Source organism: Brenneria sp. g21c3, from assembly GCF_040240345.1.
In the GTDB taxonomy this organism is placed as follows: Bacteria; Pseudomonadota; Gammaproteobacteria; order Enterobacterales; family Enterobacteriaceae; genus Brenneria.
The window spans coordinates 461,370-576,712 of record NZ_JBEIAB010000001.1 but is presented as its reverse complement, the minus strand read 5'-3'; the positions used below and the strand labels follow the sequence as shown (position 1 = coordinate 576,712).

The 115,343-nt window shown below is 55.7% G+C and carries 99 protein-coding genes and 2 tRNA genes (2 of these 101 cut by a window edge); 69 read left to right on the top strand and 32 right to left on the bottom strand.

Going from position 1 to position 115,343, the window contains the following annotated elements; genetic code table 11:
- From ABRZ28_RS02555 to mutY, 4 genes are all read right to left on the bottom strand, one after another.
- Positions 1-781, bottom strand: the 5' portion of a protein-coding gene (locus ABRZ28_RS02555) for a helix-turn-helix domain-containing protein (protein WP_330519411.1). 251 nt of this gene lie to the left of the window's left edge; the window shows 781 of its 1,032 coding nt (coding positions 1-781); it begins with the start codon at positions 779-781; its stop codon lies off the left edge, out of view.
- A 98-nt stretch (positions 782-879) separates the two neighbouring features.
- Entirely contained in the window at positions 880-1,953 is a 1,074-nt protein-coding gene (mltC, locus tag ABRZ28_RS02550) for a membrane-bound lytic murein transglycosylase MltC (RefSeq protein WP_319603677.1), read from the bottom strand.
- Positions 1,954-2,006: 53 nt separating this feature from the next.
- Positions 2,007-2,279, bottom strand: coding sequence for an oxidative damage protection protein (locus ABRZ28_RS02545; RefSeq protein WP_330519410.1), 273 nt, complete (start codon positions 2,277-2,279; stop codon positions 2,007-2,009).
- Positions 2,276-3,382: an A/G-specific adenine glycosylase gene (mutY, locus tag ABRZ28_RS02540; protein ID WP_319603675.1), complete on the bottom strand. Its 1,107-nt coding sequence runs from the start codon at positions 3,380-3,382 to the stop codon at positions 2,276-2,278. Before mutY ends, ABRZ28_RS02545 begins: the two co-directional genes overlap by 4 nt.
- 164 nt (positions 3,383-3,546) lie before the next feature.
- Between mutY and trmB the strand changes: the two genes are divergently transcribed.
- The 3 genes from trmB (at position 3,547) to ABRZ28_RS02525 (ending at position 5,425) form a co-directional block, all read left to right on the top strand.
- Positions 3,547-4,266, top strand: coding sequence for a tRNA (guanosine(46)-N7)-methyltransferase TrmB (gene trmB, locus ABRZ28_RS02535; protein ID WP_319603674.1), 720 nt, complete (start codon positions 3,547-3,549; stop codon positions 4,264-4,266).
- The gene (locus ABRZ28_RS02530; RefSeq protein ID WP_319603673.1) at positions 4,266-4,610 is read left to right on the top strand and encodes a YggL family protein; all 345 of its coding nucleotides are present in this window, start codon (positions 4,266-4,268) and stop codon (positions 4,608-4,610) included. The genes trmB and ABRZ28_RS02530 overlap by 1 nt, the downstream gene beginning before the upstream one ends.
- A 101-nt stretch (positions 4,611-4,711) precedes the next feature.
- Positions 4,712-5,425 (top strand): YggN family protein, encoded by a 714-nt coding sequence (locus tag ABRZ28_RS02525; RefSeq protein ID WP_319603672.1) that lies wholly within the window; start codon positions 4,712-4,714, stop codon positions 5,423-5,425.
- 186 nt (positions 5,426-5,611) lie between these two features.
- Here the strand turns inward: ABRZ28_RS02525 and ABRZ28_RS02520 are convergent, their stop codons facing one another.
- The 4 genes from ABRZ28_RS02520 to mutH form a co-directional block, all read right to left on the bottom strand.
- Positions 5,612-6,652 carry an NADP(H)-dependent aldo-keto reductase gene (locus ABRZ28_RS02520; RefSeq protein ID WP_330519409.1) on the bottom strand — a complete coding sequence of 347 codons (1,041 nt, stop codon included), beginning with the start codon at positions 6,650-6,652 and terminating at the stop codon, positions 5,612-5,614.
- Between the two features lie 206 nt (positions 6,653-6,858).
- Complete coding sequence (locus ABRZ28_RS02515) at positions 6,859-7,077, bottom strand: YgdI/YgdR family lipoprotein (RefSeq protein WP_319603708.1); 219 nt, start codon at positions 7,075-7,077, stop codon at positions 6,859-6,861.
- A gap of 178 nt (positions 7,078-7,255) precedes the next feature.
- Positions 7,256-7,963 (bottom strand): TerC family protein, encoded by a 708-nt coding sequence (locus ABRZ28_RS02510; protein WP_319603670.1) that lies wholly within the window; start codon positions 7,961-7,963, stop codon positions 7,256-7,258.
- Positions 7,964-8,044: 81 nt separating this feature from the next.
- Entirely contained in the window at positions 8,045-8,731 is a 687-nt protein-coding gene (mutH, locus tag ABRZ28_RS02505; protein WP_319603669.1) for a DNA mismatch repair endonuclease MutH, read from the bottom strand.
- A gap of 697 nt (positions 8,732-9,428) precedes the next feature.
- Here mutH and rppH point away from each other — a divergent pair.
- The 12 genes from rppH to recD all read left to right on the top strand — a co-directional run bounded on the left by rppH (position 9,429) and on the right by recD (position 28,118).
- On the top strand, positions 9,429-9,959 hold the full coding sequence (gene rppH / locus ABRZ28_RS02500) for an RNA pyrophosphohydrolase (RefSeq protein ID WP_319603668.1): 531 nt from the start codon (positions 9,429-9,431) through the stop codon (positions 9,957-9,959).
- A gap of 12 nt (positions 9,960-9,971) precedes the next feature.
- Positions 9,972-12,218: a phosphoenolpyruvate--protein phosphotransferase gene (gene ptsP, locus ABRZ28_RS02495; protein WP_330519408.1), complete on the top strand. Its 2,247-nt coding sequence runs from the start codon at positions 9,972-9,974 to the stop codon at positions 12,216-12,218.
- A 162-nt stretch (positions 12,219-12,380) separates the two neighbouring features.
- Positions 12,381-13,247, top strand: a complete 867-nt coding sequence (gene lgt, locus ABRZ28_RS02490; protein WP_330519407.1) for a prolipoprotein diacylglyceryl transferase — start codon at positions 12,381-12,383, stop codon at positions 13,245-13,247.
- Positions 13,248-13,283: 36 nt separating this feature from the next.
- Positions 13,284-14,078 carry a thymidylate synthase gene (thyA, locus tag ABRZ28_RS02485; RefSeq protein ID WP_330519406.1) on the top strand — a complete coding sequence of 265 codons (795 nt, stop codon included), beginning with the start codon at positions 13,284-13,286 and terminating at the stop codon, positions 14,076-14,078.
- Between the two features lie 189 nt (positions 14,079-14,267).
- Positions 14,268-14,789, top strand: a complete 522-nt coding sequence (locus tag ABRZ28_RS02480) for a prepilin peptidase-dependent protein (protein WP_330519405.1) — start codon at positions 14,268-14,270, stop codon at positions 14,787-14,789.
- Positions 14,783-15,361 carry a prepilin peptidase-dependent protein gene (locus ABRZ28_RS02475; RefSeq protein WP_330519404.1) on the top strand — a complete coding sequence of 193 codons (579 nt, stop codon included), beginning with the start codon at positions 14,783-14,785 and terminating at the stop codon, positions 15,359-15,361. The genes ABRZ28_RS02480 and ABRZ28_RS02475 overlap by 7 nt, the downstream gene beginning before the upstream one ends.
- Entirely contained in the window at positions 15,358-15,813 is a 456-nt protein-coding gene (locus ABRZ28_RS02470; protein ID WP_330519403.1) for a YgdB family protein, read from the top strand. Before ABRZ28_RS02475 ends, ABRZ28_RS02470 begins: the two co-directional genes overlap by 4 nt.
- Complete coding sequence (locus ABRZ28_RS02465) at positions 15,797-16,195, top strand: prepilin-type N-terminal cleavage/methylation domain-containing protein (protein ID WP_330519402.1); 399 nt, start codon at positions 15,797-15,799, stop codon at positions 16,193-16,195. Before ABRZ28_RS02470 ends, ABRZ28_RS02465 begins: the two co-directional genes overlap by 17 nt.
- A gap of 83 nt (positions 16,196-16,278) precedes the next feature.
- The gene (gene recC, locus ABRZ28_RS02460; RefSeq protein WP_330519401.1) at positions 16,279-19,668 is read left to right on the top strand and encodes an exodeoxyribonuclease V subunit gamma; all 3,390 of its coding nucleotides are present in this window, start codon (positions 16,279-16,281) and stop codon (positions 19,666-19,668) included.
- Between the two features lie 98 nt (positions 19,669-19,766).
- Complete coding sequence (gene ptrA / locus ABRZ28_RS02455) at positions 19,767-22,724, top strand: pitrilysin (protein ID WP_330519440.1); 2,958 nt, start codon at positions 19,767-19,769, stop codon at positions 22,722-22,724.
- Complete coding sequence (gene recB, locus ABRZ28_RS02450) at positions 22,721-26,269, top strand: exodeoxyribonuclease V subunit beta (protein ID WP_330519400.1); 3,549 nt, start codon at positions 22,721-22,723, stop codon at positions 26,267-26,269. Before ptrA ends, recB begins: the two co-directional genes overlap by 4 nt.
- Positions 26,262-28,118, top strand: coding sequence for an exodeoxyribonuclease V subunit alpha (gene recD / locus ABRZ28_RS02445; RefSeq protein WP_330519399.1), 1,857 nt, complete (start codon positions 26,262-26,264; stop codon positions 28,116-28,118). The genes recB and recD overlap by 8 nt, the downstream gene beginning before the upstream one ends.
- Before the next feature lie 102 nt (positions 28,119-28,220).
- On the opposite strand, the gene argA is transcribed toward recD, so the two are convergent.
- Positions 28,221-29,546: an amino-acid N-acetyltransferase gene (gene argA / locus ABRZ28_RS02440; RefSeq protein WP_319603657.1), complete on the bottom strand. Its 1,326-nt coding sequence runs from the start codon at positions 29,544-29,546 to the stop codon at positions 28,221-28,223.
- A 237-nt stretch (positions 29,547-29,783) separates the two neighbouring features.
- On the opposite strand from argA, the gene amiC reads away from it, so the two are divergent.
- On the top strand, positions 29,784-31,025 hold the full coding sequence (gene amiC / locus ABRZ28_RS02435) for an N-acetylmuramoyl-L-alanine amidase AmiC (RefSeq protein WP_319603656.1): 1,242 nt from the start codon (positions 29,784-29,786) through the stop codon (positions 31,023-31,025).
- A gap of 249 nt (positions 31,026-31,274) precedes the next feature.
- Here the strand turns inward: amiC and ABRZ28_RS02430 are convergent.
- Positions 31,275-31,351, bottom strand: a tRNA-Met gene (locus ABRZ28_RS02430).
- 53 nt (positions 31,352-31,404) lie between these two features.
- Positions 31,405-31,481 (bottom strand) — tRNA-Met (locus ABRZ28_RS02425).
- A gap of 352 nt (positions 31,482-31,833) precedes the next feature.
- Here ABRZ28_RS02425 and mltA point away from each other — a divergent pair.
- The 3 genes from mltA (at position 31,834) to tcdA (ending at position 36,892) form a co-directional block, all read left to right on the top strand.
- Positions 31,834-33,006: a murein transglycosylase A gene (gene mltA, locus ABRZ28_RS02420; protein ID WP_319603706.1), complete on the top strand. Its 1,173-nt coding sequence runs from the start codon at positions 31,834-31,836 to the stop codon at positions 33,004-33,006.
- A 476-nt stretch (positions 33,007-33,482) separates the two neighbouring features.
- Positions 33,483-35,741, top strand: coding sequence for a molybdopterin guanine dinucleotide-containing S/N-oxide reductase (locus ABRZ28_RS02415; protein WP_330519398.1), 2,259 nt, complete (start codon positions 33,483-33,485; stop codon positions 35,739-35,741).
- 320 nt (positions 35,742-36,061) lie between these two features.
- The gene (tcdA, locus tag ABRZ28_RS02410) at positions 36,062-36,892 is read left to right on the top strand and encodes a tRNA cyclic N6-threonylcarbamoyladenosine(37) synthase TcdA (RefSeq protein ID WP_319603654.1); all 831 of its coding nucleotides are present in this window, start codon (positions 36,062-36,064) and stop codon (positions 36,890-36,892) included.
- Between the two features lie 37 nt (positions 36,893-36,929).
- Here the strand turns inward: tcdA and csdE are convergent, their stop codons facing one another.
- Complete coding sequence (gene csdE, locus ABRZ28_RS02405; protein ID WP_319603653.1) at positions 36,930-37,376, bottom strand: cysteine desulfurase sulfur acceptor subunit CsdE; 447 nt, start codon at positions 37,374-37,376, stop codon at positions 36,930-36,932.
- A gap of 11 nt (positions 37,377-37,387) precedes the next feature.
- The gene (gene csdA, locus ABRZ28_RS02400) at positions 37,388-38,593 is read right to left on the bottom strand and encodes a cysteine desulfurase CsdA (protein WP_330519397.1); all 1,206 of its coding nucleotides are present in this window, start codon (positions 38,591-38,593) and stop codon (positions 37,388-37,390) included.
- A 183-nt stretch (positions 38,594-38,776) separates the two neighbouring features.
- On the opposite strand from csdA, the gene ABRZ28_RS02395 reads away from it, so the two are divergent.
- The 4 genes from ABRZ28_RS02395 (at position 38,777) to rlmM (ending at position 41,854) form a co-directional block, all read left to right on the top strand.
- A complete protein-coding gene (locus ABRZ28_RS02395; protein ID WP_319603651.1) occupies positions 38,777-38,998 on the top strand; it encodes a YgdI/YgdR family lipoprotein in 222 nt (73 codons plus the stop codon).
- Positions 38,999-39,337: 339 nt separating this feature from the next.
- Positions 39,338-40,261 carry a transcriptional regulator GcvA gene (locus ABRZ28_RS02390; RefSeq protein WP_330519396.1) on the top strand — a complete coding sequence of 308 codons (924 nt, stop codon included), beginning with the start codon at positions 39,338-39,340 and terminating at the stop codon, positions 40,259-40,261.
- A gap of 104 nt (positions 40,262-40,365) precedes the next feature.
- The gene (locus ABRZ28_RS02385; RefSeq protein WP_330519395.1) at positions 40,366-40,761 is read left to right on the top strand and encodes a DUF423 domain-containing protein; all 396 of its coding nucleotides are present in this window, start codon (positions 40,366-40,368) and stop codon (positions 40,759-40,761) included.
- Positions 40,754-41,854 carry a 23S rRNA (cytidine(2498)-2'-O)-methyltransferase RlmM gene (gene rlmM / locus ABRZ28_RS02380; protein ID WP_319603648.1) on the top strand — a complete coding sequence of 367 codons (1,101 nt, stop codon included), beginning with the start codon at positions 40,754-40,756 and terminating at the stop codon, positions 41,852-41,854. The genes ABRZ28_RS02385 and rlmM overlap by 8 nt, the downstream gene beginning before the upstream one ends.
- A 118-nt stretch (positions 41,855-41,972) precedes the next feature.
- Here rlmM and xni read toward each other — a convergent pair whose 3' ends face one another.
- The 3 genes from xni to queF form a co-directional block, all read right to left on the bottom strand.
- Complete coding sequence (gene xni, locus ABRZ28_RS02375) at positions 41,973-42,737, bottom strand: flap endonuclease Xni (protein WP_330519394.1); 765 nt, start codon at positions 42,735-42,737, stop codon at positions 41,973-41,975.
- 100 nt (positions 42,738-42,837) lie between these two features.
- On the bottom strand, positions 42,838-44,202 hold the full coding sequence (gene ppnN / locus ABRZ28_RS02370) for a nucleotide 5'-monophosphate nucleosidase PpnN (protein ID WP_319603646.1): 1,365 nt from the start codon (positions 44,200-44,202) through the stop codon (positions 42,838-42,840).
- Between the two features lie 280 nt (positions 44,203-44,482).
- On the bottom strand, positions 44,483-45,331 hold the full coding sequence (gene queF, locus ABRZ28_RS02365) for an NADPH-dependent 7-cyano-7-deazaguanine reductase QueF (RefSeq protein WP_319603645.1): 849 nt from the start codon (positions 45,329-45,331) through the stop codon (positions 44,483-44,485).
- A 72-nt stretch (positions 45,332-45,403) separates the two neighbouring features.
- Between queF and syd the strand changes: the two genes are divergently transcribed.
- The 4 genes from syd (at position 45,404) to ABRZ28_RS02345 (ending at position 48,210) form a co-directional block, all read left to right on the top strand.
- The gene (gene syd, locus ABRZ28_RS02360; protein WP_319603644.1) at positions 45,404-45,952 is read left to right on the top strand and encodes a SecY-interacting protein; all 549 of its coding nucleotides are present in this window, start codon (positions 45,404-45,406) and stop codon (positions 45,950-45,952) included.
- Positions 45,953-46,587: 635 nt separating this feature from the next.
- Positions 46,588-46,941 (top strand): YqcC family protein, encoded by a 354-nt coding sequence (locus ABRZ28_RS02355; RefSeq protein ID WP_319603643.1) that lies wholly within the window; start codon positions 46,588-46,590, stop codon positions 46,939-46,941.
- Positions 46,934-47,707, top strand: a complete 774-nt coding sequence (gene truC, locus ABRZ28_RS02350) for a tRNA pseudouridine(65) synthase TruC (protein WP_330519393.1) — start codon at positions 46,934-46,936, stop codon at positions 47,705-47,707. The genes ABRZ28_RS02355 and truC overlap by 8 nt, the downstream gene beginning before the upstream one ends.
- A gap of 41 nt (positions 47,708-47,748) precedes the next feature.
- Positions 47,749-48,210: a flavodoxin gene (locus ABRZ28_RS02345; RefSeq protein WP_319603642.1), complete on the top strand. Its 462-nt coding sequence runs from the start codon at positions 47,749-47,751 to the stop codon at positions 48,208-48,210.
- 52 nt (positions 48,211-48,262) lie between these two features.
- On the opposite strand, the gene ABRZ28_RS02340 is transcribed toward ABRZ28_RS02345, so the two are convergent.
- From ABRZ28_RS02340 to map, 4 genes are all read right to left on the bottom strand, one after another.
- On the bottom strand, positions 48,263-48,652 hold the full coding sequence (locus ABRZ28_RS02340) for a DUF3461 family protein (RefSeq protein WP_319603641.1): 390 nt from the start codon (positions 48,650-48,652) through the stop codon (positions 48,263-48,265).
- 145 nt (positions 48,653-48,797) lie between these two features.
- Entirely contained in the window at positions 48,798-49,625 is an 828-nt protein-coding gene (gene dapD / locus ABRZ28_RS02335; RefSeq protein ID WP_319603640.1) for a 2,3,4,5-tetrahydropyridine-2,6-dicarboxylate N-succinyltransferase, read from the bottom strand.
- A gap of 28 nt (positions 49,626-49,653) precedes the next feature.
- Positions 49,654-52,338, bottom strand: coding sequence for a bifunctional uridylyltransferase/uridylyl-removing protein GlnD (gene glnD, locus ABRZ28_RS02330; RefSeq protein WP_319603639.1), 2,685 nt, complete (start codon positions 52,336-52,338; stop codon positions 49,654-49,656).
- A gap of 206 nt (positions 52,339-52,544) precedes the next feature.
- A complete protein-coding gene (gene map / locus ABRZ28_RS02325) occupies positions 52,545-53,339 on the bottom strand; it encodes a type I methionyl aminopeptidase (protein WP_319603638.1) in 795 nt (264 codons plus the stop codon).
- A gap of 357 nt (positions 53,340-53,696) precedes the next feature.
- Between map and rpsB the strand changes: the two genes are divergently transcribed.
- From rpsB to rnhB, 15 genes are all read left to right on the top strand, one after another.
- On the top strand, positions 53,697-54,422 hold the full coding sequence (gene rpsB, locus ABRZ28_RS02320; protein WP_319603637.1) for a 30S ribosomal protein S2: 726 nt from the start codon (positions 53,697-53,699) through the stop codon (positions 54,420-54,422).
- Between the two features lie 114 nt (positions 54,423-54,536).
- Positions 54,537-55,394, top strand: coding sequence for a translation elongation factor Ts (gene tsf, locus ABRZ28_RS02315; protein WP_319603636.1), 858 nt, complete (start codon positions 54,537-54,539; stop codon positions 55,392-55,394).
- Positions 55,395-55,544: 150 nt separating this feature from the next.
- Complete coding sequence (gene pyrH, locus ABRZ28_RS02310; protein ID WP_208228081.1) at positions 55,545-56,276, top strand: UMP kinase; 732 nt, start codon at positions 55,545-55,547, stop codon at positions 56,274-56,276.
- Between the two features lie 140 nt (positions 56,277-56,416).
- Positions 56,417-56,974, top strand: coding sequence for a ribosome recycling factor (gene frr, locus ABRZ28_RS02305; RefSeq protein WP_319603635.1), 558 nt, complete (start codon positions 56,417-56,419; stop codon positions 56,972-56,974).
- Positions 56,975-57,187: 213 nt separating this feature from the next.
- Positions 57,188-58,384 (top strand): 1-deoxy-D-xylulose-5-phosphate reductoisomerase, encoded by a 1,197-nt coding sequence (gene ispC, locus ABRZ28_RS02300; protein ID WP_319603634.1) that lies wholly within the window; start codon positions 57,188-57,190, stop codon positions 58,382-58,384.
- A gap of 198 nt (positions 58,385-58,582) precedes the next feature.
- Positions 58,583-59,344 carry a (2E,6E)-farnesyl-diphosphate-specific ditrans,polycis-undecaprenyl-diphosphate synthase gene (gene ispU, locus ABRZ28_RS02295; RefSeq protein ID WP_319603633.1) on the top strand — a complete coding sequence of 254 codons (762 nt, stop codon included), beginning with the start codon at positions 58,583-58,585 and terminating at the stop codon, positions 59,342-59,344.
- 9 nt (positions 59,345-59,353) lie between these two features.
- Positions 59,354-60,211: a phosphatidate cytidylyltransferase gene (gene cdsA / locus ABRZ28_RS02290; RefSeq protein WP_319603632.1), complete on the top strand. Its 858-nt coding sequence runs from the start codon at positions 59,354-59,356 to the stop codon at positions 60,209-60,211.
- Positions 60,212-60,233: 22 nt separating this feature from the next.
- On the top strand, positions 60,234-61,589 hold the full coding sequence (gene rseP, locus ABRZ28_RS02285; protein WP_319603631.1) for a sigma E protease regulator RseP: 1,356 nt from the start codon (positions 60,234-60,236) through the stop codon (positions 61,587-61,589).
- 35 nt (positions 61,590-61,624) lie between these two features.
- Positions 61,625-64,051, top strand: coding sequence for an outer membrane protein assembly factor BamA (bamA, locus tag ABRZ28_RS02280; protein ID WP_330519392.1), 2,427 nt, complete (start codon positions 61,625-61,627; stop codon positions 64,049-64,051).
- Between the two features lie 137 nt (positions 64,052-64,188).
- Positions 64,189-64,686 carry a molecular chaperone Skp gene (gene skp / locus ABRZ28_RS02275; protein WP_319603629.1) on the top strand — a complete coding sequence of 166 codons (498 nt, stop codon included), beginning with the start codon at positions 64,189-64,191 and terminating at the stop codon, positions 64,684-64,686.
- A 3-nt stretch (positions 64,687-64,689) separates the two neighbouring features.
- Positions 64,690-65,712, top strand: a complete 1,023-nt coding sequence (lpxD, locus tag ABRZ28_RS02270) for a UDP-3-O-(3-hydroxymyristoyl)glucosamine N-acyltransferase (RefSeq protein WP_319603628.1) — start codon at positions 64,690-64,692, stop codon at positions 65,710-65,712.
- A 188-nt stretch (positions 65,713-65,900) separates the two neighbouring features.
- On the top strand, positions 65,901-66,374 hold the full coding sequence (gene fabZ, locus ABRZ28_RS02265; protein ID WP_183092042.1) for a 3-hydroxyacyl-ACP dehydratase FabZ: 474 nt from the start codon (positions 65,901-65,903) through the stop codon (positions 66,372-66,374).
- A gap of 4 nt (positions 66,375-66,378) precedes the next feature.
- Positions 66,379-67,167, top strand: a complete 789-nt coding sequence (lpxA, locus tag ABRZ28_RS02260; protein ID WP_330519391.1) for an acyl-ACP--UDP-N-acetylglucosamine O-acyltransferase — start codon at positions 66,379-66,381, stop codon at positions 67,165-67,167.
- A gap of 3 nt (positions 67,168-67,170) precedes the next feature.
- A complete protein-coding gene (gene lpxB, locus ABRZ28_RS02255; RefSeq protein WP_330519390.1) occupies positions 67,171-68,316 on the top strand; it encodes a lipid-A-disaccharide synthase in 1,146 nt (381 codons plus the stop codon).
- On the top strand, positions 68,313-68,912 hold the full coding sequence (gene rnhB, locus ABRZ28_RS02250; RefSeq protein WP_330519389.1) for a ribonuclease HII: 600 nt from the start codon (positions 68,313-68,315) through the stop codon (positions 68,910-68,912). Before lpxB ends, rnhB begins: the two co-directional genes overlap by 4 nt.
- Here the strand turns inward: rnhB and ABRZ28_RS02245 are convergent.
- Positions 68,904-69,041 carry a hypothetical protein gene (locus ABRZ28_RS02245; protein ID WP_319603624.1) on the bottom strand — a complete coding sequence of 46 codons (138 nt, stop codon included), beginning with the start codon at positions 69,039-69,041 and terminating at the stop codon, positions 68,904-68,906. The genes rnhB and ABRZ28_RS02245 overlap by 9 nt on opposite strands.
- A 78-nt stretch (positions 69,042-69,119) precedes the next feature.
- On the opposite strand from ABRZ28_RS02245, the gene dnaE reads away from it, so the two are divergent.
- The 4 genes from dnaE (at position 69,120) to tilS (ending at position 75,448) form a co-directional block, all read left to right on the top strand.
- Positions 69,120-72,602, top strand: coding sequence for a DNA polymerase III subunit alpha (gene dnaE / locus ABRZ28_RS02240; protein ID WP_319603623.1), 3,483 nt, complete (start codon positions 69,120-69,122; stop codon positions 72,600-72,602).
- 12 nt (positions 72,603-72,614) lie between these two features.
- On the top strand, positions 72,615-73,574 hold the full coding sequence (gene accA, locus ABRZ28_RS02235; protein WP_319603622.1) for an acetyl-CoA carboxylase carboxyl transferase subunit alpha: 960 nt from the start codon (positions 72,615-72,617) through the stop codon (positions 73,572-73,574).
- A gap of 160 nt (positions 73,575-73,734) precedes the next feature.
- Entirely contained in the window at positions 73,735-74,124 is a 390-nt protein-coding gene (locus ABRZ28_RS02230; protein WP_330519388.1) for a VOC family protein, read from the top strand.
- Between the two features lie 4 nt (positions 74,125-74,128).
- Complete coding sequence (tilS, locus tag ABRZ28_RS02225) at positions 74,129-75,448, top strand: tRNA lysidine(34) synthetase TilS (RefSeq protein ID WP_330519387.1); 1,320 nt, start codon at positions 74,129-74,131, stop codon at positions 75,446-75,448.
- A gap of 46 nt (positions 75,449-75,494) precedes the next feature.
- On the opposite strand, the gene rof is transcribed toward tilS, so the two are convergent.
- Positions 75,495-75,755 carry a Rho-binding antiterminator gene (gene rof / locus ABRZ28_RS02220; protein ID WP_239781973.1) on the bottom strand — a complete coding sequence of 87 codons (261 nt, stop codon included), beginning with the start codon at positions 75,753-75,755 and terminating at the stop codon, positions 75,495-75,497.
- Positions 75,742-75,942 (bottom strand): YaeP family protein, encoded by a 201-nt coding sequence (locus ABRZ28_RS02215; protein ID WP_319603619.1) that lies wholly within the window; start codon positions 75,940-75,942, stop codon positions 75,742-75,744. The genes rof and ABRZ28_RS02215 overlap by 14 nt, the downstream gene beginning before the upstream one ends.
- Before the next feature lie 228 nt (positions 75,943-76,170).
- Here ABRZ28_RS02215 and ABRZ28_RS02210 point away from each other — a divergent pair, with 228 nt between their 5' ends.
- Together ABRZ28_RS02210 and nlpE are read left to right on the top strand one after the other, a co-directional pair.
- On the top strand, positions 76,171-76,725 hold the full coding sequence (locus ABRZ28_RS02210) for a YaeQ family protein (RefSeq protein WP_319603618.1): 555 nt from the start codon (positions 76,171-76,173) through the stop codon (positions 76,723-76,725).
- Positions 76,726-76,811: 86 nt separating this feature from the next.
- Entirely contained in the window at positions 76,812-77,504 is a 693-nt protein-coding gene (nlpE, locus tag ABRZ28_RS02205) for an envelope stress response activation lipoprotein NlpE (RefSeq protein ID WP_319603617.1), read from the top strand.
- A 62-nt stretch (positions 77,505-77,566) separates the two neighbouring features.
- On the opposite strand, the gene mutS is transcribed toward nlpE, so the two are convergent.
- Positions 77,567-80,131, bottom strand: a complete 2,565-nt coding sequence (gene mutS, locus ABRZ28_RS02200; protein WP_330519386.1) for a DNA mismatch repair protein MutS — start codon at positions 80,129-80,131, stop codon at positions 77,567-77,569.
- Positions 80,132-80,691: 560 nt separating this feature from the next.
- On the opposite strand from mutS, the gene ABRZ28_RS02195 reads away from it, so the two are divergent.
- The 11 genes from ABRZ28_RS02195 to mltB all read left to right on the top strand — a co-directional run bounded on the left by ABRZ28_RS02195 (position 80,692) and on the right by mltB (position 92,702).
- Positions 80,692-81,612 (top strand): LysR family transcriptional regulator, encoded by a 921-nt coding sequence (locus tag ABRZ28_RS02195; protein ID WP_319603614.1) that lies wholly within the window; start codon positions 80,692-80,694, stop codon positions 81,610-81,612.
- 426 nt (positions 81,613-82,038) lie between these two features.
- Positions 82,039-83,466 (top strand): M20 family metallopeptidase, encoded by a 1,428-nt coding sequence (locus tag ABRZ28_RS02190; RefSeq protein ID WP_330519385.1) that lies wholly within the window; start codon positions 82,039-82,041, stop codon positions 83,464-83,466.
- Positions 83,467-83,499: 33 nt separating this feature from the next.
- Positions 83,500-85,095, top strand: coding sequence for an ABC transporter substrate-binding protein (locus ABRZ28_RS02185; RefSeq protein ID WP_330519384.1), 1,596 nt, complete (start codon positions 83,500-83,502; stop codon positions 85,093-85,095).
- Positions 85,096-85,109: 14 nt separating this feature from the next.
- Positions 85,110-86,183 carry an ABC transporter permease gene (locus tag ABRZ28_RS02180; protein ID WP_413556150.1) on the top strand — a complete coding sequence of 358 codons (1,074 nt, stop codon included), beginning with the start codon at positions 85,110-85,112 and terminating at the stop codon, positions 86,181-86,183.
- The gene (locus tag ABRZ28_RS02175) at positions 86,180-87,115 is read left to right on the top strand and encodes an ABC transporter permease (RefSeq protein WP_319603611.1); all 936 of its coding nucleotides are present in this window, start codon (positions 86,180-86,182) and stop codon (positions 87,113-87,115) included. Before ABRZ28_RS02180 ends, ABRZ28_RS02175 begins: the two co-directional genes overlap by 4 nt.
- Positions 87,108-87,974, top strand: a complete 867-nt coding sequence (locus ABRZ28_RS02170) for an ABC transporter ATP-binding protein (protein ID WP_319603610.1) — start codon at positions 87,108-87,110, stop codon at positions 87,972-87,974. The genes ABRZ28_RS02175 and ABRZ28_RS02170 overlap by 8 nt, the downstream gene beginning before the upstream one ends.
- Entirely contained in the window at positions 87,971-88,732 is a 762-nt protein-coding gene (locus ABRZ28_RS02165) for an ABC transporter ATP-binding protein (protein ID WP_330519383.1), read from the top strand. The genes ABRZ28_RS02170 and ABRZ28_RS02165 overlap by 4 nt, the downstream gene beginning before the upstream one ends.
- 47 nt (positions 88,733-88,779) lie before the next feature.
- Positions 88,780-90,087: an MmgE/PrpD family protein gene (locus ABRZ28_RS02160; protein WP_330519382.1), complete on the top strand. Its 1,308-nt coding sequence runs from the start codon at positions 88,780-88,782 to the stop codon at positions 90,085-90,087.
- Positions 90,088-90,375: 288 nt separating this feature from the next.
- The gene (locus ABRZ28_RS02155) at positions 90,376-91,029 is read left to right on the top strand and encodes a DUF421 domain-containing protein (RefSeq protein WP_319603607.1); all 654 of its coding nucleotides are present in this window, start codon (positions 90,376-90,378) and stop codon (positions 91,027-91,029) included.
- 127 nt (positions 91,030-91,156) lie between these two features.
- Positions 91,157-91,498 carry a zinc ribbon domain-containing protein YjdM gene (locus ABRZ28_RS02150; RefSeq protein ID WP_319603606.1) on the top strand — a complete coding sequence of 114 codons (342 nt, stop codon included), beginning with the start codon at positions 91,157-91,159 and terminating at the stop codon, positions 91,496-91,498.
- Positions 91,499-91,613: 115 nt separating this feature from the next.
- Positions 91,614-92,702, top strand: coding sequence for a lytic murein transglycosylase B (mltB, locus tag ABRZ28_RS02145; protein WP_319603605.1), 1,089 nt, complete (start codon positions 91,614-91,616; stop codon positions 92,700-92,702).
- Here mltB and ABRZ28_RS02140 read toward each other — a convergent pair.
- The 4 genes from ABRZ28_RS02140 to ABRZ28_RS02125 are packed head-to-tail and all read right to left on the bottom strand — an operon-like array spanning position 92,696 to position 95,656.
- Positions 92,696-93,403, bottom strand: coding sequence for a GGDEF domain-containing protein (locus ABRZ28_RS02140; protein ID WP_330519381.1), 708 nt, complete (start codon positions 93,401-93,403; stop codon positions 92,696-92,698). The two genes, mltB and ABRZ28_RS02140, sit on opposite strands and share 7 nt — an antisense overlap.
- Before the next feature lie 6 nt (positions 93,404-93,409).
- Entirely contained in the window at positions 93,410-93,841 is a 432-nt protein-coding gene (locus ABRZ28_RS02135; RefSeq protein WP_319603603.1) for a DUF1987 domain-containing protein, read from the bottom strand.
- 1 nt (position 93,842) lies between these two features.
- Positions 93,843-94,397 carry a SiaB family protein kinase gene (locus tag ABRZ28_RS02130; RefSeq protein ID WP_319603703.1) on the bottom strand — a complete coding sequence of 185 codons (555 nt, stop codon included), beginning with the start codon at positions 94,395-94,397 and terminating at the stop codon, positions 93,843-93,845.
- 14 nt (positions 94,398-94,411) lie between these two features.
- Positions 94,412-95,656: a SpoIIE family protein phosphatase gene (locus ABRZ28_RS02125; RefSeq protein ID WP_330519380.1), complete on the bottom strand. Its 1,245-nt coding sequence runs from the start codon at positions 95,654-95,656 to the stop codon at positions 94,412-94,414.
- A 185-nt stretch (positions 95,657-95,841) separates the two neighbouring features.
- Between ABRZ28_RS02125 and ABRZ28_RS02120 the strand changes: the two genes are divergently transcribed.
- Complete coding sequence (locus ABRZ28_RS02120) at positions 95,842-96,576, top strand: FCD domain-containing protein (protein WP_319603601.1); 735 nt, start codon at positions 95,842-95,844, stop codon at positions 96,574-96,576.
- A gap of 73 nt (positions 96,577-96,649) precedes the next feature.
- On the opposite strand, the gene ABRZ28_RS02115 is transcribed toward ABRZ28_RS02120, so the two are convergent.
- Entirely contained in the window at positions 96,650-98,167 is a 1,518-nt protein-coding gene (locus tag ABRZ28_RS02115) for a mannitol dehydrogenase family protein (protein WP_319603600.1), read from the bottom strand.
- Positions 98,168-98,504: 337 nt separating this feature from the next.
- On the opposite strand from ABRZ28_RS02115, the gene uxuA reads away from it, so the two are divergent.
- From uxuA to ABRZ28_RS02090, 5 genes are all read left to right on the top strand, one after another.
- Entirely contained in the window at positions 98,505-99,701 is a 1,197-nt protein-coding gene (gene uxuA / locus ABRZ28_RS02110) for a mannonate dehydratase (protein ID WP_330519379.1), read from the top strand.
- 308 nt (positions 99,702-100,009) lie between these two features.
- Complete coding sequence (locus ABRZ28_RS02105) at positions 100,010-101,059, top strand: type II asparaginase (RefSeq protein ID WP_330519378.1); 1,050 nt, start codon at positions 100,010-100,012, stop codon at positions 101,057-101,059.
- A 214-nt stretch (positions 101,060-101,273) separates the two neighbouring features.
- On the top strand, positions 101,274-101,795 hold the full coding sequence (aroL, locus tag ABRZ28_RS02100; protein WP_319603597.1) for a shikimate kinase AroL: 522 nt from the start codon (positions 101,274-101,276) through the stop codon (positions 101,793-101,795).
- Positions 101,796-101,931: 136 nt separating this feature from the next.
- On the top strand, positions 101,932-102,216 hold the full coding sequence (gene ppnP, locus ABRZ28_RS02095; protein WP_319603596.1) for a pyrimidine/purine nucleoside phosphorylase: 285 nt from the start codon (positions 101,932-101,934) through the stop codon (positions 102,214-102,216).
- Positions 102,217-102,739: 523 nt separating this feature from the next.
- Entirely contained in the window at positions 102,740-104,530 is a 1,791-nt protein-coding gene (locus tag ABRZ28_RS02090; protein ID WP_319603595.1) for a methyl-accepting chemotaxis protein, read from the top strand.
- Between the two features lie 47 nt (positions 104,531-104,577).
- On the opposite strand, the gene rdgC is transcribed toward ABRZ28_RS02090, so the two are convergent.
- The 3 genes from rdgC to sbcD all read right to left on the bottom strand — a co-directional run bounded on the left by rdgC (position 104,578) and on the right by sbcD (position 110,517).
- Positions 104,578-105,489: a recombination-associated protein RdgC gene (gene rdgC, locus ABRZ28_RS02085; protein ID WP_319603594.1), complete on the bottom strand. Its 912-nt coding sequence runs from the start codon at positions 105,487-105,489 to the stop codon at positions 104,578-104,580.
- A gap of 121 nt (positions 105,490-105,610) precedes the next feature.
- Positions 105,611-109,294, bottom strand: coding sequence for an AAA family ATPase (locus ABRZ28_RS02080; protein ID WP_330519376.1), 3,684 nt, complete (start codon positions 109,292-109,294; stop codon positions 105,611-105,613).
- Positions 109,291-110,517 (bottom strand): exonuclease subunit SbcD, encoded by a 1,227-nt coding sequence (gene sbcD / locus ABRZ28_RS02075; RefSeq protein ID WP_319603592.1) that lies wholly within the window; start codon positions 110,515-110,517, stop codon positions 109,291-109,293. The genes ABRZ28_RS02080 and sbcD overlap by 4 nt, the downstream gene beginning before the upstream one ends.
- 362 nt (positions 110,518-110,879) lie before the next feature.
- On the opposite strand from sbcD, the gene phoB reads away from it, so the two are divergent.
- From phoB to brnQ, 4 genes are all read left to right on the top strand, one after another.
- Positions 110,880-111,569, top strand: coding sequence for a phosphate response regulator transcription factor PhoB (gene phoB, locus ABRZ28_RS02070; protein WP_319603591.1), 690 nt, complete (start codon positions 110,880-110,882; stop codon positions 111,567-111,569).
- Positions 111,570-111,596: 27 nt separating this feature from the next.
- A complete protein-coding gene (gene phoR, locus ABRZ28_RS02065) occupies positions 111,597-112,919 on the top strand; it encodes a phosphate regulon sensor histidine kinase PhoR (protein WP_319603589.1) in 1,323 nt (440 codons plus the stop codon).
- A 281-nt stretch (positions 112,920-113,200) separates the two neighbouring features.
- Positions 113,201-114,307 carry a cobalamin-independent methionine synthase II family protein gene (locus ABRZ28_RS02060; protein WP_319603588.1) on the top strand — a complete coding sequence of 369 codons (1,107 nt, stop codon included), beginning with the start codon at positions 113,201-113,203 and terminating at the stop codon, positions 114,305-114,307.
- Between the two features lie 485 nt (positions 114,308-114,792).
- Positions 114,793-115,343, top strand: partial view of a branched-chain amino acid transport system II carrier protein gene (brnQ, locus tag ABRZ28_RS02055; RefSeq protein WP_330519375.1) — the 5' end (the start) only. Its footprint extends 769 nt past the window's final position; 551 of the gene's 1,320 nt are visible here — the first part of the coding sequence; its start codon is at positions 114,793-114,795; its stop codon lies beyond the right edge, outside the window.

The window sequence follows — 115,343 nt, the reverse complement described above, 5'->3', positions numbered from 1 at the left end:
TGGCTTCCGAAAGTTGTCGGGTAGGGATGCCCAGCCGACGGGCAAGGCGTTGGATCGTCATATTGGGGTCGGTATAGAGATTATGGGTGCGGATCAATTGGTCCAGTTTTTCCGCCAGCGCCCGATCTTCAGCGCTGGCGGGCTGTATGTCGTCGCTGTCTTTTTGCTCTGCCGCTCCCGCCAGGGAGGGATTTTTCGTCACAATCAGAACGGTCAGAACGACGAGTGTGGCCATGTGGGCGGCGGCAATGATTCCCGGCGCCTGCCTGCCGTCAAAAATAGCCAGATCCAGCGCGATGGCGATATCCGCCAGGCCTGAGAAGATAAAATAAACGCCGGCCAGAAAGGACGTTCTTTTCCATCGCGGCTGTTCCGATGGCTGAGCACATGATGCATGAACCAGCGCGACGCCATAACCGGCGTAAATCATCAGCAGCGATAAATCGAGCAGGTAGGTTTTCATGGCCGTCAGGAGGGCCACGCCGACCACGGGAAGCAGATGCCGACAGTAACGTGTGCGCTGTCCGCCGTCGCGAATGTCCGGTTTGAAGCTCAGCCAAAACAGCGCAGGCACGGCGGCGGCGACAATCGGCTGTAAAAAGGCGGGCAGCGGCAGCGATGTACCCCAGTGAAATCCGCATAGGGCGATGGCGAGACAACTGACGGCGACAAACGCCGTTTCTGTTTTTGTCGAACGGCGGTTGCCGTTAACGCGCCGCAGGCGCAGGAAAAGGACGATGAGCAGGAACGCGGTGATAAAAGGTAACGGTATTGCGGGCATGCCGGTTCCTTGTGCAGTCGGATAGGGATGGAGGCGCTTATGATACCGAGCCTCTGGTCATCCGTACCAGAGGCTCAGCCGTTATTATTGCGATATCGCTAGCGGCGGTAATTCTTCTGGGCGGAATTGACCTTATACAGATAACGCCGTGACTCGCTTGACGGATGTTTGGTGGTCAGCGTGTTATACACGTCGCTCGGCGACATGCCGTTGATAACATCGATAGCACGGCTCCTGTCGCTGGAGAACACGCGCAATACGCTGCCCGCGCCGCCGTTGTAGGCGGTGATAACGGCGTAGCGCCGCGACGTCGGGTTCTCAATGCCGGCTAAATAGCTATTCTTCAGGATCGACAGATAAGCGGTGCCTGCATCAATGTTATTTTCCGGATCGAACAGGTAGCTGCGGCTTGGCTGTCCCCATTTCCCTTTCATTTTGAAGACGTCGCGGCCGGCGCTGTGCTGGACGACCTGCATCAATCCCAGCGCGTCCGCATGGCTGACGGCATAAGGGTTGAAGCTGGATTCGGTTTGCATGATGGCCAGGATTAGCGACTCCTCAACGCCATAGCGCTCCGCGGCTTTGCGCACCAGCGGCAGGTATTTGTGCGCGCGCTTATCCAGGTGGTTGGGGACTAACTGGATGGTGATCGACCAGATAACATGCAGCCCGGAATTGCGTTTTTGCAATCGGTTTTGTATCAGGTAATCGGCAAAGTTGGCGGCGCGGCCTTCCCAGCGGATCGGCTCTCCGGTATTGTCCAGCACCTGGCCGTACAGCATGGGCTCACGGCTGATCTGAATGTCGTTGGCGTCCGAATACAGGTCGGTGTTGCTGGCGTCATCGCCCATCAGCAGGGTGGTGATGATGGCCTGGCGCAAACTGGCCGTGGAGTTGGTCGCCGAGATGGTTTCAATGGTGATGGTACCGGCATCGAAGTTGATGTGGCTGCGGGTCTGATATTGGTCGGTATATTTTACGTAGTCCTTCGGCCCGGCAATCAGGACTTCATTCATGCCCCAGATATTCTCGATATCATGGGCGAACTGTCCCATCAGAATGTCAAAGGCATTGGTATCCTTGATGAACGCTTCATTGTCGGTCGAGCTTTTATTTCCCGAACAGGAAACCAATAACGGTGCGATGATCAGCAGAGCTAAAATTTTCTTCATATAAAAAGCCGTGTCGGAATAAGGGCGCAAAAGGGCCGTCCGGCCCTGCAATATCAATGACTCGGAGGCGTGTAACCTTCGACATGCACGTCCTTACCTTCAAACAGGAACTTGACCATTTCCTGTTCCAGCAGTTTGCGATCTTCAACGTTCATCATGCTCAGCTTCTTTTCGTTGATCAGCATGGTTTGCTTGGCTTGCCATTGCGCCCAGGCGTCTTTTGATATCTCGTTGTAGATGCGTTTGCCCAGTTCTCCGGGATAGAGCTGAAAGTCCTGCCCTTCGGCTTCACGTTGTAAAAAAGTACAAAAAATGGTTCTGCTCATGCTTCTTCCTCGTTAATTTTGCAGGCATTCGATTGTATTGGCTGTGGCTGGGCCAATTCGCGCAGCAGGCGTTCAACCGGGGTGGCCAATCCGACAGAGGGCGGCTGCGCTAAGTTATACCAGAGACCTGGGCCATCATCCATGCAAGACCCGGTTTGTGGGATATCCTGCTGTGAAACAGCCAGCCACATCGGCACGATATCCAAATGGAAATGGCTGAACGTGTGCCGGAAAGCGACGAGCTGTTGCAGTCCATCAGCGTTCAGACCACGTTGTCGCAGCCAGAGTTCCAATTCGCTGCGCTGGTTGAACTGCGGAAAGCAAAATAGTCCGCCCCATAGCCCGACCGCGGGCCGCTGTTGTAACCAGACCGTCGACCCCTGTTGCAGCAGCAGGAACCAGCCGGTCTTTTCCGGCAGCGTCTGTTTGGGTTTTTTGCCGGGGTACTGCGACCAACTGTGATTAGCGTAGGCGACGCAGCCGCTATTCAGCGGGCAGAGCTCGCACTTGGGACGGCTGCGGGTACACACCATCGCCCCCAGGTCCATCATCGCCTGATTAAACTGCTCGACGCCGGCGGCGGGCGTTACCGATTCGCTTAATGCCCACAGTTTCTTCTCCACCTCTTTTTTGCCCGGCCAGCCGTCTACCGCATAGCAACGCGCCAGCACCCGCTTTACGTTGCCGTCGAGAATCGGGTAATGCTGTCCCAGCGACAGCGACAGGATGGCGCCGGCGGTAGAGCGCCCGACGCCCGGCAGGTCGGCGATTTCGTCGAACGTGGTCGGAAACACGCCGCCGTGGCGGGCCACGATGGTCTGCGCGGCCTTGTGCAGGTTACGGGCGCGGGCGTAGTAGCCCAGCCCGGTCCACAGGTGCAGCACTTCGTCCAGCGGGGCGGCGGCCAGCGCTTTCACATCCGGAAAGCGCGACATAAAACGTTGAAAATAGGGGATGACCGTGGCGACCTGCGTTTGTTGCAGCATCACTTCGGACAGCCATACCTTATAAGGCGTTTTCTCAAGCTGCCAGGGCAGGGTTTTTCGGCCATAGCGTTGGTACCAGTTCAGCACCTGGTGCGCGAACTGTTGCGCTTGCATCATAAAAGGGATCACTATCCGGCAGGTAAAAAGTTTGACAGCGATTCCAGCACAGAGTGAATGTGCTGTAAACCGGAACTTTCCGAGGCGGCGCTCTTGCTAAACCACAGTATCCTTGCATAATGCGCGTTTCCTTAACGAAATCGGACAGACAGTAAACACTCTTTATGATTAATAACGTCATCTCACCGGAATTTGATGAAAACGGACGCCCGCTGCGTCGCATACGCAGTTTTGTTCGCCGACAGGGGCGTTTGACCAACGGGCAACAACAGGCGCTGGATAACTATTGGCCGGTGATGGGCGTAGCGTTTCAGGCCGAACCGCTGGCGTTTACCTCGCTGTTCGGCCGTGATGCGCCGGTGGTGCTGGAGATCGGTTTCGGTATGGGCGCGTCGCTGGTGACGATGGCGGCGCAGCATCCGGAACAGAATTTCCTCGGCATTGAGGTGCATCTGCCGGGCGTCGGCGCGTGCCTTTCTTCCGCGCATGAGGCGGAGGTCGGCAACCTGCGCGTCATGTGTCATGACGCGGTGGAAGTGCTGGAAAGCATGATCCCCGACGGTTCGCTGTCGATGGTGCAGCTTTTCTTTCCCGACCCGTGGCATAAAGCCCGACATAACAAGCGCCGTATTGTGCAGGTTCCGTTCGTTGAACTGGTGCTGCGCAAATTAAAGGTCGGCGGTGTTTTCCATATGGCGACGGACTGGGAACCTTATGCCCAGCATATGCTCGAAGTGATGGGCTCCGTCGCAGGATATCGTAATCTTTCCGATAATAATGACTATGTTGCGCGGCCGGAATCACGTCCGCTGACGAAATTTGAAGCTCGCGGCCAGCGTTTAGGGCATGGCGTTTGGGATCTGATGTTTGAGAGGATGAAATAATGGCACAAGCTCGTAGCCGTCGTTTACGTAAAAAACTACACATTGATGAGTTTCAGGAACTGGGATTTTCCGTGAGTTGGCGCTTCCCCGAAGGGACCAGCGTTGACGATATCGATCGGATGATGGATAAGTTCGTTGATGACGTGATTGAGCCCAACGGGCTGGCGTTCGAAGGCAGCGGTTATCTGCAATGGCAGGGGCTGGTCTGCCTACAGGAAATCGGTCACTGCACGGACGAGCACCGCCTGTTGGTCGGTCACTGGCTGGAAGGTCAAAGTCTGACGGACGTGAAGGTCAGTGAACTGTTTGATATCTGGTGGGATTTGCCAGAGGAACTGATCTAGATCTTGCTCAGGCTGGTTAACCGCGCCGTTATCCAGCCGCTTTCCGCCCCGCGACGGGCGGACCGTTCACCGTCCCCTCGCTGTTTCCCTCAGGAGAAAATATGCTGCGTAAAATGACTCTGGGTTTATTGATGATGTTAGCCTGGCAGGCTCAGGCCGCCTACCAGTGTAATGTTAATCCGCAGGACGATATCGTTATCAGTCCGCAACATGTGCAGGTCATCGGCGCCAGCGGAAATTTACAGATATCTCCGCAGGGCGACATTATACGTAACGGCGTGCCGCAGACGCTTAGCGCCGAGCAGCGCCGGCAGTCCAAAGCCTATCAGGCGGATTTACGCCAGCAGCTTCCCTGGATCGATCAGGGCGCGCGGCAGCATCTGGAAAAAGCGCGCGTGGCGCTGGATAAAGTGATTGTGCAGGAACTGGGCAGCGACAGTAACGTGCGTAACCGGCTGACCACGCTGAATGGACAGCTCAAACAGCAGATGAACCGCATTATCGAACAGCGCAGCGATGGCCTGACTTTCCACCATCAGGCGATTAAGCAGGTTGAACAGGACGGCAAGCAGATCGTCGAGCAAAGCATGGGCGGCGTATTGCAAGACAGCCTGAACGAAATGGGCGTCAAGCAGATGTCGAGCGGCGGCAATCCGCTACAGGTGATGATGGGCAATCTCGGTGGTTTGCAGAAAGCCATTCAGAGCGAGTGGAACAACCAGGAAATGGCGTTTCAGAGCTTCGGCAACGAGGTATGCGGCCGGGTCACCTCGCTGGAGAATCAGCGTAAAAGTTTGTTGCAAACCTTGAAATAATTCTCCTGCCCTTATCCCCGCCTACTGCCGCGGGGATGACGGGATTGGGCCGCGGGGATGACGGGATTGGGCCGCGGGGATGACGGGATTGGATCGCGGGGATAACGTGGTTGAACCGCAGGGATGACGGATTGGGGCGCAGGGGATGGCGGGATTGGGCCACAGTGGATGGCCCGGTTTCGGTCTTTAAGGCGCCGGAATGGTAAAGCGGCGGTGGATAGCCTCCAGCTCGTCCAGTATTTCTCTATCCAACGTGAGCGCCAGGCTGTCGAGGTTGGTCTGCAACTGCTCCACCGACGTCGCGCCCAGCAGCGTGGTTGCGACAAACGGTTGCTGGCGCACGAAGGCCAGCGCCATTTGCGCCGGATCCAGACCGTGTTTGCGCGCCAGCGCCACATATTCGGCAATCGCCTGTTCAGTATGCGAACCGCTATAGCGCACAAAGCGGCTGAACAGCGTGTTGCGTGCGCCGGCGGGCTTCGCGCCGTTAAGATATTTCCCGGTCAGCGTGCCGAATGCCAGCGCGGAATAGGCCAATAGCTCAATGCCTTCATGCTGGCTGATCTCCGCCAGACCCACTTCAAAACTACGGTTCAGCAAACTATAGGGGTTTTGAATCGACACAATGCGCGGCAGGTCGTGTTTCTCCGCCAGATGCAGATAACGCATTACGCCCCATGGGGTTTCGTTGGACACGCCGATATAACGGATTTTCCCAGCCCGCGCCTGTTCGTTCAGGGCTTCCAGCGTTTCCAATAACGTCACGGCCGGTTTGTCATCCGTATACTGATAACTCAGTTTGCCGAAGCAGTTGGTTTGCCGCTGCGGCCAGTGCAGTTGATATAAATCGAGATAATCGGTGTTCAGACGCCTCAGGCTTTCATCCAGCGCGTCGCGGATGTTTTTTCGATCCAGCGCCTGCTGCGGGCGGATGCCGCTATCGTTGCCGCGAACCGGGCCGGCCACTTTGCTGGCCAGAATCAGTTTTTCACGTCCGCCCCGGGATTTCAGCCAGGAACCAATATAGCTTTCGGTTAATCCCTGGGTTTCCGGCCGCGGCGGCACCGGATACATTTCGGCGGTGTCAATCAGGTTGACGCCGGCGGCAATGGCGTGATCCAGTTGCGCATGCGCTTCGGCTTCGCTGTTTTGTTCGCCAAAGGTCATGGTGCCAAGACCCAGAACACTCACTTCTAAAGCACTGTGGGGAATTCGGTGATATAGCATTGCCAGCTTCCTTTATCTCTGAGAACGGCAGGTGCGCATCTATACTCGTCATGCTGCAAGTCGCAGGGGTTGGCTTCCTGCATCTTGAAAGCGCTTGGGTATCAACACCTGGGTTTGACTATAACGAAGCCGCGCCGTGTGGGGAAGCGTCTTTATTGTCTAAAACTGCGGGGGCGTATCGAAAGGTTGCCTGAAAATAGTGAAAATCAGCGTTCGATTATCTGGGAAACCCGATCGTTGTTAATGTGTTTCTCGTTACCCTCTTCGTCAATGTAGGCGATCATGCCGGTATCCTTGTCCAGGATCGGTTTACTGTGCGTCAGCAGCATCTCTCCCTCTTTCGTCGCAATCACGTAGTTACTGGCGCAGCCGCACAGGGTGAACAATAACGCGAGCGTGACCGCCATTTTCATCCAAACTTTCATCATCATTACCTGTTGCCGATAGTCAAAACGGAGCTATTGCGCGAGTCTAACAAATAGAGTGTTAAGGTTGAGTAAGAATAGTGGGAAAACCCCGTCAGGGATTTGAGATTTAATGATCAAGCGCGCAAGGTCGCCATGAATGCCCCCCTGGTCCGTGGGGGGCGATTTCCTTAATCCGTCACTTGGTTTTTTTACCGCGCAGCAGATTCAGCGCTTCCACCGACATGGAGAAGAACATGGCGAAATAGATGTAGCCTTTCGGTACATGCACATCGAGGCTTTCCAGAATCAGGGTGAATCCCACCAGGATCAGAAATGCCAGCGCCAGCATTTTGACCGACGGGTGACGCTCCACAAACTCGCCGATGGCCCGGGCGGAAAACATCATGACGCCAACCGCAATGATCACTGCCGCCATCATGATAAACAGATGGTCGGAAAGGCCAACGGCGGTAATCACCGAGTCCAGGCTGAAGATGATATCCAGCAGCATGATCTGAACGATCGCGCCGAAAAAGGAATGCACCTGCGAGACGTGATCTTCAGAACCGCCATCCACCATGTCGTGAATTTCCCTGATCGACTTCCAGATCAGGAATAATCCGCCGAAAAACAGGATCAGGTCGCGCGTGGAGATCTCATTGTCTAATACGGTAAACAACGGATTGGTCAGGCGGATAACCCAGGCGATGGACGCCAGCAATCCCAGACGCATAAGCATGGCGCCCATGAGTCCTATACGACGCGCTTTATTTTGTTGAGCTTTGGGTAATTTGGCGACAACTAACGACAGAAAAATAATGTTGTCGATACCCAGAACGATTTCCAGAATAGTTAGCGTACCCAGAGCTAACCAGGCATTCGGGTCAACAATCCAATCGAACATTATATCAAAGCACCTTAAACGAAATGTAAACGATATTATACGCTGCTGTCTTGGTGAGCAGGCAAGAAAAAGCGTCGCAGGTTACAGCAGAAAATGGCGCGCCAGCAAGGGGGCGGTAAATGTTTTCTTTAAGTAGAATCCGCGGGGCAAGGTCAGAATCGGTTGTCCGAACTCGCCGATCGCTTCCGTCAACGCATGGCTATTCGCCGCTTTGGGACGCAATTGCAGCACTTCGCCGTGGCGCGCGGTGATGCTTTCCACCCGGCCGAGAACAATCAGGTCCATCAGTTCTTCCCAGTCGCGCCGCAGTTGCTCTTCCTCTTCCCGGCTGGGGCTCCAGATAAGCGGCGCGCCGATGCGACGTGCGCCCAGAGGGATGTGCCGCGAGCCTTCGACCGGTATCCATAACACCCGCGCCAGCTTATGGCGAACGTGGCAGCTTTCCCAGGTGACGCCGCTGTTGCCGGTTAACGGCGCAACGCATACGAAGGTGGTCTCCAGCGGCCGTCCCTGTTCGTCAATGGGGATGGTCTTCAGTTCAATGCCGATATCGGGGAAATCCTGTTCCGGTTTACTGCCGGCGCTGGCGCCCAGAAAGTGCTCCAGCAGGATGCCGATCCACCCTTTATCCCGTTTCAGATTCGCCGGCAGAGGCAGTCGCGCGATGTCCGCCAGCTCGGCCAGATTGTAGCCCGCCAGCGACTGGGCGCGCAGCAACAGTTCCTGCTCGCTCTGCGGCGGCGTAGCGGATACGGAGGGTGAATTCATAAAATCCATAGCCTGATTTTTTCTGTTCAAAAAAAACACAATGCTTGAAACGCATTCGTGCACAAGCGGAAAGTCTGTTGAGAAACTCAATAATAGCATGATTCATAGCGATTTTTTTAAGTACAATCCCGCTTGCCGATTCGCGTTTCGTAAACTGTGCACTTGTAGACGCTAACAATGAACAGGATCTTACACCATCTTATCCACAGATTTATTGGATAACCCGGATAAAGAGGGATTACTGGTTTGATTTACAGCCTTGACGCGCGGGGATTTTGCTGTTTTTGTCTGTTTTTTGCCTGATGAGGGATAAGGTTCTGTGGATAAAACCGGCATAGCGCGATCTTTCGCCACTATTTCGGCGATGGTCGTTCACTCAGAGGATCTCTCAGTGATCTAGCTGTTAAGAAAATACCTAATTTTATGAAAAATAATAATTATTTTTTTATTTTCCGCGGGGCGATTTTTACCTGAAAAATAAGTTTTACTCACTTTTTCATGGGTTCTGCACAAAGATGTCCACAGAAATAGTGAATAAAACGGCGATATTGAACTTAACATGTTTATAACTTTGATGAAGTCTGTGGGTTATCTGACTCTTATTAGAACGATAACTGTTCCAAGCAGTGGTTTACCGTCTGGCGGGAGTGTGAAACAATCAAGTTATCTTTGCATTTAAGTCTATCGAGGTAGTCCGGTGATCGATGATGATGGCTACCGCCCGAATGTTGGCATTGTAATTTGTAATCGGCAGGGACAGGTCTTGTGGGCCCGTCGTTACGGTCAGCACTCCTGGCAGTTTCCCCAGGGGGGAATTAACCCCGGAGAAAGCGCGGAACAGGCGATGTACCGTGAACTGTATGAGGAAGTGGGGTTAAGAAGAAAAGATGTTCGTATTCTGGCCTCTACCCGTAGCTGGTTACGCTATAAATTACCAAAACGTTTGGTGCGTTGGGATACAAAACCGGTATGTATCGGCCAAAAGCAAAAATGGTTTCTGCTACAGTTAATGTGTAATGAGTCGGACATCAATATGCAAAGCAGTGGCACGCCTGAGTTCGATGGTTGGCGCTGGGTCAGTTACTGGTACCCGGTTCGTCAGGTTGTTTCTTTCAAACGCGATGTTTATCGTCGGGTGATGAAGGAATTTATCAGCCCGGTGATACAACTTCAGGAGAATACCGCGGTTCGGACGTCGTCGTCCGGCTTTCGGCGAAAAAGAGGGTAATACAGGCTCATCATGCTCACGCGCTTGCGAGAAATTGTCGAAAAAGTAGCGGCGGCGGCCCGCCTTAATGATGCGCTGGAAATTCTGGTCAATGAAACCTGCCAGGCAATGGACACGGAAGTCTGTTCAATTTATCTGGCCGATCACGATCATCAATGTTACTACCTGATGGCGACGCGCGGATTGAAAAAACCGCGCGGACGCGCCGTCACGCTCGCCTTCGGACAAGGCGTGGTCGGGCTGGTGGGACAGCGCGCCGAGCCGATTAACCTGGCCGATGCCCGCGCTCATCCCAGCTTCAAATATATTCCCGCCGTACAAGAACAGCATTTCCGCTCTTTTCTGGGCGTGCCGGTTATTCACCGCCGTCAGTTGCTGGGCGTTTTGGTGGTGCAGCAGCGCGAGCATCGTCAGTTTGATAAAAACGAAGAGTCGTTTATGGTCACGCTGGCGACGCAGATGGCGGCCATCCTTTCCCTGTCGCAGATTAAAACCTTGTTTGGCCGCTACCGTCAGGCGCGGATAAAGGCGCTGGCGGCCTCGCCCGGCGTCGCGCTGGCGCCGGGCTGGTGCGACTGTAGCCAGCCTTCGCTGGAACATGTTTTCCCGGCTTCCAGTCTGAATAGCGAGCGGGAGCGAGGGAGATTAACACAGGCTTTGGAAGAAGCGACGACGGAGTTCCGCCGCTTCAGCAAGCGTTTCAGCGCCGGCGCGCAAAAAGAGAGCGCCGCTATTTTTGATTTGTACACCCACCTGCTGAACGATGCGCGCCTCAAGCGCGAGCTGTTTCAGGAAGTGGATGCCGGTAATGCGGCGGAGTGGGCCGTCAAGCTGGTGATTGAACGTTTCGCCGCGCAGTTTTCCAATTTGCAGGATACCTATCTGCGGGAACGCGCCGGCGACTTGCGCGCATTAGGGCAACGGCTACTGTTCCACCTTGACGATAACGCGCAAAGTCTCGGGCAATGGCCTGAACGTTTTATTCTGGTTGCCGATGAGCTGACGGCGACGCTGTTGGCGGAACTGCCGCAGGAACGGCTGGCGGGCGTCGTGGTATCCGACGGCGCGGCGAATTCGCATGCGGCGATTCTGGCGCGCGCCATGGGGATCCCTACCCTGGTCGGCGTCGATATTGAACCGGATCAGCTTAATCAACGTTTACTGATTATCGATGGTTATCGCGGCGAGCTGCTGGTGGATCCCGAACCGGCGCTGGTGCAGGAATATCAGCGGCTGTTGGTTGAAGAGCATGAGTTAACGCGTTTAGCCGAAGATGACGTTGAGCGCCCGGCCGCCTTGAAAAGCGGTGAGCGTGTCAAAGTGATGCTGAATGCCGGGTTAAGCACGGATCATGAGAAATTCTACATTAATCAGGTTGATGGGGTAGGGCTGTATCGCACCGAGATCCCGTTCATGCTGCAAAGCGGCTTTCCGTCCGAAGATGAACAGACGGCGCAATATCAGAGTATGTTGCAACTCTATCCGACGCGTCCGGTGACGTTGCGCACGTTGGATATCGGCGCGGATAAGCCCTTGCCTTATTTACCCATCAGTGAAGAGAATCCTTGTCTTGGCTGGCGCGGCATTCGCATTACCCTCGATCAGCCGGAAATATTTTTAATCCAAATTCGCGCCATGCTGCGTGCGAATGCGCATATCGGCAATTTGAATATCTTATTGCCGATGATCAGCAGCCTGGATGAAATCGATGAGGCCCGTGGTTTGATCGAACAGGCGATAAGCGAAGTGGAAGAGCTGATGGGATTCCCGCAGCCTAAACCGCGCATCGGCATCATGATCGAAGTGCCGTCCATGGTTTTTCTGCTGCCGCATCTGGCATCCCGCGTCGACTTTGTTTCCGTCGGCTCCAACGACCTGACGCAGTATTTACTGGCGGCGGATCGTAACAACACCCATGTGGCTTCGCTGTATGACAGCCTGCATCCGTCGATGCTCCAGGTATTGCATATCATTGCCACCGAGTGTCTCCGTCATAACATTCCGTGCTCTGTGTGCGGCGAGATGGCCGGCGAACCGCTGGGCGCCTTAATGCTGATGGGGTTGGGATATCGCTCGCTCAGCATGAATGGGCGCAGCGTCGCGCGCATTAAATATCTGCTGCGGCAGATCGAATTAGCCGAGGTGCGAACGCTGGCGCACAAGCTGTTGCAAGCCCAGAGCGCTAAGGAAGTCCGGCAATGGGCCTCAATTTTTATTGAAGAACGCGGGCTGGGCGGTTTGATTCGCGGCGGTCGCTAAACGGCGGATCGTAAATGCTTTACAGAACTTTTCCTATACGGATAACCACCGGATTCGGCGCGCTATGTTATGATTCGCCACCTCGGTTGGCTGGCGAACGCCCCGTCTTAACCGATCAATATTCCCTGCCCGGGGACAATACAACAAAATATGTGGTGAACGATGACGACGAGCTATCTGGCGTTTCCTCAGTTTGATCCGGTGATTTTTTCCATTGGACCTGTGGCCTTACACTGGTATGGACTGATGTATTTGGTTGGGTTTGTGTTTGCCATGTGGCTGGCTATTCGCCGGGCCAACAAACCCGGCAGCGGCTGGAAGAGGGATGAAGTTGAAAACCTGTTGTATATGGGCTTCCTCGGGGTGTTTGTCGGCGGTCGCCTGGGCTATGTCTTGTTCTATGCGTTCCCGTCGTTTTTGGAAAATCCGCTCTATTTATTCAAAGTCTGGGACGGCGGTATGTCGTTCCATGGCGGTCTGGTCGGCGTCATCTGCGTGATGCTGTGGTTCGCTCGCCGCACGAAACGTCATTTCTTCCAGGTGGCTGATTTCATTGCGCCGCTTATCCCGTTTGGCCTGGGGGCCGGGCGCCTGGGCAACTTTATTAACGGCGAACTGTGGGGACGCGTGACCACCGATACGCCGTGGGCGATGCTGTTTCCGGGATCGCGCAGTGAAGATCTGGCGCTGGCGGCCGGAAATCCGCAATGGCAGGCCATTTTCAACCAGTACGGCATGCTGCCGCGCCATCCCTCTCAGCTGTATCAGATGGCGCTTGAGGGCATCGCGCTGTTTATCATATTGAATCTGTTTATCCGTAAACCGCGCCCGATGGGCAGCGTTTCCGGGCTGTTCCTGATCGGCTACGGCGTTTTCCGCATCATTACGGAATTTTTCCGCCAGCCGGACGCGCAACTGGGGCTGTTCAGTAATATCTTCAGTATGGGGCAGATCTTGTCGTTGCCGATGGTGATAGCGGGTATCCTGATGATGCTCTGGGCCTATCGACGTCAGCCAGCCCGGCAATAGTCAGACGTAATTTTTTAATATTCGTGGTGAGGTAGTATGAAACAGTATCTGGATCTGATGAAAAAAGTGCTCGATGAAGGAACGCCGAAAGCCGATCGCACAGGCACGGGTACGGTGTCGATTTTCGGTCATCAGATGCGTTTCAATTTGCAGGAAGGGTTTCCGCTGGTAACCACCAAACGTTGCCATCTGCGTTCCATTATTCATGAACTGCTGTGGTTCCTGAAGGGCGATACCAACGTGGCGTATCTGCATGATAACAAAGTCAGTATTTGGGACGAATGGGCGGATGAGAACGGCGATCTCGGCCCGGTCTATGGTAAACAGTGGCGTTCCTGGGGCGCGGCCGACGGGCGCCAGATCGATCAGCTGAAAAATGTGCTGACTCAGTTGAAACAGGATCCCGACTCCCGGCGCATTATCGTTTCCGCCTGGAACGTCGGCGAACTGGACAAGATGGCGCTGGCGCCCTGTCATGCGTTTTTCCAGTTCTACGTCGCTGACGGTAAATTGTCCTGCCAGCTTTATCAGCGTTCGTGCGATGTCTTCCTTGGACTGCCTTTCAATATCGCCAGCTATGCGCTGTTGGTGCATATGGTCGCGCAGCAGTGCGATCTGGCCGTCGGGGATTTTGTCTGGACGGGCGGGGATACGCATCTCTACAACAACCATATGGAACAAACGCAGCTGCAACTAAGCCGCGAACCTCGCGCTCTGCCGAAACTGGTGATTAAACGCCGGCCAGATACGCTGTTTGATTACCGTTTTGAAGATTTTGAAATCGAAGGTTACGATCCCCATCCGGCGATTAAAGCGCCGGTGGCGATTTGATGTCGTAGCGTAAACCGGTCTTTGCTAGCCCGTCTAAAATGCTCTGAAAGGCCGCCTGCGCGGCCTTTTTTTCCCATCTTCCCGCATCGTTTTTCAGCCTTTTCATCGTTGCAGATAAATATTGCGCATCGCTACGAAAAAAACAGTTAATTCGCTGTTTTCACTCGCTAAAATCCCTACACTTTCAGCATGAAAACTATCAGTCGAGCAGCGCGGGGATTCACCTTGCTGGAATTATTAGTGGTGATGACGATCGTGGCGTTACTGGCCGGCGGCGGCCTGCATACCTGGAGCGGTTATCGACAGGCGCTGCGTCTGGAGCAAGGCGCGCAGCAATTGCTGGATTTTTTAAACCGGGTTCAGGCGCAGGCGTATTGGCGCAATGAAACGCTGACTGCCCGGCTGGCGCAACAGGGAGAATATTGGTGTATGGAGAGCGATGAGAACGGCGAGCGCGCAGCATCGGGCTGTGCCGAAGGCGGCGGCTGTTGCGACGATAGCGGACGACAATTTACGCGCATGTCCAAAGACCTGGCGCTCACCGAGTCCACCAGCGGGGTGTTCGCTTTTTATGGTCTGCGCAATGCCGCTCAGTCAGGCCATATCACGCTGTCGAATCCGGCGGGAAAAGTGCGCCTGGTGATATCGGTGCGCGGGCGCCTGCGGCTGTGCAGCGAAACGCGGCAGGTTCTGGCTATTCCTTTATGTTAAACATGGCGCAGCGCGGGTTTACCCTGCCGGAAATTCTGCTGGCGCTCAGTCTGGGCAGCCTGATTATGCTGTCTGCGGCGCAGCTCTATCCGCTGCTGCGCGCCAAAAGTCAGAATAGCGCCCAATATTTCAGGCTGGAACAGCTATTCAGCCAGGCCGTCTCCGGCATTGAAAAAGAGGTGCGGCGCGCGGGGTTCTGCGCCGGCGCCTGTCAGGGACGGGCGCTCAGCATCGGGAAGTATCCGGGGGAAATGGCGCAAAGTTGCCTCAATGTGTCGTATGATCTTAACCGCAACGGCAATTGGGATGGCGGCGAACAGCAGGAAGAATCTTTCGGTTATCGCCTGCGGGCCGGCGCGCTGGAGATCCAGAGCGGGGCGCATACCTGTCAGGGCGATCGCTGGGAAAAACTGTTTGACCCGCAAGAGGTGACGCTCACGCTATTTCGCATACAACGTCTGAACGATCGCCCCGGCGCAACGCTGTATCGGCTACAGCTGGCCGGCTACTGGAGCAAACGGCCGATTATTCGGCAAACAGTCTCCCGTTTGATTATGGGGCGTAATCAATGAAAAAATGCGCCCAGTCCGGCGGCGGCACGCTGGCGATGATTATGCTGATATCCATCGTTGGACTACTGTTAATGTCCGGCCTGCAACGTCAGCTTGATGCCGCAATGCGAACGGCGAATGACGAGCGGCACTATTTGCGGGCCTTTAATCAGGCGTTATCCTCCCTGAATTGGGCGCTGAGCCTGCGTTGGCGAGACGCGCAGGCCGGTTGGCAATGTCAGGCGCTTGCAACGGAAGCGCTGAAGGCCTGTCTGAGAAAGGCCTCCGACGAGGGGCAATGGCTGCTGCGCGCAGAGGGGCCAATGCCAGCATCGCCGCGTCCGCTGATGGTATATCAGCGGGTCGTCGCCTTAACGTCGGCGGCGGGGCATGTTACGCTTCAGCCGGTAGCGCGTGGCTGGCTGGATTTTTGCCCGGATAAGGATAGGATGCGCTGTGCCGACGCGGAATAAGGCAAGTCATCGCCGATCGTCGCCGCAAAACGGTTTCAGCTTGCCGGAAACGCTGGCGGCGGCGTTGTTGTTTGCGGTGTCGCTGTTGGGCCTGTTGCAATACCATGACGTCTTGCAACGCGCTTTTCAACATCAGTGGCAACAGCGACAGGCCTGGCGTCTGGTTTCTCAGCAGTTGGATGTTTATGAAGCCGGAATGCGGCACGATACCGCCGTCGCGGCGCCGGGCAGCGGATGGCGCTTTAATCTGCTGGAGCAGGCGCAAAGCGCCGATTGTATCAGGGTAACGGCGACGGCGGTCACGCCGCGACAGTATCAGGCGCAACTCACCCGTTGGTTTTGTCAGCCGGCTACGGCTTCGGCGGCATTCGCTCATCCGTAACGGGCGGGCAATCATCCCATCGAGCATGGAAAGCCGCGCTCAGCCGGCCGAGGGGATAAAGAATCAGCAAGACAGGAGCCAGAATGTTCACGGTTTATCATTCAAATCAGCTTGATATCTTAAAACTGCTGATGGTCGAGCTGATTAAACGTCAGCCGCTGGAAGATCCCTTTCAGCAGGAAGTGGTGTTGGTGCAAAGCCCTGGCATGGCGCAGTGGCTGCAAATTGAGCTGGCTGAACATTTCGGCATTGCCGCCAATATCCATTTTCCGCTGCCGGGCGTTTTTCTGTGGGAGATGTGCCGCCTTGTACTGCCCGATATCCCAAAGGAAAGCGCTTTCAGCAAAGACGCCATGACCTGGAAATTGATGCATCTGTTGCCGGAGCAGCTACAGCAGCCGGAGTTCGCCGCGCTGAGCCACTATCTACAGGATGATGACGACCAGCGTAAACTGCACCAGCTTGCCGGGCGCATCGCCGATCTTTTCGATCAATATCTGATCTATCGTCCAAAATGGATTGAAGAGTGGCGGCAGGGGCGGCAGGTCGACGGTCTGGGGGGCAATCAACCCTGGCAGTCGGCCTGCTGGCGCGCGCTGCTGAACTATACCCGCGAGCTGGGGCAGCCGGAGTGGCATCATGCTAATTTGCTTCAGCGTTTTATCAAAAAGCTGGATCAGGCGACGAGCTGTCCGCCGGGATTGCCGCCGCGGATGTTTATCTGCGGGATTTCCGCCTTACCGCCGGTGTATTTGCAGGCCTTGCGGGCGCTGGCGCGGCATATTGACGTGCATCTGCTGTTTACCAACCCGTGCCGCGATTACTGGAGCGACATTCAGGATTATAAATTTTTAGCCAGGCTGAAAACCCGCCGGCGTCGGCTGCACTGCCGGGATAACGCGCAAGCGGAGGATTATCGGCCGCTGTTTCGCGATCCGCAGCAGGCCGATTCTCTGTTTGACCCGGAAGGGCGGCAACAGGTGAATAACCCGCTGCTGGCGTCCTGGGGCAAGTTAGGCCGCGATCACCTTTATCTGCTTGCGGAACTTGATGATGTGCGGGAAGTGGATGCGTTCGTCGAACTGGACAAGGGTAATCTGTTGCAAAGAATACAGCGCGATATCCTGGAGTTGGAGGATCATTGCGCGGTGGCGTTCAGCAAGGATTCTTTGGAAACCAGCGGCCAAAAGCGCCTGCTGGCGCCCGACGATCGCTCCATTGATTTGCATGCCTGTCACAGTCCGCAGCGTGAAGTTGAGGTGCTGCACGACCAATTGCTGGCGATGATGGCCGATAACCCGGATCTCACGCCGCGCGATATTATCGTCATGATGGCGGATATCGACAGCTATACGCCCTTTATTCAGGCGGTGTTCGGCAATGCCGCCGAAGACCGCTATCTGCCTTTCGCCATTTCCGATCGGCGGGCGCGACACGCCCATCCGGCATTACAGGCGGTCATCAGCCTGCTCGATTTACCCAATAGTCGATTTACCGCCGAGCAGGTACTGGCTTTGCTGGAGGTGCCGGCGCTGGCCGCGCGTTTCGGCATTCAGGAAGAAGGACTGCGGCGCTTACGGCTGTGGGTGGTGGAGTCCGGCATTCGCTGGGGACTGGATGATGACAACGTGCGGGAATTGATGCTGCCGGCGACCGGACAGCATACCTGGCGTTTCGGCCTGACGCGCATGCTGCTGGGCTACGCCATGGACAGCCATGCCGGCGACTGGCGGGGCGTGCTGCCCTATGACGAATCCAGCGGTTTGGTCGCCGAGCTGGCCGGTCAACTGGCCGAATTGCTGATGCAGCTTAATCAATGGCGGCACCGTTTGCGGCAATCCCGCACCCTGACCGACTGGCTGCCGTTGTGCCGTCAATTGATTGATACCTTCTTTGCGGCGGACAGCGATACCGAAGCCGCGCTGGCGCTGATCGAAAAACAGTGGCAACAGGTTATCAGCACCGGCGGCGACGCCGGTTATCCGCATCTTGTGCCGGTTTCGCTGCTGCGCGATGAGCTTTCCCACAGGCTCGATCAGGAACGGCTGAGCCAGCGTTTCCTGGCCGGCGCCATCAATTTTTGTACCCTGATGCCGATGCGTTCCATTCCGTTCAAGGTCGTGTGTCTGCTGGGCATGAACGACGGCGTATATCCGCGGACGTTACCGCCGCTAGGGTTCGATCTGATGGGGCGGAAAATTCAGCGCGGCGATCGCAGCCGACGGGACGACGATCGCTATCTGTTTCTGGAGGCGCTGCTTTCGGCGCAGCACAAGCTCTATATCAGCTATATCGGACGTTCGATACAGGATAATACCCGTCGTTATCCTTCCGTATTGGTCAGTGAACTGGTTGAATACATTGCGCAAAGTCATGCTCTGCCGGCGGACCGGGACTGCGATATCGACACCAGCGCGGCGCGCGTCGCCCGCCATCTATGCCACGAACATAGCCGCATGCCGTTCGATGAACGCAACTTTCTTCCGCCTCGGCCGCAAAGTTTTGCCGCCGAGTGGCTGGCGGCGGCGAATCGACAGGGGCAATCGCAACCCGAATTCGATCGGGAACTGCCTGAGGAGCGTTATCTCGACGTCAGCCTGGACGATCTGAAACGCTTCTATCGCCATCCCGTGCGGGCGTTTTTCCAACTGCGTCTGGGCGTCAGCTTCATGCTGCAAAATGACGAACTGCTTGATGAAGAGCCGTTTATCGTGGATAACCTGAGCCGTTATCAACTGAACGCCGAGCTGCTCAATACCCTGATAGAGCAGGGCGAGCCGGAGCGATTATACCGGCGGGTCCGCGCGGCGGGCGGGCTGCCGTACGGCTCATTCGGCGAACTATACTGGCAGGCGCAGCAGCAGGAGATGTCGGCGCTGGCCGAGCGTATCCGCGAAGAGCTGGCGCCGGGGAAAGCCGGCAGTCTGGAGGTGGATATCCAGCTTGACGGCGTTCGCGTCAGCGGTTGGCTGGCTCAGGTGCAGCATGACGGTTTGCTGCGCTGGCGTCCTGGCAAACTGTCGATGACGGACGGCATGACGCTGTGGCTGGAACATCTGGTCTATTGTCTGGCCGGCGGTCAGGGCGACAGCCGGATGTTCGGTCGCGACAACACCGCCTGGCGTTTTGCCGCCATGCCCGTTGAACAGGCGCGGGAGTCTCTGCAACTGATGCTGTCTGGCTATCAGCAAGGGATGAATAAACCGCTGCTGCTGCTCAATAAGTCGGGCAGCGCGTGGTTATCCCAATGCTATGACCGGGAAAGCGGCGGCATTCAATGGGACGACGACGCGCAAGCCAAGGCGCGCGCCAGGCTGCTACAGGCCTGGCAAGGTAATATGGGGGTGATCGGCGAGGGCGAGGATTACTACCTACAGCGGATTATCCGTGAATTGGATGCCAAACGCATGGACGAAATTATTGCCGCGGCGCAAATCTGGTTACTGCCGCCAATCCGTTCTAATCTGGTTTGATTCATACCCGATAGATTTCAAGAGGAAGCCTGACATATCAGCCGCTTGAAAAATAAAGGTGATATTGAGTGAGTGACGTGAAGGCTATGGAGAATTACATGCGCAAGCAGTTTGTCTGGATTACCGGATTGTTTTTTTTATTCACTTTCTGGCTGCCGTTAAGTTGGGCCGAGAGCGGTTGGCAGCCTCTGGCTCAAACCATTCGTAAGAGTGAGAAAGATCCTCGTCAGTATCAGGCGATAAAGCTGGACAACGGGATGACCGTCCTGTTGGTTTCCGATCCGCAGGCGACCAAGTCGCTGGCGTCGCTGGCGTTGCCGGTCGGTTCGCTGGAGGATCCGGATAGCCAGTTGGGGCTGGCGCATTATCTTGAACATATGGTTTTGATGGGTTCCAAACGCTATCCGCAGCCGGAAGCCCTGGCCGAATTCCTGAAAAAACACGGCGGCAGCCACAATGCCAGTACGGCTTCCTACCGCACGGCGTTTTATCTGGAAGTGGAAAACGATGCGCTGCAACCGGCGGTCGATCGTCTGGCCGATGCGATTGCCGAACCCCTGCTCGACCCGGCCAACGCCGATCGCGAACGGCATGCGGTGAATGCGGAATTGACGATGGCGCGTTCCAGCGACGGTCATCGGATGGCGCAGATCGGCGCGGAGACGCTGAATCCCGCGCATCCCAGCTCGCGTTTTTCCGGCGGCAACCTGGAAACCCTGAGCGATAAGCCCGGCAGCAAGCTGCATGATGAGCTGGTGAAGTTTTATCAGCGCTATTACTCGGCCAATCTGATGAAAGGCGTGATTTACAGTAATCAGCCGTTGCCGTCGCTGGCGAAACTGGCGGCGCAAACCTTTGGCCGCATCGCCAATCATGATGCCGAAGTCGCGCCGATCGCCGTCCCGGCGACCACGCAACAACAGCGCGGCATCATGATCCACTATGTTCCGGCGCAGCCGCGCAAACAGTTGCGCATTGAGTTCCGCGTCGATAACAACAGTCAGGCGTTCCGCAGTAAAACGGATACCTATATCAGTTATCTGATCGGTAACCGCAGCCAGAACACCTTATCCGACTGGCTACAGAAGGAAGGGTTGGTCGAGTCCATCGGCGCCGGCGCGGATCCGGTTATCGATCGCAACGGCGGCGTGTTTTCGATTTCCGCCTCCCTGACGGACAAAGGCCTGGCGCGGCGCGACGAAGTGATCGCGGCAATATTCAATTATCTGCAACAGATACGCCGCGAGGGTATTCAGCCGCGCTATTTTGATGAGATCGCGCGCGTGTTGGATCTGGATTTTCGCTATCCCTCCATTAGCCGCGACATGGATTATATTGAATGGCTGGTGGATACCATGCTGCGGGTGCCGGTAGAGCATACGCTGGACGCCATGTATCTGGCCGATCGATACGATGCGGCGGCGATAGCCGAGCGGCTGGATTACATGACGCCGCAGAATGCCCGTATTTGGTTAATCAGCCCGAATGAACCGCACAATAAAGTCGCTTATTTTGTCGATGCGCCTTATCAAGTCGACAGCATCCCTGCGGAGACTTTTGCCCGGTGGCGACATCTGGGGCAGAAGATTTCACTGACGTTGCCCGCAATAAATCCTTATATCCCCGATGATTTTTCCCTGATCAAGGCGGATACCCGCATCACGTCTCCGAAAATGTTGCTGCAACAGCCGGGCTTACGCGTGTTGTATATGCCCAGCCGCTATTTTGCCGATGAACCCAGGGCGGAAATCACCGTGCTTTTGCGCAACAGCGCGGCCCGAAGCACCGCCCGCAACCAGGTCTTGTTCGCGCTCAATGACTATCTGGCCGGCCTGGCGTTGGATGAACTGAGCTATCAGGCGTCAATCGGCGGCATCAGTTTCTCAACCAATAGCCATGACGGTTTGGCGATCAACGCCAATGGCTACACGCAGCGGCTGCCTCAACTGTTGCTGGCGCTGGTGGATGGCTATGCCTCTTTTTCACCGACGGAAGATCAGTTGCAACAGGCGAAATCCTGGTATCTGCAACAGTTGGATTCGGTAGAAAAAGCGAAAGCGTTTGAACAGGCCATTCAGCCGATACAGGCGCTGTCGCAGGTGCCTTACACGGAACGCGCCGAACGTCGCCGTCTGCTAAAAGATATCCGTTTGCAAGACGTTATTGATTATCGAAATTTATTGCTGCAAAAAGCCACGCCGGAAATACTGGTGGTGGGTAATTTACTGCCGGAAAAAGTGATTGAACTGGCGCAAACCTTAAAAGCCCGCTTGCAGTGCGACGGGGACGATTTTTGGCGCAGCGACGAGGTAAACGTCAGTCAGCCGCAGCGGGCCGACTTGCAAAAACCGGGGAGCAGCACCGACTCTGCGCTGGCGGCGGTCTATATTCCGACCGGATATGGCGAAGCGCAAAGCATGGCCTACAGCTCAATGCTGGGGCAGATTATTCAGCCCTGGTTCTATAACCAACTGAGGACCGAAGAGCAACTCGGCTATGCGGTGTTTGCTTTCCCGATGTCCGTCGGACGGCAATGGGGGATTGGCTTCCTGTTGCAAAGCAACAGCAAACAGCCGGCTTATTTGTACCAGCGTTATCAGGATTTCTATCAGAAAGCAGAGAAACGACTGCGCGCGATGAGCGCGGAAGAGTTCGCCCAGTACAAGCAAGGCATGATTAATGAGCTGAATCAGCGTCCGCAAACGCTAAATGAGGAAGTCAGCCGTTTGCGCAACGACCTGAACCGGGAGAACTTCGCGTTTGATACGCGCGAGAAGATCATCGCCGAAACCAAAGCGTTAACGGTGGAGCAACTGGCCGATTTCTTCCATCAGGCGTTGAAACCTGAAGGGTTGGCGGTGTTATCGCAAATCTCCGGCAGCCGCCACGGCAAGGCGGAATATGCCGCGCCGCAGGGGTGGCGAACTTATCCTGATGCGTCTTCGCTGCAAAAAACGCTGCCGTTGCAAAAAGCGCCGTCGATGGCCGCCGCCACGTCCACCGGCGGCTCTTCCCTGAATAGCGCGAATTCAGCCAGTATGGGTGGAGAAAAATGAAGCCTGCCGCGCCGCAATCGCTAAACGTCCTGACGTTGCCGCTGCTTGGCGAGCGGCTGATTGAGGCGTCGGCCGGAACCGGGAAAACCTACACGCTGGCCGCGCTCTATTTACGACTGCTGCTGGGGTTGGGGGGCGAGTCGGCTTATCCCCGGTCGTTGCTGGTCGAGGAAATTCTGGTGGTCACCTTCACCGAGGCCGCCACCGAAGAATTGCGGGAACGTATCCGTGAAAAGATCCATTCTCTGCGTATCGCCTGTATTCGCGGGGAAAGTCAGGATCCGTTGCTGAGCACGCTGCTGGTTGAAATCGCGGATCTCGCCGATGCGGCGGATGTGTTGCTGGCCGCTGAACGGCAAATGGACGAGGCCGCGATCTACACCATTCATGGTTTTTGTCAGCGCATGTTAAGCACCAACGCCTTTGAGTCCGGCGTTTTGTTTGAACAGGCGCTGATCGAAGATGAACAGCCGTTGCGGCGTCAGGCCTGCGCTGATTTCTGGCGTCGTTATTGCTACCCCTTGCCGGTGGATGTGGCGCGCGTCGTCGGGCAGGCGTGGAGCGGGCCGGAATCTTTGCTGGCCGACCTACTGCCTTATCTGCACGGTGAAACGCCGGTGTTGCGCACGACGCCGCAGGATGATGAAACCCTGCTGAGCCGCCATGAGAAAATCGTCGCGACGATTGATGCGTTTAAGCGGCAGTGGCTGGCCGCTTCGGCGGATTTGGCGGCGCTGATTAACGATTCCGGCGTGGACAAGCGTAGCTACAGCAGTAAGCATCTGCCTAACTGGCTGCAAAAAGTCACGCTGTGGGCGCAGCAACCCACGCAGGATTATCAGTTGCCTAAAGAGCTGGAAAGATTTAGCCAGCAGACGCTGATCGAAAAAACCAAAAAGGGGGAGGCGCCGCTACACCCGGTGTTTGCGGCGACCGATAGGTTGCTCAACGCCTCTCTTTCCCTGCGCGATCTGGTGATTGTGCGGGCGCTGAGCGAAATTCGCCGCTCGGTGCGCGAGGAAAAGCGCCAGCGGGCGGAGATGGGGTTTGATGATTTGCTGAGCCGGTTGGATGAAGCGTTGCGGCAGCCGGGGGGAGAATTATTGGCCTCCGCCATTCGGGAACGTTATCCGGTGGCGATGATCGACGAGTTTCAGGATACCGATCCTCAGCAGTACCGAATTTTCCGCACGCTATACGTTGGGCAGCCGCAATGCGGTCTGCTGCTGATAGGCGATCCGAAGCAGGCGATCTACGCATTTCGCGGCGCCGATATTTTCACCTATATGCGCGCGCGCGCCGAGGTGAGCGCCCATTATACGCTGGATACCAACTGGCGCTCATCGCACCAGATGGTGCATGGGGTTAACCGTTTATTTCAGCGTCTTGAGAGCCCGTTTATCTTTAAGGATATTCCTTTTCTTGCCGTTTCCCCGGCGGAGCCGAAACGCGATCTGGCTTTTAAGATCGCGGGGGAAGCCCAGCCCGCGCTGCAACTCTGGCTGACGGGCGACGACGCTATCGGCGTGGGCGACTATCAGCAACTCATGGCCCGGCAATGCGCCGCGCAAATCAGGGACTGGCTGGCGGCCAGTCAGCGCGGCGAGGCCTGGCTGGAAGATGGAAAGACGCGGCGTCCGGTGCAGGCGTCGGATATGAGCATTCTGGTGCGCAGCCGTCATGAAGCCGCGCTGATCCGCGACGCGCTCGGCAGTTTGTCGATCCCGTCGGTTTATCTTTCCAACCGCGACAGCGTTTTCACCACGCCGGAGGCCCGCGACATCCTGTGGCTGCTACAGGCGGTGCTGACGCCGGAGCAGGAAAGAACGTTGCGCAGCGCCATGGCGACCGCCCTGATGGGATTGGATGCGCCGGCGCTGGATGCGTTAAGCCGCAGCGAAGCCGTATGGGATGCGCTGGTTGATGAGTTCGTCGGCTACCGGACGCTTTGGCAACAGCGCGGGGTGCTCCCGATGTTGCGCGCGTTGATGAGCCGCCGCCAACTGGCGGAGAATCTGCTGGCCAGCGCCGACGGCGAGCGCCGTTTGACGGATATTCTGCATATCGGCGAATTATTGCAGGACGCGTCCTCGGCGCTGGATAGCGAGCACGCGCTGGTGCGCTGGCTGTCGCAACAGATCACGCAGCCAAACCCGCAGGCGGATAATCAGCAGCTTCGTCTGGAAAGCGACCGCCATCTGGTACAGATCGTCACTATCCATAAATCCAAAGGGTTGGAGTATCCGCTGGTTTGGCTGCCGTTCATCAGTAATTTCCGCGAGCAGACGCAGGGCATTTATCACGACAGAAGCACCTATCAGGCCTTACTGGATCTGGATAACAGCGACGAGAGCCAAACGCTGGCGGAGGAAGAGCGTCTGGCGGAAGATCTGCGTTTGCTGTATGTGGCGCTGACCCGTTCCATCTATCACTGTAGCGTCGGCGTGGCGCCGCTACAGCGCTCGCGCAAGAAAGCGGCCAATAGCGATATGCATCAGAGCGCGCTGGGATATTTGCTCCAGCGCGGAGAGGCCGCGGATGCGGCGACGTTGATCGCCGAGCTGGAAGAGATGACCGGCGATGGCGTGGTATTAACGCCGGTACGGCCCGGCGATACGCTTGCCTGGCGGCCCAACGAGCCGGATAAAGCCGAATTGCTGGCGCGCCGCAGCGAACGAACGCTGCGCGATGGCTGGCGGGTGACCAGCTATTCCGGGTTGCAGCAACACGGCTCTTCCGCCGTCCAGGAGTTGATACCGCGTCTGGATATCGAGGCGATGGGCGAGCGTCAGGAAGAGCCGGAAACGCAGTTTACGCCGCATACTTTCCCGCGCGGCGCAACGCCAGGAACATTTTTACATAGCCTGTTCGAGACGCTGGATTTCACCCGGCCGGTCGATGAAAGCTGGCTGGCCGACCAGTTGCGCGCGCAAGGACTGGAAGATGTCTGGCTGCCGGCGCTGCGGCAGTGGATGAATGCGGTGCTGACGACGCCGCTTAACGAGGACGGGATAACCCTGTCCGCGCTGGACTCTCGGCATAAGCAAGCGGAACTCCAGTTTTACCTGCCGATCCAGGCGCCGATGCAGGCGGCTCAGCTTGATCGGCTGGCGAAACGCTATGATCCTTTGTCGGCCCAGTGTCCGCCGTTATCATTTCAACAGGTCAAAGGTATGCTGAAGGGCTTTATCGATCTGGTGTTCTGCCGGGCAGGGCGCTATTACCTGCTGGACTACAAATCCAACTGGCTGGGCGCCGATGCCGGCGCCTACACGCAATCCGCCATGACGCAAGCCATGGCGGAGCATCGTTACGATTTGCAGTATCAGCTTTATAGTCTGGCGTTGCACCGCTATTTGCGCCATCGCATTGCCGATTATGAATATGAACGCCATTTCGGCGGCGTATTTTATCTGTTTCTACGCGGCGTGGATGAAAACGCGCCCGGCAACGGGGTGTTTTATTTCCGGCCGCCGGCGGCCTTTATCACCGGATTGGATCGGTTGTTCGCCGGCGAGCCGACACAGGATGCCAGCCATGATTGAGCTACTCGAAACGGCGTTGCAGCGCCGGCTTTTGCGCCCGCTGGATATTCAGTTCGCCAGAATGTTGGCGGAGGACGGCAATCCTCAATTGCTGCTGGCCGCGGCTTGTTTAAGCGCGCAGTCCGGCGCCGGGCATGTTTGTTTGCCGCTGGAAGCTTTACAGCCTGCGCGGTTGTTCGACGGCCGCGATCGCGAATTGGCGCAGTCGGTATGGGAGGCGGCCGGCAGCCTGGACGTCGCCGGTTGGCGACGGAGTTTGCTGGCTTCCCCGGCGGTCGGCGGCGGCGATAGCCCTACGCCGCTGGTGTTGCAGCGGCATAATCTCTATTTGCAGCGCAACTGGCAGAGCGAAGGGCGGATCGCGCGGTTTATCGCCGATGAATATCACGACCCCGGGGTCGACGAGCAACATATTCGCGCCGTGCTTGATGGCCTGTTTCCGCCGGTCGGCGGCGAAATTGACTGGCAGAAGATCGCCGCCGCCGTCGCGCTGACCCGACGTATCGCCATTATTTCCGGCGGGCCGGGAACCGGGAAAACCACCACGGTCGCCAGACTACTGGCCGCGTTGATTCAGCTTAACGCGGGGACGACGTTACGTATCCAACTGGCCGCGCCGACCGGGAAAGCGGCCGCGCGCTTGACGGAGTCGCTGGGGACGGCGTTAAGCCGCCTCGCGCTGAGCCAGGCGCATCGCGACTGTTTTCCCCACGAGGCGACCACGCTGCACCGCTTGCTGGGCGCGGTACCCGACAGCCAGCGCTTGCGCCATCATCAGGGGAATCCGCTGCACCTTGACGTACTGGTGGTGGATGAAGCGTCGATGGTCGATCTGCCGATGATGGCGAACCTGATCGCCGCGCTGCCCGAGCAGGCCAGGGTTATCTTTCTGGGCGATCGCGATCAGTTGGCTTCGGTAGAGGCGGGGGCGGTGCTGGGGGATATCTGCCGCTTTGCCGAGTCGGGCTACAGTCGGACAAGAGCGCAACAGCTACAGCGGCTGACGGGCTGTCGGCTTGACGATGACGGGCATGAAAATCTCACCGTCGGCGACAGCATTTGTTTGCTGCGCAAGAGCTACCGTTTTGACCAACATTCCGGCATCGGGCAATTGGCGCTGGCGGTGAATAATGGCGACGATAGACGGGTGCTGGCGGTATTGAACGGCGCATTTACGGATATCACCTGTGCCCCGCTGGCGGCGACGGAGGATTACCAGCAGATGATGGCGCAGTGCGTCGCCGGCTACCGGCATTATTTACGGCTGATTGCCGCCGACGCCGCGCCGGAAGCGGTTCTGCTGGCTTTCCAACGCTATCGTCAGCTGTGCGCGCTGCGAGAAGGGCCGTTCGGCGTGTCGGGACTCAACCAACGCATTGAACTGGCGTTGCATAAAGCCGGGCTGATCCAGCGCAGCCGTAACCCGATTAATCGCTGGTATATCGGCCGGCCGGTGATGATCGAGCGTAATGACGCGCTGCTGGGATTATTTAACGGCGATATCGGCATCGCCATGATGAATGACCAGGGCGATCTGCGGGTTTACTTCCAGCTTCCCGATGGTAAAACCAAAGCGGTGGCGCCGAGTCGCCTGCCTCCGCACGAGACGGCCTACGCCATGACGGTTCATAAATCGCAAGGGTCGGAATTCGAGCATACCGCGCTGGTATTGCCGAACCAATATCTGCCGGTATTAACGCGGGAACTGGTTTATACCGCCATCACCCGCGCCCGTCGGCGTTTGTCGCTGTATGCGGATACGAAAATTTTGTGCCGGGCGGTGAAAACGCCGACGCAGCGGCATAGCGGGCTGGTTGAGCGCATCATGGCGCTGACGTCGCCAAAATAAAAGCGATAGTCCGGCGTAAAAACATGGCGTGCGCGAGGGGAATGGCGTGCGGTCTCGACCCCGTAGCAGCATGACGACTGTTACGGGGCCGGGTGATGGACATCAGAGATCCAGCACCAGAATTTTAGAACGGCGCTGGTAGTTGTACAGTTCCTGTTTTTTTCTCGGCAGCATTTTTACTTCAGCCAGCAAAAATCCGCGCTCCTGGAACCAGTGAATACTGTGAGTAGTGAGGACAAAAAGCTTTTTCAGCCCTTGCAGACGCGCTTGCGCGGCGATGCGCTGTAGCAACATATCGCCGCGTGAAGAGCTGCGATAGTCAGGGTGTACCGCTACGCAGGCCATTTCACCGATGCTCTCTTCCGGGAACGGGTAGAGCGCGGCGCAGGCAATGGTCAGGTTATCGCGTACGACGACGGTGAACTTATCGATCTCCATTTCCAACTGTTCGCGCGAACGTCTGACCAGAATGCCTTGTTGTTCCAGCGGACGAATCAGCTCCAGAATGCCGCCGATGTCGTTAATCGTGGCCCGACGTACCTGTTCGGCGCTTTCCATCACGATCTGCGTGCCGATGCCGTCGCGGGAGAACAGTTCTTGCAGCAAGGCGCCATCGACCTGATAGCTGATCAGATGGCTGCGACGTACGCCGCTGCGGCAGGCCTTGACCGCGCCGCGCAGGAACCTGACGGTGCCGGACTGGTAATCGCCTTCCTTCTCCAGGGCTTCGATACGCTGCTGCGCTTCATCCGGGAATAACTCGGAAACAATCTTGCCTTCTTCATTGGTCACGCCTTGCGAAGAGCAGAAGCCGATCATTTTTTCCGCTTTCAGTTTGATCGCCAACTGGGTGGCGACTTCCTCGGAAGTCAGATTAAAACTCTCCCCGGTGACGGAAACCGCTACCGGTCCGAGCAGGACAATCGCGTCATTGTCCAACTGGCGGTGCAGGGCATCTTCATCAATACGGCGAATACGCCCGCTGTGGCAGTAGTCGACGCCATCATCCACGCCGAGCGGCTGAGCGATGATAAAGTTTCCGCTGACGACGTTAATGTGCGCGCCTTGCAACGGCGTGTTATTCAGGCTCATGGACAGGCGGGCGGTAATGTCCAGTTGCAACATCCCGGCGGCCTGTTTAACCAGTTCCAACGTCGTACTGTCCGTGATGCGGATATTTTTATGATAAAGCGGCTCGTAGTGGTGCGTTGTCAGATTGCTGTCGATCTGAGGACGGGCGCCATAAACCACCACCAGCTTGATTCCCAGGCTGTGTAGTAGTCCGATGTCGTTGATAATATTGGTAAAGTTTTCATGTTCGATGGCTTCACCACCCAGCATGATGACAAAGGTTTTGCCACGGTGGGTATTGATATAGGGAACCGTGTGGCGAAAGCCCTCGACCAGTTCTGTACTACGCTCCTTCACTGCGACTCCTAATTGAATTTTTATTCGTAATTTTTGTATTTTTATTCTTTGTGAGATAAAAGGCAAGGGGTAAGTCATGCGCAAATTTCATGTCGTCGTCATTTGCGAGACACCGGGGACAATGCGGGAAAATTATTTTTGCATGACACCAGAGTAGAGATTAGTTAAAGTTTTCGGCAATTTCACTATTTATGCTTTCCGCATTTGGCCCTGGCACTGTAATCAGACTGGAGTTGCATGTCTCATTCGAATCACAATCTGACTCGGCGGCGCCTGCTGCAAAGCGCCGCGGCAACCTGGCTATTAAGTGTGAGCGGCGTCGGCATGGCCGCTGTCGCGCAGGTGATTGCCGTGCGCGTTTGGCCTTCGTCTTCCTATACCCGGGTAACGCTGGAATCCAGTCAGCCGCTTAAATATAAGCAGTTCACGCTCGGCAATCCGGACCGGATTGTGGTGGATATTGAAAATATTCATCTTAATAGCGTCCTGAAGACGATTTCCAGCCAGTTTCACGAAAACGATCCGTTGGTTAAGAACGCCAGAATCGGTCAGTTTGATAAAAATACCGTGCGGTTGGTGCTGGAGTTAAAACAAGGCGTTGATGCCAAAATTTTTACGCTGAGTCCGGTCGCCGGGTTCAGGCATCGTCTGGTGATGGATCTTTACCCGCTGCCGGGGCGCTATGACAACGAAGAAGATCCGCTGCTGGCGCTGTTGGAAGATTACAACAAGGGCGATCTGGAGCGGACGTTGCCGGCAGAGGCGCCGCAGGCAGGGAAGGCCGGGCGCGATCGCCCGCTGGTCATTATGCTGGATCCCGGCCACGGCGGCGAGGATCCCGGCGCCATCGGCAAAAATAAAACCCGCGAAAAAGATATCGTGCTGCAAATTGCCCGTCGTTTACGTACCTTGATCGAGCGCGAACCGAATATGAAAGCGTATATGACGCGCAATGAAGACGTGTTTATTCCATTACGCGTGCGGGTCGCCAAAGCGCGTAAGCAGCGAGCCGACCTGTTTATCTCCATTCATGCGGACGCGTTTACCAACCGCGCCGCGCGGGGGTCGTCGGTATTTGCGCTGTCTAAGAAAGGGGCGACCAGCACCGCCGCGAGATTTCTGGCGCAGACGCAGAACGAATCGGACTTAATCGGCGGGGTGAGCATGAGCGGCGATCGTTATCTGGACCACACCATGTTTGACCTGGTTCAGACCCTGACCATCAATGATAGCCTGAAGTTCGGTAAGGAAATATTAACCCGCCTGGGCAAGGTGAACCGGCTGCATAAAAATAGCGTCGACCAGGCTGGGTTTGCCGTGCTCAAAGCGCCGGATATTCCATCCGTTCTGGTGGAAACGGCATTTATCAGTAATCTGGAAGAAGAACGCAAATTGCGCACCAGCCAGTTTCAACAACAGATAGCCCAATCGATTCTGGATGGGATCAAAGCCTATTTCGCCAGTCAGACAAGGCGCTAGCGTGATATCGACTACGGGGGATGTCGCCGAACGCGATGCGGTATAAATGACGCATGCGCCAGTGGAAGCGTCAGAAAGGCAAAAGTTTCAGACTGTTGACAAACCTATCCATGCTCACCGCTCGACGCGCTTTGTCATCAACCTCAGGTTTCCGGGCGAGTTTTTTGACGTCGCGTCAGCGACGGCCCGATAGGCGATCGCCAGGCAAAAAAAACACCCGTTAAGGGTGCTTAGTTTTCGATAATCAATTGGTTGCGGGGGCCAGATTTGAACTGACGACCTTCGGGTTATGAGCCCGACGAGCTACCGGGCTGCTCCACCCCGCGTCCGTCTTGATCTCGTACTTCTTTCTTCTTTTTGATGGTCTACTCACATCAATTGGTTGCGGGGGCCGGATTTGAACCGACGACCTTCGGGTTATGAGCCCGACGAGCTACCAGGCTGCTCCACCCCGCGTCCGTGGATGCGCACTATACTCTCCATGAGCTTCCATGCAACCCCTTTTTGCAAAAAATATGAGATAAACCGAGTGGTTGCTGAATTTACCGCCGGATGGGGCGTTTTTTAAACATGCCGGCCGGTTTTTTGCCGGCGGGCGCCACTGCCTGCCTTCCCGTGAGCCGTCGCTGGGTGGCGTTAAAAAATGCGGCCGGCGCCTTCAGCCCGTCGATAAACCAGGCTAGCCATTTTCACCGCCTGACGTTCCCGTTCCTGCTATCCTTTTTTATCGGACGTCGTTTCTTTCTCTATAGGTGTTTGTTATCGTTCGGCGGTGGATCCGTCGATGTCAAAAGAGAGTGCAAAAAAGATGAGAGGATGTTGGGGAAAATATTTGCTGACCGGCGTGGTGATTGCCATTCTTGCCGGATGTCAGTCCAGACCCACCGATCGTGGACAGCAGTATAAAGATGGACACCTCAATCAGCCTTTGGAACTGGTGAATGAGCCGAATGCAACCGGCAAACCCGTCAATGCCAGAGACTTTGCCGATCAGGTTACTGAAATCAGGAATGCCTCGCCCAATCTGTATACCAGCAACAATAGTACCTTTCAGGCGATACAGAACTGGATGCTGTCGGGCGCCGATACCCGCGAGCTGGGCAAGTTTGGCCTGAGCGCCTGGCAAATGGAAGGCGTGGACAACTTCGGCAACGTGCAGTTCACCGGCTACTATACGCCGGTTCTGCAAGCCCGCTATACCCGTCAGGGGGAATTTCGCTACCCGCTGTATGCCATGCCGGCCCGCGGCAAGAAAAACCGTCGGCTGCCGGATCGGGCATCCATTTACGCCGGCGCGCTGAACGATGATTTAGTCCTCGCCTGGACTAATTCGCTGGTGGATAACTTCATGATGGAAGTACAGGGCAGCGCCTATATTGATTTCGGCGATGGCCGCCCGCTGACGTTTTACGGTTATGCCGGTAAAAATGGCCACGCCTATCGCAGTATCGGCAAAGTGCTGATCGACCGCGGCGAAGTGGCGCGTGAAGATATGTCCATGCAGGCTATTCGTCAATGGGCCGAACAGCACTCGGAATATGAGGTTCGCGAACTGCTGGAACAAAATCCCTCCTTTGTATTTTTCAAACCGATGATGACCTCGCCGGTGAAAGGGGCGAGTGCGGTGCCGTTGGTCGCCAAGGCGTCCGTAGCTTCCGACCGTTCGCTGATCCCGGCCGGAACGGCGCTGCTGGCCGAGGTTCCCTTATTGGATAATGACGGGAAGTTCACCGGCAAGTATGAAATGCGTTTGATGGTGGCGTTGGATGTCGGCGGCGCAATTAAAGGGCAGCACTTCGATATTTATCAGGGCATCGGTCATGAGGCCGGCCATGCGGCGGGTTTCTATAACCATTATGGCCGAGTATGGGTCTTGAAAAATAACCAAAGTAATGGAACCTTGTTCAGCGCTTCTCAGGCAGGCCCGTTAACTAGCAGCAATAGTTCGGGATCGCTATTGGTCGGCAATTCGCAGAATTAACATATCTTTTCTGACCCGCGGCGGGAAAATTGCTCTGCGGGTCAGCGCCGTTTCTTTTTTTAATCGCTTGGCGAAAATAGATTTTCCGCCGCGCCGTTATTTCATCCGGCGCAACCGGCTCGTTTTCATCACCCTGTATGTTATATCAAATCAAAAAGAACCTGCTATTTACAGGGATATTTTTTTGCCCGGCGAACGAATATATCAGGCGATGCTATTTACGCGCCGTATAAGGCTTCAGACCGCAGGCGCGCTGGCCTTGCGCGCTTACTGACGTAAGCCGCGTTGCCGCGACGCGCATTCTTTTATCTATTTCATTATGTTTATTATGGTTATTTGCGTCGGTCATTAATTTATTGCCGATAATTAACTTTTGTTAGCTGATTTATGACTGTTTATATAAAACTATTCACTGTTTCCCTGATTGGGTATAGTTCAGGCTATTATATATCCTGCTCATTATTCATGAGGTCGTCATGTCGATTAAGCGTTATCCACACCTGGCTCACTGGGGAGCGTTTACCGCCGTTGTTGAAGATGGGAAATTGATTCGCTGCGAGCCATTTGCGGACGATCCCGCCCCCTCCGCCATGCTTGATTCCATTGTGCCGCTGGTCTATTCGGAACGCCGGATCCGGCGGCCCGCCGTACGCCGCTCGTGGCTGCAAAAGCGTGAAAAAAGCGATGGGTCGCTGCGCGGCAAAGAGGATTTTATTGAGGTCGACTGGGATGTCGCGCTGGATCTGGTGGCGGAAGAGAACCGCCGCGTTCGCGAACGTTATGGCGCCGACGGGCTATTCGCCGGTTCTTATGGCTGGTCTTCCGCCGGGCGTTTTCATCATGCGCGTTCTCAGGTGCGCCGTTTCTACTTTGCCGGCGGCGGCGCGGTGGATCAGCAGGGTAACTACAGCTGGGGCGCGGCGCAGTTTTTTCTGCCGTATGTGATCGGCACCTTCCATCCGCTGACCGGCAAGGTGACGGAGTGGCGCAGCGTCGCCGAGCATTGCGATATTTTCCTCGCGTTTGGCGGACTGGCGCTGAAAAATGCGCAGGTGGCTTCCGGCGGCGCCGGGCATCATACGCTGAAACCGGCGCTGGAAACCCTGGTGGCGAAGGGGATCCCGGTAATTAATATCAGCCCGATGCGCGACGACTGTCCGGCATTCGTCAATGCGGAGTGGATCCCTATCCGTCCGAATACCGATGTCGCCCTGATGCTGGCGCTGGGATACGAAATTCAACGTCTGGGCGCGGATGACAAGGACTTTGTGCAACGCTACTGCGTCGGTTATGAACAACTGACGGATTATCTTAGCGGCCGCAGCGACGGCACGGCGAAAACGCCGGCCTGGGCCAGCGCTATCACCGGCATCCCGGCCGAGCGCATTGAGCGACTGGCGAAGCAGTTGATCGGCGTGCGCAGCTTTATCACCTGTTCCTACTCCGTACAGCGCGCGCACCGCGGCGAACAGCCTTACTGGATGATGATTGCCCTGTCGTCGATGCTGGGACAGGTTGGCTTGCCGGGCGGCGGGTTCTCGTTTGGTCATGGTTCAATGAACAGCGTCGGCAATGAACGTATCGCCACGCCCGCGCCGAAGTCGCCTTCCTGCGCCAATGCCGGTCGGGCGATCCCTGTCGCGCGTATCGCCGATATGTTGCTTAATCCCGGTCAGGAATATCGCTTTCAGGGAGAAACGCATACCTATCCGGATGTGCATTTGATTCACTGGGCCGGCGGCAATCCTTTCCATCATCACCAGCAGTTGAATCGGCTGGTGGAAGGGTGGAGCAAGCCCGATACGGTGATTGTGCAGGATATCGTCTGGACGCCGGCGGCGCAGATGGCCGATATCGTGCTGCCGGTGACCACGACGCTCGAGCGCAACGATATCGGCGGTTCTTCTCGCGATCGCTTTCTTTTCGCCATGCATCAGGCGATTGCGCCTCAGCATCAGGCGCGCCATGATTTTGACATTTTCAGCGAACTGGCGGAACGGCTCGGTTATTGGGGCGATTTCACGCAAAACCGCAGCGAGCGCGAGTGGCTGACCACGCTCTATGACGATTGTCGCGCAGGGCAGAAGGAAGCCGGGCAATCCTGGCCGTCATTCGACGAATTCTGGCGACAAGGCCATGTTGAGATCCCGACAGATGACAAGCCGTTCGTGTTCTTTGAGGATTTCCGCCGCGACCCGCAGCAGCATGCGCTGCAAACGCCAAGCGGTAAAATAGAACTGTTCAGCGCCACCATCGCGGGTTATGACGCCCCCGATTTCGCCCCGCATCCCGAATGGCGGCCGCCGGTCGAATGGCTGGGCGCGCCCGCCACGCAGAGCTGGCCGCTGCACTTTATTTCCATCCAGCCGGCGGATCGGCTGCATAGCCAGCTGGCGACGACGCCGCAGGTCGAAGCCAATAAGACCGCGGGCAGGGAAACGCTCTATATGCATCCGCAGGATGCGGCGGCCCGCGCGATTGACGATCGTTCCCAGGTTGAGGTCAGAAATGAGCGAGGCCGCATTCTGGCCGGCGTTCAGATTACCGATGGCGTCATGCCCGGCGTGGTGATTATGTCTACCGGCGCCTGGTTTGACCCCGGCTTCGGGCAGAAAGCGTGGCACCCGGTCGAGCAATCCGGCAATGCGAACGTGCTGACGCTGGATATCGGGACATCTTCGCTGACGCAAGGTCCGAATGCCATGAGCTGTTTGGTCGAGGTCGTGCCGGTTTAAAGGATGCGCTCTCATGCCGCGGGCTTTTCACGTTGCCGGATAGTTTGTCATTAAACGCGCGGATCCTTTATGATTGGCTCGGTTTTTTTAGTCGTGCGCTGATGTTGAGCGCGAGTTTGATGAAAAAGTTCGAAACCTGGCCGTCAGCAACCTCCACCCGGCCTCCCTTGTCAAAGGGAGGCGCTAATGCATTAAAATTTCGGGTTTTCTCCCTCCCCTGCGAAGGGGAGGGTTGGGGTGGGGGCGCTGATACCGGGCGTAGCGCTGATTTCAGCTATTGCCGTTAATCCCTGATTTTTCTTATGTAAAGGTTGGTTGTAATGAGTACGCAATTATCCGAAGCCTATCTACAGCGCTTCGGGGGAACCGCGCGTTTATATGGACAGCAGGCGCTGGCGCTGTTTTCCGCGGCGCATGTCTGTGTGATTGGCATCGGCGGCGTCGGTTCATGGGCCGCGGAAGCGCTGGCCCGTACCGGCATCGGCGCGATCACCCTGATCGATATGGATGATGTGTGCGTCAGTAATACCAACCGGCAGATTCATGCGCTGCGTCAGCACACCGGACAGGCGAAAACGGAAGTGATGGCGGAACGTATTCTGGCGATTAATCCGGAATGCAAAGTCACCTGCGTGGATGATTTCATCAGTGCTGAGAACGTGGCGGAATTACTCGATCGTAATTTCAGTTACGTGATTGACGCAATAGACAGCGTGCGGCCGAAAGCCGCGCTGCTCTCTTACTGCCGGCGTTACAAAATTCCGGTGGTGACGACGGGCGGCGCGGGCGGACAAATCGATCCTACGCGGATTGAAGTGGCCGATCTGGCGAAAACCATTCAGGATCCGCTGGCGGCTAAACTGCGTGAACGACTGAAACATGACTTCAACGTGGTGAAAAACAGTAAAGGGAAACTGGGGATTGATTGCGTGTTTTCCAGCGAGCCGCTGGTTTATCCGCAGCCTGACGGTTCGGTATGCGCGTCACGCAGTACGGCGGAAGGCGTAAAGCGTATGGACTGCGCTTCGGGTTTCGGCGCCGCAACCATGGTCACCGCGACGTTCGGCTTCGTCGCCGTCTCCCACGCGCTGAAAAAGATGATGGCGAAAGCCGCGCGTCAGGCGGGTGGCGAAAACCCGGCGGAGCAATAGCCGCCAGCGCGGCAACGGCGTCCTTATCGTCCGGGGATCAGACGCTCTGCGCCGCAATCGCCTGTATTCCGGCGGCCAGCGCGGCTAAGCCGCTTGAGCGCGATGCGCTGAGCTGCGCGCGCAGCCCCAGCGTATCGAACAGCGCCAGCGGATCTTCGCGCAGTAAGACGTCCGCTGTTTTGCCTTCCGCCGCGGTGAGCAACACCGCCAGCAATCCGCGCACGATCCGCCCGTCGCTGTCGCCGTAAAAGTGCAGCGTGCCGTTTTCCTGACGTTGATAACCCAGCCAGACCCGATTTTCGCAGCCGGACAGCGCAATCGCGTCGGTCTTGAACGCCTCCGGTAGGGAAGGAAGCTGTTTGGCTAATAAAATCAGTTGCCGATAACGTTCTTCCCATGAACGACAGGCCTCGAAACGAGTTTTCAGGTCATCGGCGCTTATCTGGCGGCCGAAAGGATGGGCCGTAGCTGTCATTTCAGTCATGGTGGTCTTCGTTAGTCCGTCAGTAATTCAAATGCCGTGTCAACGGCGGCAATCAGGGCGTCGATATCCTGCTCATTGTTATAAGGGGCGAACGAGGCGCGCAGCGTGCCGCTGACGCCGAGCGCGGCCATTAAGGGTTGCGCGCAGTGATGTCCGGCTCGCAGCGCGATGCCGCTTTCAGCCAGCAGCGTGACCAGATCGCTGTGGTGCAGTCCCGCAAACTCGAAAGAGAGCACGCTGGAATCAGCGCAGCGAAAGCTGCGAAAACCGGGGAATCGGGCTAACCGGCTTTCCGCCTGTCGCGCCAACTGTTGGCTGTATTGTTCCGCCGTCCGCCAGGATTGTTGCGAGAGCCACGTCAGCGCGGCGGATAAACCAATAACCCCGGCGATATGCGGCGTGCCGGCCTCAAAACGGTGAGGGATCGACTGTGGCGTGAAGCCGTCAAAGGAGACCTGTGTCATCATTTTTCCGCCGCCCTGCCACGGCGCCATGCTTTCCAGCAACGCCGTTTTTCCATATAGCACGCCGAGACCGGTCGGCGCATACAGCTTATGTCCCGAGAACGCATAGAAATCGATATCCAGCGCCTGTACGTCGGGCGGACAATGCGCCATGCCCTGCGCGCCGTCGATCATCGCCACCGCGCCATATTGATGCGCGAGCCGGATCGCGGCGGCCAGATCGGGGATGCCGCCGGTAACATTCGACATCTGTCCCAGAGCCAGTATCCGCGTCCTGGCGTTCAGCAGAGCGGGAAGTTGCCGGATATCAGGCAATAAATCGGCCCCGATGGGCAGTTTCACCACGCGTGCGCCGGTTTGTTCCGCCACGATCAGCCAGGGGATCAGGTTGGCATGATGTTCCGCTTCACTGACCACGATCTCATCGCCCGGATGCAGGCGCGGACGGGCATAGCTCTGAGCGACCAGGTTAATGGCTTCCGTCGTCCCTTTGGTCCAGACGACGGCGCGCGGGTCATCAGCATGAATAAATGTCGCGACCTGTTCCCGGGCATGCTCAAAACGCCGCGTCAACCACTGCGCGGCGCGGTGCTGGCTACGATGAACCGTGCCGTTTTCCTCGCAATAAAACTGTTGAACGGCATCAATGACCGTCTGAGGCTTTAATGCGGTCGCCGCACTGTCAAGGTATACCCCTGGATGTGCAAGCGCGGGAAACTGCCGGCGGAAAGTTGTGGCGTTGAACGGTGTCATGATCATCCTCTTTTGGGCGTCAGATCCTGTCCCATTTTCATGCATGAAACAAGTTTAGGACGATACTTAGCGCGATTTTCTGGAAAAATAGCTAAATCTTACTATGCTTAAAATTGTTAATTTTTAGAATTTATTGATGTAGATGGTTAAAGATAAGGCGTTTTCATTCAATGGGAGTTAACTATGAAGAATAAAATCTCTATTTTTGCAGCTATTGTCATGGCGTTCTCTCTGGCGGCCTGTTCCAGTAATTATGTTCTGCATACTAATGATGGGCGCACTATCGTTGCCGAGGGTAAACCTAGCGTTGATGACGAAACAGGCTTGATCAGTTATACCGATGCTTATGGTCAGCATCAGCAGATCAACCGTGATAATGTGAAGGAATTGGTCGAACTGAAGTAATCGTACCAGCATCGGGATAAAAAAAAGCACCGCAGCTGCGGTGCCAGAGTAAATACAGGAAGACAAGATAAAGTATAGAAAATTAAAAAAGGCAGCTTGGCTGCCTTTTTATCCATACAGACAGACAAATAAATAGCAAACACAACATCACAACCACAAGCCAAAAGCCCTTCAGGTCACCCCTCCGCACTTTTCGTTCCGGCTCAGGAAGTTGCGCTAATATAGGTATTTGCTGGTACATCCTCAATGGACAAATTATAATGTTTCGGATTACAAAAACTAATAGATAAATAGCCCTAATGCATGTGCTATTTATCGGGAAATAAAAGAATTTCATTTATGTCAAAACGTCTCCCCCCGCTCAACTCCCTGCGTGTATTTGATGCGGCCGCCCGTCATCTGAGCTTTACCAAAGCGGCGGAAGAGCTATTCGTCACCCAGGCGGCGGTCAGCCATCAGATTAAGTCGCTGGAGGATTTCCTGGGGCTTAAATTGTTTCGTCGGCGTAATCGCTCGCTGTTGCTGACGGAAGAGGGGCAAAGTTATTATCTTGATATAAAAGAAATTTTTTCTTCCCTCAATGAAGCGACCCGGAAATTGCAGTCGCGCAGCGCCAAAGGCGCATTGACCGTGAGTTTGCTTCCCAGTTTTGCCATTCACTGGTTGGTGCCGCGATTATTGAGCTTTAATGCGGAATATCCGGGAATTGATGTGCGAATTCAGGCGGTGGATCGCGAGGAAGACCGCCTGTCGGATGATGTGGACGTCGCCATTTTTTATGGGCGAGGCAACTGGCCGGGACTGCGGGTGGAAAAACTGTATGCCGAGTATCTGTTGCCCGTCTGCTCGCCTGCGCTGCTGATCGGAGAGCATCCTTTGAAAACCCCGGTCGATCTGGGCGCGCATACGCTGTTGCATGACGCCTCGCGGCGGGACTGGCTGGCTTATACGCGTCAACTGGGCGTACAGATAAATGTGCAGCAGGGGCCGATTTTCAGCCACAGCGCTATGGTATTGCAGGCGGCGATCCACGGGCAGGGCGTCGCGCTGGCGAATAATGTGATAGCGCAGAGCGAACTTGAAGCGGGCAGATTGGTCTGTCCGTTTAATGACGTTTTGGTCAGTAAAAATGCTTTTTATCTGGTATGTCATGACAGCCAGGCAGAACTGGGTAAAATAGCCGCCTTTCGTCACTGGATTCTGGCCCGTGCAGCCAATGAACAAGAGAAGTTTCGCTTTCGTTACGATAACGGTTCGCGCTGAGGGAGTGGGCGTTGCGAGTGCGCTGCATCAATCGCGGGTATGGCGCTGGGCGCTGTTTAGAGACAATGACGCCTTCGGAGTAGGCATTGAATTGGATACCAATAATGAATAGTCGTTTTATGCTGATTTTTTCCGCTATCAGCGGTTTTATTTTTGTCGCCCTGGGGGCGTTTGCTTCGCATGTGTTAAGCAAAACGCTGGGGCCGTCAGAGATCGACTGGTTGCGCACCGGGCTGGAATATCAGGCGTTTCACACGCTGGCTATCCTGGCGCTGTCTGTTTTGATGCATCAGCGTAGCAATCTGTGGTTTTACTGGAGCGGCGTTTTTCTGGCATTGGGTACGGTATTGTTCAGCGGCAGCTTATATTGCCTGGCGCTTTCTCATCTGAAGTTGTGGGGTTATGTGACGCCGATTGGCGGATTCTGTTTTCTGATTGGCTGGTTATTGATGTTGGTTGGCGCATTGCGTCTGAAGAGAAAGGCTGAACGCCATGAATAAAGTGATTTTGTACTGCCGTCCGGGGTTTGAAAAAGAGTGCGCGGCGGAAATAACGGAGAAAGCCGCGCAACACAATGCCTATGGTTTTGTCCGGGTGAAAGATAACAGCGGCTATGTGATCTTTGAGTGTTATCAGCATGAAGATGCCGAGCGGTTGATCGAAGAACTGCCGTTTCATGAGCTGATTTTTGCCCGTCAAATGTTTGTCGGCGGCGAATTGCTGCGCGACCTGCCGCCGGAAGATCGCATTACCCCGATCGTCGGCATGTTGACGGGCGCGATTGAACGCGCCGGCGACCTGCGGGTGGAAGTGCCGGATACCAATGAAAGCAAGGAACTGATGAAGTTCTGCCGCAAGTTCACCGTGCCTTTGCGCGCCGCGCTGCGCGAAAATAAAATCCTGTTGGGCTATGAAAAGGCCGATCGGCCCGTGCTGCACGTGCTGTTTATCGCGCCGGGTTGCTGTTATGTGGGATATTCCCACGGCAACAATAATTCGCCGTTTTATATGGGCATTCCTCGTCTCAAGTTTCCGTCTGACGCGCCCAGCCGTTCAACGTTAAAGCTTGAAGAAGCTTTTCACGTATTTATTCCCGCCGACGAATGGGATGAACGTCTTGGCAGCGGTATGTATGCCGTTGATTTGGGCGCTTGCCCCGGCGGTTGGACTTATCAACTGGTAAAACGCAGCATGATGGTATACGCCGTGGATAACGGCCCGATGGCGTCGAGCCTGATGGATACCGGGCAGGTGATGCATCATCAGGCTGATGGTTTTCGTTTCGAACCGCCGCGTAACAACGTCTACTGGCTGGTATGCGATATGGTGGAAAAACCGGCCAAGGTCACCAGCCTGATCGCCGACTGGCTGGTAAAAGGCTGGTGCAGGGAGGCGATATTCAACCTGAAGCTGCCGATGAAAAAACGCTATGAGGAAGTTTCGCAGAATCTGGCGTTACTTCGCGAGCGGCTGGAGGAAAATGGCATTAATGCGGAAGTGCATGCCAAACAGCTCTACCATGACCGCGAGGAAGTCACCGTCCACGCCCGCCGTTTCTGGGCGGCCGTGCCGGGCCGGCGCGATGAGCGGTAAAATTTACCTTCGTTGCTGACAAGAACGTATCAATGCCGTCTGGTAGGCGGGCATCGCCGGCGATACCGAAGCGCCAGCGGAAACCTGTTCCCCGCCCACCATGACCGGAGAGCCGGGATTAAGGATTTTGCTGCGGCAACCGTAACTGCTGAAGATTGCCGTCCAGCGTCAGATCCCGGCTGAGCGTCGCGACCCGGCGACTGATAAAGGCCATTTCCTGTTGTCGCTGGAGCTTGTCGCGCCATTTTTCCGGCACGCTGTCCAACTGCTGATAAAGCGCGTCCAGGCTGCCAGCCTGTTGCAGCAACTGCACCGCGCTTTTCGGGCCGATGCCGCCGACGCCGGGAATTTTGCTGCTGCCGATCCCGGCTAATCCCCAGTAGTCGGGGAGCTGCTGCGGTAAAACGCCGAACTCCTGCTGTACGAAAGGCAGATCCAACCAGCGCTTTTGAAAGTAATCTCTGATTTGAATGGTCGGCGCCAATAGCTGACAGTAGCCCTTATCGGTGGAGACGATCGTCGCCTGATGCCCGGACTCCGCGACTTTGCAGGCCAACGTCGCCGCCAGATCGTCGGCTTCATTGCCGGGAGAATGCCAGCTTGTTACGCCCATTGCGGCAAATGCGGCGCGGATTTGCGCAAGCTCCTGCTTAAGGTTATCCGGCATGGGGGAACGCCCGGCTTTGTAGTCGGGTAATATTTGATGACGCCAACCGGCGCTTCGATCTTCATCATCAAAGACGGCGACGGCATGGGTCGGCCGACTGTGTTGCAGCAGTTGGTTTAGCGCATGCTGGCAGGCGGTGACGCAGGGGGAGCCTTGTACCGCATGAATCCGACGTATCAAGTTCAGCGCATCGACAATCAGCAAATGTACAGGCATAGGCGTGTTCCTCAGGTGTCGTCCGTGTCTGCGGGGAAGGTTCGCTTCCCCGCGCGGGTTTTCGCCGACGGCTATCTAGCGACGGGTGGGCTTGCCGGCATTAAGCGCAGATTTCATAGCAGGGGATATACGCGCTGCCGGGGAGTTTCATACGTTGCTGGGCAACGAACCCCTGAAGCAATTTGTCCATGCTTTTCATGATCTGCGTGTCGCCATGGATCTTATAAGGCCCTTGCTGTTCGATGGCCTGGATCCCCACTTCCTTCACATTGCCGGCCACAATCCCGGAGAACGCGCGGCGCAGAGCGGCGGCCAGTTCCTCAGTGGGTTGATCGAAGTGCAGATTGAGGTTGGCCATATTTTCATGGCTGGGATCGAACGGCATCTGTAGGTCGGGGGCGATACGCAACGACCAGTTAAAGCTGTAGGCGTCGCCTGTATGTCGGCGGCTTTCCTTGACCAACGGCATCGCTTTTTTCATTTGGCGGGCGACTTCCGCGGCATCATCAATAATGATGGAATAATAACGGCGCGCCTGACGTCCTAAGGCGCCGACAATAAACTCATCCAATACGCGGAAATAATCGGCGCTCTCTTCCGGCCCGGTCAGAATGATCGGCAGCACCTGTTCGCTGTTTTCCGGATTCATCATAATCCCCAGCAAATAGAGGAATTCTTCCGCCGTACCGACGCCGCCGGGGAAGATGATGATGCCGTGACCGATACGCACAAAGGCTTCCAGCCGTTTTTCAATGTCCGGCATGATGATCAGTTCATTGACCAGCGGGTTCGGCGGCTCGGCGGCAATGATGGACGGTTCGGTCATGCCGATAAAACGTCCGTCTCTGTAGCGCTGCTGGGCATGCCCGACGGCGGCGCCTTTCATCGGCGCCTCCATGGCGCCGGGGCCGCAGCCGGTACAGATGTTCAGCTCGCGCAGACCGAGCTGGCTGCCCACTTTACGGGCGTAGAGATATTCGGTTTCATTGATTGAATGTCCGCCCCAGCACACCACCATATTCGGCTCTTCGCCAACGTGCAGCGCTCTGGCGTTACGCAAAATAGAGAAAACCAGATTGGTGATATGGGCGGAGTTTTCCAGGTTCAGGTTGTAGTAACGACCGGCGTCGGTGATTTGCCCGTTAACAAACAGAATATCGCGCAGCACGGCGAACAGGTTGGCCTGAAGCGAACGGATAATATAGCCGTCGACAAAGGCGTCTTCGGGCGGATTAACCAGTTCGAGCTTGACGCCGCGTTCACGGCGCAGCACGTTGATATCGAAGTCTTCATAACGGGAAAGCAGCTCTTTGCTGTTATCCGTCTGACTGCCGGAATTTAATACGGCCAGGGAACAGTTACGAAATAACCGATAGAGATCGCTGCTGGCGCTGCTTTTCAGCATGTCCACTTCCAACTGCGATAGCAGATCCATAGACCCCAGCGGGCTGATATGTGTAATCAATTTTGCTCCTTTAAACGCAGTATACCCGTCATCTTCCAGGCGCATATCGGGCATGAGTCCGTCTGTTTGACGATCGCATGTCCCGACAGTCGGAAGCGAGGCTCCCCGGTTGGGAGGTCATCCAATCGCTTTTGCTGGTTCATGAATGCCGACAGGCGGCATTCGTCTCATGCGGCGCGATGGGAACGTAATCTTTCTCAGTGCTCCACCTTAGCCTGCGGCCATCATTTTTTCCAATAATGATGGCCGCAGGCTACAGAAGTTGCGTAACGTTACGCATTTATTGACGCGGCAGACGCCCGACAGGCGCGGAAAACCGGACGTTGCTGCGCCACGGATTGATATCCAATCCGCCGCGGCGAGTGTAGCGGGCGTAGACGCTGAGTCGCTCGGGCTGGTAATAACGCATCAGATCGTTAAAAATTCGCTCAACGCACTGTTCATGAAACTCATTGTGGTGACGGAATGACACGATATAACGCAGCAGCGCTTCCCGGTTAATGCGTTTGCCGCGATAATGAATCTGTACCGAACCCCAGTCGGGCTGGTGGGTGATCAGGCAGTTGGATTTCAGCAAATGGCTGACCAGCGTCTCTTCCACCTGGGTATCATCAGCATCGTCCGTCGCCAGGTAGTCCGCATTGAACTCGTAGTTGTCGATGAGAATATCCTGATCGTCGATACACTCGCCGTGCAAGCCGGCAATCGGCTGACCTTCCAGCTCGCTGAGTTTAAATAACGTCAGATCGACCCGGCCCTGGGCGCACTGGCTCAGATCGTGGATTAACGTGGCGCGTACGCTGTCCCAGCTATCAAATACGCTCTGGTTGAAGCTGTTCAGGTAAAGTTTGAAGCTTTTGGATTCAACCAGATTCAGGCTGGCGGCATCCAGATGCATTTCGCCCACGGCGACCTGCGGCACGCCGTTTTTATTCAGCCAGGACAGCTCGTAAAGCGTCCAGATATCTTCCCCATGAAACGGCAGGTTCTGCGGGAAGATGCCGAGCGGTTCGCGGTTCAGGCTACGCGGCACCGGTTGTAATAAACCGGCATCGTAGCGATCGTGATAAGGTGTCGATTTCCCGAGCGTCAGATTGCTTAGCGCCTGATGCTTGTCGTAAACGGACATACGGCTACCCTGATGTAAGAAAGAACGGATACGCGTAGTGTAACCTGACTAATAGAATGATGAGAAAAAATTATGGATTATGAGGTTCCTCAGGCCCTGGCCGCCTTTACCCAACGTTATGTCGAATTATGGCGGCAGGAAACGGGACGTCCGCCCGCGAGCGCGGCGCTGTACGGCGTTCCTTCCCCGTGTATTACCGACACTCGGGACGACGAAGTTTACTGGTTGCCGCAGCCGTTTTTGCCCGACGCAATGCTGGACGGCGTGGAGCGTGCGCTGGATATCAGTCTGCACCCGGATGTTCATGCTTTCTATACGTCGCAGTATGCCGGCGATATGACGGCGCAATTCGAGGCGATTTCGTGCGTGTTATTGCAGGTCTGGAGTGAGGACGATTTCACCCGCATGCAGGAAAATCTGATCGGCCATCTGCTGACGCAAAAGCGTTTAAAACTGCCCCCGACGTTATTTCTGGCGACAACCGACTCCGAAATGACGATGATTTCGCTCTGCAATGTTTCCGGGCAAGTGATTCTGGAAGAGTTCGGTACGAAGAAACATCAGGTGCTGGCGCCGACGCTGACCGATTTTCTGTCCAGGCTACGTCCGTCAACGATCTAATCATTAATCACGTTTCACTTTTGCTGTTGTGAGAGATCTCTTACATTTGCTGTAAGACATCTCTCATCTTTCACGTGAATATTAGGCTTTGTCTTTATTTTTTCATTATTAATTAGTCAATTAACGTTATTTCTTTTCTTTGTTCCCCGACGGAGATTGATAAACATTGTCCCTGGCCTCTTGCTGAATCCAAACAATTAATACATCTTATTACTCAAGTTAGTAAACGGTTGCTTGAGATTTAAGGATAATTATCAGGCGCCGATAAAAGGACAGGACGTTTCAGGATGAAATAAGGACACCTCCAGGAAGGAGATTGGGAGCCGGGCAGGAAGTCCTGGTGGGGCAGGAGCCTAAAGGATTGAGTCATGGATGATACAGGATGGGTAAGTCAGGAAGAAAGTTGGACGCCAGCAAGGATTGTCGGTTAGGAAGACCACCAAGGAAAAGTTTTCAAGGATGAGCAGGGACGCAAAGGTGTAGCGGGATGGCTATGAAACGAATCGGGGGTACTGAGCAATCAGTACCCCCATTTTTTTGCCTGCATAGTACGCCGGAATACGAATTTTGGGCGAGACTATTATCAATGCTATGCTTTGCCGCCAACCGCAAGCGGCTTCAATGGTGAGAAACGCATGAGTTTAGAAGATCAGGTTCGTCAGTCTTTGTTTGACGTCGAACGCGTGTTAAGAAACAGTCCTTTCTGGCAGCAATCGCCGCCGGAATCCGCTGCTTTTGCCAGCGATGAGCCCTTCTGCATTGATACCATGCGTGCCGAGCAGTGGTTACAGTGGGTGCTGCTGCCCCGTATGCATGCGCTGCTTGACAGCGGCGCGCCGTTGCCGATGGGCTTTTCGCTGTCGCCCTATTTTGAAGAAGCGCTGGAAGGCGCTGCGTCCGATATCGAGCCGCTTCTGGCGCAGATCGCCCAACTTGATGCGCTGTTTGGCGATCAGCCAAATTCAACCGACGACGACGGCGATGCTTGAGATTATTTATCAGGATGAGCACCTGGTCGCGGTAAATAAGCCCGCCGGTTGGCTGGTGCATCGCAGTTGGCTGGATCGCAAAGAAAAAGTGGTGGTGATGCAGACGGTGCGCGACCAGATTGGTCAGCGCGTTTATACCGTCCATCGTCTGGACAGGCCCACATCCGGCGTGCTGTTACTGGCTTTATCCAGCGATGTGGCGCGTTCATTGTCGCAACAGTTTGAGCAGCATCGGATGCGGAAAATCTATCATGCCGTCGTCCGTGGCTATGTGATGGATGATGGCGTGATTGATTACGCGCTGACGGAAGAGCTGGATAAAATCGCCGATAAATACGTCAATCAGGATAAGGCGCCGCAGCCTGCGGTGAGCCATTATCGCACGCTGGCCCAGGCGGAGATGCCGGTGGCCATCGGGCGTTATCCCACCTCGCGCTACAGCCTGCTGGAACTCGCGCCGCAAACCGGGCGCAAACACCAGTTGCGTCGTCACATGTCGCATCTCCGCCATCCTATTATTGGCGACAGCACGCATGGCGATCTGCGGCAGAATCGCGGTATGGGAACGCATTTCGCCTGCAACCGGCTGATGTTGCACGCCAGCAGACTGAGCCTGACGCATCCGGCGAGCGGGAGAGAACTCACGCTACAGGCGCGTTGGGATGCGCCATGGCAGGGCGTTATGACGCGGTTCGGCTGGCAGGACATTCTCCCTGACTTTGAAAGGGTTGAGTTTCCAGCGGCGTCGGGTCAGGATAGCGAATAGTATTTCATCTGGTATTAAATAAAAAAAGGGAGTCGGAAATCATGGCGCAGATTGGTATTTTTGTCGGCACGGTCTACGGAAATGCACTGCTGGTAGCCGAAGAAGCGGAAAATATCCTCAGAGAGCGCGGGCATGAGGTCAAGGTTTATGAAGATGCGTCGCTGGAGTCGTTTCTGAGCTACCGCGAGCACGACGTGCTGGTCGTGACATCAACCACCGGGCAGGGAGACCTTCCCGATACCATCGCGCCGCTGTACGCCGCTTTACGCGAACAGGGCGGCTATCAGCCGGAATTGCACTACGGGTTGATTGCGCTCGGAGACAGCAGCTACGAAAATTTCTGTGGCGGCGGCCGCCGGTTTGACGAACTGTTGCAGGAAATCGGCGCCAAACGCGTCGGCGAGAGATTGGAAATTGATGCGGTTGAACATCCGGAGCCGGAAGTGATTTCCTGTCCGTGGGTGGAGCAGTGGCTGTCGCTGGTCGAAGCCCGTCAGGCCTGAATGCGAAACGGGAGCGTCTCCGCTCCCGTTGTCGTTATCATGTCCGTCGCCATCAGCGATTTTTAGTCAGCTTTTCCAGATCGGCCTCGATCTCGGCGATTTTGTTCGATACCACGCTATCCAGGTGACGCAGGTCGTCAAGGATTTTGCGCTTCAGATCCACATCCGTCTGCTCGTTCTGACAGATTTGATCAAGCTCATCAATGACATAACGTAGATTAGGGCTGATTTCATTAATTTCTTTGTAACCCTGACCGGAATTATCCGCCAAAATGGTTTTACGCTGACGCGGGTATTTGAACTTCACGCTTTTGGCGAAAAATTCGCCCTTATCCTTGTGAAAGTAAATCTTCAGGATGTCATTACTGGCTTCCTGACGCAGGCTATAGCGATCAATATCATCTGGATTGGTAATACCGAGGCTTTTCAGATTGTCATACATAGTGCGACCTTTTTAATTTTAAAATAATTCAACCAGCATACTGTTAAACGACCGGGTTCATCTGTGATAGCCCACGATTTTTCAGGGTCGCCGCGACGGCAGGATAGAAAAACGGCGGGTTAACGATAACCCGCCGACAGGCCGTTTAGTCGATGGTGCGCAATAACTCGTTGATACCCACTTTACCGCGGGTTTTCGCGTCCACTTTTTTCACAATGACGGCGCAATACAGGCTGTAGCTGCCATCTTTAGACGGCAGGTTGCCGGAAACGACCACTGAACCCGCCGGTACGCGGCCATAATGTACTTCACCGGTTTCCCGATCGTAAATTTTGGTGCTCTGGCCGATGAAGACGCCCATAGAAATGACGGAACCTTCTTCAACGATCACCCCTTCGACCACTTCGGAACGCGCGCCGATAAAGCAGTTGTCCTCAATGATGGTCGGATTCGCCTGTAACGGCTCCAGAACGCCGCCGATGCCGACGCCGCCGGACAGATGAACGTTTTTACCAATCTGCGCGCAGGAACCTACGGTCGCCCAGGTATCAACCATTGAGCCTTCATCGACATAAGCGCCGATGTTGACGTAAGAAGGCATCAGAACGGTATTGCGGGCGATAAAGGCGCCCTGACGCACGCTGGCCGGCGGCACCACGCGGAAACCTTCGCGTTGGAAACGTTCCTCGTCGTAATCAGCGAATTTCATCGGCACTTTATCGTAGTAGCGCGTTTCCGCGCCTTCAATTACCTGATTATCGTTGATGCGGAAAGAGAGCAGCACGGCCTTTTTCAGCCATTGATGCGTGACCCACTGGCCGTTGATTTTTTCAGCTACGCGCAGCGCGCCGCTGTCCAGCAGGCCGATAACCTGATTGATCGCCTCACGCGTCACGGCGTCTACGTTGGCCGGCGTGATTTCGGCGCGGCGCTCGAAAGCGTTTTCGATAACGTTTTGTAGTTGTTGATGCATCCTGTTTTCTCTTTCCTGATTGTGAAAATTAACTCGATGTTACTTTATCGTTTGGGTTTAGGGCTTCTGTCAACCGTTCTTGCAGTTTAACGCGTAATTCCGGTTTCAGTGCGCGTCTATCGCTATCCGCCAGAATAAATAAATCCTCTACCCGCTCGCCAATGGTGGATATGCGGGCGCCGTGCAGCGAGAGATTAAAATCGGCGAAAATTTCGCCGACTCGGGCCAGCAATCCCGGCTGATCAAGCGCGATAAGCTCCATATAGCTGCGCCTGTCCGTATGGGTCGGCAGGAAATTGACCTCGGTCGGCACGCTGAAGTGGCGCAATTTCGGCGAAGATCGCCGCGCATGCGGCGGCTGATAATGACGTTGCGTCAGCGCTTGTTCAAGGGCATAGCGCGTGGTTTCGTGACGGTCCTGCGCCAGCGGGCTGCCGTCCGGCTCCAGCACGATGAAGGTATCCATCGCCATGCCGTCACGACTGGTGAAGATCTGGGCATCATGGACGCTGAGGTTTCGCCGATCCAGCTCGCCGGCCACCGCGGCAAACAGATAAGGCCGATCCGGACTACAGATAAAGATTTCCGTGCCGCCCCGGCAGGCATGCTGGCTGATTAATACCAGCGGCTTACTCATATCGTGCGCCAGCAAATGGCGGGCGTGCCAGGCGAGCTGGCTCGGCGAATGCCGCAGGAAATAGTCGGCGCGACAGCGGCTCCAGATATCGCGCAGCGCCTCTTCATCGACATTATCCATGCGCAGCAGCGCCAGCGCCTGTAAACGATGACGCCGCACGTGTTCGCGTAAATCCGGGGTATTTTGCATTCCCCGACGCAGTTGTTTTTCCGTCGCGAAATAGAGTTCGCGCAACAGACTCTGTTTCCAACTGTTCCACAGGGTTTCGTTGGTGGCGCAGATATCCGCGACGGTCAGGCAAACCAGATAGCGCAGGCGCGTTTCGCTCTGCATTTCGATGGCGAACTGCTGAATAACGGCCGGATCCTGAATGTCGCGGCGCTGCGCGGTGACGGACATCAGCAAATGACGCCGCACCAGCCAGGAAACCAACTGCGCCTCCCGTGAGCTCAGTCCGTGCAGCGTCGCGAACTCCAGCGCATCCTGGGCGCCGAGCTCGGAGTGATCGCCGCCGCGGCCTTTGGCGATATCGTGAAACAGCGCGGCGAGCAGCAGCAGTTCAGGCTGAGGGATCCGCGGATACAGTTCCACGCACAGCGGATGGCGGGTACGGTTTTCCTCATCGGCAAAGCTTTCCAGTTTCAGCAATACCCGCAGCGTGTGTTCATCGACGGTGTAGGCATGAAATAAATCAAACTGCATTTGCCCGACGATATTGCCCCACTGCGGCATATAGGCCCATAACACGCTGTGACGATGCATAGGAAGCAGGGCGCGTTTTACCGCATGCGGATGACGCAGGATATTCATAAACAGCTGCCGGGCCTCGGGGATGGCGCACAGCGGGCTGGCGAGGTGTCGACGCGCATGACGCAACTGGCGCAGCGTGCTGGAGTATATGCCCGTAATTTCCTGGTTGCGCACCATCAGGTAAAACATGCGCATGATCGCTTCGGGCTTACGGACGAACAAGGTTTCATCACGCAGGTCGATCAGGTTGCCGCGCAGTTGAAATTCGTCATCGATTGCGCGGGGTTTTTCATTGGCCTCCAGCGCCAGAATCGCTTCATCAAACAGTTGCAGCAACATTTGATTCAGTTCGCTGACGCGGCCTGTTACGCGGTAGAAATCTTTCATCATGCGCTCTACCGGCGTATTGCCTTCCCCCTGATATTGCAGGAGATGCGCGACGTTGAGCTGATGGTCGAAAAGCAGGCGGTTGTCGTAGCGCGTCACTATCAAATGCAACGCAAATCGGATGCGCCATAGAAAACTCTGGCATTCGTTGAGCTCTTTGCGCTCCGCTTCCGTCAGGAAACCGAAGCCGACCATTTCATCCAGCGAGGTGGCGCCGAAATGGCGATGGGCGACCCACAGCAGGGTGTGGATGTCGCGTAACCCGCCGGGGCTGCTTTTGATATCGGGTTCAAGGTTGTAGCTGGTGCTGTGGTAGTGCTGATGCCGTTCGTACTGCTCGGCGATTTTTGCCGGAAAAAATTTCGCCGAAGGCCAGAATGTATCGCTGAACACCTGTTTTTGCAGATTGAGAAACAGCGCGACATCGCCGCAGATCATGCGCGATTCAATCAGATTGGTCGCGACGGAAATATCGGCGCGACCTTCCTGCAAACACTCTTCCAGCGTTCTGACGCTGTGACCGACTTCAAGCTTGAGATCCCACAGCAGGGTAATAAACTCTCCCGCGCGCTGCGAATCCCGTTGGCTGAGTTTTTCCTGGCTGAGCACCAGCACGTCGATATCGGAAAGCGGGTGCAATTCGCCGCGCCCATAGCCGCCCACGGCCAGCAACGCAGTTTGTTCTATTTTATCAAAGCCATAGAACAGCCACAGTCGTTGCAATAGGTGATCGATAAATTGTGTTCTGGCCTCGATCAAGGTTTCCGCGCTGACGCCTGATTTAAACTCGGTTCCCAGCCAAACCTGAAATTGCTCCAGCCGTTGCTTCAGCGCCTGACAATTCAGCATCTCGTCGCTGTAATTCAGGGGCGAATCGGGAAGCGGTGAGACCGAAGCGGATTCAACAGGAATATATTGCGAAAGGTTTTTTTGGATCATATGCGCAGCCCATAACAAATCGCTGTGAGTGATGACAACGCCCGAACTGACAGGTTCGTTATCGCGCCGCGCCCGCCGTCATTCCCGCTGCTCCCCGCTTCCACGAGGAGGAATCTCAAGCAACGCCGGGTCGTCAGTGAAAGCCGATCCCCGCCTACTGCCGCAGGGACGACGAGATAGCGCCAACCAGCTAAACTGGCGCGATATTATGCCTGGTGCGTAATGATATTGGGAATGGTGTCGTCTTTCCGCAATGTCATTATCTCGCAGCCGTTCTCGGTGACCACCAATGTGTGCTCGTATTGCGCCGACAAGCTGCGATCTTTGGTTTTTACCGTCCAACCGTCTTTCATGGTGCGGATACGATAGTCGCCGGCGTTCACCATTGGTTCGATGGTGAACGCCATGCCCGGCTGCAAAACCACGCCGCCGTCGTCCGCATCGTAGTGCAACACCTGCGGTTCTTCATGGAAGCCTTCGCCGATGCCGTGACCGCAGTATTCGCGCACCACGGAAAAGTCCTGCGCTTCAACGAATTTCTGGATCTCTTTGCCCAGGGAACGCAGACGGATGCCGGGTTTCACCATCTTTATCGCCAGATACAGGCTTTCCTGCGTAATGCGGCACAGGCGTTCGCCGAGGATGGTGGGTTTGCCGGCGATGAACATTTTCGAGGTGTCGCCATGAAAACCATCTTTAATGACGGTGACGTCGATGTTGACGATATCGCCGTCTTTCAGCCGTTTTTCTTCGCTGGGAATGCCGTGGCAGACCACTTCATTGACGGAAATGCATACCGACTTCGGGAAACCGTGATATCCCAGGCTGGCGGAAATCGCATGTTGTTTATTGGTGATGTGATCGTGGCAGATTCTGTCCAGTTCACCGGTACTGACGCCGGGCACGACATAGGGTTCGATAATTTCCAATACTTCGGCGGCCAGGCGTCCGGCGACGCGCATTTTTTCGATGTCTTCAGGGGTTTTGATTGATATAGCCATTAAATATTGTCCGCAGGTGTCGTATTAAACGACGAATTAAGGTTGTTCGGTAAGTAATCACGTATGTTATCAGCCCAGCCATTGGCTTGCCACATTATCATTTGGCGGCGGGCGAGCGAGACAACAAAAGTTGGTGTCCCGGCGGGAATTATGGTATAAAGCGCGCCGGTGATCCGGCTGGCTGGGTTTAATCTCTTTCTTTAATACCGTCCTGCTGAATCAACTAAACTCACTTTGTGTATATAACACACACGTGTCGGCACATTCGCCGGGGTGCTCCAAGGGTTTTCAACCTGCGGGGTCGGCGCAATGGGACACGTGGAGGCATAACCCCATACTTAATTAATAGAGGTAATCATGGCAACTGTTTCCATGCGCGATATGCTCAAGGCTGGCGCACACTTTGGTCACCAGACCCGTTACTGGAACCCGAAAATGAAGCCGTTCATCTTCGGCGCGCGTAATAAAGTGCATATCATCAACCTTGAGAAAACCGTACCGATGTTCAACGACGCACTGGCCGAGCTGAGCAAAATCGCTTCTCGCAAGGGCAAAATTCTGTTCGTTGGTACTAAACGCGCTGCAAGCGAAGCGGTAAAAGACGCTGCCAGCAGCTGCGATCAGTTCTTCGTGAACCATCGCTGGTTGGGCGGTATGCTGACTAACTGGAAAACCGTTCGTCAGTCCATCAAACGTTTGAAAGATCTGGAAACTCAGTCTCAGGACGGTACTTTCGACAAACTGACCAAGAAAGAAGCGCTGATGCGCACCCGTGAACTGGACAAGCTGGAAAACAGCCTGGGCGGTATCAAGGATATGGGCGGTTTGCCGGATGCGTTGTTCGTTGTTGATGCCGATCACGAACACATCGCAATTAAAGAAGCCAACAACCTGGGTATCCCGGTATTCTCTATCGTTGATACCAACTCCGATCCTGATGGCGTTGACTTCATCATCCCTGGTAACGATGACGCGATCCGTGCAGTTAACCTGTACCTGAACGCTGTTGCCGCCGCCGTTCGTGAAGGCCGTTCGCAAGATCTGGCTGAGCAAGCGGAAGAAGGCTTAGTTGAAGCTGAATAATAAGGCTGGCTCCTCCGAGCCCTTATTAACCAGGTATTGACATATGTTGGTTAGGGGGCCTGCTAAGGCCCCTTTTTTACTTATCTCCCCCACGAGATAACCGAGGAAAAGATAATGGCTGAAATTACCGCTGCCCTGGTAAAAGAACTGCGTGAGCGTACTGGCGCAGGCATGATGGAATGTAAGAAAGCGCTGGTTGAAGCGAATGGCGACATCGAGCTGGCTATCGACAACATGCGTAAATCTGGCCAGGCGAAAGCCGCCAAGAAAGCAGGCCGCGTGGCTGCTGAAGGCATCATTCTGACCCAGATTTCCGCAGACGGAAAATACGGCGTCATCGTTGAACTGAACTGCGAAACCGACTTCGTCGCCAAAGATGCCGGCTTCAAGGCGTTCGGCGAAGAAGTCGCCACTGCCGCGCTGAACGATCGCATCGCTGATGTCGAAGCGCTGAAAGCAAAATTCGAAGAACAACGTACCGCGCTGGTAGCGAAAATTGGTGAAAACATCAATATCCGTCGTATCGCGATTCTGGAAGGCGACGCGCTGGGTTCATATCTGCACGGCGCGCGCATCGGCGTTCTGGTTGCCGCAACGGGCGCGGATGAAGAGCTGATCAAGCATATCGCCATGCATATCGCCGCCAGCAAACCGGAATACGTTAAAGCTGAAGATGTGCCGGCCGACGTTGTTGCCCGCGAACACCAGATTCAGTTGGATATCGCCATGCAATCCGGCAAACCGCGTGAGATCGCAGAAAAAATGGTTGAAGGCCGTATGCGTAAATTCACCGGCGAAATCTCTTTGTCCGGTCAGCATTTCGTGATGGATCCGAGCAAAACCGTTGGCGATCTGCTGAAAGAGCATAAAGCCGACGTCACCAGCTTCGTCCGCTTTGAAGTGGGTGAAGGTATTGAGAAAGCTGAAGTCGACTTTGCTGCTGAAGTCGCAGCAATGAGCAAGCAATCTTAATAATAAAAAAAGGAGCCGCCTGTTGGCGGTTCCTTTTTATCCAGCCAAAATAAGTTCAGTGCATTTATTTGTGGTTTACATTCTGGTAAATCGCGCTAAGTGTGACAGTAACAACTCCCAATACGATGACAGCCTGTAGGACAAAACACCATGGCAACCAATGCAAAACCCGTATATCAACGAATCCTGCTTAAGCTCAGCGGCGAAGCTTTGCAGGGAACCGAAGGTTTTGGTATCGATGCGAGCATTCTGGATCGCATGGCTCAGGAAGTGAAAGAACTGGTTGAGTTGGGCATTCAGGTCGGTGTGGTCATCGGCGGCGGCAACCTGTTCCGCGGCGCCGGCCTGGCTAAGGCGGGCATGAACCGCGTGGTGGGCGACCATATGGGGATGCTGGCGACGGTCATGAATGGTCTGGCGATGCGTGATGCGCTGCATCGTGCTTATGTGAACGCGCGCCTGATGTCCGCTATCCCGCTGAACGGGGTGTGCGATAATTACAGTTGGGCTGAAGCCATCAGCTTATTGCGCAATAACCGCGTGGTGATTTTTTCCGCGGGTACCGGTAATCCTTTCTTTACTACCGATTCGGCAGCCTGCCTGCGGGGTATTGAAATTGAAGCCGACGTCGTTCTGAAAGCGACGAAAGTGGATGGCGTTTATTCTGCCGATCCGGTACAGGATCCCTCCGCAATTTTGCATGAAACCCTGAGTTACCAGGACGTGCTGGAGCGTGAGTTGAAAGTGATGGATTTAGCCGCTTTCACGCTGGCGCGCGATCACAACCTGCCTATCCGCGTGTTCAATATGAACAAGCCCGGCGCGCTGCGTCGCGTGGTGATGGGGGAGAAGGAAGGGACGTTGATCAGTAATAACGGATAACCCTAAAAATAGGGTAATATTCGCTTCTGGTAACCAGCAGTATTGCCATATACCGCCAGCTTTTGCTGGTATAAATTATTCACCGGGTCATGCCATTGATGCATGGCCTGTCAGGCAACCAGTTTTCAAGGGTTCACAACGTGATTAATGAAATCAGAAAAGATGCTGAAACGCGCATGGAAAAATGCGTAGAGGTTTTCAAAAACCAAATCAGCAAAATTCGTACTGGCCGCGCATCGCCCAGCATTCTTGACGGTATTCAGGTCGAATATTACGGCAGCGCGACCCCGCTGCGTCAGTTAGCCAACATCGTGGTGGAAGATTCCCGCACGCTGGCGATTACGGTATTTGACCGTTCGCTCAGCCAGGCGGTGGAAAAAGCCATCATGTCTTCCGATCTTGGCCTGAATCCTTCTTCCGCCAGCTCGGTTATCCGCGTTCCGCTGCCCCCGCTGACGGAAGAACGTCGTAAGGATCTGATCAAGATCGTGCGCGGTGAAGCGGAGCAAGGGCGCGTATCCGTGCGCAACGTGCGTCGTGACGCCAACGATAAGCTGAAAGCGCAATTGAAAGATAAAGCGATCAGCGAAGATGAAGAGCGTCGCGCGCAGGACGACGTGCAGAAACTGACCGATCTCTACATCAAAAAAGTAGACGCCGCGCTGGCGGAAAAAGAAAGCGAGCTGATGGAGTTTTAATCAATCCGCTTATTATAAGCGCCGCAGGAAAGTGATGATGCGTATCGCATCATCCAACCGGCGGCGCTTTGTTTTTTTGATGCAGGCCAGCCTCCCTGGGCGGTGAATCAATTTGCGATGAGTTTTTGCGATAAATAGCATAGACACTTCATGGCAATCGTCTCAGACTAGTACGCCTTCCTGTGATCAAATCCAGTTATTCAGAGCATTTTAATGAAGCAACTGACAATACTTGGCTCGACGGGTTCTATTGGCGTCAGCTCGCTGGCGGTCATTAATCAAAACCCGGATAAATTTGCCGTAAAAGCATTATCGGCGGGAAGAAATGTCGAACGGATGCTGGAACAATGCTTAACTTTTCGTCCGGCTTACGCATCCATGGCGGATGAAGCATCCGCCAGATTATTACGTCAACAGCTATCACAACACGGCTGTCGAACCGAAGTGTTATCCGGCGAGCAGGCGGCATGCGAACTGGCCGCGCTGGATGATGTCGATCAGGTAATGGCGGCCATCGTCGGCGCGGCGGGTTTGATGCCGACGCTGGCCGCCATTCGCGCGGGCAAACAGGTATTGCTGGCGAATAAAGAATCCCTGGTCACCTGTGGACGTCTGTTTATGGATGCCGTCGCGCGGAGCAGCGCGCAACTGTTGCCCATCGATAGCGAACATAATGCGATTTTTCAGAGTTTACCTGAGCAAATTCAACGGCAGTTAGGCTACTCTTCTTTGGAGCAGTATGGCGTTGAGCGTATTATTCTGACCGGCTCAGGCGGCCCGTTCCGTGAAACGCCGGTCGGCGCGCTGGCCGCGATGACGCCCGATCAGGCTTGCGCTCATCCGAACTGGTCGATGGGGCGTAAGATATCGGTGGATTCCGCCACCATGATGAATAAAGGACTGGAATACATCGAGGCGCGCTGGCTGTTTAATGCTTCCGCCGAACAGATGGAAGTGATCATCCATCCGCAGTCGATGATTCATTCCATGGTGCGCTATGTTGACGGCAGCGTGCTGGCCCAGTTGGGATCGCCGGATATGCGTACGCCGATTGCTCATGCCATGGCCTATCCCAGTCGCGTGCGGTCGGGTGTGAAAGCCCTGGATTTCTGTCAGTTGGGCGCGTTGACGTTTTCAGCGCCGGACTATGCGCGTTACCCTTGTTTGCAATTGGCCATCGATGCCTGTAATCACGGTCAAGCGGCGACGACGGCTTTAAACGCGGCCAATGAGATTGCGGTCGCCGCTTTTTTACAGTTGCGCATTCGTTTCACAGACATTGCGGCTGTGAATCAGCAAGTGGTTGAGCAACTCACATTATCAGAGCCAGCCAGCGTTGATGAGGTTCTGTGCATCGACCGCTGGGCCAGACAAGCCGCGGCGCAGATACTCACCCAGTATGAGCGTTAGGTATGGTTATTCACATAGCACAATTTGTTCACGCGTGGTTGAGGTGGTATAGTCTGCGCCACTCGACAGCTGGCTAAGCGAGGCTTTGGCGCCAGCGGTGAAGTTAAGCCGTGATCGTTCACGGCTTTTTTGCGCTGACAGGGTCTGATGTTACGGAAGGTCTGTTGTATTTCTTGCTTGAGGATATAAGTACTCGTTATGCCGTCCGATAATCAAAAAAGTGCTGATAATCTGTCATTCGCCGGGCCTCGGCATGTCGCCATCATCATGGATGGAAACGGCCGCTGGGCTAAAAGCCGGGGAAAACTGCGGATTTTTGGCCATCAGGCTGGCGTTAAATCCGTACGCCGGGCGGTGAGTTTTGCCGCCAGCCATGGACTTGAGGCGTTAACGCTTTATGCATTCAGCAGTGAAAACTGGAATCGTCCCGCGCAGGAAGTGACCGCCTTGATGGAGCTTTTTGTCCGCGCTTTGGATAGCGAAGTAAAAAGCCTGCATAAGCATAAAGTTCGCTTACGCATCATCGGCGATATCAGCCGTTTTAGCCTGCGTTTACAGGAGCGTATCCGCCGCTCTGAAGAATTGACAAAAAATAATCCGGGCCTGACGCTGAATATTGCTGCGAATTATGGCGGGCGTTGGGATATCATTCAGGGAGTGCGGCGGCTTGCAGAGCAGGTACAGGAGGGAACGCTGCGTCCCGACAGTATCAATGAAGATTCATTATGCCAATATGTTTGCCTGAATGACCTGGCTCCGGTTGATTTAGTGATCCGAACCGGCGGAGAACATCGCATAAGTAACTTCCTGCTATGGCAAATCGCCTATGCCGAGCTTTACTTTACCGATGTCCTTTGGCCTGATTTTGATGAACAAGTTTTTGAAGGTGCGCTGAATGCATTTGCACAACGCGAGCGTCGCTTCGGGAGAACAACACCTATCGATGCGGATGCATCCTAGGGGGAACTTTTGCTGAAGTATCGCCTGATTACTGCTTTGATTTTAATTCCGATTGTTGTCGCAGCGCTATTTTTGTTGCCCCCGCTGGGCTTTACCCTGGTGACGCTGGCTGTCTGCATGCTGGCGGCTTGGGAATGGGGACAACTTTCCGGATTCGCCTCATACGGGCAGCGGCTCTGGCTGGCGATCCTATGTGGCTTTCTGCTGGCGCTGATGTTGCTGACGCTGCCGGCGTACCATTATTCGATACATGTCCCGCAAATCAGCGGAACACTCTGGACCTCGCTGGTCTGGTGGGGCGTCGCTCTGTTTTTGGTTCTGTTTTATCCTGCTTCCGCATCGCTATGGCGTCATTCACGGATCCTGCGGCTGGTGTTCGGCGTGGTGACGATTATTCCCTTTTTCTGGGGCATGGTCGCGCTTCGCCACTATAACTATGATGTCAATCCCGACAGCGGCGCGTGGTGGCTGCTGTATGTCATGTTGCTGGTATGGGGGGCGGACAGCGGCGCCTATATGTTTGGCCGACTGTTCGGCAAGCGTAAATTGGCGCCGAAGGTGTCGCCGGGTAAAACCTGGGAAGGGTTGATCGGCGGGTTGGTCACCTCCGCGGTGATTTCCTTACTGTTCAGTCGCTATGCGCCTTTGACCATTTCTCCGACGACGCTATTAATCTGTTCTATTGTTGCGGCGCTGGCTTCGGTATTGGGCGATTTGACGGAAAGCATGTTCAAGCGCGAGGCGGGCATAAAAGACAGTAGCCATTTGATTCCGGGACATGGCGGCGTGCTTGACCGTATCGACAGCCTGACGGCGGCCGTACCGGTATTTTCCTGCCTGATGCTGTTGATGTTTAAAGCCGTTTAGGATGAGACATTAGAGAATATTTATGATGAATTTCCTCTGGAGTTTGGCTGCATTTATCATTGCGCTGGGTGTGTTGATCACCGTGCATGAGTTTGGTCACTTCTGGGTTGCTCGTCGCTGCGGCGTCAAGGTTGAGCGTTTCTCCGTCGGGTTCGGCCGCGCTTTATGGCGCCGTCGCGATCGTCTCGGCACCGAATACGTTATCGCGCTGATTCCGTTGGGTGGTTATGTCAAAATGCTTGATGAGCGTGTTGATACCGTATCGCCGGAATTTCGTCATCAGGCCTTCAATCATAAAACGGTGTGGCAACGTGCCGCCATCGTCAGCGCAGGGCCTATCGCCAATTTCATTTTTGCCATTGCGGCGTATTGGCTGGTGTTTATTATCGGGGTTCCCGGCGTGCGTCCGGTGGTTGGCGAAATATTACCCAACTCCATCGCTTCGCAGGCTGAAATGTCCGCTGGAATTGAACTAAAGTCGGTTGACGGTATCGAAACGCCTGACTGGGATACGGCGCGTTTGGCGCTGATCGGTAAAATCGGCGACAGCGATGTCGTGATTGGCGCCGCGCCTTTAGGCTCGAACCAGGTCGTGTTGAAAACGCTGGATCTGCGCAACTGGCAATTTGAGCCGGATAAGCAAGACCCCGCCGCCTCATTGGGGATTATTCCCAAAGGGCCGCAGATTGAGTCGGTATTAACTCAGGTTCAACCAGGGTCGGCGGCGGAAAAAGCGGGTTTACAGGCAGGGGATAGGATCGTTAAAGTCGATGGTCAGGTTTTAACGGACTGGCGATCTTTCGTTATTGCCGTGCGCGATAATCCCGGTCAAAGTATTGCGTTGGATGTAGAACGAAGCGGAGCGACATTGCCGCTGACGTTGACGCCGGATAGCAAGTCAGCCGGCAACGGCAGGACAGAGGGGTTCGCCGGCGTTATGCCGAGCGTAACGCCGCTTCCGGAGGAGTATCGAACGGTACGCCAGTATGGGCCGTTTAGCGCGATCTATCAGGCGACGGATAAAACCTGGCAACTGATGAAGCTGACCGTCAGTATGTTGGGGAAACTGGTAACGGGCGACGTCAAGCTGAACAACTTGAGCGGTCCGATTTCGATTGCCCAGGGAGCAGGAATGTCGGCAGACTATGGATTGATTTATTACCTCATGTTTTTGGCCTTAATCAGCGTCAATCTGGGGGTCATCAATCTGTTTCCGCTGCCGGTATTGGATGGTGGACACCTGCTCTTTCTGGCGGTTGAAAAACTGAAGGGCAGGCCGGTTTCTGAGCGTGTGCAGGACTTTAGTTATCGCATTGGCGCGGTGTTGCTGATGTTGTTAATGGGACTCGCACTTTTCAATGATTTCTCCCGCCTTTAGGCGTGGGATTAGGTTAGGAAAAACGCATAACAACGATGGCGATGAAAAAGTTGCTCATAGCGTCGCTGCTGTTTAGCAGCGCCACCGTATACGGTGCAGACGGGTTCGTAGTGAAGGACATTCATTTCGAGGGCCTGCAACGGGTTGCCGTCGGAGCGGCACTACTCAGTATGCCAGTGCGCGTTGGCGATACCGTCAGCGATGATGATATCGGTAATACCATCCGTGCTTTGTTCGCGACCGGAAATTTTGAAGATGTTCGTGTCCTGCGCGACGGCGAAACGCTGATTGTGCAGGTCAAGGAACGTCCGACAATCGCCAGCCTGACGTTTTCCGGCAATAAGTCGGTAAAAGACGACATGCTGAAACAGAACCTGGATGCGAGCGGCGTGCGAGTCGGCGAAGCGCTGGATCGCACGGCGCTTTCCAGTATCGAAAAAGGACTGGAAGATTTCTATTACAGCGTCGGCAAATACAGCGCGTCGGTCAAAGCCGTGGTTACGCCGTTGCCGCGTAACCGTGTTGATTTGAAGCTGGTGTTTACCGAAGGGGTTTCCGCCAAGATTCAGCAGATCAACATCGTCGGCAATAAGGCGTTCGGCACCGATGAGCTGATTTCCCATTTCCAACTGCGCGATGAAGTGCCGTGGTGGAACGTGGTCGGCGATCGTAAATACCAGAAACAGAAACTTTCCGGCGACCTGGAAACGCTGCGCAGTTTTTATCTGGATCGCGGTTATGCGCGCTTCAGCATCGATTCCACGCAGGTGAGTCTGACGCCCGATAAAAAAGGCATCTACATCACCATTAACCTGACCGAAGGCGATCAATACAAGCTTTCCGGCGTTGCGGTTAAAGGGAATCTGGCCGGTCACTCCGCGGAAATCGAAGGTCTGACGAAAATCGAACCGGGCGAGCTGTATAACGGCACCAAAGTTACCCGCATGGAAGAGGACATCAAAAAGCTGTTAGGCCGCTATGGCTATGCCTATCCGCGCGTGGTCACCCAGCCTGAAATCAATGATGCCGATAAGACGGTCAAGCTGGATATCAATGTCGACGCCGGTAACCGTTTTTCCGTGCGCCGTATCCGCTTCGAGGGCAACGACACGTCCAAGGACTCCGTTCTGCGTCGTGAAATGCGCCAGATGGAAGGCGGCTGGCTGGGTAACGATTTGGTCGAGCAGGGTAAAGAGCGTCTGAACCGGCTGGGCTACTTCGAAAGCGTCGATGTCGAAACGCAACGCGTTCCCGGCACCGCCGATCAGGTTGATGTGACGTATAAGGTCAAAGAACGCAACACCGGTACATTCAACTTCGGCGTGGGCTTCGGCACGGAAAGCGGCGTGAGTTTCCAGGCCGGCGTTCAGCAGGATAACTGGCTGGGTACCGGGAATTCCGTCGGTATCAACGGGACGAAAAACGACTACCAGAGCTATGTCGAGCTGTCCCTGACCGATCCGTACTTTACGGTTGACGGCGTCAGCCTCGGCGGTCGTATTTTCTATAACAAGTTTGAAGCCTACGACGCCGATTTGTCCGACTACACTAACGCCAGTTACGGCATCGGCAGTACATTAGGCTTCCCGATCAACGAGAACAACTCGCTGCGTCTGGGGCTGGATTACGTTCACAACGACCTGTCGGATATGAAACCGCAGGTGGCGATGTGGCGCTATCTGAATTCCGTCGATGTTAAGCCGGAAGTGGTTGATGAAGGGAATAAATCCAGCGCCGATTTCAAAGCGAACGATTTCTTCCTGAACACCGGCTGGTCGTACAATAATCTGGACCGCGGCTATTTCCCGACCAAGGGGACGCGGGCGTCGGCCAACGCTAAAGTGACGATTCCCGGTTCGGACAACGAATACTATAAATTGACGTTTGATTCGGCGAGCTATTATCCGTTAAGCGACAGCGGCCTCTGGGTCGGCATGGTCCGCGCCCGCGCCGGTTACGCCGATGGTTTGGGCGGTAAGGAAGTGCCGTTCTACGATAACTTCTATGCCGGCGGTTCGAGCACCGTGCGCGGCTTCCAGTCCAATACCATCGGGCCGAAGGCGGCGTATTATAAATGCAACGGTCAAACATCTTATGCCGATTGTCCGATCGATAAAGACAATCTGGACGATGCGGTGGGCGGTAACGCCATGGCGGTGTTGAGCGCGGAGCTGATTGTGCCGACGCCGTTTATCAGCGAGAAATACACCAGCTCGGTGCGGACGTCGTTCTTTGTCGACGGCGGTACGGTATGGGATAGCAACTGGGAAAACACGCAGGCGACCATTGATGCGGGTGTTCCTGATTACAGCAAACCGGGCAACTTCCGCATTTCCAGCGGGATCGCCCTGCAATGGATGTCTCCGCTTGGGCCATTGGTGTTCTCCTATGCCCAGCCGGTTAAAAAGTACGATGGGGACAAGTCGGAACAGTTCCAGTTTAATATTGGCAAAACCTGGTAATGTAACGTCGTTAGATCGTATATGGCAGGTTGCATCGGCGTATGTCGTGTCCAGGGGCTGATGGCTTTGCCCGCATGATGACGCCATGCACATCAAAATGTGCTCAGGCACAAACAGGTCAGGTTGAGGAGTTTATAGTGAAAAAGTGGTTGTGTGCTGCAGGTCTCGGTTTAGCATTGGCGGCTTCGGCCGGCGTTCAGGCTGCCGACAAGATTGCCGTCGTTAACGTATCCAGCATTTTCCAGCAGTTGCCGCAGCGTGACACGGTGGCTCGTCAGTTGGAAAATGAATTCAAAGGCCGTGCGTCCGAATTGCAATCCATGGAAAAAGATCTGCAAACTAAAATGCAAAAATTGCAGCGCGACGGCTCTACCATGAAGGCGAGCGAACGCAGCAAAATGGAAAAAGACATCATGGCCCAGCGCGATCAGTTCTCCGCCAAAGCACAGGCGTTTGATCAGGATAATCGTCGCCGTCAGATGGAAGAACGTAATAAAATCCTGAGCCGTATTCAGGACGCGGTGAAATCCGTTGCCAGCAAAGAAGGTTATGATGTGGTGATCGATGCCAACGCGGTAGCTTATTCCGCCAATGCCAAAGACATTACCGCCGACGTGCTGAAACAGGTTAAATAATTCATGTATTCGATTCGACTGGATGCGTTGGCACAACAGTTGGATGCGCAATTACACGGTGACGGCAGCATTGTCGTCACCGGCGTTGCTTCTATGCATTCAGCAAAGTCCGGGCAGATTACTTTCCTATCCGACAGTCGCTATCGTGAGCAATTGGCGGAGACCAAAGCCTCGGCTATCGTGCTGACGGAAGCGGATTTACCTTACTGTCAGGTCGCGGCGCTGGTGGTTAAAAATCCCTATCTGACGTATGCGCGTATGGCGCAGTTGATGGATACCACGCCGGCTCCGGCTACGGATATCGCGCCCAGCGCGGTTGTCGCGCAGGATGCGGCCCTGGGGCGGAATGTGTCTATCGGGGCGAATGCCGTTATCGAGTCCGGCGTGCAGCTGGGCGATAACGTCAGCATCGGCCCTGGCTGTTTTATTGGCAAGAACGCGCGTCTTGGCGCCGGAACCCGCTTATGGGCGAACGTCACGGTTTATCATAACGTCGAGATGGGCGAAAAGTGTTTGATTCAGTCGGGAGCGGTCATCGGTTCCGACGGTTTTGGTTATGCCAACGATCGCGGCAACTGGGTGAAGATCCCTCAGTTAGGTTCGGTCAGAATCGGCGATCGGGTCGAGATCGGCGCGAGTACCACGATCGACCGCGGCGCATTGGATGATACGATCATTGGTGATGGCGTCATCATTGATAACCAATGCCAGATTGCGCACAACGTGGTGATTGGCGACAATACGGCAGTCGCCGGCGGCGTTATCATGGCCGGCAGCCTGAAAATCGGTCGCTATTGCATGATCGGCGGGGCCAGCGTGATCAACGGTCACATGGAAATCTGCGATAAGGTTACGGTGACGGGAATGGGCATGGTGATGAGACCGATCACCGAACCTGGGGTATACTCTTCAGGCATTCCTTTGCAGCCCAATAAAGTTTGGCGCAAGACCGCCGCGCTGGTGATGAATATTGACGATATAAGCAAGCGGTTAAAAGCCGTTGAGCGGAAGGTCGATAAAAGCTAAACCACCGGCGTTGCGTCTGATTAGGTGCAAACGCATAGTCTGGATGTAAATGAAAGGTCCGGGTGTGAGAAAGTCGTGCTCTGTTATTGAATAGCGTCAGCGCACCTGCGTACTAATCCTTATTTGCGGCCTGCCTGAAGATCCCCTTTTGGGTCTGAGCAGGCCGTGTTGTTGATGGCATCAGTTTTATGGACAGGAAGAGTATTTTGACTACTGACACTCATACTCTGCATATTGAAGAGATTTTAGAATTATTACCGCACCGCTTCCCGTTTTTACTGGTTGACCGTGTACTTGATTTTGAAGAAGGAAAATTCTTACGGGCGGTGAAAAACGTCTCTTTTAACGAACCTTTCTTTCAAGGACACTTCCCGGGCAAACCTATTTTTCCGGGCGTATTGATTCTGGAAGCAATGGCGCAGGCAACGGGTATTCTGGCGTTTAAAAGCGTCGGCAAGCTTGAGCCTGGCGAACTGTACTACTTTGCGGCAATTGATGAAGCGCGTTTTAAACGCCCTGTAGAGCCAGGGGATCAGATGATCCTTGAGGTTGAATTCATAAAAGAGCGTCGCGGCGTTGCACGTTTTAAAGGCGTTGCTAAAGTAGATGGCGAGATCGCCTGTGAAGCGTCAATGATGTGTGCTCGTCGTCGGGAGGCCTGATACCGTGATTGATCAAACCGCCTTTGTTCATCCTAGCTCGATTGTTGAAGACGGTGCCGTCATTGGCGCTGGCGTACATATCGGCCCATTCTGCTATATCGGTTCTCAGGTTGAGATCGGTGCGGGTACTGTGTTGAAGTCGCATGTTGTGGTTAATGGCGTCACCAAAATTGGCCGCGACAACGAAATCTATCAGTTCGCCTCCATTGGCGAAGTGAATCAGGATCTGAAATATGCAGGAGAGCCGACTCGCGTCGAGATCGGCGATCGTAACCGTATTCGTGAGAGCGTTACCATTCATCGCGCTACGGAACAGGGCGGGGGGGTGACCAAAGTCGGCAGCGACAATCTGTTTATGGTCAATACGCATATCGCGCATGACTGTATTATCGGCAACCGCTGTATTTTTGCCAATAATGCGACGCTCGGCGGACACGTTTCCGTTGATGATTTCGCCATTATCGGCGGTATGACGGCGGTGCATCAGTTCTGTATCATCGGCGCTCATGTCATGGTCGGCGGATGTTCCGGCGTTGCGCAGGACGTTCCTCCTTACGTTATCGCGCAGGGAAATCACGCCACGCCGTTTGGTTTGAATATTGAAGGATTAAAGCGCCGCGGTTTTGAGAAAAACACGCAGCACGCTATCCGCAATGTCTACAAACTGATTTACCGCAGCGGTAAAACGCTGGACGAGGTAAAACCGGAAATTGAAGCGCTGGCGCAGCAACATCCGGCCGTGCAGGCATTTGTTGATTTCTTCGCGCGTTCCACCCGCGGTATCATCCGTTAATCTATGTCGCGTCCCCTGGTTATCGGATTGGTTGCCGGAGAAACCTCCGGCGACATTCTCGGCGCCGGATTGATCCGCGCGCTTAAAGAAAAAGTACCCGACGCCCGCTTTGTCGGCGTCGCCGGGCCGCGTATGCAGGCCGAAGGTTGTGAAGCCTGGTATGAGATGGAAGAGCTGGCGGTGATGGGCATTGTGGAAGTGCTTGAGCGTTTGCCGCGTTTGCTCAACATTCGACGGGACTTAACCCGGCGTTTTAGCGAACTGAAGCCGGATGTTTTTGTCGGCATCGACGCGCCGGATTTTAATATCACGCTGGAAGGCAATCTGAAACGGCGCGGTATCAGCACGATTCACTATGTCAGCCCGTCCGTTTGGGCCTGGCGTCAAAAACGCGTTTTCAAAATAGGTAAGTCGACCAATCTGGTTCTGGCATTTCTTCCTTTTGAAAAAGCATTTTACGATCGTTTTCACGTTCCCTGCCGCTTTATCGGTCATACCATGGCCGATGCCATGCCGTTGCACCCGGACAAACAGGCCGCCAGAGCAACCCTGGGGATCCGAGCCGATGCCCGCTGTCTGGCGCTGCTGCCCGGCAGTCGGGGCGCGGAAGTGGATATGCTCAGCGATGTCTTTTTGCGTACCGCAACGCTGCTGCGCCAGCGTTTTCCCGATCTGGAAATTGTGGCGCCGCTGGTCAACGGCAAACGCCGTGAACAGTTTGAACGGATAAAAGATAGCGTCGCGCCCGATCTGCCGGTACGTATTCTGGACGGGCAGGCGCGTGAAGCGATGGTGGCCAGCGATGCGACTTTGCTGGCTTCGGGAACCGCCGCGCTGGAATGTATGCTGGCGAAATGCCCGATGGTAGTGGGTTATCGCATGAAGCCCTTTACATTCTGGCTGGCGCAGAAGCTGGTAAAAACCCCCTGGGTCTCCCTGCCTAATCTGCTGGCCGGCAGAGAGCTGGTGACGGAACTGCTGCAAACGGATTGCACGCCGGATAAACTGGCGGCGGCGTTGACGCCCTGGCTGGCGGATGAGCATAAAATCGCCGAGTTGCGGGCCACATTTCTGGATTTGCACCGGCAGATTCGCTGTAATGCCGACGAGCAGGCTGCGCAGGCCGTATTGGAATTGATAAAATCATGAGTGATGCATTTATCTACCCGCAGGCGTATTGCCGTATCGCGGGTATTGATGAAGTCGGGCGCGGGCCGTTGGTGGGCGCCGTCGTCACCGCCGCGGTGATTCTCGATCCCGCCAGGCCGATCGTCGGGTTGGCGGACTCGAAACAGCTAAGCGAAAAACGCCGGCTGGCGCTCTATGATGAAATAAAAGAGAAAGCGCTGTGCTGGAGTCTGGGACGGGCTGAACCTGAAGAGATTGATCGGTTGAATATTTTGCATGCCACCATGCTGGCGATGCAGCGGGCGGTGGCCGGTCTGTCATTGGCGCCGGACTTTGCGCTGATCGATGGTAATCGTTGTCCCCACTTGCCGATGCCGGCGCAGGCGGTGGTGAAGGGCGACAGCCGTGTGGCGGAGATTAGCGCGGCCTCGATTATGGCGAAGGTGACGCGCGATCGTGAAATGGTCGCACTGGACAAGCTTTTCCCGGATTATGGTTTCGCCAAACACAAAGGCTATCCGACCGCTTTCCACCTGGAGAAACTGGCGGCGCTGGGCGCTACCGCGTTTCATCGCCGCAGTTTTGCGCCGGTTAAACGGGCGCTGGGATTAGCGTGAAATACCACCATCGTTGATGTAGCCTGCTGGTTCCGGGTATTGCGGTTCCGACATTCGTCGCCGTTGCTGGCGACCGGCCGTCTTGGCGCAGGCGCGGGATGCGGGCATGACGATAACCAGGGGCGTCATTGAGCTCATCATTAACTTTCACTGCGGCGATAATCTTCATTACCGCGTTGACTAATCGATAAATTCTGGGATCTGGATATGGCCGAACCACGTTTTGTTCACCTGCGTGTTCACAGTGACTATTCCATGATCGATGGGCTGGCAAAGGTCGGGCCGCTGGTAAAAAAAGCGGCGGCGCTGGGCATGCCGGCGCTGGCGATTACCGATTTCACCAACCTTTGCGGGCTGGTCAAGTTCTATGGCGGCGCTCACGGCGCGGGTATTAAGCCCATTGTCGGCGCAGATTTCTATGTCGCGAGCGAAGAATTGGGCGATGAACTGGCTCAGCTCACGATCCTGGCGATGGATAATGAGGGTTACCAGAATCTTACGCTGCTGATTTCCCACGCTTATCAGCGTGGTTACGGGGCGGAAGGGCCGACGATCGATCGCGACTGGCTGATTGAATACCGCAATGGCTTGTTGCTGCTATCCGGCGGCCGCAACGGCGACATCGGCAAATTCCTGCTGCGCGGCAATCAGACGCAAGCCGAACAGAGTCTGGCTTTTTACCAGCAACATTTCCCTGATTGTTATTATCTGGAGCTGATCCGTACCGGACGTCCGGATGAAGAAAGCTATCTGCACGCCGCGGTGGAGCTGGCGACCAAATACAACTTGCCGGTGGTGGCGACCAATGATGTGCGTTTCATCAGCGAAGAGGATTTCGATGCGCACGAAATCCGTGTGGCCATTCATGACGGCTATACGCTGGACGATCCCAAACGGCCGCGAAATTACAGTCCGCAGCAGTACATGCGCACGGAAGATGAGATGTGCGAACTGTTTGCCGACATTCCCGAAGCGTTGGTCAACAGCGTTGAAATAGCCAAACGCTGTAACGTGACCATCCGCTTAGGCGAATATTTCCTGCCGCAGTTCCCCACCGGCGATATGTCCACTGAGGATTATCTGGTCAAACGCGCCAAAGAGGGGTTGGAAGAGCGTCTGGAATTTTTGTTCCCCGATCCGGAAGATCGGGCGGCCAAGCGCCCTGCATATGATGAACGCCTGGAGATCGAACTTCAGGTGATCAACCAGATGGGGTTCCCCGGTTACTTCCTGATCGTGATGGAGTTTATCCAGTGGTCGAAGGACAATGACGTACCCGTCGGGCCGGGACGAGGGTCGGGCGCCGGTTCGCTGGTGGCCTACTCGCTGAAAATCACCGATCTGGACCCGCTGGAATTCGACCTGCTGTTCGAACGATTCCTCAACCCGGAGCGTGTCTCCATGCCCGACTTCGACGTCGACTTCTGCATGGAAAAACGCGACAGGGTGATCGATCACGTCGCCGATATGTACGGTCGCGATGCGGTATCGCAGATCATTACCTTCGGTACCATGGCCGCCAAAGCGGTGATCCGCGATGTGGGCCGGGTGCTCGGGCATCCCTATGGTTTTGTCGATCGCATTTCCAAACTGGTGCCGCCCGATCCGGGGATGACGCTGGAAAAAGCGTTCGCGGCTGAACCGCAACTGCCCGAAATCTATGAGGCGGATGAGGAAGTCAGAGCCTTAATCGATATGGCGCGCAAGCTGGAAGGCGTGACGCGTAATGCGGGGAAACATGCGGGCGGGGTGGTTATCTCCCCGACCAAGATCACTGATTTTGCGCCGCTGTATTGCGATGCGGAAGGCAACCACCCGGTTACCCAGTTCGATAAAAGCGACGTTGAATATGCCGGTCTGGTGAAGTTCGACTTCCTGGGACTGCGTACGCTGACCATCATCGACTGGGCGCTGGAGATGATCAACGCGCGGCGCGCCAGGCAGGGGCTTGAGCCGATCGATATCGCCGCCATCCCGCTGGATGACAAGAAGAGCTTCGACATGCTGCAACGCTCGGAGACCACGGCGGTATTCCAGCTTGAATCGCGCGGCATGAAAGATTTGATCAAGCGCCTGAAGCCCGACTGCTTTGAAGATATGATCGCGCTGGTGGCCCTGTTCCGGCCCGGCCCGTTGCAGTCCGGCATGGTGGATAACTTCATCGACCGTAAGCACGGTCGGGAAGCGATTTCCTATCCCGACATCGAGTGGCAACATGAGTCGCTGAAACCGGTGCTGGAACCGACCTATGGTATTATCCTGTATCAGGAACAGGTGATGCAGATCGCCCAGGTGCTGGCGGGCTATACGCTGGGCGGCGCGGATATGCTGCGCCGCGCCATGGGTAAGAAAAAGCCGGAAGAGATGGCGAAGCAGCGCTCGGTGTTTAAAGAGGGCTCGGAAAGGATGGGCATCGACGGCGAACTGTCGATGAAAATCTTCGACCTGGTGGAAAAATTCGCCGGTTACGGGTTTAACAAGTCGCACTCCGCCGCCTATGCGTTGGTGTCTTATCAGACCTTGTGGTTAAAGGCGCACTATCCGGCCGAGTTTATGGCCGCGGTGATGACCGCCGATATGGATAACACCGATAAAGTGGTGGGTCTGGTGGATGAATGCTGGCGTATGGGATTGAAAATCCTGCCGCCGGATATTAACAGCGGACTTTATCATTTCCATGTGAATGATGACGGCGAGATCGTTTACGGTATCGGCGCGATCAAGGGCGTGGGCGAAGGGCCGATTGAAGCCATTATCGAGGCGCGCAATCAGGGCGGCTACTTCAGGGAACTGTTCGATCTCTGCGCTCGTACCGACATCAAGAAACTGAATCGTCGGGTGCTGGAAAAGCTGATTATGTCCGGGGCGTTCGATCGTCTGGGGCCGCATCGCGCCGCGCTGATGAATTCGCTGGGCGATGCGCTGAAAGCGGCCGATCAGCATGCCAAGGCCGAGGCCATCGGCCAGGTGGATATGTTCGGCGTGCTGGCCGATGCGCCCGAGCAGGTCGAGCAGTCTTACAGTACGGTTCCGCCCTGGCCGGAACAGGTGGTGCTGGACGGCGAGCGGGAAACGCTGGGGCTGTATCTGACCGGCCACCCGATCACCCAATATATTAAGGAAATAGAACGTTATGCCGGCGGCGTACGTTTAAAAGATATGCACCCGACGGAGCGGGGCAAAATGACCACGGCCGTCGGCCTGGTGCTGGCGGCCCGGGTCATGGTGACCAAGCGGGGAAACCGGATTGGCGTTTGTACGCTGGACGATCGTTCCGGTCGTCTGGAAATTATGCTGTTCACCGATGCGCTGGATAAATACCAGCATTTATTGGAAAAAGACCGTATCCTGATCGCCAGCGGACAGGTCAGCTTTGATGACTTCAGCGGCGGACTTAAAATGACCGTCCGGGAGTTAATGGATATCAGCGAAGCGCGGGAAAAATATGCGCGCGGGCTTGCTATCTCGCTGACTGACAGGCAAATTGATGACCAGCTATTAAACCGTCTCCGTCAATCGTTGGAACCACATCGTTCGGGGACGATCCCAGTGAACCTCTATTACCAGCGTGAAGATGCGCGCGCTCGGTTGCGTTTCGGTGCGGCATGGCGGATAACGCCGACCGATTCGTTGCTAAATGATCTGCGCTCGTTAGTGGGTAATGAACAGGTGGAACTGGAATTTGACTAATATAGGAATACTATGAGTCTGAATTTTCTTGATTTTGAGCAGCCGATTGCAGAGTTGGAAGCGAAAATTGACTCGCTGACCGCAGTCAGCCGTCAAGACGAAAAATTGGATATTAATCTGGACGAAGAAGTTCAGCGTCTGCGTGAGAAGAGCGTTGAACTGACGCGCAAGATTTTCTCCGATCTGGGCGCCTGGCAAGTCGCCCAGTTGGCGCGTCATCCGCAGCGTCCTTATACGCTGGATTACATCAAACATATCTTTACTGATTTTGATGAGCTGGCGGGCGATCGCGCTTATGCCGACGACAAAGCGATTGTCGGCGGCATCGCGCGCCTGGACGGGCGTCCGGTGATGATCATCGGTCATCAGAAAGGGCGTGAAACCAAAGAAAAAATTCGCCGTAATTTTGGTATGCCGGCGCCGGAAGGCTATCGCAAAGCGCTGCGTCTGATGGAAATGGCGGAACGCTTTAAATTACCGATCATTACGTTTATCGATACGCCGGGCGCTTATCCGGGCGTCGGGGCGGAAGAGCGCGGCCAGTCCGAAGCTATTGCGCGCAACCTGCGGGAAATGTCTTGCCTGCGAGTGCCTATCGTCTGTACCGTGATCGGCGAAGGCGGCTCCGGCGGCGCGCTGGCGATTGGCGTCGGCGACAAGATCAACATGCTGCAATACAGCACCTACTCGGTGATTTCGCCGGAGGGCTGCGCCTCTATTCTGTGGAAAAGCGCGGACAAGGCGCCGCTGGCCGCGGAAGCGATGGGCATCACCGCGCCGCGCTTGAAAGAGCTGAAGATGATTGACAGCGTTATCCCTGAACCGTTGGGATCCGCGCACCGCGACGTGGCGGCGATGGCCGAATCGTTGAAAGCGCAGTTGCTGTCCGATCTTCAGGATCTGGATGCGCTGGATGAAGAAGAGTTGCTTAATCGTCGCTATCAGCGTCTGATGAATTACGGCTACTGCTGATCTGTTCATCGAATAGTCATCCAAAGGTCCGCTGTCAGCAATGAGAGCGGACTTTTTGCTATGATTTTTCCGGCGCGGTTTGAAGCGCGCCAATCCACCGATCAATCGCTGCGATTTGCAGACGACCTGGCCCGAACATCATCAATCAACGTGGGAAGCTATGCTGAAACTCATTGATACGCATCACATTGCAATTATTGCTTCGGACTATCAGCGTAGTAAGGCTTTTTACTGCGGGGTGCTGGGTTTTACGCTGATTAATGAGGTGTATCGCAGCGCGCGCGATTCCTGGAAAGGGGATTTGGCGTTGAACGGGCGCTATGCCATTGAACTGTTTTCATTTCCGGAACCGCCGCCTCGCGTCAGCCGCCCCGAAGCCTGCGGTCTGCGCCATCTGGCCTTTTCGGTTGAAAGCGTGGAACAGGCTATCGCCACGCTGACGCAGGCGGGGGTGGTTTGCGAGCCGGTGCGCGTCGATCCTGAAACGCAGCGGCGCTTTACCTTCTTTAGCGATCCGGACGGATTGCCTTTAGAACTGTACGAGATTTGACGCCGTGAACAGCCCCCAGCCTGACGACCTGTTACTGACTTCGCTTGCTGCGCAAACCGCCGGATATCGGCGCTTCCTGGTGGCTTACAGCGGGGGGATGGATTCCAGCGTGCTGCTGCATCTGATGGCGGCGTTACGTCAACGCCGTCCTATTGACGTGCGCGCGGCTTACGTGCATCACGGCTTGAGTCCGCTGGCGGATAGCTGGGCCGAACATTGTCGGCGGCAGTGTCGGCAGTGGCGGGTGCCGTTTACCCGGCTCGACGTCACGGTCGATGCGCAACATGGGGGAATTGAAGCGGCGGCCAGGGAGGCGCGTTATCGGGCGCTGCATGATCATTTGCGGGATGATGAGGTTTTACTGACGGCGCAGCACCTTGACGATCAAAGTGAAACCTTTTTACTGGCGCTCAAACGCGGCAGCGGTCCCGCCGGGCTTTCCGCCATGGCCGCAGTGACAACATCAGGCAATCATCCGCTGCTGCGGCCGTTGCTCGGTTTTTCTCGCCGACAGTTGGAAGCCTATGCGCGTTTCCATCAACTCACCTGGGTCGAGGATGACAGCAATCAGGATGAACGCTTCGATCGTAACTTTCTGCGCCGGCGCGTTCTCCCTCTGCTAACCGAACGTTGGCCGCATTTTCCGGCGGCGGCGGCGCGCAGCGCGCAGCTATGCGCCGAACAGGAACAACTGCTTGATGAACTGCTGGCCGAGTCATTACGGGCGTTGTGTCGCCCGGATGGCGCCCTGAGCATCGACGGGCTGGCGCCGCTCAGTCCGGTGCGGCGATTTGCGTTGCTGCGTCGTTGGCTGGCGGAACGGGGCGTGCAGATGCCCGCCCGCGATCAACTGCAACGGTTGTGGCAGGAGGTTGCCGTCAGCCGGCAGGACGCCGACCCGGCGCTACGGCTCAACCAATGGCAGATCAGACGATTTCGTCAGCATCTTTATGCGTTGCCGCTGATGCAATCGTTGAAAGAATGCGTATTAAGCTGGCAACCGCTCTCCGGGCCGCTGGCGTTGCCCGATGGGGCCGGCGTGTTATCGCTGGCGGCAGACGGCACGCGGGTACGGCGGCCGGGGGCGGCGGAGCAGGTCAGTATTCGCTTCAGCGCCGCGGGGCGCATACATCGAGTGGGACGGGCCGGCGGCCGGTCGCTGAAAAAACTCTGGCAAGAGCTGGGGGTGCCGCCGTGGTGGCGCGATCGGACGCCGTTGGTTTTCTATAACGACCAGTTGATTGCGGCGCTTGATCGGTTTGTCACCCTGGAAGGTCAGGCGCAAGAGGGGCTGCCTGACTGGCATATTGACTGGGTGAAATGAAAACGGACGACAAGCGTCGTCCGTTTGAGAGAGAAGCCGAGAAAAATCAGGATTCGCTGACCACCACTTTCCCGATTCCCGGGTGGCTGAAGCTGACGATGTGATCGAGACGAAGCTCGCGCGTCGAGCCGGACTCTTCGATCACCAAATATTCAACGTGTTTACGCGAGATCATGTCGCTGGCTTTGCCGATAACGGTTTCACCATTACGCAGCTCCAGCGTCAGGATCAAATTCTGCTGGCAGGTGGCCTCCAGATTATCGTAATCATCACAGTTGATGGGTTGATATTCGTTACTCATTGACATAATCGCTCACCAATAAGTTAGCAGCGGCATAAGCCGCCTGTTCCCTGACAGAGGACGGCAGTTCGTCGTTGGCGGCAATGCCATCCAGGGTTTTCAATACACAACCCAGCGAGTCGGGTATATAGCCCAGATCGCCGCTGGCGATCTCCGCGTATACGCGGCGTACTAATTCACAGTATTCTTGCACTATATCCTCCCCTGAAAGTTTAACCCGGTAGACATTCATGCATCCTCGTGTTACTGCGACAGATGTTGTAAACCTACGAAGATAAACTCTATTTATCAAATCGACTATAGCATAGGCTCAATCAGGATATCAGTATTCCAATCACGCCGTTGCGTCATTGCGATCGCCTTTGCTGTGAGGATGGGCCTAACTCAAGTACACTGTGCGCGGATAAATATGAGGTAACAGATGGCATTAAAAGCAACGGTGTACAAAGCGGCGATCAATATTGCGGACATGGATCGCCATTTTTTCTATGACGCTAGCCTGACTATCGCCCAGCACCCTTCAGAGACGGAGCAGCGGATGATGTTGCGTTTACTGGCCTGGATCTGTCATGCGGATGAGAATTTACGCTTCACCAAAGGGTTAAGCGCGGATGATGAGCCGGAAATCTGGTTGCGTAACGACACGCTGGAGCTGGAGCAGTGGATCGAACTGGGGTTGCCGGATGAAAAACGATTAAAAAAAGCCTGTAGCCTGTCCCGTTCCGTCGTGCTGTATGCCTATAACGAACGCGCGGCGCAGGTCTGGCGGCAAAGTATCGCCGGCAAAGTCGCGGGCTATAAAAACCTGACGATATATTTTATTAACGACAATCAACTCTCGCAACTCGCCACTTTAGCCAAGAGAAATATGACGTTACAGGCTACATTACAGGAAGGCACCATCTGGTTGTCGGATAGTGAGAATAGTCTGGAAATCACTTTTGCCGACTGGCAAATCGCGCATCAAGAGGAATGATTACGCGCGGCGTTGATGAACAGTAGAATAATTTATCAGTAAAATAACTGGCTATAAAAACAGGCCAATCCTGCGGGAGAATAATAGTGAAGAAACTGGCGATTGGTGCGCTGCTGGTTGCGGTCATATCTGTACTGATTGGGTGTCACACTCGTTCGCTGATGCAGGAAGAACCATTAAAACCGATGGCGCAGAGCTATCGCGGCATATTGCCTTGCGCTGATTGTGAAGGCATTGAAACGTCGTTATTTTTGTCCAAAGACGGCACTTTTATTTTGCGGGAACATTATCAGACGACGCGCGAGGGAACGACCACCTTTGCTGAGTACGGCCAGTGGCGACGTACGGCGGACAAACTGGTGTTAACCGATAGCCGTGGCGACAAACGTTATTTTCGTCCGCAGGGAAACGATCTGGAGATGCTGGATCAAGAGGGTATTCCCATTGATTCCCCGCATTCTTACCGGTTGAACGCCACCGATCTGGCTTTGCCGGATACGCCGATGCCGATGAAGGGGATGTACCGTTATATGGCCGATGCCGCCGTGTTTGCTGATTGCGCCACGGGAAAAACGTTTGCGGTGGCGCATGACGCCACGCTGGAACGGCAATATATGACGGTCAGCACGGAGGCGGGCGCGCCGGTATTTATGGAGTTTAGCGCGCATTTCGCCGTGCTTCCCGCCATGGAGAAAGGCAAGCTGACGACAGCGCTGGTGCCGGACGGCGGCAAGGCCCGGATGAATACGCGACAGCATTGCGATCCCATTTCGGAATAACCCTGAGGGATAAAAAAGGCGCTGAGTTTTCAGCGCCTTTTTTGTTGCGGTAAGCAATATCGCTACAGCATCTTCTTCAGGCGATAGAGCCAGTCCAGCGCCTGGCGCGGCGTCAAAGTATCGGGGTCGATAGACTCCAGGGCTTCGACGGCGGGCGACGGTTCTTCATTGCCCAGCAGCGTAAGCTGTGCGCCGTCGATATGGCTTGTCGAGGCGTTGTTCGACAGGGTTTCCAGCTCTTTCAGCTTTTTCCGCGCCCGTTTAATAACATCTTTCGGCACGCCGGCCAGCGCCGCAACGGCTAATCCATAGCTTTTGCTGGCCGCGCCGTCCTGTACGCTGTGCATGAATGCGATGGTATCGCCATGCTCCAGCGCATCCAGATGAACGTTCGCCACCCCTTCCATTTTTTCCGGCAAATTGGTGAGTTCAAAATAGTGGGTGGCGAACAGCGTCATGGCTTTGATCTTGTTGGCCAGGTTCTCCGCACAGGCCCAGGCCAGCGACAGGCCGTCATAGGTCGAGGTGCCGCGGCCGATTTCATCCATCAATACCAGACTGTTTTCCGTCGCGTTATGCAGAATATTGGCGGTTTCCGTCATTTCCACCATAAAGGTTGAACGGCCGGAGGCCAGATCGTCAGCCGCGCCGACGCGGGTGAAAATACGGTCGACAGGGCCGATAACCGCCTGATCCGCCGGAACGAAACAGCCAATGTGCGCCATCAGTACGATTAACGCCGCCTGACGCATATAGGTGCTTTTCCCCCCCATATTGGGGCCGGTGATAATCAGCATACGGCGCTGCGGCGACAGCGACAGCGGGTTGGAAATGAAAGGCTCGCTGAGAACTTGCTCCACCACCGGGTGACGCCCGCCGATGATTTTGATGCCGGGTTTATCGCTGAGCGTCGGACACGCATAATTCAGCGTATAGGCGCGTTCCGCCAGATTAGCCAGCACATCCAGTTCGGCCAGGGCCGACGCGCTCTGTTGCAGCGCCGCCAGGTGCGGCAGCAACAGATCGAACAATTCGTCATAGAGCGCTTTTTCCAGCGCCAGCGCCTTGCCTTTGGAGGTCAGCACCTTGTCTTCGTATTCTTTCAGCTCAGGGATGATATAGCGTTCGGCGTTTTTCAACGTCTGGCGGCGGACATAATGTATCGGCACCAGATGGCTTTGGCCGCGGCTGACCTGAATGTAATAACCATGTACGCCATTAAAGCCGACCTTGAGCGTATCAATGCCCAGCTTTTCACGTTCGCGGATCTCCAGCTTGTCCAGATAATCGCTGGCGCCATCCGCCAGCGCCCGCCATTCATCCAGTTCCGTATTGTAGCCCGGCGCGATAACGCCGCCGTCGCGCACCAGCACTGGCGGCGCTTCCACTACCGCGCGTTCAAGTAAATCGCGCAGTTCGTCAAACTGTCCAATCTGCTCGATAAGCTGACGAATATAGTCGGTTGCCAGCGGCGCCAGCAGCGCGCGGATATCGGGAAGCTGTTGAAAGGCGTGACGCATGCGCGCCAAATCGCGCGGGCGGGCGGATCGCAGCGCCAGACGCGCCAGAATGCGTTCCAAATCGCCGACCTGTCGCAGATAAGGCTGTAATTCCGCGGCAAGATCCTGCAATGCGCCGATGGACTGCTGACGGTGGGTCAGCGTATTCATGTCGCGGCTGGGCATATGCAGCCAGCGCTTTAGCATACGGCTGCCCATTGGCGTGACCGTACAGTCCAGCACCGCGGCCAGCGTATTTTCCGTACCGCCGGACAGGTTTTGCGTCAGTTCCAGGTTGCGCCGCGTGGCGGCATCCATAATGATGCCGTCCTGCTGGCGTTCCATGGTGATGCCGCGGATATGGGGCAACGAGGTGCGCTGCGTATCCTTGGCGTATTGCAACAAACAGCCGGCGGCGCGCAGCGCGAGTTTCGCCTGTTCAACGCCGAATCCGGTCAGGTCGCGGGTGCCGAATTGCAGATTTAACTGCTGGCGGGCGGTGTCCAGCTCGAACTCCCAGAGTGGACGACGGCGCAACCCATGTCGATGTTCAATCAACGACATGGATTCAAAAGATTCGGGGTAGAGCAGTTCCGCCGGATTGGTTCGTTGCAGCTCCGCCACCATCGTTTCCTGATCGGCCGGTTCGGTCACGCGGAAACGGCCAGAGCTGATATCCAGCGTAGCGTAGCCAAAGCCGCGGCCGTCCTGCCAGATGGCGGCTAACAGATTGTCCTGTTTTTCTTGCAGCAGCGCTTCATCACTGATGGTGCCGGGCGTCACGATGCGCACCACTTTACGCTCGACCGGCCCTTTACTGGTCGCGGGATCGCCGATCTGTTCGCAAATAGCGACCGATTCGCCCAACTGCACCAGCTTCGCCAGATAGTTCTCGACGGAATGGTGGGGAACGCCGGCCATCGGAATGGGTTCGCCCGCTGAAGCCCCTCGCTTGGTCAGCGAGATATCTAACAGCTGGGATGCCCGTTTGGCATCGTCATAGAACAACTCATAAAAGTCGCCCATACGGTAAAACAGCAGAATTTCCGGATGCTGCGCCTTCAGCTTGAAGTACTGCTGCATCATCGGCGTGTGGGCGGTGAAGTCCTTATCGGTAGACTCAGTCATATTGATTTTACTCGGTTTTTACTCTGTCTGTTAGCTCGAAAGGGCGCTGGTAAAAGGGTCGAACACCGTATCTTACCACCGACGACCCCCGTTCTTCACCTGTAAGAGACAGGGTGAAAAACAGCGCAATCCAGAATACCGGATTCAGCGACGGATTGATTGCGGCAGACGCGGCGCCTGCGGCGGTAAGGCATCCCAGGAAGTTATCAGAGCCACGATTGGAAATGTATCTGATTTTGCCAATATCGGTCAGGCCCGCGAAACGGCTCGCAATTTTAATGCGCGTATGGCGCAGGAAGCGCCGTCCGGGGATTCATTAAGTACGACTACTGGAAGAGGGACTGCGCTCCAGCATTTGCCGTTCGCGTATCCGGCCTGCTTCGCACTCTTTTTGTGCATTATTGTTGATTTTTTGCGCTAATGGCGCTGCGGCTGACGCTGACGGCGAAGATAATCCTCTGATTTAGTTTGCTTTGTAATATGGCGCGCTTTTTGCTTATTAAATCGACCACCCGTTGAAAATACTTTGTTCCCTTTCGTCCAGACAGAGGTTTCCTGCAATGGAATTGAAATGGTTTGAAGATTTCCTCAGTGTCTCACGTTGCTACAGTTTCACTCGTGCGGCCAATGAGCGCCATATTACGCAATCGGCCCTGAGTCGCCGTATTCGCCAGTTGGAAGAGTGGCTCGGCGTGCCGTTATTCGACCGTAAAACCTATCCGGTGACCTTGACGCCGGAAGGGCAGGCGTTTCTGGCTACCGCCAACGAAACCGTATTCGCCATGGCGCATTTACGCAGCAATATGAGTCAGCGCTACGAGAAGCGTACCGCCGTGATGCGTTTTGCCATGCTTAATACCCTATCGCTGACCTTTTTCCCCGAATGGTTTAAGCGTATCAACAGCCAGCAGTGCATGGGCTATATCCGTTTGTGCGATCAAAAGCCGACGTTTGTCGAACATATCTCTTTGCTGCACAGCGGCGAAACCGATTTTCTGCTGACGTACGCCCATGATTCCGTTTCGCTGATCAAGCAGCTTTCCGCTTATCCCATGCTGACGCTGGGCGCCGAGCGGGCGATTGCGGTTTGTCGCCCCGACGGCCGGGGACGGCCGCTTTATCCCATCGGTTTTTCACGCGAGGCCGTTCCCTGGCTGAGCTATGGCAAGCACTCGTTTTTTGCCCATGCGCTGGCGCAAATGCTGAGCGTCAAGCCGCTGCCGCTGGAGACGATTTATGAAAACGGCATGTCGATTAACCTTAAGGCGATGGCGCTGTCCGGCAATGGCGTCGCCTGGCTGCCGGAAAGCCTGGTGAAGGAAGAGCTCGCCGGCGGTGAGCTGGTGCGCGCGGGCGACAGCCACTGGGACGTGCCGCTGGATATTCGTTTGTACCGACAGCCGGCGCTGCGCAACCGGCAGAGTGAAGCGTTCTGGCGGCTTGCCGCGGCTTCGCTTCAGCCCGAGCTGGCGGTGGGGTAACCCTTCCTCCCGCTTTTCCTTCGCCTGCGTTCCGCGTCCGTCTGTTATTCGTCGCCATGATTGATGCCGATTCGAAGACGGTTTCGTATGCCGCAATACCGCCATTTTTATACGCGCCCGCCGTTTTGTCCGATGCGGCGCACGCCTTCGCCGCTTCCCCTCGGGCCATTTTGAGTCCGCCGTTTCCTCAACCTGATTTTTTACGCCGGATAACGGTAAAAACCGGCAACGGCCCTGCATTCGTGATCAAGAGCCAGGGACGCCCATCATAAAAATTCACCGACGGATGGACGCCAAACTATGAATTTTTGGAATGGGGAGTGTGAATTGCTCATTGGCATTGCCGCTTGTTTTTGTCGCATGCTGAAGACCTCCGGGGCCTGATGCGCCCGTCGTCCCACCCAACGGTAAATTCTGGGGATTGTCATGCAAAATAAAGAGTTAGTCTGGAAATTGGTGGATGAAAGCAAGGCTGAATTTTGCGACCTGAGCGATCGCGTCTGGGGGATGCCGGAAATCTGTTATACGGAATATCGCTCGGTCGCCGAGCACACGGCGATGCTGAAAAAACAAGGTTTCCGCGTGACCGAGAACGTGGCCGACATTCCGACCGCGGTGATGGGAGAAGCGGGAGAAGGCGGCCCGATCATCGCCATTCTGGGCGAATACGACGCCTTGCCGGGGCTGAGCCAGGCATCCGGCGTCGCCAGGCCGTGTCCGCTGCCGGGCGACGGCAACGGACACGGCTGCGGCCACAATCTGCTGGGTTCGGCGGCGATGCTGGCCGCGACGGCGATAAAAGCGTGGCTGGCGCAAACCGGCCGTCCGGGACGGGTGCGTTATTACGGCTGTCCGGCGGAAGAGGGCGGGGCGGCCAAGTCATTTATGGTGCGTGCCGGCGCGTTTGACGGCGTGGACATCGCCATTACCTGGCATCCCAACGCCCATCATGAAGTGGCGAAGCCGCGCTCGCTGGCCAATACCCGCATGGATTTTCGTTTTACCGGCCGTTCCTCGCATGCCGCCGCCTCGCCCCATCTGGGCCGCAGCGCGCTGGATGCCGTCGAACTGATGAATGTCGGCGTTCAGTTCCTGCGTGAACACGTGCCGCAGGATTGCCGTATTCACTACGCGATGCTCGATTCCGGCGGTATCGCCCCGAATGTCGTGCAGGCCAAAGCCGCCGTTCGTTACGCGATTCGCGCCCGCGATGTTCACACCATGTTCGATCTCAACGAACGGGTAAAACGCGTGGCCAACGGCGCCGCCATGATGACGGATACCCAGGTGGACATCAGCATCATGAGCGCCGTCGCCAATTTGCTCGGCAACCGCCCGCTGGAAGAGGCGATGCAACGCAATTTCGATGCGCTGGGGCCGGTGCCGTTCGACGATGCCGATAGGGCTTTCGCCGCGGAAATCCAGGCCACGCTGAGCCAGGAAGAGATCGCCAGCGATTATCGCCGCGCCGGTATGAAGCCGGCCGAATTAAAACCGCTCAGCGATTACATCATTCCGCTGGACGTACACGGCGAAATCATGATCGGCTCCACCGACGTCGGCGACGTCAGTTGGGTGATCCCCACCGTGCAGGCGCATGTGCCGACGATGGCTATCGGTACGCCGGGCCATTCCTGGCAACTGACCGCTCAGGGAAAAATGCCTGCCGCGCACAAAGGGCTGGCGCATGTCGCCAAAATCATGGCCGCTACCGCTCTCGACGCGCTGACGGACGAGGCGCTGCTGGCGCGGGTGAAGGCGGCCCACGTCAAACAGACGGAGGAAACGCCTTACCGCTGTCCTATCCCGGCCGAGGTCAAACCGCCTATTCAGCCGCGCCCGGAAAACCTTTAATCCTTTCTTTTGCAACAGGCTGGAGTACGTTCGATGATAAAACTCAATACGATTACCGCAGCATTGGTGTTTTCCGGCGCGATCGGCACGGCCGTCCATGCCGCCACGCCGCCGGACTCGCTGGTGATGGCGTGGAATATCGACGCCATCAGTACCTGGGATCCGGCGCAGATTGGCGAAGTGGTCACCAATGAAATTGTGCTGAATACCTGCGATTCGCTGGTCAAGTTTGACGCCCAGGACGAAAAAAAGGTCGCCCCCCATCTGGCGAAAAGCTGGGAGGTGTCGCCGGATCATCAGCAGATCACCTTTCATTTGCAGGATAATCTGAAGTTTCCCGACGGATCGCCGGCCACGGCGGGCGATCTCGCCTGGTCGATGCAGCGCGTCGTGAAACTGGGTTACGGTAACGCCGCCGCCATCACCGAATACGGCTTCAGCAAGGAAAACGTCGACCAGACGATCGTCGCGTCGGATGATAAAACGCTGATCCTGAAGCTGGATAAGCCTTATCCCACCAATCTGGTGTTGCAGGCCATCGCCGCGAACGTTGTCTCTACCTTGCAGAATCGCAAACTGCTGGAAAAAGAGGCGGTGAACGGCGACTTCGGTCATAAATATCTCTCCACCCGCACCGCCTGCGTCGGCCCCTATCAACTGGTGCGCTGGAACGCCGGCGAAGGCGTGGTGTTGCAGGCGACGGAGCATTACTGGTCGACGCCGCCGGCGCTGAAACGCGTGTTGATTCGCCATGTGGCGGAAACCGGCACCCAGCGCTTGTTGCTGACGCAGGGGGATGTGGACGTGGCGCGCGATCTTTCCGCCGACGATCTGAAAACGCTGGATGAAGGCGGCAGGGTCAATGTGGTGAAGGTGCTGAAGCCGCAGCTCTTTTTCTGGACCTTTAATAACGAAGATCCGATCTTCAAAAACGAGAAAGTCCGTCTGGCGATGCGTTATCTGATCGACTACGACGGCCTGGCGAAAAACGTGATGCCTTACCTAGGCGTTCCCCGCGCCAGCTTCGCTCAGATCGGCGCGTTCGGCGCGCTGGATGAACAACAGGGCCAGCCCTTCAAACTGGATCTGGAAAAAGCCAAACAGTTACTGAGCGAGGCCGGCTATCCCAACGGATTTTCCTCCAGCGTGATTTTCGGCACCCTGCCGCACTCCGCGCCTATCGCGCAAAGCATTCAGCAAAATGCCGCCAAAATCGGCGTTACGCTGAAGCTGGAGCGCATGGCGAATGCGCAACTGTTCAGCCGGGCGCGCGGGCGTGAGTTCGCCAGCGCCATGATGGCCTGGCAGACCTCCGTGCCGGATGCCCACGGCAACGCCTCCCGTCTGGTGTTCAATCCGGATAACCGTAAAGAAGCGCGCGCCACGCAGTATCCCAGCTGGCGCGCCGCGTTTTATAACGCGGATTTGAATAAGCAGGTGGAGGCCGCGCTGCTGGAAGCCGATGAAACCCGGCGTATCGAAAAGTATGCCGAGCTTCAGCGCGCCGTGATGGAGCAAGGGCCGATGGCCATTATGTTCCAGATGTATAACACCGCGGGCATCAGTCCGGCGGTGAAGAACTGGACCTGGAATGGTTTCCGCGTTTGGTACAACACCGCAAGCAAATAGCCGGAGGCGCGTCAATGTCGCAGGTATTCTCGCAACAATCGATGAACCTGGTAGGGTCGCTGCGCTATCGCCGTTTGATGCGGCTGATAAAAGGCGCGATCTCCATCTTCTGTACGCTGCTGGGACTGGCGGCCCTGACCTTCTTTATCGGCCGACTGCTGCCGATCGACCCGGTGGTGGCGGTGATTGGCGATAACGCCAGTCAGGAAGCCTATGACACCATGTACGTTCAGTTGGGGCTTGACCAGCCCCTCTGGAAGCAGTTTGCCGATTATCTCTGGCAACTGGCGCATCTTGATTTCGGCATTGCGCTAACCACCAGCCAGCCGGTGGTTCAGGATATCGCTCGCGTTTTCCCCGCTACGCTGGAGCTGGCCACGCTGGCGGCGATCGTCGGCACCGGACTGGGGATCCCCGCCGGCGTGCTGTCCGCCATGTATCGCAACTCCTGGTTTGATCACCTGATCCGCTTTATCGGGCTGCTGAGCTATTCAACGCCGAATTTCTGGCTGGGGCTGATGGGGCTGCTGCTGTTTTATGCGACGCTGGGCTGGATTGGCGGGCCGGGACGCATCGATTTCATCTATGAATTCGATCTGCAACCCGTCACCGGTTTCTGGCTTATCGACAGCGCGCTGGCCAATAACTGGGCGATGTTCCGCAACGTGTTCGGCCACATTGTCCTGCCGGCCTCGATTCTCGGCCTGAGTTCGCTGGCCTACATCAGCCGCATGACCCGCAGTTTTATGATCGACCAGCTCTCGCAGGAGTACATCATTACCGCGCGGGTGAAAGGCCTGTCCTGGGCGCGCTGCGTCTGGGTACACGCGCTGCGTAATATCGCCGTTCCCACCCTGACGGTGGTGGCGCTCTCCTGGGCCTGGCTGCTGGAAGGCGCGGTGCTGACCGAAACCGTGTTCGCCTGGCCGGGATTCGGCCGTTATCTGACCAATGCGTTGCTGGCCGGCGATATGAACGCGGTAGTGGGCTGCGCGCTGCTGACCGGCGCGATATTCGTCGTGCTCAACCTGATTTGCGATTTGCTCTATCGCCTGTTTGATCCCCGTACCCGGCAGGAGGACCAATGACCGATGTAACCAACAAATCCTGCGCCGCCCGGCCGCGTTCATCACTGCGCAACTGGTTGAATGCGCCGGCGCCGACCACGCCGTTTCAGGCGCGCATGCAGCAGATGTGGATTCAATGGCGCCGTTTTTGCGCCAATCATTCGGCGCTGTTCGGTCTGATGGTGCTGTTGGTGATTGTTTTCGCGGCGCTGTTTGCCCCGTGGCTGGCTAGCCACGATATCTATACGCAGGATCTGGCTAATCGCCTGCAAACGCCCAGTCTGGAAAACTGGCTCGGCACCGATGAACTGGGGCGCGATATCTACAGCCGGCTGCTGTACGGCGCGCGCATCACGCTGTACATCGCGGGGCTGACCGCCGTTATCATCACGCCGCTCGGTCTGGTGATCGGCACCACGGCCGGTTACCTGGGCGGCTGGGTGGATACGGTGCTGATGCGGCTGGTGGACATTTTTCTGGCGTTTCCCAGCCTGATTCTGGCGCTGGCGTTCGTCGCCGCGCTCGGGCCGGGCATCGAAAACGCGATTATCGCCATTTCCCTGTCGTCCTGGCCGCCGATTGCGCGTCTGGCGCGGGCGGAGACGTTATCGATTCGCAAGATGGATTACATCGCGGCGGTACGCTTACAGGGGGCTTCCTCCTGGCACATTATCCTGTTCCACATCATTCCCATGTGCCTGCCGTCGGTGGTGGTGCGGGTGACGCTGAACATGGCGGCGATCATTCTCACCGCGGCGGGGCTGGGTTTTCTCGGCCTGGGGGCGCAGGCGCCCAGCCCGGAGTGGGGCGCGATGCTGGCGTCGGGACGCGAGTTTATGCTCAATAACGGCTGGATCGCCGCGATTCCCGGCTTAGCGATTCTTTTCACCAGTCTGGCCTTTAACCTGCTCGGCGACGGCCTGCGCGACGTAATGGATCTCCGCCATGAATGATATTCTGCTGGATGTTCAGGATCTGAACATTGTGTTTAAAGGCGCCCACGAGGATAACCACGCGGTGCGGGACGTCTCTTTTCAGGTAGGGCGGGAAAAAGTGGCGATTGTCGGCGAGTCGGGATCGGGCAAGTCGCAGACCTGCCGCGCGCTGCTGAAACTCACGCCGAAAATCGGCCGCGTCAGCGCGAAAGCCATGCGCTTCGGCGAGTTCGATCTGCTGAACGCCAGCGAAAAGCAGATGCGCGCCATCCGCGGCAATCGCATTTCGATGATTTTGCAGGATCCCAAATTTTCGCTGAACCCGCTGATGCGCATCGGCCATCAGATCACCGAGGCCTATCGTCTGCATACGCGCGTCAGTGGCAAGATCGCGCGTGAAAAAGCGTTGGCGATGCTGGCGTCGGTGCATATTCGCGACTGTGAAAATGTCTTTGAGCGCTACCCGCACGAGATCTCCGGCGGCATGGGACAGCGCGTGATGATCGCCATGATGCTGATCCCGGAGCCGGATTTGATCATCGCCGATGAACCGACTTCCGCGCTGGACGTTACCGTGCGCCAGCAGGTGCTGTCGATCCTGGACGAGCAGTTGGCCCGGCGTAATACCGGCTTGTTGTTTATCACCCACGACCTGAATCTGGTTTCGCGCTTTTGCGATCGCGTGCTGGTGATGTACGCCGGGCGCGTAGTGGAAGAGATCCTCGCCAGCCGTCTGCATGAAGCCCGTCATCCCTATACCCAGGCCCTGCTGGCCAGCCAGCCGCGGCTGCATCATCCGGTGGCGACCCTGAGCGTGCCGACGCGCGATCCGGACTGGCTGACCGGCCCCAGCTACCGTAATGGAGTCGCCTTATGATCATTCCAGCCTCACAGCGCAGCGTGGAAGTCGTCGATTTGAATATCGCCTTTGGTGAGGGCGTGATGCGGCGGCAGGTGGTCAGCGATGTCAGCTTTACGCTGGCGGAAGGCGAAAGCTACGGGCTGATCGGCGAATCCGGCTGCGGCAAGTCCACCATTCTGCGCGCCCTTGCCGGACTGAATAGCGATTATCAGGGGGCGATTCTGTTCGCCAACCGCGAGCAGCATCCGGTGCGGGATAAAGCCTTTTATCGCCAGGTGCAGATGGTGTTTCAGGATCCCTACGCCTCGCTCCATCCGCGCAAGATGGTGTACAGCACGCTGCGCGAACCGCTGCAACTGCATGGGCTGGATCGCCACGAGGCGCGCATCAGCGAGGCGCTGAACGCCGTCGGTTTGTCGGATGCCTTTCGTTATCGCTATCCGCATCAGCTCTCCGGCGGTCAGCGTCAGCGCGTGGCGATCGCCCGGGCGTTAATCATGGAGCCTTCCGTGCTGCTGCTGGATGAACCCACCTCGGCGCTGGATGTGTCGGTACAGGCTGAAATTCTCAACCTGCTCGCCGGCATGCGCCGGCAACGCAAACTGACCTACCTGATGGTGACGCACGATCTGGCGGTGGTGACCCACCTTTGCCAGCGGGTGGCGATTATGCATCAGGGCAAATTGCTGGAAGAGCTGAGCGCGGACGCCCTGCGGCGGGGAGACGCGCGCGAAGCCTATACCCGGCATTTTCTCGCCGCCAGCGAGGCGTAACGCGCCGCCATCGCGGCGACTTAATCAATATTCTCAGGGGACAAACGATGACGGTGATTGAAACTATCGCCGCCTGGTGCGTGCGCAAACCGCCGTTTAGCCAGGCTGCCGGACAACTTGCGCGCGAGGCGATCATTGATACGCTGGCGTGTCTGTACGCCGGGCATAACGACTTCTCCAGCCGCGCGGTGCGGCAGGCGTGGGCGGCCTACCAGCCCCGGCCGACGGCGGTGGACGCGCTGATTAACGGCACCGCGGCGCACGCCATCGACTACGATGATAATTTTACGCCGGGCATGAGTCATGCATCGGCGGTGCTGGTGCCGGCGTTGCTGGCGACGGGACTGGCGGAAAAGCGCGGCGGCGCCGATCTGATCGAGGCTTATCTGATCGGTTTGCAGGCGCAGGCGTTCGTCGGGTCGGTGGTCGGTTCATCGCATTACACGGCGGGATGGCACGGCACCTCTACCGTGGGCTGCATCGGCACCGCCGCCGGCGTCGCCTGGCTGAAAGGGCTGGATGAACAGGGCATCGCCCGGGCGCTGAGTATCGCCGTCAGCCTGGCCGGCGGGGTGAAAGGCCAGTTCGGCACGCCGTTGAAACCCTTCCATGCGGGTATGGCCGCGCGCAATGCGGTGGATGCCGTCGAGCTGGCCGCCGCCGGCATGTCCGGCCGTCTGGATATTATTGAAGGCGAGCAGGGATTTTATCAGCTATTCGCCGGTCGGCATTTTCAGCCCGCGCAGATCGAATGCTGGCTGACCCGGACGAAAAACGTGATTGAAACCGTCGGCGTCCTGCCGAAAAAACACCCTTGCTGCGGATCGACGCACCGCATCCTCGACGCTATCGGCGATTTGCAGGCGCAGCACGCGTTCAGCGCCGACGATGTGCTGCAAGTCGAGGCGAAAGTCGGCATCGCCAACCAACGTAATCTGGCTTATCCCTTGCCGAACGATGAGATGCAGGCGCGTTTTTCCATGCCTTATTGCGTCTGCGTTCTTTTGGAGAAAGGGGCGCTGAGCGTCGCGGACTTTACGCCTCGGCAGGTGGCCCGGCAGGCGGCGGCGGACAAGTTGGCGCGGGTGAGGATGACGAGCTGGAGCGAGGCGGAGGAAGAGGAAAATGACAATCTGCCGCATAGGGTGACGATCGCGCTCAAAGACGGCCGCAGACTGAGCGCCGAGCGCTTAACGGCGAAAGGCGATATCAGCGACCCGTTCAGCGATGCCGATCGCCGGCGCAAGTTTGCCGACTGCTGCGCGGGGCTGGCGGATGCCGACGCGCTGTATCAACGCTTAACCCGGCTTGAGCAGGAAACCTCGTTGACGTTTTTACGCGTCATGATGATGTGAAGCCGATATAGCGACGGCCCGTCAGGGTGGCGGCCATGGATGGCTAGCCACAAAAAACTTGTTGGAGAAGTTTTCGACGTCGCTTTAGCGACGGCCCGTAGGGTGGCGGCCATGGATGGCTAGCCACAAAAAATCCGGCACAATCGCCGATCTTCATCTATAACCATCATGCCGACGTGGTTAATCCGTGCCAGGGAATAACCCGCCGGCGAACGCCGTCATTTAAATGGCGATTTTTTATTTTCCGGTGTTGATTGGAAATACCGTTAAAAGATGGGTTAGAGATATATGGGATATTACGGCTTCGTATTGGTAAAATTTGTTATTGGTTTCGTTATTGTCATTATGCACCTGAATCTTTCAGGTAAAACCCAGCTTTCGCAGATGACGCCGGTTGATTTTATCGGCAACTTTGTTCTCGGCGGCATTATCGGCGGGGTTATCTACAGCGACAGCATACCGCTGCATCAATATATCATTGTGCTCTTTATCGGCGTCGGGCTGATATCGTTGCTGAATGCCTTTAGTAAACATGTTCATTTATTCCGCTCTATCGCCATCGGGGATCCGTTGCCGATTGTGAAGAAAGGGCGTTTTCTGATGGATAATATCCTGCGCAGAAAAAATAAAATCGATATCCTGAATGTCGCCTCTCAACTTCATGCTCAGGGAATCAATTCATTCCAGCAGGTCAGCTATGCCCAAATAGAGCCCAGCGGTCAACTTACCGTGGTTTGCGGCGACGCGAAAATGCCGTCCGTGATCATTATGAAAGACGGCAGGATCCGGCATGACGAGTTGGAGCAGCAAATAGAAAAAGACGAAGACTGGCTTAAACAGCAACTGGCCAGTCATGGACTTAAGGAAGAGGATATCTTTATCGCCGAGTTCTGGGACGGCAAAGTCATGTTCATTTTGCATGACGGCAAAATAGTGAAGTGATCCAACGCCGGCCCAAGAGATGGCTACTCTCCGCGCGAATAAAACGTTAAAATAGCCGTAGCTGGCAACAGTATTATTGATTTTATTGGTTTTTTATCTCATTTTTTACATTTTCAGGAATTTTATCATGCAACAGCTACCTAATTGTCCTAAATGCAACTCTGAATATACCTGGCAGGACAACGAACTACTGAACTGTCCGGAGTGTGGGCATGTATGGGCATTGGGCGGTGATTCAGCGGCTGAAGAAGACGGGCTGATCGTCAAAGACGCCAACGGCAATCTGCTGGCGGACGGCGATAGCGTAACTATCATTAAGGATTTGAAAGTTAAAGGAAGTTCTTCGTCGCTGAAAATCGGCACGCGCGTTAAGGGCATTCGGCTTGTCGAAGGCGATCACAACATCGATTGCAAGATTGACGGTTTTGGCGCGATGAAGCTGAAATCTGAGTTTGTGAAGAAAAACTAACGCTCAGACGCGTCCCGTATCCCACCGAGTCGGGACGCAGATTTCAGTTTTTTCGCGTCGGGCAATGCTTTACCATAACGGTTACTTTTCTCTCACTCGGTGACACGGATATCTGATGCGTCATTTGGCCTCTCTTCTTCCAGTGTTTGCGCTCCTCTCAGCCTGTAGCAGTAAACCGACGCCGCCGCCCCCAGCGCCTCAGGGCAACCCTTTCAAAGGCGGTTTTTTGCTGGAGCCCGCTCATACGGGGCATCTGTTGAGCGGTGATTTCGCGTTTAATCCGGCGACGAGTCGCTTTGTCGATAAAATGGTGAATGAACACGGCTTCGACCGTCGGCAATTGCATGATGTGCTGGCCCAGACGCAGCGTCTGGACTGGGTCTTGCGGCTGATGGACAAACAAGCCCCCACACCGGCGGTTCCGGGGCCGTCCGTTCCTAACGGCGCCTGGCTGCGCTATCGCAACCAATTCATTACGCCGGATAACGTGCAAAACGGCGTGGTTTTCTGGAACCAGTATCAGGATGCGCTGCAACGCGCCTGGGAAACCTACGGCGTGCCGCCGGCGATCATCGTCGGCATTATCGGCGTGGAAACCCGCTGGGGCAGGGTGATGGGGAAAACCCGCATTATTGATGCGCTGGCGACGCTGGCTTTCGACTATCCACGTCGGGCCGAGTACTTTACCGGCGAGCTGGAAACCTTCCTGCTGATGGCCCGAACGGAAGGAAACGATCCGCTCAGCCTGCGCGGTTCTTACGCCGGCGCGATGGGATACGGCCAGTTCATGCCGTCATCGTTTAAAAACTATGCGGTCGATTTCGACGGCAACGGCCATGTCAATCTGTGGGATCCGGTGGACGCCATCGGCAGCGTCGCCAACTACTTTAAAGCGCATGGCTGGGTCAAGGACGGTCTGGTGGCCGTACCCGCGCTGGGTCAGGCGCCGGGGCTGAAAAACGGCTTCAATACGCGTTACTCGCTCGCCGAGTTGCAGGCCGCCGGGTTAAAACCGCTGAGCACGCTGGGCGGTTATGCCGAGGCCAGCCTGTTGCGTCTGGACATCGGCAGCGGCTATCAATACTGGTACGGCTTGCCCAACTTTTACGCGATTACCCGTTATAACCACAGCACCCATTATGCGATGGCGGTGTGGCAGCTCGGCGAAGCGGTCGCTCGCGCCAGACTGGGCGGCGCCTACTGATATTCAACGCAGTTCCGGCCCCGATTCTTTGCCCTGTAGAGCGCCGCATCCGCTGAACCGTAGAGCGTATCAAAGCAGGTTTGGGACGGCGCCCAACTCACGCCGAAACTGGCCGTTACCGTCTGCTGGGGCAAAACCGGCAGCGGGGCGTCATTCAGGCTGTAATGGATACGCTCGGCGATAGCGACGGCCTGTTCAAGGGCGAAGTCATCCAGCAAAATCGTGAACTCTTCGCCGCCCACCCGGCCTATGCTGCCGCTCCCCTTGAGCACCTCCCGCACCCGTGACGTCAGCGCGCAGATCACGGCATCTCCCGTAGGGTGGCCGAAAGCGTCGTTGACCCGTTTAAAGTGGTCGATATCCAATACGATAAGCGCGGCCTGATTGCGTTTCAGCGTCTGATTGACGCGCTCAATGATCGCGCCGCGATTATAAACGTTGGTCAACGGATCGTGGCTGGCTTTGTATTCCAGTTCGTCCGCCAGTTTGTGCAGTTGCGCGTTCAGACGATTCAATTCCCTTTCTGCGCGGTCGCTGCGGGAAATCAGCCGGTGCGATTCCCTGACCAGACGTTGGTAGTGCTCGGTCAGCGTCAGCAGCGTATCCCGATAGACTTCGGCCGGCATATTCTGCTGGTTGGCGACATTGCGCGTCGCGATGAGAATATCGTATTCCGGCGTGAACAGTTCAAACGCACGCATAGTCGGTTACTCCAGAACATGGCTGTGGAAGTCAAGCGCGGGAAAATCGATGTGCAACTCTTCACCGAATTCTTGCGCAATGTCGTCGTCTTTGTCGTAATACCAGTGCAACGTAATCGGCAGTCCCTGTTCCGCCGCCTGGTTCAGCGCGTTGAACAGGCTGAACAGCATTTTGGTGCTGGAACTGTTGAAGTAAACCAGCGACACATGGAATTCGATGGTCGACGGCGCGTCCGCCTGTGCGGCGGCGCTTTTTGCCGTTAACAGCCGGAGATAATCCTGAAGCCGTTCAAGCAACGGGCGATAAAACGCCGCCGCGTTTTCAGGGTAGGATTCGCCGGCCAGGGAAAGCCGATGCGTATCAAAGTAAAAATCGACGGTTGGTGTACAGGGCGTCCCTGCGATGTGGAGATTTTCCATATGAATAGTGTTCGCCATTTCAGATGATCGCCTTCAGATAAAACGTTGACAGCCCTGTTAGCGCATCCACCCGAAAGGTGAACTGCAACGGTTCGCTGGCATCGCGCGCAACGGTCAGTAATCCCATATCCGCCCCTTTGCTCCAGGCCGGCGTTTCATCGCGCAGAGAGGCTTTATAGGCGAGTTTGATTTCATCAAGGGTCATGTAACGCAACGGTTCAAGCCGGACGCGCAGTTTTTCAATATCGTCGGGGTGAACCTGATTGGCGCAAAGTAAAAAATATTTCCCGTTTTCATGACCGACGCACACCGAGCCGTGGCGTACTTCATGCGTCTGGTCGGCGGCGGTTAAAGGCGCGGCTGAATAGCGGGTGATGTTCTGTACCATTTCAACAAACGCGGAGAATAGCTTGCGGCGCACGCCGGCCGGCACCTGTTGCTTTTCAAGCTGCAAGCGCACGGTTTCAGCCAGCGAGCTGATGATGTTTTGCGAAAAATACCCGACGTAATACAACGTGATGTCGCGTTGATGCGTGGAGTCGAAAAATTCGGCGTATTTGGTCTCTGGCATAATCCCGATTCACCTGATTAAATCAATGTCGAACAATGTCGGAAGCCCCAAAAGGTCAGGTCATCCCGCCTTACCTGATCGCCCTGATAGTCCCTGTGCGTCTGAAGCAACTGTTCGGCGAGGGCTTGCATGGGCCGCTGCCGCTGACTCAGCAGCAGCGCCTGGAGCCGGCGTTTGCCGAACATAGTCTGCCGCTCGCCGCCGATTTGGTCGGTCAGACCGTCGGTGGTGGTGAAAAAGAGGTCGTTGTCGTCCAGCGCTAACCGATGACAAGGCCAACGGTAATCGTAGGGCGTGTCGGTATAGCCGACGCCCGTGCGGTCGGCGGCGAGCGCCTCCAACTGGCCCGTTCGCTGTTTGAGCACAAAGGCGGCCATATGGGCGCTGGCCCAGACGAGGGTATTTTTCGTGGTATCGCAGAAGATCAGGATGGCGTCGCAGCCGTCGTTCGAGGCGGGCTGATGCCGCTTTTCGCTGCGCTGGCCCAGGGTATCCTTGATATGGCGGTTGATGCTTTGTAGCAATCGGTCGGGCATCTCCGGGCCATGTTGCGTCAGCGCCTGTTCCAGCGCCGAGGCGAAAATCAGGGTCATGAACGCGCCGGGGACGCCATGTCCGGTACAGTCCGCGACCACGGCCAGCCAGCCGTTTTGATAGGTTTTAAAGTAATAGCAGTCTCCGCCGACGCAGTCTCGCGGCTCCCATATCAGGCACCAGTCTGTCAGCGAGCCGGACATCGCGCGTCGTGACGTGGTCAGCATCGCTTCCTGGATCACTCTGGCGTATTCAATGCTTTGCATGATCTGCAAATGCTGCTGCGAATGCATGTCGGAAACCGCCTTGATCAGATCGATGCCGAGTCCGATGCCGATATATCGCTCATTTTCCGTAATGATGAAGCCGTCCGTCAGCGATTTATCCCCGATGATCACCGTTTGCGCGGCCACGTCATTCAACGAGGACGCCGCATCGACAATCAGCGGGTTTTTATCCATAAAAGCGATGCAGCTCTTTTTATCGTACAGCTCGTGATAGAAAGGGCGGGACATTTGCGACATGAAGATATGGCGGCTGATGAGCCCGAAGGGGCGGCCGTTTTCCACCACCGGCAGGCTGACCAGCTCCTTGTTTTTACTGAAGAGCTGCAATACCGCGGCGTTATCGGTGGCGGGAGAAACGACGGGAACCGGAATGCAGAGATCCAGCGCCTTGGTCGGCCCCCAGAGATAGTTTTGATCGCGTGAGACGGATAGAGAAGTCATGGGCCCTGTTTTAAAAGCTGATCATCCTTAACGGTAAAAAATAGCCGATGTTTATGAACGAATAATGACAACGCGTGGCAGGAACGGCATTATGTTATACTCCATCCAAATTGGATGACTTGTTGCGTTATTGGTCCTGCCAATTAATGGCTGCGGTAGTGGAATGGATGAAGGAACGGGGTGATATGCGGTTATATCAGCAAATAGGCGGTAACATCCGCGCGGAAATTCTGAATGGGAAATATCAGATCGGCGATCGTCTTTCTCCTGAACGCGATATCGCCGAGGCCTATGGCGTCAGCCGCAGCGTCGTGCGCGAAGCGCTGATCATGCTGGAACTGGAAAAATTGATTGAAGTGCGCAAGGGTTCCGGCGTTTATGTGATACAGATCCCCGACGAGCGGGAAAAGGATAACGCCGCCGACAGCGGTTACGGCCCGTTTGAACTGTTGCAGGCGCGTCAACTGCTGGAGAGCGAAGTGGCGGCGTTTGCGGCGATGCAGGCCACCAAGAGCGATATCGTCAAGATGCGTCAGGCCATTGAGCAGGAGAGGCTTTCTCTGGAAAACGGCAGCGTGGATGAGAGCGCGGACGAGCAGTTTCATTGCCTGTTGGCGCAGTCCACCCAAAACAGCGTGCTGGCCAATATGGTGTATGAAGTGTGGCAGGCGCGCAAACGCAGCCCGATGTGGCAGGGCATCCATTCCCATACCGATGATTTCAGCTATCAGCGGCAGTGGCTGGAAGACCATCAGAAAATCCTGCGGGCGGTATCGCGGCGGGATGCGAAAACGGCGCGTCAGGAAATGTGGCTGCATCTGGAAAATGTGAAAGATAAGCTGCTGGAGATCTCCAATATCGACGATCCGGCGTTCGATGGTTACCTGTTTGAATCCGTTCCTTCCCGCCTGGAGTCCTGACCGATTTCCGCCGCCGTCGCCCATTATCATCAAGCCCGAACCGGTCGGGCTTGGTCGGCTGGCCCATACTGAACTATAACAAAGCGGCAACCGCGGCTTTGGCGCCGTGCCGCTGAAGCGCGGCGTATGCCTGAATCAGCTGGTTAACGAAGGTTTCATTTTGCGGCAACGCGTCGCCAAATACGGCGTTCAGCGTCAGCAGCGCCCGCACGCGGGGCTCGCCGTCCTCGGTCGCGTCGACGATCTGTTGAAGCCGCTCGGCCATGGGGTCGCGCACATCGATGGTCTGCCCGGCGTCGTCAACGCCGCCGACGTAGCGCATCCAGCCGGCGACGCCCAGCAGCAGGCAGCGATAATCGCTGCCGTGGCTGATGTGCCAGCGGATCGAGTCCAGCAGCCGCTGCGGCAGTTTCTGGCTGCCGTCCATCGCGATTTGCCAGGTGCGGTGTTGCAGCGACGGGTTTTCATAACGGGTAATCAGCTGATTGGCGTAGTCCGCCAGATCGACGCCGGCAACCCGCAGCGTCGGCGCCTGCTCATTGAGCATCAGGCGGCGGGCCGCCCGGCGGTAATGGTCGTCCGTCATGCAGTCATTGATGTGCTGATAGCCCGCCAGATAGCCGAGATAGGCGAGAAAAGAGTGGCTGCCGTTCAGCATGCGTAACTTCATTTCCTCGAACGGCAGCACATCGTCGACCAGTTGTACGCCGGCGATATCCCAGTCGGGGCGACCGGCGACGAATTTGTCTTCCACCACCCACTGGATAAACGGTTCGCAGGCAATCCCGCAGGGATCGTAGACGCCCAGCGCGTCGGCAATCTGCTGCAAGGTTTCCGGCGTGGCCGCCGGCACGATACGATCGACCATGGTATTCGGGAACGCGCTATGGGCGGCAATCCATGTCGCTAATTCGCCGTCTCTGAGGGCCGCCAGTTCGAGGACGGCGCTTTTCACCACCTCCCCGTTTTCCGGCATGTTATCGCAGGAAAGAATGGTAAAAGGCGCGAGGCCGCGTTCCCGGCGCACGCGCAGCGCTTCCACCAGCACGCCCGGCGCGGAAGCCGGCGCATCCGGCGTATCCAGATCCATCTTGATGAGCGCATTTTCCCGATCCAGTTTTCCGCTGCTGCGGTCGATGCAGTAGCCTTTTTCCGTAATGGTTATCGAGACGATGGCGACCTGCGGTTCGGCCAGTTTTTCTATCACGGCGGTGATGCCTTCCAGACGGGCATGCAGCGATTCGTTGACCGCGCCGATAATGACGGCCCGATTCGCGTTAGCGCCTTTTTCCAATACGCTGTAACGATGCGCCTGCCGTCTCAGGCTGTTAAACAGGTTCTCATTACCGAACAGGCTGACTTCACAGATGCCCCAGTCGCCTCCCTGGCGATTAAGAACGCGGTCGGTCAACAGCGCCTGATGAGCACGATGAAAAGCGCCGAAGCCGATATGTACGATGCGGCTTTTCAGGATCTTGCGATCGTAGCGCGGTTGTTGAACCTCATCAGGTAAAGCGACGTTGGCGATGTTGTCCTCTTCGCCAGTCAGGGGGTCATGCAATGTGTTTTTTCCAGCGATAGTCGTTTTCATACGGGTTCTCTGAGTCTCTTTCCCTTGCCATAAAGCGGTTTGTCCGCCGTTGGAAATGCAAACCTATCAGACCAAAATGCGTGCATGGATGAAAAATACACATTATGGCGTCTTTTTCAGTAGATAATGTAAGACTTAACGCCTGGAAAGAGAATTTGTTTGTCCAAAATAGGTGATTTTTGTGTAACGGATCAACCAATTTACTATTTAATTTGACACTAAAAGCTGTTGATGTAGGCTCTGGTTGTATTTCTTTGAGAATTGGTCTGACATGAATCCGGCCTGATATAAACTTGCTCTGATATCAACAATGGCTATAGCGAAAAGGTAACTCTGTATGGAACAAACCTGGCGTTGGTACGGCCCGAAAGATCCGGTATCGCTTGACGATATCCGGCAAGCCGGGGCCACAGGCGTGGTGACGGCGCTGCATCACATTCCCAATGGGGAAGTGTGGTCGATTGACGAAATTGAAAAGCGCCAAGCGGAATTAAAGGCGAAAGGATTGGTGTGGTCGGTAGTGGAAAGCGTGCCGGTACATGAAGAGATTAAAACCCAGACCGGCGATTACCAACGGCATATCGCGAACTATCAGCAGTCGCTGCGCAATCTGGCGCAGTGCGGCATTGATACCGTTTGCTATAACTTCATGCCGGTGCTGGACTGGACCAGAACCGATCTTGAGTATCAACTGCCGAACGGCGCCAAAGCGCTGCGTTTCGATCAGATCGCCTTCGCGGCTTTTGAGTTGCACATCCTGCAACGCGCCGGCGCGGAGCGGGATTACACGGCGGAAGAGCAGGCGCAGGCCGCGGCGTATTTCAAGGCGATGAGCGAGGAGGATATTGTGCGTCTGACCGGCAATATCATCGCCGGGCTGCCGGGCGCGGAAGAGGGTTACACGCTGGATCAGTTCCGCGCCCGACTGGCGGAATATGACGGCATCGATCACGCCGGATTGCGCGCGCATCTGGGGTATTTTTTACAGCAGATTGTGCCGGTTGCGGAAGAGGTGGGGATCCGTCTGGCGATCCACCCGGACGATCCGCCGCGTCCGATCCTTGGCCTGCCGCGCGTGGTGTCGACCATTGACGATATGCGCTGGCTGAAACAGACCGTCGACAGCATCAATAACGGTTTTACCATGTGTACCGGCTCGTATGGCGTGCGGGCGGATAACGATCTGGTGCGGATGATCGAAACCTTCGGCGATCGTATCCATTTTACCCACCTGCGAGCGACCTGCCGCGAAGAAAACCCCAAAACTTTCCACGAAGGCGCCCATTTGCAAGGGGATGTGGATATGGTGGCCGTGGTGAAAGCGATCCTGGCGGAAGAACTGCGCCGGCAGAAAGCCGGGGATCGTCGTCCGATCCCGATGCGGCCGGATCACGGCCATCAAATGCTCGACGATCTGAAAAAGAAAACCAATCCCGGTTATTCGGCGATCGGCCGCCTGAAAGGGCTGGCGGAAGTGCGCGGCGTTGAACTGGCGTTAAAGCGCATTCTGTTTCCCGAATTGAAACAGGAATAACGACGATCGCGATGTCCGCGCTGGCGGATATCGCAACCTTCCGCAACAGATTGAAAATACGTGACTTTTCTATCCTTCCGCCGGCCCCGCATGGGCCGGCGTTTACGTTATCGCCTGGCGCTGACTCATGACCTATATCAATGATTTTATGGCAAAAGCTATACAGCCATGCGGCGCTGGGGCATCATAAGCGCCGATGTCGGCCACGTCGCCGACGGACGATCGTTTATCACTCACCGGCGGCGTTCAGAAATGGATAACGCGGTTTCAGGAAGCCTGCCGTTTTAACATATTGGGTTATACAGGTTATGAAAAGGATATTTAACTCTCTGTTGGTGATCGTTTTTGTTTGTTTTTCTACGCTGGCGACGGCGGCGGAAAACTTGCCTCACGTGGTGATCCTGGCGACCGGCGGAACGATTGCGGGATCCGCCGCGGCGAATACGCAAACCACGGGCTATAAAGCCGGCGCGTTGGGCGTGGATACGTTGATTCAGGCGGTGCCGGAGCTGAAAACGCTGGCCGATATCAGCGGCGAGCAGATCGCCAATATCGGCAGCGAGAACATGACCAGCGATGTTTTGCTGAAGCTGAGCAAACGGGTCAATGAACTGCTGGCGCGCAGCGATGTGGATGGCGTCGTCATCACGCATGGTACCGACACGCTGGATGAATCCCCTTACTTTCTGAATCTGACGGTGAAGAGCGACAAACCGGTGGTGTTCGCGGCGGCGATGCGTCCGGCGACGTCAATCAGCGCGGATGGCCCGATGAACCTGTACGGCGCGGTTAAAGTGGCGGCGGATAAAAATGCGCGCGGCCGTGGCGTTATGGTGGTGCTGAACGACCGGATCGGTTCCGCCCGTTTTATCAGCAAAACCAATGCTTCGACGCTGGATACCTTTAAAGCGCCTGAAGAAGGCTATCTGGGCGTCATCATCGGCGATAAAGTCTATTTCCACAATCGGCTGGATAAAATTCACACCACCCGTTCCGTATTCGATATCGCCAAACTGGAAAAACTGCCGACAGTGGATATTATTTATGGCTATCAGGACGATCCGGAATACATGTATGACGCGGCCATCGCTCACGGCGTGAAAGGCATTGTGTATGCCGGCATGGGGGCAGGCACGGTGTCCAAACGCAGCGACGCCGGCATTCGTAAAGCGCAAAGCAAAGGTATTGTGGTCGTTCGCTCCAGCCGCACCGGCAGCGGCATTGTGCCGCCGGACGCCGCGCAGCCCGGTCTGGTTTCCGATTCGCTCAACCCGGCTAAATCACGTATTTTGCTGATGCTGGCGCTGACGAAAAGCTCGAACCCGGCGGTGATTCAGGAATATTTCCATCGCTACTGATATTCGTTGCGGATAAAAGATGATGGCCCCGTTATCTATTGCGGGGCCTTCTGTTTTAAGAAGCGGCTTTCATATTGCCGAGTTTTCTCGGTATGATTCAGCCATTCGTCTATATCCCTTCATCCTGAAATCTATTGGGTATAATAACCGTCTATCCGATAGCAGAATGATGTTGTTCAGTACGAGCTTGGTGAAAATAAGGAAACATCATTAGATGACACGACCCATTTTTATGGTTGGTGCCAGAGGTTGTGGTAAAACCACGATAGGAAAACAACTGGCGCAAGCGTTAGGGTATGACTTCGTCGATACCGATATTTTTATGCAACAGAATAGCAAGATGACGGTTGCCGAGGTTGTCGAGCAGGAAGGGTGGCATGGCTTTCGCCGGCGGGAAAGCCTGGCGTTGCAGGATGTGACAAAACCCGATCGCGTGATCGCCACCGGCGGCGGCATGGTGCTGGCGGAGGCAAACCGGCGATTCATGAACGACAACGGTTCGGTGATCTATCTGCGGGCTCCCGCCGAATTACTGGCTCAACGTCTGGTAAATAGCCCGCAGGCGCATCAGCGGCCAACGCTGACCGGGCGCCCCATCGCCGAAGAAATGGCCGAAGTGCTGGCGTCGCGCGAGGCGCTTTACCAGAGCGTGGCTCACCATATTATTGATGCGGCGCAGGATCCGCGCGCCGTCGTCGCGAATGTCATGCAGATTCTGCGTTTATCGATAGCCTAGCGTCATATTATTTGGATACCGCGCCTGCCGCTGGCAGGTTATTTCACCGGATAAGCCGTACTTATCGCCGAATAGAGAGTGACAGCGGCTCAACCTCCTTTTATGATGAATTTTTTCGACGATAGGTGCCTCAGCCATGCTGAATGTAAATGAGTATTTTGCCGGGAAAGTAAAGTCTATTGGTTTTGACAGCGATAGCATTGGCCGCGCCAGTGTCGGCGTTATGGAAGCAGGGGAATATACGTTCGGCACGGGTCAGCCTGAAGAGATGACGGTAATCAGCGGCGCGCTGAAGGTATTATTGCCGGGCGGAACCGACTGGCAGTTGTTCACCGCCGGGGATTCGTTTGCTGTTCCGGGGCAAAGCGAATTCAATGTGGAAGCGGCGGAACCCACGTCCTATTTATGTAAGTATCTGTAGTTGACCGGGGCGGTTTCGGCCACCTGATATTATCTACAAATAAGGGCTGCTTTATTCGGGTAAAGCAGCCTTTTTATATTATTTTTATAATATAAAAAATCAGTCAATTAAAAAAACATCCTAAAGTTTAATTATTACCAGGCCGATGAGGTTAGCCAGAGAATAAAGGAGTAAGTTCGGCGCTCTTTATCTTACTTACCTTAAATAATTCGCATCGCACGACAAACGTCGTCGTTTTGAACAGCGCGCCTGCGGCTTGAAGTATGCCGGGTATAAATAGTGATTTCTTATACCAGCAATGAAACGGTTTTCACTGAAAATAGTCATTTTTCTGGAAAGATAACCCAATGTTTTATCTCGGATTATATTTAATGACTGCTTTTTGTTTTTAATGCGCGATAACGCGCCACGCCTTTATTGCCAATTCGCCGTTTTAATCAACGCGCTGTTTTACCGGCTGTCTCAAGTTTCATTTTATTGTGCCGTTATGATTTGCATTCCCTTTGCATGTTGAGAGCCTCCGATGCTAAAAACGACCCGAGCCCGAATTTTGGCAGTTTGTACAACGATTGTGGTGCTGTCGCTGACAATTAACACGTTGCTTAATTACACCATCGTAAATAATGCGAATGAGAAATCCATCGACAATTTGCTGCATTCCGTCGCCAACAGCCATAGCATGGCGATTGGCGATTGGGTCGCGGCCAAAACATTGATGGTGACGTCGCTGCACGACGGCGTACTCACCGACGATAATCCTGTTGCCGTATTCCAGAAAATTGCCGCGGCCGGTGATTTTCTGAACGTCTACATGGGTTATGAGAACAAAACGGCGAAATTCTCCGATGCCGTCGGCATCCCCGCCGATTACGATCCCACCATCCGTCCCTGGTATCAGCAGGCGGTCAAAGAAGGAAAGCCTATTGTCACCGCGCCTTACGTCGATGTGTCGACCAAAGAGCTGATCGTCTCCTTTGCCGCGCCGGTAACGGAGGGCGGTTCGCTCAAAGGGGTGCTGGGCAGCGACGTGACGATGCAAAACGTGATTGAAAACGTGAAGTCAATCAACCCCACGCCTGCCAGCTTTGGGGTGCTGATAGGCCGGGACGGCACGATTATCGCGCACCCGGATGCCGCGCTGACGCTGAAAAAGATTGCCGAGATCGCACCGGATATCGATTTGAACGCATTGACGGCGGCAACGCGGCCGCTTGCCATTGATTTCAACGGCGTAACGAAACTGGTGCTCGCTCAGCCTATTCGCGGCACAGACTGGCAGATGCTGGTGGCGCTGGACAAAGCCGAAGCGACCGCGGGGATGCGCTCTTTGCTGGTGACCTCGCTGAGTACGCTGCTGGTGATCGCCTTACTGGGCTCGCTAGTCGTCGGCGTCATGATCACCTCGACGCTGAAGCGCTTGCTGCTGATTCGTGACGCGATGGACGACATCAGTCACGGCAACAATGATTTGACGCAGCGCCTGCCGGATGAAGGACATGACGAGGTCGCGCAGATCGCGCGCTCATTCAATCTCTTTATCGATAAGCTCGGTCAGGTGATGGCGCAGATCCGCGATATCAGCGCCTCATTGCAGCTGGCGGCGGATGAAATCTCGGCCGGGAATAACGACCTGTCGTCGCGCACCGAGTCCGCGGCAGCCAGTATTCAGCAAACGGCGGCGGCATTAGAGCAGATTTCCGCGGCCGTTACGCAGTCCGCCGGGTCTGCCCGGCAGGTTAATGAGAAATCCCTGACGCTGGCGAAAGAGGCCGGGGTCGGCGGAAAAGTGGTGTCCGATGTGATTGTCACCATGGAGGATATCGTGGCGGCATCCGGCAAAATCGGCGATATTATCGGCGTGATTGACGGCATCGCCTTTCAGACGAATATCCTGGCGCTGAATGCGGCTGTGGAAGCGGCGCGGGCCGGCGAGCAGGGGCGTGGTTTCGCCGTGGTCGCCGGAGAAGTGCGTAATCTGGCGCAGCGCAGCGCGCAGGCGGCGAAAGAGATTAAAGCGCTGATTGAATCGACCGTGACCAGCGTGACCGCCGGTTCGACGCAGGTGCGTCAGGCCAGCAGCACCATGAATGAAATTGTCGGCGGGGTATCGACGGTCACGACGGTGATGTCCGAGATCACCCATGCGGCCGATGAACAGATGCGCGGCATTCATGAAATAAACCAGGCGGTCGCGCAGTTGGATTCGATGGTGCAGCAGAATGCGGCGCTGGTGCAGGAGTCAGCGGCGGCATCCGCGGCGTTGCAGTCTCAGGCCGACGATTTGACGGCGGTCATCGGCCACTTCAAAGTGTAATCATAACGCCCGCCGCGGCGGGCTTTATTTCAGCGTAGAATGGCGGGTTAGCGCTGGGCTTCTCCGCCTAGCGCTTCGATCAGATTGGCGATCAGCGCGGCCAGTTCACTGGTCATCAGAATAAAATCGGCATCGAAACGCTGGGCAAAATCATCCCGATCGATATCGTCATTTTGCTCGCGCAGAGTATCGGAAAACTTCAGACGTTTCAGCGAACCGTCATCCGCCAGTACCAGTTGAACCCGTTCCTGCCAGTCCAGCGCCAGTTTGGTGACCAACTTGCCGGCTTCAATGTGAACGGCAATCTCATCGCAAACCAGATCCTGTTTTTTACAGCGGATAACGCCGCCATCTTCCAGAATCGCTTTCAGTTCCGCTTCATCCTGTAACGCAAAGCCCGCCGGCGGAGATCCGGCGCGCACCCATTCGGTCATCGTCAGCTCGATCGGATTTTCCATCGTCAGCGGAACAACCGGCAAAGACCCCAGCGTCTTACGCAGCAGCGCCAGCGTATCTTCCGCTTTTTTGGCGCTGGCGGCATCGACCATGATCAGGCCGTTGACGGTATCGACCCACAGCCAGACCTGGCTGAAGCGGCTAAAGGCGCGCGGCAGCAGGCTATGCAGCACTTCATCTTTCAGCGCGTCTTTTTCGGTTTTTTTCAGTTTGCGGTGTTGTTCCGCTTCCAACCGTTCGATTTTGGCCTGCAACGTTTGCTTAATGACCGGCGAGGGCAAGATCTTCTCTTCTTTACGCGCGCAGATGATGATCTGGCCGTTGACGACATGCGTCAGCGCATCGCTGTGGGAGCCCATGGGCGATACCCACCCCGTTTTCATCATGTCCTGACTACCGCACGGCGTAAAAGCAAACGCGCTTAACTGTTTTTCCATCTCATCCGCAGAGAGGGCGATTTCCCGGCTTAAGCGGTAAATCATTAAATTTTTAAACCACAGCATGGTGTTATCTCTGACTGGGCGTGCCGGCTGGCACGCAGGTTCATTGAGGCAGCGGGCATAATAGCGAATTCGGCCGCTTTGTGTTGAATAAAATGAGATTATTCATTATTCAACGCGTCGACTACAGCGCGAACTCCGGCGCTAAGCGGCTGATACCTAAACCATTAATTTTTTCGACCTTGATCTGTACCGGAATACGTTCCTTCATGGCTTCAACGTGGCTGATGACGCCGATGGTTTTACCTGATGCGTTGAGGTTATCCAGCGCATCCAGCGCGGCATCCAGCGTTTCGGCGTCCAGCGTGCCGAAACCCTCATCCAGAAACAGCGAGTCAATGCTGGTTTTATTGCTCACCAGATCGGAGAGCGCCAGCGCCAGCGCCAGGCTGACCAGAAAACTTTCCCCGCCCGACAGCGTGCGGGTATCCCTGATGGCGTCGGCCTGCCAGGTGTCGATAATCTGCAATTTGAGTTCGTCGTTGATCTGACGTTGCAACAGATAACGACCGTGCAGGCGGGCAAGTTGCAGGTTAGCCAGATAGACCAGATGATCGAGCGTCAGCCCCTGGGCGAATTTACGGAATTTATCGCCTTTTTGCGAACCGATCAGTTCGTTCAGGCAGCTCCAGTCGTCATAGTGCCGCTGACTTTGCGCAATTTCGTTCAGCAATGCCTGCTGATTCTGGCGATGGCGTTGGTCGGTGGTCAATTGCTGGCGTATTTCCCCCTGCTGCTGAAGATTGGTTTTTAACGCGTCGCCAAACTCTGTCAGCGCCTGCTGTATTGAGGGCAGGGCGGCGTCGGCCGCGAGTTTTTCCGGGCGCTGTTCCTGGTGCGCCGCCAGCAACTGTTCCGCCTGCTGATAAAGCGCGCGGGTTTGCTGCAACTGCTGGTACAGCTTTTCTTTCCAGTCGCGCAGTTCATTTCTTTCCTGCTCATCAAGCAGTGCGCGTTGGAATGCGTCTTCATCGGCAAAAATACTGCGCTGCAAAGCCTGGGTGAAATCTTGCGCGGCCTGTCGGCGTAATGCATCGACGCGGGTTTGCTGCTGTTCAATGCTGGTTAATTCGCCGGTGATGCGGCTCAGCGAGGATTCCGCTTGTTGGCGCTGTTCCTGCGCCTGCTGGGCGATCTGTTCATATTGCCGGCTGCGCAGACGCAACTGGTTGCCGACCTCCGCGGTCTGTTGGTCGCCAAAAAGCTGTCGCCGCTGCTGCCGCGCCGTCGTCAGCGCCTGCAACTGAGATTCATATTGCTGTTGTAATGTCAGTCGCTGTTGTTCGCTTTCTTGCAGCGATGCCGTGAGGTGGCGGCATTCGGCCGCCAGAGCCGTCAGTTGGTTCGAGAGTTGCTGCTCCTCCTGTTCAATCTCTTTCCACTGCCGCCATTCTTCGCCGCGCTGCGTCAGCCAGAGGGATTGATCCGACGTCGCCGGCGCGTTCAGGCCGAAAGCGGTCAGGTTTTTTTCCAGCGCCGACTGATGCTCCGCCTGCTGCGCCTGCGTCTGTTGCAGGGACTGCGCCAGTTCGGTTTGCGCGGCTTTCAGCGTTTTCTGCTGCTGAGTGTTCAGCGCTATCTGCTGCATTGTCTGTTGCAGTTGGGTATTCGCCTGGGTCAGTGAATCCTTACTTTCCTGCCATTGCCGCTGTATCTGTTCATTTGCCGAAATTTGCTGTTGCATGCGCTGCTCATGCGCTTCGCGCTGCGCCAGCCATGCGGCGACTTCGGCGAATTGTTCGGGCGCGAAGTCCCCTTGTAAGCGCTTACTGACGTCTTGCCACTGTTGCAGCAAACTTTGGTCTTCCTCGTCGAGACGCGCGCGCGTTTGCTGCCGCTGCTGAAGCTGCTGCCGACATGCGGCCTGTTGCGCGTCGGTGCGCGCCAGCGCGCTTTCCAGCGCAGTAACGTCCTGCCGTAGCTGCTGCAAGCGTTGTTGCGTTTCTGAGGGCTGTATCGCCTGATAACGCTCAACGGCCGGGTGGTGCGTCGAGCCGCATAGCGGGCATTCTTCGCCGGGTTGAAGCCGCCGTCTTTCCTCTTCCAGTTGAACGATGCGCTGCTCCAACTGGTTATGTTTATCCAGATCGATCAAATGCTGATGGCGCTGTTCATACGTTTGGCTTTGTTGTTGGCGCAAGGCGTCCAACTGTTCGAGCTGCGCCTGCGTTTGCGTCAGCTCGGTTTCCAACTGCCGCCGATTGTCGTTCTGCCGCTGAAATAACGCGCTGAGGGTGGCGAACTGCTGACGAGCCGGACGCAGGGCGATGGACTGACTGAGTTGCTGGTGCAGGTCGGCGGTGGACTGTTGCGCTTCCTGTTGTTGCCGCTGTTGCTGATGTTCGGCGAACCGCCGCTCTGCTTGATCGACTTCGCGCTGCCGTTCGGCGCGCTGCGCGGTCAGTTGAAGCGCCTGCTGATGCAGTTGCTCCGCCTGTTGCGCATAGTTCGCCTGCTTTTCTTTCAGCGTCGCCAGTTCGCGTTCCAACTGTTGCTGGCGCTGAAACTGCGTCCGCCATAGGGAAAGATTTTCCCCCCAGCGTTGATGATGCGGATGCTGCCGGCGATAGCGATGCAGTTGTTCGGTTCGTTGCTGTGCGAGCCGCTGCTGTTCTTCAGCCTGCGCCAGTTTGCGCTGCTCGTCCTGACGGCGCTTTTGCACCTGTTCCAGCTCTAGCCGTTGCTTGTCGCTTTGTTGGCGCAGACTGTCTATCTGGTGGTCCAGCGGGATGATTCGTTCGCGGATCAGCTCTTCCTGCCGTTGTCGCTCATCCGCGTGTTGACGCAAGTCCTGCAAGGCTTGCTCTTCCTGTCGGCGTAACGCGGTTGCCGCGGCTAGCTGCGTTTTCTGTTGTTCCAGCAGATGGGTCATAAGCTGAGACAGCGACGCGAATTCCTGCTGGTAACGCTCTCTGTTCTGCTGGAACGGACGGAGTTTTTCCGCCGGTTCATTTTGCGCCAGACGTTCGAGCCGCGGTTGCGCCTGTTGGATCGCCATTTCCGCGGCGTCGCGCCGCTCCTTGCCGGCGGCGAGCAATTGCTGATGCTGAGCGAGTTGTTCAAACCAACGCTGATAAGTTAGTACTTGCTCTCGCTCGGCAATGAGCGCCTGCTCCTGCTGCGTTAATGATGACAACTGCGTTTCCAGCGACTGGCGCTGCTCGTCATTCAATAACTCAATCCCGGATGCGCGCGCCTGTAGCGTATCCAACGCGATTTTGGCCTGTTTGTGGCGGTCGAAAACGCGCTCGGAAATCAGGCCGTAAATATCCGTGCCGGTCAGTTCTTCCAGCAGTTCGGCGCGGTCGTTGGCATCCGCATTCAGAAAGGCGGCGAATTGCCCCTGCGACAGCATCATCGAACGGGTGAATCGGCCGAAATCCAGTCCGGTGATTTCGGCGGTCATGCTCAGCTTTTCCGTGAGTTTTTCACTCAGTATTTTGCCGTCAGCCATCAGCGCCAGTTCCGCTTTCGGCGTTTGCAGGTTGCCGTCGGGGGAATTTCTGGCCCGGCGCTGGCTCCAGAACGCGCGATAACCGACGCCTTTGACCTCGAACTCCACTTCGGCCAGGCAGTCCGCGGCGTTGCGGGTCATCAATTCGTTCTGGCTGGCGGAGATGCTTTTTAACCGCGGCGTCTCGTGATACAGCGCCAGACAAATGGCGTCCAGCAGCGTGGTTTTCCCCGCGCCGGTCGGGCCGGTGATGGCGAACAGGCCGTTGCTGGAAAAGGGATCGCGGGTGAAGTCGATTTTCCATTCGCCTTGCAGGGCGTTGAGATTTTTTAATCGCAGACTGAGTATTTTCATTCGGCGCGCTCATCCTGTGCCAATTCTTCAATAACCTGATCGAACAGCACGCGCACGCGCTGTTGACGACTTTCCTCCAGATCGTCGGCCGTCGCCAGCCGCCGTTCAAAAACATCATGCACCGTCAGCTCGTTCAGCGTTTCCTTCTCCTGCCGCACGATGGTTTGCATGTGCTGTTCACGAGCTCGGCGCAACAACAGCACTTCGACGGGCAGGTCATCGGTTAGCGCCTGAATGCGTTTTTGTATGTCGTTGAGATATTCCTGCGTGGTGATTTCAATATCCAACCACACCGTTTTCTCCCCCTGATAATCGTGAAAGTCGGCGAGTTGGCGCTCTATATCGGCCAGATTGCCTTTGATCAACTGCATCGGCTGCGTCATGGGAACCGGAAGCGTCTCGATCGCCGGCGGGAGATCGGGCGTAAAACTGACCAGACAAACGGATTTGTCGCTGCCTAATTCGTCAAAACTCAGCGGAATAGGGGAGCCGCTGTAGCGAATATGTTCGCTTTTCGTCACGCGCTGCGGACGGTGGATATGCCCGAGGGCGATATAGTCCGCCGGCGGGAAAGCCTGCGCCGGGAACGCATCCAGCGTACCGATATAAATGTCGCGCACCGAGTCGGACGCGGTCGCGCCGACGGTGGTCAGATGACCGGTGGCGATGATGGGCAACGGCAGCCCTGCCGCCTCGCGTTTCCGGCAGGCCAACTGGTAACTCTGGTGGTAATGCGTGGCGATGGCATCCTGCAAGATCTGCTGTTTTTCATCGCCGGACTGGCCGGCCTGACTGGTGATCAGATCGCGCGGCCGCAGAAAGGGGATCGCGCATAATACGGCGCCGGGCCGTCCCTGACGGGTTTCCAGCACCATCACCTGTTGTTCGAGATCGCCGCCGGCGCTGGCGATGACCTGGGTATTCATGCAGGCCAGCAGATCGCGCGATTCATTCAGCGTGGCGACGGAATCATGGTTGCCCCCCAGGATCACCAGCCGACAGCCCGTGCGCTGTAGCTCGACCACGAAGCGGTAATACATTTCCCGCGCATAACTGGGCGGCGAGCCGTTATCAAAGATATCTCCCGCGACGATTACCGCATCCACCTGATGCTGTTCGACCTGAGCAATCAGCCAGTGCAGAAAGGCCTGATGCTCGGCTGCACGGCTCTTGGTGTAAAAATATTGCCCCAGATGCCAGTCGGCGGTGTGGATAATACGCATGGAACTCCTTGAACGATAAGTCTTCGCTGTGGCATCTAGTATAAACAGCCGCAGGCGTGCCTGTCCTTGCGAATACCCGACTTTGGAAATCGGCTCGAAAATATGCTGCGTGACGTTGAAAAATGCTCCTGCATTTTTTTACTCGCCCCGTCCATGGGGCTCGCCCTATGGGCCGTCACTGCGTGACGTTGAAAAATGCTCCTGCATTTTTTTACTCGCCCCGTCCATGGGGCTCGCCCTACGGGCCGTCACTGCGTAACGTTGAAAAATGCTCCTGCATTTTTTTCATAAATCTGTCACAAAACTGACGCATAATGCTCTGCGCATGCTAACAGCGACGATGATTAACGGCAGGATAAACAATGGCAAGACGCATATTGGTCGTGGAAGATGAAGCACCGATTCGTGAAATGATCTGTTTTGTACTGGAACAGAATGGTTATCAGCCTGTCGAAGCGGAAGATTACGACAGTGCGGTCATGCAATTGTCGGAGCCTTTTCCTGAACTGGTGTTACTGGACTGGATGTTGCCGGGCGGCTCCGGTTTGCAATTCATCAAGCATATGAAACGCGAGGCGCTGACGCGCGATATCCCCGTTATGATGCTGACCGCCCGCGGCGAGGAAGAGGATCGGGTGCGCGGGCTTGAGGTCGGGGCGGATGATTACATCACCAAACCTTTTTCGCCCAAAGAGCTGGTGGCGCGTATCAAAGCGGTGATGCGCCGCATTTCCCCGATGGCGGTTGAAGAAGTGATTGAAATGCGCGGATTGAGTCTGGATCCCTCCTCTCATCGGGTCACGACGGAAGATCTCGCGCTGGATATGGGGCCGACGGAATTTAAACTGTTGCATTTCTTTATGACGCATCCTGAACGGGTTTACAGTCGTGAACAGTTGCTTAACCACGTTTGGGGTACTAACGTTTATGTTGAAGATCGCACCGTTGATGTTCATATCCGCCGATTGCGTAAAGCGCTGGAAACCAGCGGTCATGATAAAATGGTGCAGACCGTTCGCGGAACGGGATATCGTTTTTCGACGCGTTATTGAAGGCTGCCGTAGCGGGGAAACATCAACGTGCTAGAACGTTTATCATGGAAGAGGCTGGCGCTGGAGCTGGCTTTCTTTTGTCTGCCAGCGCTCCTGTTGGGGTTGATCGTCGGCTATCTGCCCTGGTTTTTACTGGCAGCGGTTCTGATTGTACTCTGCTGGAACTTTTACAATCAGCTTAAACTTTCCTACTGGCTGTGGGTCGATCGCAGTATGACGCCGCCTCCGGGGCGCTGGAGCTGGGAACCGCTATTCTACGGCCTGTATCAGATGCAATTGCGCAACCGACGGCGGCGGCGAGAATTGGCGTTATTGATCAAACGCTTTCGCAGCGGAGCCGAGTCGCTGCCGGATGCGGTGGTGATCACCACCGAAGAGGGCGCCATCTTCTGGTGTAATCGCCTGGCCCAGCACCTGCTTAGCTTTCGCTGGCCGGAAGACAGCGGGCAGAATATCCTCAATTTGCTGCGTTACCCTGAATTCGCCGCCTATCTGAAAGGCAAGGATTTTAGCCGTCCGTTAACGCTGCAACTGAATAACGCCCATCACGTTGAGTTTCGCATTATGCCCTATTCCGAAGGGCAACTGCTGATGGTGGCGCGCGATATTACTCAAATGCACCAGTTGGAAGGGGCGCGGCGTAACTTTTTCGCCAACGTGAGCCATGAACTGCGCACGCCTTTGACCGTGTTGCAGGGATATCTGGAAATGATGCAGGATGAAACGCTGGATGGCGCTTTGCGCAGTAAGGCGTTGAATACCATGCAGGAACAGACGCGACGCATGGACGGATTAGTCAAACAGCTGCTAACCCTGTCGCGGATAGAAGCCGCCGCCGCCATCGATCTGAGCGAGAAGGTCGACATGCCGCTGATGCTGCGCGTATTGCAGCGCGAGGCCCAGACGCTGAGTCAGGCGCGTCACGAGATTGTCTTTCGCGTAAATGAAAATCTCCAGGTGTTCGGCAATGAAGAACAGCTGCGCAGCGCCGTTTCCAATCTGGTGTATAACGCCGTCAACCATACGCCGGCGGGAACGCGCATCGAGGTTTGCTGGCAAAAAACGCCGGCAGGCGCGCAGTTTCTGGTCAGCGATAACGGACCGGGGATCGCCGCGGAGCATTTGCCGCGTTTGACGGAACGCTTTTATCGCGTCGATAAAGCGCGCTCGCGGCAGACCGGCGGCAGTGGATTAGGTCTGGCGATTGTGAAACACGCATTGAGCCACCATGACGCCCGTCTGGAGATCATGAGTGAGGATGGTTTAGGTTCCCGTTTTGCCTTTACCTTGCCGAACAGGTTGATTGTGCCTGCCTCTCTGGCCGAGAATACCGCGAATCCTTCAGTCTGACGGAAAATGTTATTCATGAAATCCGGCTTGGTCTGGCGGCAATGGACAGCGCCTCTCGACGCTGAATTCGCACGGGGTATGAAAATGAATATTTTTCACCAGCAGTGAAAAATATTCCATTGCGCCGCTCGCGGCGCTGTGCAACGATAGCGCTCAATTATAGACGTCCAGATGTCCAATCTGTCTGCCGGCATGCGGCAGGTCGACGAATATTCCATTACCTCATTGATGCCGGCCGTCGCGTCTTGTGCGCGCCGACCGCTACCCGGGAGTGACCTATCATGGCTAACACACATCCTCCGTTTCGCGCCGATGTCGTCGGCAGTTTGCTGCGTCCGGCGGCCGTCAAGCAGGCTCGTTTACAGTATCAGGCCGGCGAGATTGATGCGTTGCAACTGCGGCAAATAGAAGATCGGGAAATCCTGCGCATTGTCGAGCGGCAGCGCGCCACCGGCTTGCAGGTGGTGACGGACGGCGAACTGCGTCGCAGCTGGTGGCACTTTGACTTCTTCGCGCAGTTGAACGGCGTTGAACGCTATGAAGCGGAGCAGGGGATTCAGTTCCACGGTATTCAGACCAAGTCGCACGGTATTAAAGTCACCGGCAAAGTGAGTTTTAATCCGCGGCATCCGATGCTGGAGGATTTTCGCTATCTGAACAGCATTGCTGGGGATGCGGTGGCGAAAATGACGATTCCCAGCCCCAGCGTGATGCATTTTCGCGGCGGTCGCGAGGCGATAGACCGTCGGGTTTATCCCGACCTGAACGCCTATTTCGCCGATTTGGCGCAAACCTGGCGCGATGCGATCCACGCATTTTATGATGCAGGCTGCCGCTATCTGCAACTGGATGACACCGTATGGGCCTATCTGTGTTCCGACGATCAAAAGCGTCAGATCCGCGAGCGGGGCGAGGATCCCGAACAACTGGCGCGCATATACGCCGAGGTGTTGAATCAAGCGCTGGCGGATAAACCCGCCGATCTGGTGATTGGTCTGCATGTGTGCCGGGGGAATTTCCGCTCTACCTGGATTTCGGAAGGCGGATACGAACCCGTGGCGAAAACGCTGTTCGGCGAAGTGAACGTGGATGCATTCTTCCTGGAGTATGACACGGAACGCGCCGGGGGTTTTGAGCCGTTACGGTTTATCAAACCGGGTCATCAGCGGGTGGTGCTTGGGTTGATCACCAGCAAAAACGGCGAGTTGGAAAATGTGGATAGCGTGCAGGCGCGCATTGCGGAAGCGGCGAAATTTGTGGATATCAACCAGCTTTGCCTTAGCCCGCAGTGCGGTTTCGCCTCCACCGAAGAGGGCAATAGTCTGACGGAAGAGCAGCAGTGGGATAAGCTGAGGCTGGTGGTCGAGATAGCCCGTCGGGTTTGGTGATCGTCTCGCTTTTATACTGAACATCGTCCGCGCCGGAAGCGACGTTGAAAAACGCGCCCGGCGCGCGCACGAAACCCTCACCAAGTTGACAGACATTCCTTTCCCTGATTTGTGGCGATGCCTCAGGCACCCGGCGATTTTTTGCTGTATAAGATTATTTTATGGCTTCATCATGCATTTTTTATAATTTAATTACAGTTTATTGCAATGTTTCGCCGCTATATGCACAAATCATGTATCAGGTAATTATCGATAACTAATATTATATGTTGCTTGTGTTGATTAATTTGGTTTAAAGCTCCGGTTTTTCGCGATCGGCTTGTCTTTTTGCGCTATAAACGTTCTAATTGCCCCCCAATATGGCTGTGCGCCAAAAAATATACTCCTATAAATCTGCTCGCTGTTTCTGTCGACAACGATGGGCAGTCGTTAGCAGCACAGTTTTTCCTCTTTTTCTCGATTTATACAGGCAACGCGACATAACTATGAGTCATCGTTTAACTTCCAAAGATATCATGGCATTGGGTTTTATGACCTTTGCCCTGTTCGTCGGCGCGGGGAACATCATTTTCCCCCCCATGGTGGGTCTGCTGGCGGGTGAACATGTCTGGATCGCCGCGGTTGGCTTTCTGCTTACCGCCGTGGGGCTGCCGGTATTGACCGTTATTGCGCTGGCGCGCGTCGGCGGCGGTATTGATGCATTAAGCTCCCCGATCGGTAAAAACGCGGGCCTGGTATTGGCGACGGTCTGCTATCTGGCGGTCGGCCCGCTGTTCGCCACGCCACGCACGGCGACGGTCTCGTTCGAAGTCGGGCTTGCGCCGCTGCTCGGCAATGGCGACTCCCCGCTATTGATCTATAGCCTGATCTACTTTTCGGTCGTCATCGGCATTTCGCTGTATCCGGGACGCCTGCTGGATACCGTGGGTCATGTGCTGGCTCCGCTGAAAATTATCGCCCTGGCGGTACTGGGCGTCGCCGCGGTGCTGTGGCCGGCCGGTTCGCCTCTGCCGGCGACGGAAACCTATCAGCATAT

What these genes read in the sequence shown, in the direction of transcription:
- dnaE (WP_319603623.1), top strand. Translation starts at nt 69,120, where the DNA reads ATGGCCGAACCACGTTTTGTTCACCTGCGTGTTCACAGTGACTATTCC.
- ABRZ28_RS02195 (WP_319603614.1), top strand. Translation starts at nt 80,692, where the DNA reads ATGGAATTGAAATGGTTTGAAGATTTCCTCAGTGTCTCACGTTGCTAC.
- ABRZ28_RS02105 (WP_330519378.1), top strand. Translation starts at nt 100,010, where the DNA reads ATGAAAAGGATATTTAACTCTCTGTTGGTGATCGTTTTTGTTTGTTTT.
- ABRZ28_RS02475 (WP_330519404.1), top strand. Translation starts at nt 14,783, where the DNA reads ATGTTAAACATGGCGCAGCGCGGGTTTACCCTGCCGGAAATTCTGCTG.
- ABRZ28_RS02180 (WP_413556150.1), top strand. Translation starts at nt 85,110, where the DNA reads ATGTCGCAGGTATTCTCGCAACAATCGATGAACCTGGTAGGGTCGCTG.
- ABRZ28_RS02140 (WP_330519381.1), bottom strand. Translation starts at nt 93,403, where the DNA reads ATGCGTGCGTTTGAACTGTTCACGCCGGAATACGATATTCTCATCGCG.
- ABRZ28_RS02245 (WP_319603624.1), bottom strand. Translation starts at nt 69,041, where the DNA reads ATGACGCCCCTGGTTATCGTCATGCCCGCATCCCGCGCCTGCGCCAAG.
- ABRZ28_RS02080 (WP_330519376.1), bottom strand. Translation starts at nt 109,294, where the DNA reads ATGAAAATACTCAGTCTGCGATTAAAAAATCTCAACGCCCTGCAAGGC.
- amiC (WP_319603656.1), top strand. Translation starts at nt 29,784, where the DNA reads ATGTCTCATTCGAATCACAATCTGACTCGGCGGCGCCTGCTGCAAAGC.
- ABRZ28_RS02120 (WP_319603601.1), top strand. Translation starts at nt 95,842, where the DNA reads ATGCGGTTATATCAGCAAATAGGCGGTAACATCCGCGCGGAAATTCTG.
- ABRZ28_RS02470 (WP_330519403.1), top strand. Translation starts at nt 15,358, where the DNA reads ATGAAAAAATGCGCCCAGTCCGGCGGCGGCACGCTGGCGATGATTATG.
- csdA (WP_330519397.1), bottom strand. Translation starts at nt 38,593, where the DNA reads ATGACACCGTTCAACGCCACAACTTTCCGCCGGCAGTTTCCCGCGCTT.
- ABRZ28_RS02340 (WP_319603641.1), bottom strand. Translation starts at nt 48,652, where the DNA reads ATGTATGACAATCTGAAAAGCCTCGGTATTACCAATCCAGATGATATT.
- ppnP (WP_319603596.1), top strand. Translation starts at nt 101,932, where the DNA reads ATGCTGAATGTAAATGAGTATTTTGCCGGGAAAGTAAAGTCTATTGGT.
- ABRZ28_RS02230 (WP_330519388.1), top strand. Translation starts at nt 73,735, where the DNA reads ATGCTGAAACTCATTGATACGCATCACATTGCAATTATTGCTTCGGAC.
- rnhB (WP_330519389.1), top strand. Translation starts at nt 68,313, where the DNA reads ATGAGTGATGCATTTATCTACCCGCAGGCGTATTGCCGTATCGCGGGT.
- tcdA (WP_319603654.1), top strand. Translation starts at nt 36,062, where the DNA reads ATGAGTACGCAATTATCCGAAGCCTATCTACAGCGCTTCGGGGGAACC.
- ABRZ28_RS02115 (WP_319603600.1), bottom strand. Translation starts at nt 98,167, where the DNA reads ATGAAAACGACTATCGCTGGAAAAAACACATTGCATGACCCCCTGACT.
- ptrA (WP_330519440.1), top strand. Translation starts at nt 19,767, where the DNA reads ATGCGCAAGCAGTTTGTCTGGATTACCGGATTGTTTTTTTTATTCACT.
- mutH (WP_319603669.1), bottom strand. Translation starts at nt 8,731, where the DNA reads ATGAATTCACCCTCCGTATCCGCTACGCCGCCGCAGAGCGAGCAGGAA.
- xni (WP_330519394.1), bottom strand. Translation starts at nt 42,737, where the DNA reads ATGCCTGTACATTTGCTGATTGTCGATGCGCTGAACTTGATACGTCGG.
- ABRZ28_RS02415 (WP_330519398.1), top strand. Translation starts at nt 33,483, where the DNA reads ATGTCGATTAAGCGTTATCCACACCTGGCTCACTGGGGAGCGTTTACC.
- rlmM (WP_319603648.1), top strand. Translation starts at nt 40,754, where the DNA reads ATGAATAAAGTGATTTTGTACTGCCGTCCGGGGTTTGAAAAAGAGTGC.
- ABRZ28_RS02090 (WP_319603595.1), top strand. Translation starts at nt 102,740, where the DNA reads ATGCTAAAAACGACCCGAGCCCGAATTTTGGCAGTTTGTACAACGATT.
- ABRZ28_RS02155 (WP_319603607.1), top strand. Translation starts at nt 90,376, where the DNA reads ATGGGATATTACGGCTTCGTATTGGTAAAATTTGTTATTGGTTTCGTT.
- mutS (WP_330519386.1), bottom strand. Translation starts at nt 80,131, where the DNA reads ATGACTGAGTCTACCGATAAGGACTTCACCGCCCACACGCCGATGATG.
- sbcD (WP_319603592.1), bottom strand. Translation starts at nt 110,517, where the DNA reads ATGCGTATTATCCACACCGCCGACTGGCATCTGGGGCAATATTTTTAC.
- recC (WP_330519401.1), top strand. Translation starts at nt 16,279, where the DNA reads ATGTTCACGGTTTATCATTCAAATCAGCTTGATATCTTAAAACTGCTG.
- mltC (WP_319603677.1), bottom strand. Translation starts at nt 1,953, where the DNA reads ATGAAGAAAATTTTAGCTCTGCTGATCATCGCACCGTTATTGGTTTCC.
- recB (WP_330519400.1), top strand. Translation starts at nt 22,721, where the DNA reads ATGAAGCCTGCCGCGCCGCAATCGCTAAACGTCCTGACGTTGCCGCTG.
- ABRZ28_RS02170 (WP_319603610.1), top strand. Translation starts at nt 87,108, where the DNA reads ATGAATGATATTCTGCTGGATGTTCAGGATCTGAACATTGTGTTTAAA.
- ABRZ28_RS02395 (WP_319603651.1), top strand. Translation starts at nt 38,777, where the DNA reads ATGAAGAATAAAATCTCTATTTTTGCAGCTATTGTCATGGCGTTCTCT.
- ABRZ28_RS02190 (WP_330519385.1), top strand. Translation starts at nt 82,039, where the DNA reads ATGCAAAATAAAGAGTTAGTCTGGAAATTGGTGGATGAAAGCAAGGCT.
- ABRZ28_RS02160 (WP_330519382.1), top strand. Translation starts at nt 88,780, where the DNA reads ATGACGGTGATTGAAACTATCGCCGCCTGGTGCGTGCGCAAACCGCCG.
- ABRZ28_RS02060 (WP_319603588.1), top strand. Translation starts at nt 113,201, where the DNA reads ATGGCTAACACACATCCTCCGTTTCGCGCCGATGTCGTCGGCAGTTTG.
- csdE (WP_319603653.1), bottom strand. Translation starts at nt 37,376, where the DNA reads ATGACTGAAATGACAGCTACGGCCCATCCTTTCGGCCGCCAGATAAGC.
- rof (WP_239781973.1), bottom strand. Translation starts at nt 75,755, where the DNA reads ATGTCAATGAGTAACGAATATCAACCCATCAACTGTGATGATTACGAT.
- uxuA (WP_330519379.1), top strand. Translation starts at nt 98,505, where the DNA reads ATGGAACAAACCTGGCGTTGGTACGGCCCGAAAGATCCGGTATCGCTT.
- map (WP_319603638.1), bottom strand. Translation starts at nt 53,339, where the DNA reads ATGGCTATATCAATCAAAACCCCTGAAGACATCGAAAAAATGCGCGTC.
- ABRZ28_RS02210 (WP_319603618.1), top strand. Translation starts at nt 76,171, where the DNA reads ATGGCATTAAAAGCAACGGTGTACAAAGCGGCGATCAATATTGCGGAC.
- ABRZ28_RS02525 (WP_319603672.1), top strand. Translation starts at nt 4,712, where the DNA reads ATGCTGCGTAAAATGACTCTGGGTTTATTGATGATGTTAGCCTGGCAG.
- ABRZ28_RS02150 (WP_319603606.1), top strand. Translation starts at nt 91,157, where the DNA reads ATGCAACAGCTACCTAATTGTCCTAAATGCAACTCTGAATATACCTGG.
- ABRZ28_RS02520 (WP_330519409.1), bottom strand. Translation starts at nt 6,652, where the DNA reads ATGCTATATCACCGAATTCCCCACAGTGCTTTAGAAGTGAGTGTTCTG.
- ABRZ28_RS02510 (WP_319603670.1), bottom strand. Translation starts at nt 7,963, where the DNA reads ATGTTCGATTGGATTGTTGACCCGAATGCCTGGTTAGCTCTGGGTACG.
- bamA (WP_330519392.1), top strand. Translation starts at nt 61,625, where the DNA reads ATGGCGATGAAAAAGTTGCTCATAGCGTCGCTGCTGTTTAGCAGCGCC.
- ispU (WP_319603633.1), top strand. Translation starts at nt 58,583, where the DNA reads ATGCCGTCCGATAATCAAAAAAGTGCTGATAATCTGTCATTCGCCGGG.
- rdgC (WP_319603594.1), bottom strand. Translation starts at nt 105,489, where the DNA reads ATGCTGTGGTTTAAAAATTTAATGATTTACCGCTTAAGCCGGGAAATC.
- pyrH (WP_208228081.1), top strand. Translation starts at nt 55,545, where the DNA reads ATGGCAACCAATGCAAAACCCGTATATCAACGAATCCTGCTTAAGCTC.
- accA (WP_319603622.1), top strand. Translation starts at nt 72,615, where the DNA reads ATGAGTCTGAATTTTCTTGATTTTGAGCAGCCGATTGCAGAGTTGGAA.
- ABRZ28_RS02125 (WP_330519380.1), bottom strand. Translation starts at nt 95,656, where the DNA reads ATGACTTCTCTATCCGTCTCACGCGATCAAAACTATCTCTGGGGGCCG.
- ABRZ28_RS02480 (WP_330519405.1), top strand. Translation starts at nt 14,268, where the DNA reads ATGAAAACTATCAGTCGAGCAGCGCGGGGATTCACCTTGCTGGAATTA.
- queF (WP_319603645.1), bottom strand. Translation starts at nt 45,331, where the DNA reads ATGTCCGTTTACGACAAGCATCAGGCGCTAAGCAATCTGACGCTCGGG.
- ABRZ28_RS02355 (WP_319603643.1), top strand. Translation starts at nt 46,588, where the DNA reads ATGAGTTTAGAAGATCAGGTTCGTCAGTCTTTGTTTGACGTCGAACGC.
- syd (WP_319603644.1), top strand. Translation starts at nt 45,404, where the DNA reads ATGGATTATGAGGTTCCTCAGGCCCTGGCCGCCTTTACCCAACGTTAT.
- ispC (WP_319603634.1), top strand. Translation starts at nt 57,188, where the DNA reads ATGAAGCAACTGACAATACTTGGCTCGACGGGTTCTATTGGCGTCAGC.
- thyA (WP_330519406.1), top strand. Translation starts at nt 13,284, where the DNA reads ATGAAACAGTATCTGGATCTGATGAAAAAAGTGCTCGATGAAGGAACG.
- mltA (WP_319603706.1), top strand. Translation starts at nt 31,834, where the DNA reads ATGAGAGGATGTTGGGGAAAATATTTGCTGACCGGCGTGGTGATTGCC.
- ABRZ28_RS02185 (WP_330519384.1), top strand. Translation starts at nt 83,500, where the DNA reads ATGATAAAACTCAATACGATTACCGCAGCATTGGTGTTTTCCGGCGCG.
- ABRZ28_RS02175 (WP_319603611.1), top strand. Translation starts at nt 86,180, where the DNA reads ATGACCGATGTAACCAACAAATCCTGCGCCGCCCGGCCGCGTTCATCA.
- mutY (WP_319603675.1), bottom strand. Translation starts at nt 3,382, where the DNA reads ATGATGCAAGCGCAACAGTTCGCGCACCAGGTGCTGAACTGGTACCAA.
- lpxD (WP_319603628.1), top strand. Translation starts at nt 64,690, where the DNA reads ATGTATTCGATTCGACTGGATGCGTTGGCACAACAGTTGGATGCGCAA.
- ABRZ28_RS02390 (WP_330519396.1), top strand. Translation starts at nt 39,338, where the DNA reads ATGTCAAAACGTCTCCCCCCGCTCAACTCCCTGCGTGTATTTGATGCG.
- rseP (WP_319603631.1), top strand. Translation starts at nt 60,234, where the DNA reads ATGATGAATTTCCTCTGGAGTTTGGCTGCATTTATCATTGCGCTGGGT.
- dapD (WP_319603640.1), bottom strand. Translation starts at nt 49,625, where the DNA reads ATGCATCAACAACTACAAAACGTTATCGAAAACGCTTTCGAGCGCCGC.
- lpxB (WP_330519390.1), top strand. Translation starts at nt 67,171, where the DNA reads ATGTCGCGTCCCCTGGTTATCGGATTGGTTGCCGGAGAAACCTCCGGC.
- lgt (WP_330519407.1), top strand. Translation starts at nt 12,381, where the DNA reads ATGACGACGAGCTATCTGGCGTTTCCTCAGTTTGATCCGGTGATTTTT.
- fabZ (WP_183092042.1), top strand. Translation starts at nt 65,901, where the DNA reads ATGGACAGGAAGAGTATTTTGACTACTGACACTCATACTCTGCATATT.
- tsf (WP_319603636.1), top strand. Translation starts at nt 54,537, where the DNA reads ATGGCTGAAATTACCGCTGCCCTGGTAAAAGAACTGCGTGAGCGTACT.
- ABRZ28_RS02515 (WP_319603708.1), bottom strand. Translation starts at nt 7,077, where the DNA reads ATGAAAGTTTGGATGAAAATGGCGGTCACGCTCGCGTTATTGTTCACC.
- ptsP (WP_330519408.1), top strand. Translation starts at nt 9,972, where the DNA reads ATGCTCACGCGCTTGCGAGAAATTGTCGAAAAAGTAGCGGCGGCGGCC.
- trmB (WP_319603674.1), top strand. Translation starts at nt 3,547, where the DNA reads ATGATTAATAACGTCATCTCACCGGAATTTGATGAAAACGGACGCCCG.
- rpsB (WP_319603637.1), top strand. Translation starts at nt 53,697, where the DNA reads ATGGCAACTGTTTCCATGCGCGATATGCTCAAGGCTGGCGCACACTTT.
- ABRZ28_RS02165 (WP_330519383.1), top strand. Translation starts at nt 87,971, where the DNA reads ATGATCATTCCAGCCTCACAGCGCAGCGTGGAAGTCGTCGATTTGAAT.
- mltB (WP_319603605.1), top strand. Translation starts at nt 91,614, where the DNA reads ATGCGTCATTTGGCCTCTCTTCTTCCAGTGTTTGCGCTCCTCTCAGCC.
- truC (WP_330519393.1), top strand. Translation starts at nt 46,934, where the DNA reads ATGCTTGAGATTATTTATCAGGATGAGCACCTGGTCGCGGTAAATAAG.
- ABRZ28_RS02530 (WP_319603673.1), top strand. Translation starts at nt 4,266, where the DNA reads ATGGCACAAGCTCGTAGCCGTCGTTTACGTAAAAAACTACACATTGAT.
- ABRZ28_RS02545 (WP_330519410.1), bottom strand. Translation starts at nt 2,279, where the DNA reads ATGAGCAGAACCATTTTTTGTACTTTTTTACAACGTGAAGCCGAAGGG.
- aroL (WP_319603597.1), top strand. Translation starts at nt 101,274, where the DNA reads ATGACACGACCCATTTTTATGGTTGGTGCCAGAGGTTGTGGTAAAACC.
- ABRZ28_RS02345 (WP_319603642.1), top strand. Translation starts at nt 47,749, where the DNA reads ATGGCGCAGATTGGTATTTTTGTCGGCACGGTCTACGGAAATGCACTG.
- phoB (WP_319603591.1), top strand. Translation starts at nt 110,880, where the DNA reads ATGGCAAGACGCATATTGGTCGTGGAAGATGAAGCACCGATTCGTGAA.
- recD (WP_330519399.1), top strand. Translation starts at nt 26,262, where the DNA reads ATGATTGAGCTACTCGAAACGGCGTTGCAGCGCCGGCTTTTGCGCCCG.
- glnD (WP_319603639.1), bottom strand. Translation starts at nt 52,338, where the DNA reads ATGATCCAAAAAAACCTTTCGCAATATATTCCTGTTGAATCCGCTTCG.
- ABRZ28_RS02385 (WP_330519395.1), top strand. Translation starts at nt 40,366, where the DNA reads ATGAATAGTCGTTTTATGCTGATTTTTTCCGCTATCAGCGGTTTTATT.
- ABRZ28_RS02135 (WP_319603603.1), bottom strand. Translation starts at nt 93,841, where the DNA reads ATGGCGAACACTATTCATATGGAAAATCTCCACATCGCAGGGACGCCC.